Raw genomic sequence first — 107,147 nt, 5'->3', positions numbered from 1 at the left:
TCACCGCGCAATTCCGCCACGCGCGCCGCCAGGGTGGCGAGTTTCGGGCAGCGGAAGATGTCGGTGATGCTGAGCCGGTCGACCGCCAGCGTGCTGCGAATCTCGCGATGCGCCTGCACCGCCAGAAGGGAGTGACCGCCCAGATCGAAGAAGCTGTCCTGCGCGCCAATCTCGGCCACGCCGAGGATTCGCGCCCAGATCGCGGCGATGTCGCGCTCGATCGTATTGGCGGGCGTGACCGGTTTGGGGGCGGCGGCGGGGCGCGGCGCCTTGACTTGGGTCTCTGGTGCGGGCAGCGCCTTGCGGTCCACCTTGCGGTTGGGGGTGAGGGGGAAGTGATCCAGCACGACGACATGCGCGGGGATCATGTGGGCGGGCAGATGCGCGGCCAGATGGGCGCGCGCCGCCTCTGGTGTGGCCGTGCCGCGCAGATAGGCCACAAGGCGCATGTCGCCGGGGGTATCCTCGCGCGCCAGCGCCACCGCTTGCGCAACGCCGGTGCAGCCCTCGAGCGCGGCCTCGATCTCGCCCAGTTCGATGCGGTAGCCGCGCAGCTTCACCTGCGCATCGGCGCGGCCGACGAAATCGAGCCGCCCATCGGCGCGCCAGCGCACCAGATCGCCGGTGCCATAGATGCGCCCGCCCGCACGGAAAGGATCGGGGCGGAAGCGGTCGGCTGTCAGGTCGTCGCGCCCGAGATAGCCGGGCGTCACACCGTCGCCGCCAATCCAGAGTTCGCCCGCGATGCCCACCGGCACCGGTCGCATGTCGGGGTCCAGAACATACGCCTGCGTATTGGCGATGGGTGTGCCAATGGCGGCGGGGCCGGGGGTGTCCTCGGCGGGGCCGGTGGTGGACCAGATGGTCGTTTCGGTGGGGCCATACATATTGGTCATGCGCGCGCGCGTGACTTGCCGCAACTCCTGCACCAGAGCGCCCGGCAGCGCCTCGCCGCCCAGCATCAGATGCCGCAGCCGCCCGAGAGCGTGGCGGGATTCATCGTTCATGGCGATCATGCGCGCCATGGATGGGGTGCATTGCAGATGGGTCACGCTGTGCCGCAGGATTTGCGCGGCGATGGAAAAATCATCCTCGGGGATCGCTCCCACGCGGTTCGAGCGGTCCAGCACGCGCGCCAGCGGACGCAGACCGTCAAGCACCTGCCGGGCGGGGATGCCGTAGTCGATGAGGCAGGCCACCTCATCCACGCCGATGCGTTTGAGCCCCTCGACGCGGGCGACGCAATCCTCGACGGTGCCGAAGAGGCCCGAGTCCTCGAAATAGCGCTCGAAGGCGAAATCGAGGATACCGTCGAGTTCCTCTGCGCTGAGCGATCCGAGGTCAAGCTCGAACGGGTTGCTGACACCCTGCGGGCGCTTGAAGGCCGGAAAGGCCCAGGCATATTGCTTGATGAGGCCAGCGGCGGAGCGCAGGTAATCCTTCATCGGCTCGCGGGCCACGCGCCGCGCCTCGTCGCGGGTTTCGGCCACATAGGTATGCAGCATGAGGGTGACGGTGAAGGCATCCGGATCATGCCCGGCCTCGCGCAGGGCATTGCGGTAGAGGGTGATCTTGCCTGCCACCTCGTCAATGGATTGCCCCAAAAGATGCGTGAGCACATTGGCGCCATGTGCGCCCGCCTCGCGCCATGTTTCGGGGTTGCCGGCGGTTGTCACCCAGACGGGCAACACCTGCGACACCGGGCGTGGTTGCGTGACGACGCCATGCAGCGTGCCATCGGCGCGGGGAAATTCCACCGTCTCGCCGCGCCAGAGGCGGCGCAGATCGCGGATCGCCTCGAACATGGCAGGCTTGTTGCGCGGCGGCGTGTTTTCCGGGCGCAGGATGAAATCGTCGGGGTGCCAGCCGGAGGCAATCGCCAGACCTGCGCGCCCGTTGGTGAGGTTGTCGATGACCGCCCATTCCTCGGCAATGCGCGCGGGGTGGTGGAGGGGGGCCACGCAGCTTCCGGCGCGCACGGCGATGTTTTGCGTGACCGCCGCGACGGCGGCCCCCGTCACCGAAGGGTTGGGATAGGGGCCGCCAAAGGCGTGAAAATGCCGCTCGGGTGTCCAGACCGCGCAAAAGCCGTGGGTGTCGGCGAATTGCGCGCCCTCGAGCAGGGATTTGTATTTGTCGCGCCCCGCGCCATCGTCATTGCCCCAATAGTAAAGGCTGAACTGCATGCCCCGGTCGGAGGTGGCCAGTTGCCCCGAGGAGACCAGCGCGCGGCTTTCGTCGCCGCTGAGGACGAGCGTGTAACCGCGCGCGAGCGTGTAGAAGAGTTCGAGCACGGAAATGTCGAAATTGAGGCTGGTCACGGCGAGCCAGACGGCACCGGGTTCCGCCGGGATGCGGTCATCCATCCCGGCAAAGAAATTGGCGACGTTGCGATGCGTGACCATCACGCCCTTGGGGCGGCCGGTCGAGCCGGAGGTATAGATCACATAGGCCAGATCGTCGGGGCCTGCGCCGCCGTCGAGGTCCGTTTCGGGGGCATCGCCGATGCGCGGGTCAGTATCGAGCGTGAGGGTCTGCGCGGTCTGCGGCAGGGTATGGGCCAGGTCAGAGCGGGTCACGACCACGCGCGCGGCGCTGTCGTCGAGATAGAGCGCCAGGCGTTCGGCGGGATAGGCCGGGTCCATCGGCACATAGGCCCCGCCTGCCTTCCATATTGCCAAGGCGGCGGCGATCATATCGGCAGAGCGCGGCAGGCAGAGGCCCACCAGCACGCCGGGGCCGACACCCATTTGCCGCAGCAAATGGGCGATGCGGTTGGCGCGGGCGTCGAGGGCGGCATATGTGAGGGTCTCGGCCTCGAACACCACGGCGCGGACATGGGGGGTCTTGGCGATCTGGGTGGCGATCAGGCGGTGCAGGGGGCGGGCGTCATAGGGGGCATCGGTGCGGTTCCATGCCTCGACGACCATGCGGCGCTCGGCCTCGGGCATGGGGGCGGTGTCGCCTTTTGCCAAGGCTTCGAGCCGCCGCGCGAGAAGATCGGCCATGGCGGGCGAAAGGCGGGCGGCGTCATAGACCAGCGTTGGGCTGTCGGCGAGGTCGATGGTCAGCACCGTGCCGGGGATGAGGCCGCGCCCCGCGACACGCAGCCCGATATGCGGGGTCTGCGCGGCCTCAAGCGCCGGGTCACGGGCGAAGAGATCGAGCGCGAAGGCGCCGCGCGCCTCGGCCTCGGGGAGGGCGTGGGGCAGGTCTGGGGTGGCGACCGGCACCCACGGGCAGACATGGCCGGGGGCGAGCGCCGCCTCGACCGCCGCCCCGGCATAGGCGATGTGCGTGCCCTCTTCGCCGCCCAGACGCGCGGCCCAGAGGCCGATGGCACCCAGTGCATCGGCGGGCAGATCAAGCGGGCGGCGTTCCTCAACACCGGCGCCACTGCCCAGTGGCAAGGTGATGGGGCGCATGTCGCGCAGGCAGCGCCGCCAATAGCCGTCTTGCGGCGCGAGTTGTGTCAGAAGGTCGGTGACGGGGTAGGCGGTCAGGACCGATCCCACGGAGATGCTTGCAAGGGGGGCCGCGCCGCCATCGGGCCCGGTCAGCGCGCTGAGGCGCAGCGCGCCCGCGCCCGTGGTCACGGTGAGGCGTGCACCTTCGACCGAGAGCACCGCGCCCGGCGCGCCGCTGCCCGGCACCACCTCGGCCCGGCCCACAAGAAGCACGCGCTCGCCCGCGATGATCCGCGCCCTGTTGAGCGGGTTGGCATAGCCGCCGTGATCAAGAGCGCGCACCAGTCGTGCCAGCGCCTCGGCGGCTTGGGTGAAATCGAGGCAGAGCCCCTCGGGACGCTGGTCGCGGGCGAAATAGCTGCGCGCGCCAAGGTCCTGAATCCGGGCCGTCACGGCGCCCTGTTCGAGGGCGGTGATCACATCAGGAAAGCTGTCGAGTGCCGCGGCGTAGCATTTGGCATTGAGGGTAAAGGCGGTTTCGTCCTGCGAAATCTCTACCATGCGCTGAGCGATGATGCGCCCCTCGTCCACGCCACCTTCGATCAGGTGCCAGGTGATGCCGTGCCGTTCCTCGCCGTTCAGAATGGCCCAGACCGGCGCATTGAGACCGGCGTAGCGGGGCAGCGGGCCGTCGTGGAAATTGATCGCTCCGCGTGTGGCGCGCGCCAGCACGGACTGCGGCAAGAGATCGAGATTGGCGATGGAGAGAAGCCAATCGCTGCTGAGATCGCCCAAACGCTCGGCCAGACCGGGACCGGGGGGCACGACGCGCAGGCCCTTGCCCTCGGCCCAAGCGGCCACATCCGCGTGGCGGGTGATCACCGCCGTGATGCCGTGTCCGCGCGCGAGCCAGGTCTCGCCACACTGAAGGGCGAGGGATTCGTTGCCGATCAAGAGGGCCTGCATCATGGCTTGATCCTTTTTTGCCGGTTCAGCGCTGCGCCAAGATCGCCCAGCACCAGATCGCGCAGGAAATAGGGGGGGCGGCTTGCGCCCTTGCGCCGCAGGAGCCGCCAGAGCGTGCCAAGCCCCGCGCCCAGCAGATGCGCCAGCGTGACAAGGGCGAGATAGGCCGCCCCGTGGTTCTTGGTGAAATAATAGCGGCGCGAGGCGAACCAATAGGCGGGCACGCGGCCCCAGCGCTTCATGCCCGTGCTGACCGAGCCGATATGTTCGACCCGGCTATCCGCCACGAAATCGGTGCGCCAGCCCGCGCGCGCTGCGCGCAGGCAGAGATCAGTTTCCTCGAAATAGAGAAAGAACCGTTCGTCAAAGCCGCCGATGGCGTCGAGCACGTCCTGGCGGATCATCAGGCTGGCCCCCGCAAGCCAATCGACGGTTTGCGTGGTCTGGGGCACGGGCAGCGGCACGGTATGGGCGTGCAAGAGGCGGCTGATGGGGCCGATCCGCGCGGCCCCCTCGAATTCGCCCAAGGCGGAGGGAAAGCGGAAGCAGGTGACATGGGCCGCGCCATCGGGGCCGTGGATATGGCTGCCTGCAAGGCCGGTTCTGGGATGGGTTTCGAGATGATCCACAAGGGCTGCAATGGCATCCGGGGCGGGAAAGGCATCGGAATTGAGGATATAGACGTAATCGGGGCGCGCGCCGTCGCTGAGCCCGGCGCGCATCCCTGCGTTGTTGCCTGCGCCAAAGCCGCCGTTATGCCCCGCCTGCACCACGCGCAGGCGGTCCCAATCGGCGGTGGCCTTTTGCATGGCCTCGAACGAGCCGTCGCCGGAGTCGTTGTCCACCAGCACGATCTCGCCCGCGATGCCCTGCATGGCGCGGTGGGCGGCGCGGGCGGCCTTGACGCTCATGTCCGGCGTGCGCCAGTTGAGGACGATGGTGAGGACGCGGGGAGCGGTCATTCCGCCGCCTCGCGGTGGTCCGGGGGGGCGTGCGTGGCCTCGGCCGCCTCGATCACCCGGCGCAGGCGCGCGGCCAAGACCCGCACATTCGGCTCAAGCACCATCGAGTCGTGGGTGCCGGGCACCTCTGTCACCTGCACCTGCGGGGCAAAGCCCGCCCAGTCATTGTCGGGCAGGACATAGGCACGCTCGCTGCTGACCCAACGCCCCTCGGACACCTGCCATTTGCCCACCAGTGGCGGTCGGAAGAGATGCAGCGCGCCCGCCCATGGGCGGACCTGATATTTGGCGATGGCACGGTAAAAGGCGGCCTCGATGGCGCTGTCGTGGAAGTGATGCGTGTCGGTCTCTGCCTGAGCTTTGGGGCGGCGTTTGGTGATTTCCCATGCGATCCGCCGCGCCGCCCAGTGCACGGGATAGAGCGGGCCGCCGGATTTGAGTTCCTGCCATTGAATCGTCAGCCGGTCGCGGCGCGAAAGGGGGCGGCGCTGTGGCAGTGGCGTGTCGAGCATCACGATCAGCGCCACTTTTTCGCCCGCCGCGCGCAATTGCTGCGCCATTTCATAGGCGGTGATGCCGCCACCCGAAAACCCACCCAAAAGATAGGGGCCGTGCGGCTGCACCTGCCGCAGTTCGGCGATCATGTCGGCTGCTGCCTCTGTCAGATCGTCATGGGGGGCGGCCCCGCCATAGAGGCCACGCGCCTGAAGTCCGTAAAAGGGACGATCCTCGCCCAGGAGATGCGCCAGATGGCGCAGGTTGAGCACGTTGCCGAACATGCCCGCCACGAGGAAGAAGGGCGTCTTTGGCCCGCCTTCGCCCCGGTGCATCGGCACGAGATGGGTAAAGCGGCGCTGTGGTTCCTGTGGTGTGGGCGCGTCCTGTCCTGCCTCTTGCGGGCCAATCTGGGCCTCGATCAGCGCGGCGCAGGCGCGGATGGTGGGGGCCTCGAACAGGACCGAGATGGGCAGATCGACGCGATAGGCCTTGCGGATCATGCCAAAGAGGCGGACGGCGATCAGGGAATGACCGCCAAGGTCGAAGAAGGAATCCTCGACCCCGACCTGCTCGAGCCCCAGAAGTTCGGACCAGAAGCCCGCAAGGCGGGTTTCGATCTCGCCCTCGGGGGCGGTGAAATCGCTGTCGAGATCGGGGCGTTCAAAGCGGTGTCCGGTCGTGTCTGTGCTGTGCGCGCCCGCCCCTGCCTGCGCGATGAGCGCGGGCAGGTCGAGCGAGGAGACAAGGATCTGTGGGGCATGTTGTGCCAGCGCGCGGCGAAAGGCCTCGGCCCCCTCGGTGGGGCGGATGCCTTCGCGCAGGGCGTGGCGCAGGCGCTCTTCGGCGGGGCTTGCCGGGGCGCTCACGGTCTGGCCCTCGAAGCGGATTTCGCCGGCGCGCGGCGGGGTCAGGGTGAGGCCGCCCACCTGTTTGCGGATGGCGAAATCGGTGATCTCGATCAGCACCCGGCCTGTGGGATCGCAAAGCGTGATGTCAAAGCGCGCGGTTTCATCGCTGGCGCGGTTCTGGGCGGCGTTGCGGACATGAGACCAGACCTCTGCCCCCAGGCGCGCGTGGACGCGGAGCGACCCGTAGGACATGGGCACCCAGAGATCGGAGCCGTCATAGCCCGCAATCAGCCCCATGGCCCAGCCGGTCGCGATGTCCATCAACGCGGGGTGCAGGAGATAGCCCGCCGCCAGATCGCGTTGCGCGCTCTCTGGCAGGGCCAGATGCGCGAGCCCCTCGCCCTGTCCAAGCCCCATGGCGCGCAGCACGCGCCAGCGTGGGCCAAATGCAAGATGCGCCTCTTGCGGCGCGGCAAGCGCGGTGTCGCCCGCCTCTTGCCAGCCTTGCATACGGTTGCGTATGGATATCAGATCAAGCGGGACAGGCGCGGGGAGCGGCAGAAGGCGCAGCCCCGCCTCGGCCAGTGTGACCCAGCCTTGCCGTCCGGCCTGCGCATGATCACCCTCGATCCGTGCGGCATAGCCGGTGTCGTTTCGGGTCAGGGTGAGGCGCATGTCGCGGCTGCCGCCCTCGGGCATGTCAAAGGCGCGCAGGAACCACAGATCGCGGATTTCAAACGGGCCATCCTCGCCCTGCGCGCGCAGGGCCTCGGCCAGAAGTTCCAGATAGCCGGTGCCGGGCAAGAGCGCCTGACCGGATTTGGTGCGATGCTGATCGAAGACCCAGAAACCGGCGTCATAATGGGCATGAAACACCCGGTTGCCCTGCGCATCATGGCTGGCCTCTTGCACCAGCGGTGCCGTGACCGGCAGGCGCGGGGCGGCCAGCGCGTCGCCGCGTTGCTGTGCCACAGCCTCGGCGGCCATGCCGACCTCGGACCAGATGCCCCAGTTGAGGGCAACCACGCGGGTCCTGTCGCCCATGCGGCTGCGCGCATAGGCGTTGAGATATTCATTGGCGGCGACGTAATCCACCTGTCCCGCCGGGGCGGTGGCGGTGGAGGAAGAGGAAAAGAGCACGAGCCAGTCGAGCGTGCCATCGGGAAACACCTCGTCCAGCACCTGCGTGCCGTGGATTTTCGGCGTGAATACATCCTCGATCGTGTCGGGGCCTTTGCCGAGGAGCGGCGCGTCCTTGATCACGCCTGCGGCATGGATGACACCGTGGAGCGCGCCAAAGCGGGCCTCGATTTCGGCGCGGGCGGATTGCATATCCTCGATGTTGCTGACATCGCCCGCCACGATCATCACCTGACCGCCCAGACCTTCGAGCCGTTCGACCGCCGCGATGCGGCGGGCCAGCGGATCGCCTGCGCCGCGTGTGGCCATGACACGCGGCCAGTCGGCGCGGGGCGGCAGCGGGCGGCGTGCCATGAGGACGATCTTGGCCTTAGAGCGCGTGATCAGATCCTCGGCCAAGGTCAGGCCGATGCCGCCAAAGCCGCCGGTGATGAGCACGGTCTGGCCCTCTGCCAGCGGCGTGTCAGGGGGCAGGAGCGGGGCGGTGCGCCAGCCCGCCTCGTAGCGCCGCGCGCCGCGCAGCGCCGCGACATGGTTGCGCGGGGGCTGCATCAGATCCTCGAGCACCTGCGTCACAAGGGCGGCATCGGGGCCGCGCGCGGGCAGGACCAGATCAAGGCTGGCCGCCGTTACCCCCGGCAGTTCATGGGGGATCACCCTGAGCGGGCCCATGAGCGTGGCCTTGGCGGGATCGCGCAAGCCCTCGTCGCGAAGCTGTGTTGCGCCATTTGTGAGGGCGGTGATGTGCAGCGGGGCGGAGAGCCCTTCATCCGCCATGGCCTGCGCGAGAAAGAGCAGGCTGTAAAAGCCCTGTTCTTGCACACGGTGGAAGAAGCTCGATCCGGGGCGATGGCGGGCGTCTTGTGTGACCAGCCAGAAATGCGCGATGCGGCTGGGCAGGCGACCTTCGGTGCTGAGCGCGCGGATGAGGGCATCATAGCCTTCGCGCCCGCGTTCGGGCGACAGGGCGTAACGCCCCGGCGCGAGCTGGGCAAAGGCATCGCCTGCCATTACATACGTAACCGTATGTTTTGCGGATTCCAGCCGCTTGCCCACGGCCGCCGCAAGCCCGGTGTCGTCTTCGAAGATCAGCCATGTCTCGGGCGGCAGCGCGGCCAGATCGGCATCGCTGGCAATCTCGACCTCGGCCAGATGGGGCCGCCATTGGGGCAGGTAGCCCCAGTCGGTCAGATCGTCGCGGCGCGTTGGCCAGTCGTCTGAACGCGTGTCGCGCGTCGTGCCGGGGGCGATGAAATAGGGTTTGTGCTGAAAGGCGTAAGAGGGCAGGGGCACGCGGGTGCGGCGCGCCTCGCCCCAGATCTGATCCCAGTCGATCTCGACGCCCACCGCCCACATCCGCGCCAGCATCGCCATGAAATAGGCATCGTCGGCGATGCTATCCTCGGGGTGGCGCAGGGTGCCGATGACCTGATTGGCGCTGATGGCGCCATGGGCCTGCGCGAGGGAGGCCAGCGCCTTGCCCGGACCCACCTCGAGGAACACGCGGCGCGGGCCATCGGCCAGACGGCCCAGCCCATCGGCGAAATGGACGGTGTTGCGCAGATGGCCGACCCAATAGTCGGGGTCGGTCGCCTCGGCCGCCGTGAGGTAGTCGCCGGTGCGGTTGGACAGGATGGGGATGTGCGGGGCGTTGAGGGGAATGGAGCGCAGGTAGTCGCCAAAGCGGGTCAGGATCGGCTCCAGCATGCGCGAGTGGGCGGCGATGTCGATGGGGATGCGTGTGGTCTCGATCCCCGCCTCGGCCAGACGCGCCGCCAGATCATCGAGCGCGGCCTGCGGGCCAGAGGCCACGCTGAGCCCCGGCGCATTGACCGCCGCGATGTCGAGGGTCTCGCCCAGCCAAGGGCGCAGCGCCTCGGCGGAGAGGGGCACGCTGAGCATGCCGCCCTTGGGCACGCTGTCAAAGAGTTGCCCGCGCAGATGCACAAGCCCGATGCAATCCTCGAAGCTGAGCACGCCCGCGAGACAGGCGGCGGTATTCTCGCCCATGGAATGACCGATGAGGGCGGCGGGGGTCACACCCCAGCTTTGCCACAACTGCGCCAGCGCGTATTCGGTGATCATGATCAGCGGCAATTGCACCGAGGGCTGTTTCAGCCGCTCGGCGGCGGTGGCCGTATCGGCGGGGGCGGGCAGCCAGAGGGCGCGGATGTCGTAATCGAGTTTGGGTTGCAGCACCGCAAGGCCACGATCCATCCATTCGGCAAAGACCGGCTCCGTCTCGTAGAGATCGCGCGCCATGCCCGCATATTGCGCGCCGCCGCCGGGGAACATGAAGACGACCTCGGGGGCGTCGAGCGCCTCATGGGTGAAGACGCGGCGTGGATCGCCCTTTTCCAGCAGTGTTGCCGCCTCTTCATGGCTGGCGGCCACCACGACGCGGCGGCGTTCGAAGGCGCGGCGACCTTGCTTGAGCGTCCAGGCCACATCGGCCAGCTTCTGCTCGGGGTGGGCGCGCAGATGGGCGGCAAGGCGGGCGGAATTTGCGTCCAGTGCCGCCTTGGAGCGGGCGGAGATCACGAGCGGCTGAAAGGGCCAATCGCTGGCCTCGGGCGCGGCGCGCGCGGGGGGTTCTTCGAGAACCACATGGGCGTTTGTGCCGCCCACGCCCAACGAGTTCACGCCTGCGCGGCGGGGGTGGTCGCGGCATGGCCAAGCGCTGAGCCGGTCATTGACCGCAAAGGGGCTGCCATCGAAGGCAATCGCCGGGTTCGGCGCCTCATAGCCCAGGGAGGGCGGCATTTGCCCGTGATAGACCGCGAGCGTCGCCTTGATCAGACTTGCCACGCCCGCCGCCGTGTCGAGATGGCCGATGTTGGTCTTGACGCTGCCGATGCGGCAGAAATCGACGGCTTGGGTGGTCTCGCGAAAGGCCTGCGTGAGAGCGGCCACCTCGATCGGATCGCCAAGGTATGTGCCGGTGCCGTGACATTCGACGTAATCGACGGTCTCGGCAGAGATGCCTGCCACCGCCTGCGCCTCGGCCACTGCCGCCGCCTGACCGTCCACGGAGGGCGCGAGATACCCCGCCTTGGCCGCGCCGTCATTGTTGACGGCAGAGCCCTTGATCACGCCCCAGATGTGATCGCCATCGGCAACCGCATCCGAGAGCCGCCGCAGCACCACGACGCCCGCGCCTGAGCCAAAGACCGTGCCTTGGGCGCGGTGGTCAAACGCGTGACATTCGCCATCGGGCGACAGGATCTCGCCCTCTTTGTAGAGATAGCCGCGCCCTTGCGGCAATTCGATGGTGACACCGCCCGCAAGCGCCATGTCACATTCGCCATTGAGCAGCGATTGCGCCGCCACATGCACCGCGACAAGCGAGGTGGAACAGGCGGTTTGCAGGCCCAGTGATGGCCCCTTGAGATCGAGGATATGGCTGAGCCGGGTGGTCAGGAAATCCTTGTCATTGCCGGTGTGGCGCAAGAGGAACATGCCCACATCGTCCACGAGGTCGCGGTTGGAGCAGAGGTTGAAATAGAAATAGCTGCCCATGCCGCAACCGGCGAAAACGCCGATGGAGCCGGGGAAATGCTCGGGCGGGTGGCCTGCATCCTCGAGCGCCTCCCACGCCACCTCCAGAAAGCGGCGGTGCTGCGGGTCGAGGATCGCGGCCTCTTTGGGGCCAAAGCCGAAGAACTCGGCATCGAACATCTCAAACCCGTCGAGAGGGGCGGCATAGGGCACGTAATCGGGGCGGCGGATCATCTGCGCAGGCTCGCCCGCGGCCAGCAATTCGGCTTCGGACATGCGGCGGATGGCGCGGTGCCCGGCGCAGAGGTTTTGCCAATACTCCGCCACGCTCCGCGCGCCCGGCAGGTGCGCGGCCATGCCGACAATGGCAATCTCGGTGCCGTCGGGCGACGGTTGGGTCATGTCATCCGCCATCAAATCCACTGCTCAAATCATACCGGTGTCGGTATCGCCCGACAATGCGACTGTTTTGCGGCAGGCCCTTGGCGATAATGGTGTTTTCGCCCCTCACCAGCCCGAGAGCCGTGCCAGATCGGTCAGCGCCGCGCCGTTGAGCCAGAGCGCCAGCGCCGCCAAGCCAAGGCCAAATGCGGCCATGCCTGCGTCATGCACCGGGTCCCAGGCCCGCATATGCCGCGCGAGCCAGATCACCACCGGATAGGCCAGAACCATCGCCGCACCATAGCCCAAGAGCGCGCCCATGAGGCCACCCCATTCGAGACCGAGGAGGAGAGCCACGATCATCGCCGCCGCCTTGGCCAACGTCAGGATGAAGAACCGCCGCGAATCCCCTGCCGCGAGCGAGGCTTGATCATAGGTCATCACGATGATTTGCGGGAGTTGCATCAGCGCCATCAGCACCACCACGGCCCCCGCCATGGCATAGCGGTCGTCATACATGATCCCCACCAGCCAGACGCCAAGGAGGGCAAATCCGGCCGACAGCGCCATCAGCCCGCCCGTGACCGCAAAGCGCATGCGCCGCAGCTTGGCGAAATTGGCGGCGCTCTCATGCGGGGGCAGTTCGCGGTAAATCGGGATGAGCAGCCGCCATGTCAGCATATGGCCCAAGAGCATGGGAAAGGAGGCAAGGAAGAAGCCGATGTTATAGACGCCGAAGACATCGAAGCTGAGGTATTTGCCCAAGATCAGCTTGTCCGCTTGATTGAAGAGAAAGCCGCAGATGGTGCTGAGGAAAATCCATTTGCCAAAGCTGATGAGTTCTGAGGCCGCCAGCCGTTCCCAGCCCATCCGGTTCGACGCCCCCGGCAGGAAGAGCCAGAAGAGCACCAGCGCCACGCCCGCGCTGAGCACGCCCGACACGACCAGCGCCCAGACTGAATGCCACCACCATGCCAGCGCCACCGCCGCCACGATACCCGTGATCTGAACGGCGAATTCGATCACCGTGACCCGCCCCCAGCGCAGATGCCGCTTGGCGGTATCGAGGGCCGTGGGGTTGAACCCGGTGATCAGGAGCGACAGCCCCGCCACCGGCAAAAGCTGCAACAGGAGCGGTTCGTCGTAGATCACCGCCACGGGCCAGGCCAGCGCACAGGCCACAAGCCAGAGGCCCACGCCGCGCAGGGCCTGAATGGTCCAAGCGGTATTGAGGAAGGCGGGGTCGTCGCCTCGTTTGCTCTGCATGATGGCGGGGCTGACGCCCACGTCGGAGAATTGCATGAGGCCCTGAATGACGACCGAGACAATCGCCATCAGGCCGAAGGCTTCGGGGAAGAGGAGGCGGGCCAAGATTAGGTTCGACGCAAGGCGCAGGATCTGCGCCCCGCCAAAGCCCGCGACGGTCAGCGCCAAAGAGCGCAGCGCGCGTGCCAAGAGCCCGTCACCCGTGAATATTGCCCTGACCTGCTGCACTCTGCCCTCTCTGCTTTGTTGTCTCTTGCCCGAGATTTGCGGCCATTTGACGGCCTTTGATTGAAAACTCGGGGGATTATCGCCCGCGCGTCCAATCCGCGCCGCCCCGCCGCGCGCGCACGGCGAGGGCGACGGCTATATAGGCGAGAAACCCGAGGGGCGCGCGCAGGGCGGCGCGCAGCACCCATCCCGCACCACTGGGCCGCGCGTCGTCATTGGTGAGGAGCGCCGGGTAGTGGCGCGCAATCTCGGCCACGCCCGCATCCTGCCTGCGGCGCACCCGGACGAGTGCGCCGAACCCTTCGACGATGGGCCAGTCATAGCGCGCGGGCACCGCGTGGCGCTCTTGGGGGGCAAAGTTCAGGCGGGCAAAGGTATCGTCCGAGATGATGCCCGGCCAATGGCCCCACCTTGCGCGCCCCTCGCGGTTCATCGCGAAGAGGCCACAGCCGGGCACGCCATGGTGAAAGAAGGGCACCTGTCGGTAAAATCCGGCATAGAGGCGGCTGAAGGCGCTGCGTGGCGCGGGGATCACCACCTGACCGCTGGCATAGCCCGGTTTCGCGCGATCAAGCACCTCGTTGATCTGGCGCAGCAGCGGGGGCGAGACGAGGACATCGGCGTCGAGATAGGCCAGCACTGCGCCCTGCGCCGCCGCCTCGCCTGCGTTGAGCGCGCCGGGTTTGCCGCCCTGCGGCAGGTCGAGCACGGTGAGGGTCCAATCGCGCGCCTCTGCGCGGCAGGCCTCGGCCTCGGCCACGGTGGTATCCTGACAGCCATTGGCCACGACGATCACCTCGGCGCCGCCCGCCACCGGGTCCGAGGCAAAGAGGGCGTGCAGGCATTCCCCGATCATCCCCGCCTCGTTATGGGCGGGAATGATGACGCTGAGCCGGGGTGCGGTTTTGTCCGTCAACACAGGGTTTCCAAATCCATCGCCCGCCAGCCTGTCCTGAGCCTGCGCGGCATGCTAGACCTTATCCGACAAACTGGCGGCAAGCGGAACCGAAAATGCCTGATCCCCTCAACCTCGGCTATCTCGTGCCTCAGTTTCCGGGGCAGACGCATATTTTCTTTTGGCGCGAGATTGCGGATCTGGAACGGTTGGAGGCTGTGCCGCATCTCTTCAGCACGCGGCCGCCGCCGCCCGGTCTGGTCTCGCATGACTGGTCCGAGGCGGCCGTGGCGCGCACGACCTATCTGGGGCGGCCCACGCCCGGTCATGCGCTATCCGGCCTGTTCAACGCGCCGTGGTCTGCAATCCTGCGTGAGCGGCAGGGGGGTGAATTTTTAAAGGATGTGCTGATCTGCCTGCCGGCGGCGCGGGCGCTGATGGCCGCGTGCCGCGCGCGAGGGATTGGCCATGTGCATGCCCATTCCTGCGGGCGGGCGGCACTCATCTGTGCGCTGGCGCGGCTGATGGGGGGGCCAAGCTATAGCCTGACGCTGCATGGGGCGCTGTCGGATTATGGCCCCGGTCAGGGGTTCAAGTGGCGGCATGCCAGCTTTGCCACGATCATCACGCATAAACTCATGGCTGAAATGCGCGAGGTGATCGGCCCTGATCTGCCTGCGGATGTCATGGTGCAGCCGATGGGCGTGGATACCGAGGATTTCAAACGCGATACGCCCTATCAGCCGCCCACGCCCGGCGCGGCCCTGCGGCTATTTTCCTGCGGTCGTCTGCACCGGGTCAAGGGACATCAGGAATTGCTGAGCGCCGTGCGGCTGCTCTTGGATCGCGGAATCGCGGTGGAGTTGGACATCGCGGGCGAGGATGACGCGGGCGGTGCTGGCTATCGTGCCGAGTTGCAGGCGCATCTGGAGGCGCTGGGTCTGGGAGCGCATGCGCGGCTCTTGGGGGCCATAAGCGGATCGGAGGTGCGGCGGCACCTCTTGGCGGCGGATGTGTTCGCGCTGGCCAGTTGGCACGAGCCCCTGGGCGTGGCCTATATGGAGGCGATGGCCTGTGGTGTGCCGACGATTGGCACGGATGCAGGCGGGGTGCGTGAATTGATCGACCATGGCGAAAGCGGCATTCTGGTGCCGTCCAAATCGCCGGAGGCCCTGGCCGATGCGATTTCGGCGCTGGCCGCTGATCCGGACCTCTGCGCGCGCCTGTCAAAAGCCGGGCGCGCGCGGGTGGTGCGCGATTTCCGCTCGTTGCAAGGGGCCGAAACGCTGATCGCAGGCGCGCGCCGGGCCTTGGCGGATCAGCCTTCGTTGTGACCGCCGCGCAGGTCGAGCGCATCGAGGCGCGCCTTGAGCGCTTCGTTTTCCTCGCGGGCCTTTTGCGCCATGGCGCGCACGGCGTCGAATTCTTCGCGGGTGACGAAATCGCGGTCCGCGAGCCAGCGGTCGATCAGGGATTTCATCGCGGTCTCAGCCTCGGTCCGCGCGCCCTGGGCCACACCCATGGCATTGGTCATCAACTGGCTGAGATCGTCGAGCACTTTGTTACGGGTCTGCATCGGTTTCTCCGGCGTTACACTTGCTCTCTTATATGTGTCTGTGGGACCGGATCACAAGGTTGACTTGGCCGGGGCGCGCGGGCACAGAAGCGGCCATGCAGGCCATGATCCCCTTTCCCGATATTTCACCCGAGATCTTTTCGATCTCTCTTTTTGGTATGGAGTTTGCGCTGCGCTGGTATGCGCTGGCCTATATCGTTGGCATCGTGATCGGCTGGCGGCTGGTGGTGGCGAGCGTCAAGCGGCCGCATCTCTGGCCGGGTGGCGTGGCCCCGATGCGGCCCGAACAGGTCGAGGACCTGCTGACCTGGGTCATTCTGGGGGTCATTCTGGGCGGGCGGCTGGGCTATGTGTTGTTTTACCAGCCGGGCTATTACCTTGCCAATCCCAGTGAAATTCTGGCGGTCTGGCAGGGCGGGATGGCGTTTCACGGCGGCCTGATGGGCGTGGTGCTGGCGGTGGTGCTGTTTTCGCGCAAGCAGGGCATTGCGTGGCTGTCGGTGGCTGATGCGCTCTGCATGGTGACGCCGGTGGGGTTGCTGCTGGGGCGGATCGCGAATTTCATCAATGGCGAGCTATGGGGGCGGGCGACGGACCTGCCGTGGGGCGTGGTTTTTCCGGGGGCCGCGGCGCAGAATTGCGCGGGCGTTGTGGAGCTCTGCGCGCGGCATCCCTCGCAGCTCTATGAGGCGGCGCTGGAGGGGTTGATCCTTGGGGCCGTGCTCTTGTGGTTGGGCTGGCGGCGCGGAGCGCTCAGGCGGCCCGGCACGCTGACGGGCCTCTTTTTCGCAGGCTATGGCGTGGCGCGGTTCATGGTGGAATTCGTGCGCCAACCCGATGCGCAATTCGTGAGCGAAGGCAATCCGCTGGGCTGGGCGCTTCAGATGGGCGAGTTTGGCCTGACCATGGGGCAGCTTTTGTCGCTGCCGATGATTGCCTTTGGGATTGGCATGGTGCTCTGGGCGCGGCGTGCGCGGGCGACATGAGCGGGCTGCGGGCGCATTTGCTGGCGCGGATCGCCGAGGCGGGGCCAATGAGCGTGGCGGATTACATGGCGGCCTGTCTCATGCATCCCGAGTTTGGCTATTACGCGACGCGCGATCCGTTTGGGGCAGGGGGCGATTTCGTCACCGCGCCGGAGATCAGCCAGATGTTTGGCGAGTTGCTGGGGCTGTGCCTTGCGCAGGTCTGGCTGGATCAGGGGCGGCCTGCGCGGTTTGTGCTGGCGGAAATGGGGCCGGGGCGCGGGACGCTGATGGCGGATGTGCTGCGCGCAACGCGGGGCGTGCCGGGGTTTCGCGAGGCTGCAGAGGTGCATCTGGTCGAAGGATCGCCCGTCTTGTGCGCGGCGCAGCGGCGGGCGATTGCGGGCGATGTCATCTGGCATGACCGGGTTGAGAGCCTGCCGGAGGGGCCGCTTTACCTGTTGGCGAACGAGTTTTTCGATGCGTTGCCGATCCGGCAGTTTCAGCGGTCCGGGGACGGCTGGCGCGAGCGGGTTGTGGGGCAAAGCGCCGGGCAATTGACTCTGGGCCTAGGTGGGCCGGTGGCCCCGCCCGCATTGGCGGCGCGTCTGGTGGACACGCGCGAGGGCGATATTGTCGAGACCTGCGGCGCGGGCGAAGCGGTGGCGGCCGAGATCGGCGCGCGGATAGCAGGACAGGGCGGTGCCGCACTGATCGTGGATTATGGCGATTGGCAGTCGCTGGGCGATACGTTTCAGGCGGTCAAGGGCCATGCGCCGGTGGATCCGCTGGCCGAACCGGGGGCGGCGGATTTGACCGCGCATGTCGATTTCGCGGCGCTGGCGCGGGCGGCCTCTCCTGCGCGGCATACGCGCCTGACGCCGCAGGGGATATTTCTGGAGCGGTTGGGGATTGCCGCGCGGGCCGAGGCGCTGGCGCGCAATCTGAGCGGGCAGGCGTTGGAAAGCCATCTTGCCGCATATCAGCGCTTGACCGGGGCCGAGGAAATGGGGACGCTCTTCAAAGTGCTGGGTCTCTATCCCGAGGGGGCCGCACCACCACCCGGATTGGAGCCATGACGCTAGAAATACTCACCGCTGACAGTTTGTCCCCACTGCGCCATGGGTTCTTTACCCGGCGGGGCGGGGCCTCTTCGGGTGTGTTCGCGGGGCTGAATTGCGGCCCTGGTTCGTCGGATCAATCCGAGATCGTGCAGATCAACCGGTCGCGGGTGGCCGAGGCGATGGGGGTGGAGCCGGATCATCTGATTACCGTGCATCAGGTCCATTCGGCGGATGTGGTGACGGTCACAGGACCCCTGAGCGAGCGCCCGCGCGCTGATGCGATGGTGACGGATGTGCCGGGCGTGGCGCTGGCGGTGCTGACGGCGGATTGTCAGCCGGTGCTGTTTGCCGATGTGGGCAATGGGGTGATCGGGGCGGCCCATGCCGGATGGCGTGGCGCGCTGGATGGCGTTCTGGAGGCCACGGTTGCGGCTATGGAGGGTCTGGGCGCGGATCGTCGCCGGATCAAGGCGGTGATTGGCCCGTCGATTTCGCAGGCGGCCTACGAGGTGGGACCAGAGTTCATCGAGGAATTCCTGGCGGAGGACCGTGATAATGCCCGGTTTTTCGCAAATGGTGTAGACGGGCGGTATCAGTTCGACCTGCCGGGGTTCGGGCTGCATCGGTTGCGGCAATCTGGCATCGGGCAGGCGGAATGGACGCGGCATTGCACCTATGGCGATCCCGAGCGATTCTATTCCTATCGTCGCACCACCCATGCCGGTGAGGCCGACTATGGCCGGCTGATCTCGGTGATCTGTCTCTGATTGGGGCGGGATTTGGGCCGAAATTGTGGGGCTATTCGGGCGGTATCGGGGATGCCCCGTGATGCCCTTTTGAAATTTTATTTAAATTCAATGAATTGAGATTTTGCTTGGATGGCTTGTATGCCCTGATCTTGTCTGAATTTTCACGATTTCCGTCAAACCTTGGCCCCAAACCGGGGGCATAGTTGCGGGTAACGAAACAATGAGCCCCGCAAATTGGGGCCTGAGGCAAGAGGTGAGAGCCATGAAAGCGCGTTGGTTGAAATCGGTCGTCAAACACAGCAGAGAGGCGGCCCCGGCACTGCCCTATCAGCGCGGTCAGCGCAAGGTTGCGCTGCGGATCGTGGCACTGCCCAAGGCGGTCAAGACGGCCTGAACCGAGCGGTTTGGTGGGTTTCACCCACCCTACGTTTTGTTCGAGATCTCGATCAGGTTGCCGTCGGGATCACGCAGGTAAAGCGAGCGGATCGGGCCTGTGGCCCCGGAGCGGGGTAGAGGGCCAAGCTCTACCGTGACATCAAGTGCCGCGAAATGGCGTTGCCACGCCTCGAGCGGTGTCTCGCTGAGGAAGCACAGATCGGCGCTGCCGGGTTGGACCTGTGCCGCCTTCGGCTCGAATTCCGCCCCGGATTGATGCAGGTTGATTTTCTGCGCGCCGAATTTCAGCGCCCAGCGGGTGCTGCCATCGGCGGGGTGAAACGCCTCGGGCGTCATCCCCAGCACATCCCGGTAAAAGGCGCAGGTGGCGGGGATGTCGGCCACGGTCAGCACGAGATGGTCGAGTGCGGCGAGGGTCGGTTGGGTCATAGGCATGTCTCGGGTTTGAAATCCTCGGGAATCTTGTCGATGCCGTCGAGCATCAGATCGGCCATGACCTGCGCCACCTTGGGGGCCATGCCAAAGCCAATCTTAAAGCCACCATTCGCAACAAATTCCCCCGGTCGGAACGGGTGCGCGCCCAGCATCGGCGCGCGCGAGCGCGAGCGGGGACGCACCCCGGCCCAACGTGCGATCACCGGGGCACCGGCAAGCGCGGGCACCGCCGCCACGGCGCGGGCGATCACATCGTCAAGCTGGGCATCGGTGCTGGAGGGATCGTCATAATAGCGCTCGGAGGTGGAGCCCACGGCGGTGGTGCCATCCTCATGCGGCACGATATGCACCTCATTGGCGAAGATCTGCGGCTGGTCGCGGGCATCAAAGGCCAGCAGCGCGCCCTGGCCCTTGACCCCGTTGCCGACGGACCGGGTATGCGCGGCGGTCATTTCTTCCAGCCCGGCGATGCCGGTGGCCCAGAGGATGCGGCCCGTTGTGGGGCCATCGGTCACAACCTCGGCACCGCGTGCGCGCAGGGCCGCAACGAGGGCTGTGCATGCCTGACGCGGATGCAGGCGCGGCGGTGAGGCGTGTCGTGGATGATCTGGCCGGTCGCGCTGGGCGGGCACCATGCGCCCGACGCGGAGAGGACGCGCCAGTCAGCCTGCCCTTGCCAGAGGGTTGCGGCGTTCTGAGTACGCTCGTGGGCCAGTGCAAGGGCTGCGGCATCGGCGATGGGTTGCAGGCGGCCAAGGCGGGCATAGCCCGGCGCGCAGCCCGAGACCTCGGCCACCTCTGCCCAGAAATCACCAGCCATGAGCAGGCTGTCGAGTTGAAACGCCTTTTTGCTGTTCCAAAGCTCGGGCACATGCGGGGCCATGGCGCCAACAATGCCGCCCGAAGCCCCGGCACCGGGACCATTCGGATCAATGACGCGCACGCGCGCGCCGCGTTTGGCACAGGTCCACGCCACCGAGAGGCCAAAGATGCCTGCGCCCATCACCGTGATATCGACCATTGCCAATCCTTTGTCGTCGCGCGATGGTCGCGCGCGTTTCGGCCATGCTTTAGAGGATCATGCCATGCAGGACCAGACCGCAGACCTGATCTGGCGCGAGGGCGAGGTGCCGGTCTCGGTGCGGTTCGATGATCCCTATTTCAGTCTCGACAACGGTCTGGCGGAAACGCGGCATGTGTTTCTGGGGGGCAATGACCTGCCGGGGCGGTTTCGAGATGGGTTTCATATTGCGGAACTGGGGTTTGGCACGGGGCTGAACCTTTTGACCGCGCTTGCAGCATGGCGGGCGGCGGGCGTTGTGGGGCGGCTTCACTTCACCAGTTTCGAGGCTTATCCCATGGCCCCGCAAGACATGCGTCGCGCGCAAGCCCGCTTTGCGGAACTGGAGGGGGTCGCGGCGGACCTCGCCCCGCATTGGCAAGGGGGCGCAGAACGGATCAGCTTGCCGGATCTGGAATTCACCCTCATTGTGGGGGATGCGCGCGAGACGCTAAAGGCTTGGCCGGGCAGGGCGGATGCGTGGTTTCTGGACGGGTTTTCCCCGGCCAAGAACCCCGAGTTGTGGGAGCCTGCGTTGATGGCGGAGGTGGCGCGGCACACCGTGCCCGGAGGCACGGCGGCCAGTTACACGGCGGCGGGGTTCGTGCGCAGGGGGCTTGAGGCCGCCGGGTTTTGTGTTACGCGGGGTCAGGGATATGGCCGCAAGCGCCATATGACCATGGCCAGGAAAGACCGCCCGTGAGAGACCGCTCGTGACAGTTCAAAACACCCGCATGGGCATCTGGCTGATGGTGCTGACCACGGTCATCTTTGCCGCGCAGGATGGCATATCGCGCCATCTGGCCGAGAATTACAACGTGCTGATGGTGGTGATGATCCGGTTCTGGTTCTTTGCCGCCTTCGTGATGGTGATTGCCGCGCGCAAGGCCGGGGGGCTGCGGGCAGCGGCCAGCACATCGCAACCCTTGATGCAGGGGTTTCGCGCCGTGCTGCTGGTCGCGGAAATCTGCGTGATGATCTATGGCTTTACCCTTTTGGGCCTGATCGAGGTGCATGCGGTCTTTGCCTGCTATCCGCTGTTGATTGCCGCCCTATCCGGGCCGGTTCTGGGCGAGCGGGTGGGCTGGCGTCGGTGGCTGGCGATTGCGGTCGGGTTCATCGGCGTGCTGATCATTCTGGAGCCGGGGGTGGGCGTGATCGACCCCAAGGCGGTCGTGCCCTTTATCGCGGCGTTGATGTTTGCGCTCTACGGGCTCTTGACGCGCTATGTGGCGCGCAGGGATTCGGCGGCGACGAGTTTTTTCTGGACCGGAACGGTCGGGTCGATTGCCATGACCCTCGCCGGGATATGGTTCTGGGAGCCTATGACGCCGGATGCCTGGGCGTGGATGATCACGCTCTGCATCACCGGGGCGGCGGGGCATTATACGTTGATCAAATGCTATGAGGTCGCAGAGGCGAGCGCGGTGCAGCCCTTTGCCTATCTGCAACTCTTCTTTGTCACGGGCATCGGGATTTTCATCTTTGGCGAAACGATCGAGATGAACGTGGCTCTGGGCGGCGCGCTGGTGGTGGGGGCTGGCCTCTTTACGCTGTGGCGTCAGCGCAAGGTGGGCTGAGGCGCGGCCAAGCCCTGCCAAAATTTTCATCGGCTTTGCCCTCTGAGCTTCTCAGGAGGTTTCTTTTTCGCTGCTCGATAAATTTTACCAATTGATAAAATTTCGAATCGTGGAATACTGATCCTCAGCCATCCTTGACCGGAGACAGCCATGAGAGATCGTCAACTCGCCCCCGGCATCGTCGCAGGCCGGCTTGATCCTGCCGCCTTGCAGAGCAATTTCACCGATCTGCATCCTCCGCTGGACGACCATGAGGCCCTGGTGGCAGCGGATCGCTGTTATTTCTGCCATGACGCGCCCTGCATCACCGCCTGCCCCACGTCGATCGACATCCCGCTCTTTATCCGGCAGATCGCCACCGGCACGCCCGAGGCGGCGGCCAAGACGATCCTGAGCCAGAATATCCTTGGCGGCATGTGCGCCCGCGTTTGCCCCACGGAAACGTTGTGTGAAGAGGCTTGCGTGCGCGAGGCGGCCGAGGGGCAGCCGGTGCTGATCGGGCGGTTGCAGCGCTATGCGACGGATACCCTGATGGAACAGGGCGTGCATCCCTTCACCCGCGCGGCGCCCACGGGCCGGCGCGTGGCGGTGGTGGGCGCGGGGCCTGCGGGGCTGGCCTGCGCGCACAGGCTGGCGATGAAGGGGCATGACGTCACGCTCTACGATGGGCGGGCCAAGCCCGGCGGTCTCAATGAATTCGGCATTGCCGCCTACAAGAGCACCGACAGTTTCGCGGCGCGCGAAGTGGCCTGGTTGATGCAGGGCGGCGGAATCACTTTGGAGACCGGCAAGCGTCTGGGACGGGAAATCACGCTGACGGAATTGCAGGAAGATCACGATGCGGTGTTCCTTGGGATAGGTCTGGGCGGGGTCAACGCGCTGGGACTGAGCGGCGAGGACCGCGAGGGGATGCGCGATGCGGTGGATTTCATCGCGGACCTGCGGCAGGCAGACGATCTGGCAAGCCTGCCGGTGGGGCGCGATGTGGTGGTGATCGGGGGCGGCATGACGGCGGTCGATGCGGCGGTGCAGGCCAAACTCTTGGGCGCGCTCAACGTCACGCTGGTGTATCGGCGTGGGCGCGAGCGGATGAATGCCAGCCGCTATGAACAGGATCTCGCGGCCTCCAAGGGGGTGCGGATCGTGACCAATGCAACGCCCATCGCGGTGCATGGCAATGGCGCGGTGCGCGAGGTCGAGTTTGAGTATTCCGACGACGATCTCAGACCCACGGGCGAGCGGTTTCGCCTGCCCGCCGATCAGGTGTTCAAGGCGATTGGTCAGGCGCTGGAGGGGGCCGATTTGCCTGCGCGTGATGGGCGCAAGATCGCCGTTTCGGGCCCCGGCCGCACCTCGTTGCCCGGTGTCTGGGCCGGGGGCGATTGCGCGGCGGGGGGCGATGACCTGACTGTGACGGCGGTGGCAGAGGGGCGCGACGCCGCCGAAGACATCCACGCAACCCTGATGGCGGAGGGCTGAGCCATGGCGGATCTGACAACCAATTTCATCGGCATCACATCGCCCAACCCGTTCTGGCTGGCTTCGGCCCCGCCGACGGACAAGGAATACAACGTCCGCCGCGCGTTCGAGGCCGGTTGGGGCGGGGTCGTGTGGAAGACATTGGGCGAGGCGGGGCCGCCGGTGGTCAATGTGAACGGGCCGCGTTATGGCGTTGTCTATGGTGCCGACCGCCGCGTTCTGGGCCTCAACAATATCGAGTTGATCACCGACCGCCCGCTGGAGGTGAACCTTGAGGAGATGCGCCGGGTCAAGCGGGACTGGCCCGACCGCGCGCTGATCGCGAGCCTGATGGTGCCGGTCAACGAGGACGCCTGGCGCGAGATATTGCACCGGGTCGAGGATACCGGCTGTGATGGGGTCGAGCTGAACTTCGGCTGTCCGCATGGCATGAGCGAGCGCGGCATGGGCAGCGCGGTGGGGCAGGTGCCGGAATATGTGGGGCAAGTGGCGCATTGGTGCAAGAAACACTCGAACCTGCCGGTGATCGTGAAGCTGACGCCCAATATCACCGATATCCGCAAACCTGCGCAGGCCGCCAAGGACGGCGGGGCGGATGCCGTGAGCCTGATCAACACGATCAATTCGATCACCTCTGTTGATCTTGATCTCTTTGCACCTGAGCCCACGATTGACGGGCAAGGCGCGCATGGCGGCTATTGCGGGCCTGCGGTGAAGCCCATTGCGCTGAATATGGTGGCCGAGATCGCGCGCGATCCCGCCACGGCGGGCCTGCCGATCAGCGGCATTGGCGGTGTCACCACTTGGCGCGATGCGGCGGAATTCATGGCGCTGGGCGCGGGCAATGTTCAGGTCTGCACGGCGGCGATGACCTATGGGTTCAAGATCGTGCAGGAAATGATTTCGGGCCTCTCGCAATACATGGATGACAAGGGGTTCACGTCGGTGGACCAACTGGTCGGGCGGGCGGTGCCCAATGTGGTCAATTGGAAGGATCTCAACCTCAATTACGTGACCAAGGCCAAGATCAATCAGGATGACTGTATCAAATGCGGGCGCTGCTATGCCGCCTGCGAAGATACCAGCCATCAGGCGATTGCGATGTCAGAGGATCGGGTCTTTACCGTCAAGGATGACGAATGCGTCGCCTGCAACCTCTGCGTCAATGTCTGCCCGATCGAAGGCTGCATCACGATGGAGCGGATGGCGGCCGGCGCGGTCGATCCGCGCACCGGCGAGGTGGTGCGCGAAGAGTATGCCAATTGGACCACGCATCCCAACAATCCGGGGCGCTGTGCCGCGGAATAGGCGGATCAGCCCAATCCGCCGGTGATCGGTGCCGCGCTATCCCGCGCGGCGCGGCTGAGGGCGCGATGGTAGAGATGGCGTGCCCAAAGCTGCGTGAGGGGCGCGCGCTCTGAAGCGGTAGCTGGTCGGCTGATACAGGACACGCCCGAGGGATAGATCGCACCTGCGCGTAGGCCGGTGTGCCAATGGCTCTGGATCAGGCACTCGACCGGGCGGTCAAACGTCTCGGTCAGGTTGAGGAGGTGGATGGCCGCGTCGCGCGCGATCATCTGCACCGGGCAGAGCGGCGCGCTGACCAAGGGCAGGCTGAGCACAGCGCCGCCGTTGGTGTCGATCAACCGGGCGGGGCCACGGATCGCCTGAGTTTGAAACCGGATATAGCCCAGATCGTCGATGTGGTCGCGCGCGAGCGCGAGGGCGCTTGGGAACACGGCCGGATCAAGCGCTGCGTCTTGCTCGACGATCAGGCCGTAATCGAGGTCGCGGCGCAGGATCTCGGCCCAGATCTGGCGATGGCTGAGAAAGCGGGCAATCTCGGGCGTGGTGAGGGGAAAGGGGTAGGCGGGGGCGAAAATCCGCGTGCCGACCGTGGCCGAGAGCGTGGCGGAGGAGAGAGCCGAGCCCTCGACCTCGGGCCAGAGGTCGCCCTCCAGCCCGCAAGTGTCAAGGATATGGCGCGCCCGCTCGCGCTGCGTGGCGTCACGCGCGCCGTGCAGGGCAAAGGCGCGCCCGATCACGCGGTCAGGCGCCTGGGGTCCAGCCCGAGACGGATTTGACCTCGAGGAAGTCCTCGATGCCCCATTTGCCGCCTTCGCGCCCGTGGCCCGATTGTTTCATGCCGCCAAAGGGCGAGCCTGCGCCGCGCGATTGGCCGTTCATTTCCACCATGCCCGAGCGCAGGGCGCGCGCCAGACGGTTGGCTCGCGCCGGATCGCCAGTCTGGACATAGTTGGTGAGGCCATAGGGCGTGTCATTGGCGATGCGCAGGCCGTCCTCTTCGGTGTCGAAGGGGATGATCGACAGGACCGGGCCAAAGATTTCCTCGCGCGCGATGGTCATGTCGTTGGTGACATCGGCAAAGACCGTGGGTTTGACGTAAAAGCCCCGGTTGAGCCCGTCAGGCCGCCCGGTGCCGCCTGCGACAAGCCGCGCGCCTTCGTCGATGCCCTTTTGGATGAGGTCCTGAATCTTGTTGAACTGGACCTCGTTGACCACGGGGCCGATATGACGACCGGCCTCGTTGGCCGGGCCGACGGTGATCGCATTTGCGGTTTCTGCTGCGATTTCAACGGCCTGGTCGTAAATCTCGCGCTGCACCAGCATCCGGGTGGGCGCGTTGCAGGATTGGCCGGTGTTGTTCATGCAGCGGATCACGCCGCGCTTGACCGCCTTGTCATCGGCATCGGCAAAGATCAGGTTGGCCCCTTTGCCGCCCAATTCGAGGCTCACGCGCTTGAGCGTGTAGGCGGCGGATTTGGAGATGATGCGCCCGGCGCGCGACGAGCCGGTAAAGCTGATCATGTCCACATCGGGATGCGCGGTCAGTTGGCTGCCCACGCCGACACCATCACCGTTGACGAGGTTGAAGACGCCCTTGGGCAGGCCCGCCGCATCGACGATTTCGGCAAAGATAATGGCGTTGAGCGGCGATTCCTCGGAGGGTTTCAGGATCATGGTGCAGCCTGCGACAAGACCGGCGATGACCTTGAGCGTGACCTGGTTCATCGGCCAGTTCCACGGCGTGATCATGCCCACGACGCCCACCGCCTCGTGGATGATGCGGTCGTTCGGCGCGTGATCGCCAAGCGGTTCGTCAAAGGCGAAATCGCGCGCGGCGGCGATGAAATTGGCGATATGCCAGCTTCCGGCGCCCACTTGTTGTTCGCGGGCCATGTCGATGGGGGCGCCCATCTCGAGGCTGATGGCCTGTGCGAGATCCTCGGCGCGGGCCTTGTAGGCCTCTAGAATTTTCTCAGCATAGGCAATGCGGTCCGCGGGGGGCGTCGCCATCCACGCGGGGAAGGCCGCCTTGGCGGCGGCGACGGCGGCATCGGTATCGGCCTGACCGCCCAGAGAGATCACCGCGCAGGGCTCTTCGGTCGAGGGATTGATGACCTTGTGATCTTTTGCCGCGAGGGGGTTGACCCAAGCGCCATTGATGTAGAACTGACGTTTCTCGATCATGGTATTGACCTCCAGTGATTTGGCGGCACTCTGTCAGGGGTAATGCCGGGCTGCAAGGTTTGAAATAGGGCGTTTTGGGGCGATTTGATCAAATTTCTGGGCCCCCAGGCGGAAATCAGGAAAGGATAGGCTATGGGCCTTCGAATCAATGATGTGATCCCCGATCTGACGGTGGAAACCGATCTGGGCACGATTTCGCTGCATGAGTGGATCGGCGACAGTTGGGCAATTCTGTTTTCCCACCCCAAGGATTTCACCCCGGTTTGCACCACGGAATTCGGCGCCGTCGCGCGGTTGGCCGAGGAATGGGAGAAGCGCGGATGCAAGGTGATCGGCGTTTCGGTTGACGGGGTCGAGGACCATCGCAAGTGGAAGGGCGATATTGAAAAGGTTGCTGGCAGTGCGGCGGGATTCCCGATCATCGCCGATGCGGGGCTGGTTGTGTCCAAGGCGTTCGACATGCTGCCCGCCGAGGCCTATCTCCCCGACGGGCGCACACCCAACGACAGCGCCACGGTGCGCTCGGTCTTTATCATCGGGCCGGACAAGCAGTTGAAGCTGAGCATGACCTATCCGATGACGGTGGGGCGCAATTTCGCGGAAGTTCTGCGCGCGCTCGACGCGCTTCAGACCTCGTCGCGCAATGGCGTGGCGACACCGGCGGATTGGACCGTGGGGCAGGATGTGATCATCCCCGCCAGCCTGAGCGATGCCGATGCCGAGGCCAAGTTTGGCAGTTTCGACAAGGTGTTGCCGTATCTGCGCAAGACCAGTTTGAAGGGGTAGGTTGGTCTTGACTCAAGGTTAACCCCAAACTCCCCGCGCGGAATCAAGGCGCGGTAGCGCCGCCGCGCAGCGCCCGTCCGCCCCACCGGGCGGGCGCTTTTGCGACGTTTCAGTCTCCTGAAAACGCGGACGTGTTTGGCAGGAATTAAGTGCGTGCCGGGGCCGTTTCAGCGCCCACCCGGCGGACGGGCACCGCGCGGCTTCTCGCTCGGATTTAGCTCATGATTCGGCCTCACCCCAGCCGCGCAAACACCGCCATCTGGCTCGCCCCGCCCAAGGCTGGGTGGGTCTCGCCTATGTCGTGGCGTCGGATGCTGTAGCCATGCCGCGCCGCCACGCCCTCAGCCCAGCCTTGGAAACGGGTGCGGTCCCATTCGAAATGATGCCCTGGATGGCGAAAGCGGTGGGCGGGCACGCCCAGCACCGGGTTGAATTCGGCGTTTGGGGTGGTCACGATCACATGGCCGGGGCGCATATCGGCAAAGAGCGCGCGTTCCAGCCGGTTGAGATCGGCCAAGGGCAGATGTTCGATGGTCTCCACAAGGCAGGCGCAATCGTAGCCGCGCAGTTTGGCATGTGCGGCGGTCATGGATGCCTGCGCCAGCTGCACCTTGGCCCGCGCCTCGGCGGGCAGGTCCGCTAGTCGCGCCTGGGCCTGCCGCAGCGAGGCCAGATCAATGTCGATCCCGGTCAGGCGGGTAAATTGGGGCACGCGCGCCAGACGCAAGAGAAGATCGCCCGCGCCGCAGCCCAGATCAAGGAGTGTGCGCGCGCCCGTGTCCTGCACAGCGGCGCAGACGGCCCTGAGGCGGGCGTCATGCAAGGCGGTGGTCATGGTGCGGCCCTCTCGGGTTGGCGGCGTCGCAGAACGATGTGCCATGCGCGACAGGCAAAGGCCAGAGCCGCGCGGGTCTGCAAGCCCCATGGACAGTTCCGGTCGAATTGCCATAGCGTTCGGCAACGAAGAGAGCGAGGATGCCATGAGCCGGCGCAAACCCTTTGAGATCGGTGGCGTTTCTGTCGAGGCAGGCACGCGGGCGCGAGTGGATATTCCCGTCAGCACGCTGTCCAACCACACGCCGGTCAATCTCTCGGTCGAAGTGATCCACGGGCGGCGGGCGGGGCCGGTCCTGTTCGTGTCGGCGGCGATTCATGGCGATGAGGTGATCGGGGTCGAGATCATGCGCCGGTTGCTCAAGGCGACGCCGCTGATGTCGATGGCGGGGACGCTGATGGCAGTGCCGATCGTCAACACCTTCGGGTTTCTCAATCACAAGCGCTATCTGCCCGACCGGCGCGATCTGAACCGGGTGTTTCCGGGGGTGAGCGAAGGATCAATGGCGTCGCAGCTGGCGCATATCTTTATGGATCAGGTGGTGCGGCGGGCGGATGTGGGCATCGACCTGCATTCGGCGGCCATCCACCGCACCAACCTGCCGCAGATCCGCCTGACGCCGGGCAATACGCGGCTGGAAGAGCTGGGCCGCGCCTTTGGCGCGCCGGTGATGATGGAGTCGAAGCTGCGCGATGGTTCACTCCGCATGGCCGCTGAACAGGCAGGTGTGGACGTGCTGCTCTACGAGGGGGGCGAGGGGCTCCGGTTTGACGAATTCGCGGCGCGGGCGGGGGTCAGCGGTATCCTGCGGGTGATGCAGCATCTGGGCATGATCGGGGCCAAGGGCGTGCCGCGTGCGCGCGGAGTGCCGATCCGCGCCGCACGCTCGCGCTGGTATCGCGCGCCGCGCGGCGGGCTGTTTCGGGGCTATCTGCCTGTGGGTGCGGCGGTACAGCCGGGCACGGTGCTGGGCGCGGTGGCGAATGCCTTTGGCGATATCGAGACCGAGGTGGTGGCCGATGTGACGGGCATCATCATCGGGCGCACCAATCTGCCGGTGGTCTATGAGGGTGACGCGCTCTGCCATGTGGCGGAGACGCCGCGCGCCGAGGCGGCGGCGGGGGGCATCAGCGCCCATCTCGAGGCGGCGGCCCTCTTTGACGAAGACGAGATCATCTGAGCGGCACCGCCGCGTTGCGAGGCGGTGGTTGATTTGAGTATTTGAACCAAGAAGAAGCGCAGGCGCGGTCCTGGTCTCTCAGCTTTGGGGCCAGTCGTTGATGATCTGCATCGCCTCATCCGCGGTTTCGACGAATTGGAAGAGGTCGAGATCCTCGGCGCTGATCGTGCCGGCCTCGGAGAGGGCCTGCCAATTGATGATACCCTGCCAGAAGGCCGCGCCAAAGAGCAGGAAGGGCACGCGCTTCATCCGGTCGGTCTGAATGAGGGTCAGCGCCTCGAACATCTCGTCGAGTGTGCCGAAGCCGCCGGGAAAGACGCAGATGGCGCGGGCGCGCATCAGGAAATGCATCTTGCGGATGGCGAAGTAGTGGAAGTTGAAGCAAAGGCCCGGTGTGACGTATTCATTGGGCGCCTGTTCATGCGGCAACACGATGTTGAGACCGATCGAGGCCCCGCCCGCATCCGCAGCACCACGATTGCCCGCCTCCATCACCCCCGGACCGCCGCCGGTGGCGATGACATAGTCGCGCCCGTCGCGGGTGAGGGATTTTTCGGTCATCAGCCGCGCGAATTTGCGCGCCTCGTCATAATAGCGTGAGAGATCGGCAAGGGTTTTGGTGCGCGCCGTGTCCTTTTGCGAGGGTTCGGGAATACGCGCGCCGCCAAAGAGCACGACGGTGCTCTGGATGCCGTGTTCGTTGAGGGCCATTTCAGGCTTTAAGAGTTCGAGTTGCAGGCGCACGGGGCGCAATTCGTCGCGGCACATGAAATCGGGATCGGCAAAGGCCAGACGGTAAGCGGGGGCCCGCGTCTGGGGCGTGTCCGGCACCATTTCGGCGGTAGAGCGGTCGGAGCCTGCGTCGCGGAACTGGCTGAGGCGGTCGTCTTTCATTGCGGGCGATCCTTGCTTTCGGTCTTTGGGATCAGGAGTATAGGGTTTGACCCATCAAGAAAAGGCAAAGAGGTGTGAGCGATGGCATGGCAGGAGCGGATTTCCGAGGCGGGGGCGCGCATTGCCGCGCATGTGCGGCGCACGCCGGTGATGCAGGTCGAACTGGCGGGTGTGCCCGTCGCGCTCAAGCTCGAGCAGATGCAGCATACCGGTAGCTTCAAGGCGCGCGGCGCGTTCAACACGCTCTTGCAGACGGCCGTGCCAGAGGCGGGGATCGTCGCCGCCTCGGGCGGCAATCACGGCGCGGCGGTGGCCTATGCGGCGGCGAGATTGGGACACCGCGCGCGGATTTACGTACCCGAGATTGCGGGCCCGTCCAAGATCGCGCTCATCCGTGCCCAAGGGGCCGATTTGCAGGTGGTGCCGGGGGCCTATGCCGAGGCAGCAGCGCGTGCCGCCGAATGGCGCGTGGCAACCGGTGCGATGGAGGTGCATCCCTATGACGCTGAGGCGACCGTGGCGGGGCAGGGCACGGTGATGGCGGAATGGGAGGATCAGGGGCTGGACGCGGACACGGTGCTGATTGCCGTGGGCGGTGGCGGGCTGATTGCCGGGGCCTTGGGCTGGCTTGGGGCGCGTCGCCGGGTGGTGGCGGTCGAGCCGGAAACCTCCTGCGCGCTGCATGCGGCGCTGGGGGCGGGTGCGCCGGTGGATGTCGAGGTGTCGGGGGTGGCGGCCAATGCGCTGGGCGCGCGGCGGATCGGGGAGATCTGCCTTGGTCTCGCGCAGGCGCAGGGGGTGCAAAGCGTGCTGGTGCGGGATGCCGCCATTCTCGAGGCGCAGGCGCTTTTGTGGCGGGAATTGCGGCAGTTGGTGGAACCGGCGGGGGCCACGGCGCTAGCGGCGCTCTTGTCGGGCGCTTATCGACCTGCGCCGGGGGAACGGGTGGCGGTTCTGATCTGCGGTGGCAATATCGCGCCTGATCCGCTGGCATAGGGCACGAGCACCACGCGCGCGCCGGACAAGAGCGCCTTGGCGGGCCGGTCCGCAAGCGCCACGGCGGCCAGCGTCATCAGGACACTGGCCGCCGCAATCACGATTTCAAGCGTGCCGCGCAAGGGCGCTTAGCCTTTGCCGACGATGTTATGCTCGGGGCCGAAGGGGAAGCCGGTGATATTTTCGGCCCCATCCGCGCCGATGACCAGAATGTCATGCTCGCGGTAGCCGCCGGCGCCGGGCTGACCCTCGGGGATCATCACCATCGGCTCCATCGACACGACCATGCCGGGTTTCAGCACGGTGTCGATATCCTCGCGCAGTTCCACGCCCGCCTCGCGGCCATAATAGTGGCTCAGCACGCCGAAGCTGTGGCCATAGCCGAAGGAGCGGTATTTCAGCAGGTCCCACTCGCGATACATTTCGTTGAGTTCGATGGCGATATCCATGCAGCGCGCGCCTGGCTTCATCAGTTCCAGCCCGCGACGGTGCACGGCCACGTTCTTTTCCCAAATGTCGAGGCTTGCATCGTCCACATGATCGCAAAAGAGTGTGCGCTCAAGCGCGGTGTAATAGCCAAAGATCATCGGGAAGGTGTTGAGGCTGAGGATATCGCCGGATTGTACGACGCGGTTGGTCACGGGGTTATGCGCACCGTCGGTGTTGATGCCCGATTGGAACCATGTCCAGGTGTCCATGAGTTCGACGAAGGGGAAGGATTTGGCAATCTCGCGGATCATCGCATTGGTGCCCGCGATGGCCACCTCATGTTCGGGCACGCCCGCCTGAACCGCCCCGGCCACGGCATAGCCGCCGACGTCGCAAATCCGCGCGCCTTCCTTGATGAGCTTGATCTCTTCGGCGGATTTGGTGGTGCGCATCCACATCGAAGGCTGGCTCACGTCCACCAGTTCGACGCCGGGCAGCGCATCCTGCAAAAGCTGGCGATAGTCGAGCGAGACATGGTCAAACTCGATGGCGATGCGGCGCGCGCCCTTGGTCAGGCCCTGCACCGCGCGATAGAAATTGTCGCGCCGCCAGTCGGTATAGGTGACATTGCTGCCGAAGGTCCGGCGCCAGGGCTGGCCACCGTCGATACCTGCGGAAATGGTCGTCGCGTTCTTTTGGTCAATGACCATGCCGTATTTGCGGCCGAAATAGCAATAGAGCCAGCCTGAATAATAATTGATGCAGTGATAGGAGGTGAAGAGCGCCGCATCGACGTTGTTATCGGCCATCCAGACGCGCAATTCGTTCTGGCGGCGCGCCATTTCATTGTCGGAAAAGGGCGAAAAATCCTTTTCCCCGTTGTGCCATTGGGTCACGTGCAGCATGTCGTCAAGCATTTGGGTCTCTCCTCACTGGCTTGGATTGCTATCCGCTACCAGCAAAGAGTTCTCGAACAAAATTAATAGCTTTGATTTGAGAATAAGAAATAGAAATAACTATTAGCTGCGCGCATGGGTCGGTTTGCGAAAGGCGCTGACGCCTTCGGTGATCTGTTCGATCAGTTTCAGCGCGGCGTCAGAGGCCTTGATATGTTTGTAGAAGAGGCCGACGTGCAGATTGGCGAGCGGCGGAAATCCCTCTTTGGGTGAGAGGACGCGCATGCCGGGCAGCAGCGTCTTTTTGGTGAGCGCGGTCACGCCCATTCCGTCGAGGACCGCGTTCTGCACCGCCGTGATGCCGGGGCTCTCGAAGCAGATGCGCCACTCGCGCCCTTCGGTATTCAGCGCGTCGATCATCCGCTTGCGGTAGAAACAACCCTTGGGGTGGGCGATGATCTGGACCGGCTTGTCGAGCGAGAACTGATAGTCGCGCCCGCAGACCCAGAAGGGGCGTTCGGACCAGTAGAGCGAGACATAGGGCGCGGGCATCGTATCGGTGATGGCGATGGCCAGGTCCAACTCGTCCACATGCAGCTGACCCAGAATATTTCGGCTCCAGTCGCAGCGAATGTCGAAGGTGACGTCGGGATTGGCGTGGGCGAAATCCGCGATGATGCGCTGGAAATACCCAATTGCGTAATCGGTGGGCAAACCCACCCGCAACGTGCCCATGAATTGGGCCTCGTGCAGGTTGGCGACGGCGCGATCATTCAGGCGCAGCATCTCGCGGGCATAGCCGATGAGGGCGTGACCCTGCGCTGTCAGTTCCAGGTTCTTGCCCTTGTGATACAAGAGCTTGGCGCCGACGAGATCCTCTAACCGTTTGATTTGCAATGAAATAGCAGGCTGGGTGCGGCCCAGAACCTGACCGGTTTCGGTATAATTGCCAAGGTCCACCACCGTGACAAAGGTGCGGATCAGGTCGGTTTGCAGGTTCACGAATTGGCGCACGATTAAGAATCCTTATTCAATCATTGCTACTATGAATTATGCGCATGACACAAGCTGTTCTAGGGTCTGTCAATCCGACAAGAAAGGCGATGACATGGCCCAAGATACCGTTTTTGCAGCAGAATTACCCTGGCCCGAGTATCAGCGCCGGGTGGCGCGGGGGTCTGTTCCGATTCTCATCCCGCTTGGGTCGATGGAGCAGCACGGTCATCATATGCCGATGCATGTCGATGTGCTCTTGCCCACGGAATTCGCGCGGCGTGCGGCGGCAGAGGTGGGCGGGCTGGTGGCGCCGCCCTTTACCTATGGCTACAAGTCGCAGCAGAAATCCGGCGGCGGTAATTTCTTTCCGGGCACGACCAGCCTTGATGGTGCGAGCCTTGTGAATGCGCTCAAGGATGTGATCCGCGAGTTCGCGCGCCATGGCAATCGCCAGATCTGCATCGTGAATGGCCATTTCGAGAATTCCTGGTTCATCGCCGAGGGTATTGACCTTGCGCTGCGCGAATTGGGCTGGTCGGGCATCCATGACACCAAGGTCGTGCTGCTGTCCTATTGGGATTTCGTCGATCAGGCCGCGATTGCCAAGCTCTATCCCGAGGGGTTTCTGGGTTGGGATATCGAGCACGGCGGGGTGTTGGAAACCTCGCTGATGCTGCGGCTCTATCCGGACCTCGTATCGCTGGAACGGGCCGTGGATCATGCACCCGCGAGTTTCCCGCCCTATGACGTCTACCCGCCGCATCCCGACTGGACACCGGCAAGCGGCACGCTGTCCTCGCCCAAGAATGCCACGGCGGAGAAGGGGGACATCCTGCTGGACGTCTGCACGCGCGGCATTGTCACGGCGCTGCGCACCGAGTTCGCCACGCGGAACCGTGTGGCCGCCGAATAAACCCTTTTAATCAAATAAAAATACCTGCCAACATGGAGACCCACATGACCCTGAAATCCCCAACCCGCCGCCACCTTTTGAAAATGACCGCCGGGGCCGCGCTGGCCACGCCCTTCCTGTCTATCCGGGCGGCGGCGCAGACCGTCAACCTGTCGATGCTGGCTTGGTATGGCCATGCAGAGCCCGACATCGTGGGCGCCTTCGAGGAAGAGAACAACGTCAAGTTTACGCCGAAATACTATACCGGCGGCGACAATATGCTGGGTCTGATCGCGCAATCGCCCGCGGGCACCTATGATGTGATCCTGTCGGACGCGGAGTATGTGCAGCAGTTGAACGCGGCAGGCTATATCGAGCCGCTGGATGCCGCCGACTATGCCTTTGACGATTTCTACCCCGAGTTCCAGAAATTCCCCGGCCATTGGCAGGGCGACACCCTCTATTCCGTCATCACGCGGTTTGGTTTTCTGGGGGTGGCGCATAACACCGATGTGCTGAGCGAAAAGGACGCGGCCAGCTATGCGGTGTTTTCGGATTCCCGCGTGACCGGCAAGTTGGGGCATTTCGATTGGCATCTGCCGAACCTCGGGCAAATGAGCCTCGCGGCGGGCAATGCGTCGGCCTATGACATTGACGAGGCGGGCTGGGACAAGGTGCAGGAGGCCACGATGGCGCTGCGCGGTCAGGTCGGCGGGTTCTTTGACTATGGCGGCACGTTCTCGTCGCTCAATGACGGGCAGATGCTGGCCTTTGCCGGGATCGGAGACTGGATCACCGGGGTCTTGGAAAAGAATGGCACCAAGGTCCGCACCACGATCCCCGAAGAGGGTGGGTTGCAGTGGACAGAGTCCTTTTCGATCGGCAAGGGCACGCAGAATTACGACATGGCGCGCAAGTGGATTCAATGGATCACCTCGGCCGAAGGACAGGCGAAATCGGCCGATATGGCGGCCTATCCGGCGCTGATCCCCAACAAGAAAGGCTGGGAGGTGCTGAACGCCACCAACCCCGCCGAGGCCAAGCGGCAGAACATGGTGCTGGGCCAGTATAACGCGATGGACATGATCCGCGAGGGGCGCATCCGGTATCGTCAGTTGCCCGTGCAGCAAAGCCTGGAGGACTGGAACGACTTCTGGTCCGACTACAAGGGCGCCTGACGCAAGGTCTGGCCGGGGTCTCTTTTCTCCAGACCCCGGCATCGCCCCCAGCCTCTGAGAGAGCCGTATTCCATGACCCGACCCAGCCTTTATTCGCTCACATTGGCGCTGCCGCTCTTGATCTGGCAGTTGGCCTTCTTTGCGGTGCCGCTGATCTTTCTGATCGCCATCAGTTTCTGGACCGTGCGCAATTTCCAGATGATGCCGGACCTGAATTTCGGCAATTGGGAACGTATCCTGACGCGGAGCGTGTTTTGGGACGCCTATCTGCGCACTGCCATTCTGGCCACGACAAGTGCGGTTCTGACCAGCGCGATCGCCTTTCCGGCGGCCTATGCGATTTCGTTCAAGCTGTCGGAGCGGGTCAAGCAATGGCTGATTTTCGTGCTGATCATCCCGTTCTTCACCAGCTACCTCGTGCGCATCTATGCGCTGCAAGTGTTCCTGTCTGATGAGGGCATCATCAATGCCGTGCTGGGCATGCTGGGCATCGGGCCATTTGGCATGCTCAACACCACATTCGGCACGCTGGTGGGGATGGTCACGCTCTGCCTGCCGCTGGTGATCCTGTTGCAGGTGTTCAGCCTGAATTTCGTCAATCGCGATCTGGTCGAGGCGGCACATAACCTGCGCTGCGGGCGGTTGCGCACGGTTCTTGCGGTGATCGTACCCTCGGCGCGGGTGGGGCTGGTGATTGCCGCGCTCTTTGCCTTTATTCTCTCGTTCGGCGATTTCGTGAGCCCGCTTTACCTTGGCGGGGGCAATCCACCGACGCTCTCGATCCTGATCACCGACATCACCAAATCCGGGCAGCAATGGCCGCGTGCCGCCGTGGTGGCATTGATGATGATCGGCACGCTGCTGAGCGTGGCCTTTGCGGCCATCACCTATGCCTACAAGGAGCGCGGCAAATGACCGGCAATGACAATCGTCTGATCAATGGCGCGCTGAAACTGCATATCGCGGCCTGCGTGCTGTTTATCTTTGCGCCGATCCTCGGGAGTTTCGTCTTTTCGCTGAATTCGGACCGGTTCCCGTCGCTGCCGCTGGGCCAGTTCTCGACCGAGTGGTATCGGCTGATCTGGGAGGACCCGTTTGTCTGGGCCGGATTTTTCAACACCGTGATCGTTGGGCTGATCGTGGCGGTGATTGCCACGGTACTGGGATTTGGCGGGGCCTATACGGATTTTCGCTACAACTTCTTCGGCAAGAACGTGTATCTCGCGCTGGCGCTGTTGCCCCCCACCATTCCGGTGGTGATCATGGGGCTTGCGATGCTGGCGTTCCTGTCGCGGGTGAACCTCTCGGGTAGCGCGATTTCGATCATCATCGCGCATGGGGTGATGTGCAGCCCCTTTGCCATGGCAATCATCCGCCTGCGCCTGTCACAGATGGACCCGGATCTCGAGGCGGCATCGTGGAACCTGGGCGGCAATGAATGGGCAACGCTGCGCCATGTCATCCTGCCCTTTACCAAGCCTGCGATCCTGGCCGCGCTGTTCATCACCATGGCGGTGTCATTCGACGAATTCGCGGTGGCGTGGTTCGTCTCGGGCCTCAATGAAACGCTGCCGGTCAAGATCCTCGGGTTTCTGCAGGGGCAGGTCAGCCCGCGGATCAATGCCATCGGTTCGCTCGCCTTTCTGAGTTCCATCACGCTGATCATTCTGGCGCAGATGCTGTTGCGCAATTCGACAAAGGACAGGTCATGAATATGCAAACCCAGGTAATATCCGACGCCATTGTCCGGCTGGAGGGTGTGGTCAAGAAGTTTGGCGAGTTCACCGCCGTGGAACGCGCGGATTTCGAAATCGGGCGCGGCGAGTTTCTGGCGATCATGGGGTCGTCCGGCTGTGGCAAGACGACGACGCTGCGCATGCTGGCGGGGCTCGAGGACCCGAGCGAGGGGGACATCTATCTTGATGGCCAGCGGGTGAACGGCAAGGCGACCTGGGACCGCGACACGCCAATGGTCTGGCAGAGCCTTGCGCTTTTCCCGTTTCTCACCGTGCAGGAGAATGTCGAATTCAGCCTCAAGATGCGCGGCGTGGGCAAGGTGGAGCGCGCGCAAAGGGCGCGCATATGGCTGGAAAAAATGCAGATCCTCGAATTCGCGGGTCGCAATATCTCGCAATTGTCGGGGGGACAGCGGCAGCGCGTGGCTCTGGCCCGTGCGCTGGTGACAGAGCCGAAGATCCTGTTGCTGGACGAGCCGCTTTCGGCGCTCGATGCGCATCTCAAGGTGCGGATGCAGGCGGTTCTGTCCAACCTGCAAAAGGATCTGGGCATCACCTTTGTCTATGTGACCCATTCGATGTCCGAGGCGTTTTCCATGGCCGACCGCGTGGTGATCATGAGCCGGGGCAAAATCGAACAGATCGGCACGCCGCAGGAAATCTATCATGCGCCGCGCAACCGGTTCGTGGCGGAATTCCTGGGCTCGGCCAATATATTCACCGGCAAGCTGGTCGAGAAGGCGGGGGATGTCTGGCAGGTCGAGACTGCGCATGGGCGATTTGCGGTCAAGGCCTCTCAAGCCGTTGCAAAGTCCGTGGGCGATACGCTGTCCTTTGTCGTCAGCGCCGAAAAGATGCAGATCGGTGCCCTGGGCGCAGGCGTGGCCGGTATTCGGGCGCGGGTGGTCGGCGAGGAGTTTGTAGGTGCCTCCGCCATCCTATTTCTCGAGACAGAGTCAGGTGAAGAGTTGAAGGTGCAGAAAAGTCATGGTGAACTGGCCTCTATAGATCTGCATTCAGGAAGCACCCTGACCCTGCATTGGGAGCCCGAAGCCTGTCATGTCCTGCCCGGAGAATGACACTCATGTGACGCGCAAGGCGATCGTGCCGCAAGGGGCGGCGTTCTTTGCGATCGAGACGACCAGACCCGCCCGGCATTTTGCCTTTCACCTGCTGCCGGATTTTACCTTGCTGGCGTTCAGCGCGGCGCTTGATCCGCTGCGCATCGCCAATCAGCTGGCTCAGCGCCCGCTCTATCGCTGGACCGTCACCTCTCAGGATGGGGGGCCGGTGGTCAGTTCTTGCGCCATGTCCGTCAATGTCGATCAATCGCTCGGGGGGTTCCCGCGCGAGACCGATCTGGTGGTCTGTGGCGGCACGGTGCGCACGGGCACGGGCAGCAAGGACTTGCTGTCGCTCCTGCGCCAGCACGCGCGCTTTGGCGGGCGGGTGGGGGGCATCTGCACCGGGGCGATTTCTCTGGCGCAGGCGGGGCTGCTTGAGGGGCGGCGGGCGACGCTGCATTGGGAAAACCAGCCCGCCTTTCGCGAGAAATTCCCCGAGGTCGAGGTGACGGGCAATACGTTCGAGGTGGATGGCGGGATTTTCACCTGTGGCGGCGGGGTCGGGGCCACGGACATGATGCTGGAAATGATCGAGGCGGATTATGGCCGACCTTTTGCCGATGTGGTGGCCGATATGTGCCTCTATAGCCAGCGGCGCGCAGAACGCGGGCCGCAGCGCGCCTCGATCAGCAATGCGCTGGATAGCCGCAATCCGCTGTTGGTGCGGGCGATCAAGGTGATGCAGACCAATATCGAGACGCCGATCAGCATGGACGAGTTGGCCGAAGCCGCAGGCTGTTCACGCCGCCAGATGGAGCGGCTTTTTGTCAAATACCTGCGCAAGACGCCCTATCGCTTTTTCCGCGATCTGCGGCTGGATCATGGGCGCAGCCTCTTGCGCGAAACCGATCTGAGCGTGACCGAGATTGCCATGGCCTCTGGCTTTGCCTCGCCCATGGTGTTCATCAAGACATTCCGCAGCCGCTTTGGCCATTCGCCGGGGCAGTATCGGCGCGCGGGCTGAGTGCGACAGCGCTTGTCGCCGCGCGGGTGATGTTGTCAATTGGGGCAACTGACAACAGAGGGCCGGTGATATGGACATGAATTTGGGAATGCGCCCCGAGATGCGCGCGCTACTGGCGCGGGTGGCGGCGATGGTGCGGGACGAGATCATGCCGCTCGAGGCCGAGTATCACGCAGAAATCGGCAAAGGGGATCGCTGGGGCTATACCCAACGGCAGGCCGAGATTCTGGAGGGGCTCAAGGCGCGGGCCAAGGCGGCGGGTCTGTGGAATTTCTGGCTGACCGACAGCGCACGGGGCTTTGGCCTGACAACGGTGGAATATGCCTATTTCGCCGAAGAGATGGGCAAGACCCCGATGGGGGCCGAGGTGTTCAATTGCAACGCGCCCGACACCGGCAATATGGAGGTGTTCGAGCGTTATGGCACCGAGGCGATGAAGGCAGAGTGGCTGGTGCCGCTATTGGAGGGTCAGATTCGCAGCGCGTATCTGATGACAGAGCCGGATGTTGCCAGTTCGGATGCCACAAACATCGCCATGTCCTGTGCGCGCGACGGGGATCACTATGTGCTGAACGGTCAGAAATGGTGGGCCACGGGGGCCGGTGATCCGCGCTGCAAGGTCTATATCGTGATGGTGCGCACCGGGGGCGATGAGATGCCCAAGCATCAGCGCCATTCGATGATTGTTGTCCCTGCCGACACGCCCGGTATCGAGAAACTGCGCCCGATGCAGGTTTATGGCCATGACGACGCACCGCATGGGCATATGCATTTCAAGTTCGAGAATGTCCGCGTGCCCGCCGAGAACCTGCTCTTGGGCGAAGGGCGCGGGTTCGAGATTGCACAAGGCCGCCTTGGGCCGGGGCGTATTCATCATTGCATGCGCGCCATCGGTCAGGCCGAATCCGCGCTGGAGATGATGTGCAAGCGCAGCCTCGCGCGCGAGGCATTCGGCAAGCCACTGGCACAGCTTGGGGCGAATTACGACATCATCGCCGAATGCCGGATGGAGATCGAACAGGCGCGTTTGCTGTGCCTCAAGGCGGCGTGGATGATGGATCAGGGCGATGCGCGTGCCGCTGCCCCCTGGATCAGCCAGATCAAGGTTGTGGCCCCGCGTGTCGCCCTCAAGGTGATCGACGAGGCGGTGCAGATGTTCGGGGCGCAAGGGATTTCGCAGGATGTGCCGCTGGCGGCGATGTGGACCCATGTGCGCACGCTGCGGCTGGCCGATGGACCGGACGCGGTGCATCGCCGGCAGGTGGCGCGGGCAGAGTTGCGGAAATACACGCAGGAAAAGGTCTAAGCGTTTTCGCACAAGCCGTTCTGCGGTTAAAAACCCATCTCACGCTTTGGTGATTGGTCCGGCGGTTCCATATCCGCTTGGCTCTGATTAGCTGCGTCTTGACCACATCACACGCAAAGGAGAGGTCCATGACTGCTGAATTTCGAGTAGAGACATCGCCTGTGAGTGACGATCAGGCCACTGGTAAGGCCAAGGAATTGCTGGAGGGGGCACGCGCCAAACTTGGGTTCGTGCCGAATATGTATCGTGGCATGGCCGTCAATCCCGGCCTCTTGTCCACCTATCTGCATGGTTACGCGCTCTATCGCGAGTCGGGCAATTTCACCCCGCCCGAGCAAGAGGTGGTGTTTCTGACCGTTTCACTGGCCAATGGCTGTGACTATTGCACCGCCGCGCATTCGATGCTGGCGATCAAGATGTCCAAGCTGGGCGAGGCGCATACGCAGGCGCTGCGCGATGGCAAGCCGCTGAACGATGCCAAGCTGGAAGCGCTGCGCAAGTTCACCCATCACATGTGGGAGACACGCGGTCTGCCGACCAAGGCCGAGGCCGAGGCGTTCAAGGCCGCAGGCTATGGTGATGTGCATGTGTTGGAGATCATTCTGGCGCTGGCCGTCAAGACGATCAGCAACTATGCCAATCACGTCAATCACACCGATGTGGATGAGGTCTTCGCGCCCTTCACCGTGGATAAGACGGTGGAACCGGCCTGAGGTCTCGATGTCTGCGCCCTCAAGGCTTGGGGGCGCAGAACAATTCGTAAACCACTTCGAGCACCTTGCGCGGTCGGTCATCCGCAAGGCTGTAATAGATGGTCTTGCCATCGCGTCGCGCCGTTACCAGCCCTTCGAGGCGCAGGCGGGACAATTGCTGGGACACCGCGGCCTGACGTGCCGAAAGCAGCGTTTCCAGTTCGGTCACCGACCGTTCGCCTGACACCAGATGACAGAGAATCATCAACCGCCCCTCATGGCTGATCGCCTTGAGGAAATTGGCAGCCGTCGTCGCATTATCGACCATGCGGTCCATTTCGGCGGCGTCGAGCGTGTCATCGAGAACGGGAAGCGGCATTTTCCGTGAATCCTGATAATGATTTCTGTGTACTTAGGGCGTTTTTGCCGAATGTGCAAAAGCTGGCCGTGCCTGCGCGCGAAAAAGTGAGGCTATGTGGCGCAGAAATCGCCATCGTCCATGCCCCCCTGCCACAAAATCGAGCGATGCCCTTGCAGCCCCTTGGGCGCAACACTAAGACTCCTTTAGGAACTGACCGGCTATGGTCGGAGTGATTGACAAAGCCTGACGGCAACGGTCGGGCGCAGGACAGGCGGGCTGTAATGAAAGACCCTATGGACATCTACATGAACACCCTTGTTCCGATGGTGGTCGAACAGACCAGCCGGGGCGAGCGGGCCTATGATATTTTCTCGCGCCTGCTCAAGGAGCGGATCATTTTCCTGAGCGGCCCGGTGCATGACGGCATGTCGAGCCTGATTGTGGCACAGCTCTTGCATCTCGAGGCTGAGAATCCGTCCAAGGAAATCAGCATGTACATCAACAGCCCCGGCGGGGTCGTGACCTCGGGACTGTCGATCTATGACACGATGCAATACATCAAGCCCAAGGTCAGCACGCTGGTCGTGGGTCAGGCGGCCAGCATGGGCAGTCTGTTGTTGACAGCCGGCGAGCCGGGGATGCGGTTTTCCCTGCCCAACAGCCGCGTCATGGTTCACCAGCCCTCGGGCGGGTATCAGGGGCAGGCGACCGATATCATGATTCATGCGCGCGAGACGCAAAAGCTCAAGGATCGGTTGAACGAGATTTATGTCAAGCACACCGGCCAGACCCTGAAAAAGGTCGAAGAGGCGCTGGAGCGGGACAATTTCATGTCGCCGGAAGAGGCCAAGGCCTGGGGTTTGATCGATGAGATCGTGGCCAATCGCGACAAAGGCGACGAGGCGGCGAAGTAGAAGTAAACGTGATCCGGCCCAAAGGCGGGCCGGATATTTTCGGATTGTGGTGCCATACGGCCTGACTTAAGCTGAAGGGTAGCACAGATCACAGACGAGGCCCCGCGCGGGGCGCGCGGACGGCAGACGGCGCAGGGCCCGAAAGGTACGGAATGGCGAATAACTCAGGCGGCGACAGCAAGAACACGCTCTATTGCAGCTTTTGCGGCAAAAGCCAGCATGAGGTGCGCAAACTGATCGCCGGACCGACCGTGTTCATCTGCGATGAATGCGTCGAACTTTGCATGGACATCATCCGCGAAGAGACAAAAAGCGCTGGTATCAAGTCGAGCGAGGGGATTCCCGCACCGCGCGATATCTGCAAGGTGCTGGATGATTACGTGATCGGCCAGGCCCGCGCCAAGAAAGTTCTCTCGGTGGCGGTTCATAACCACTACAAGCGGCTGAACAATTCCGGCAAGAGCGATATCGAACTCAGCAAATCCAATATCCTGCTGATCGGGCCCACGGGCTGCGGCAAGACCCTGCTCGCGCAGACGCTGGCGCGGATTCTCGATGTGCCCTTTACCATGGCGGATGCGACAACACTGACCGAGGCGGGCTATGTCGGCGAGGATGTGGAAAACATCATCCTCAAATTGCTGCAGTCGAGCGAATACAACGTCGAGCGCGCGCAGCGTGGCATTGTCTATATCGACGAGGTCGACAAGATTACCCGCAAGTCCGAGAATCCCTCGATCACCCGTGACGTATCGGGCGAGGGCGTGCAACAGGCGCTCTTGAAGCTGATGGAAGGCACGGTCGCCGCCGTGCCGCCGCAGGGTGGGCGCAAACATCCGCAGCAGGAATTCCTGCAAGTGGACACGACCAATATTCTCTTCATCTGCGGTGGGGCCTTTGCCGGTCTCGACAAGATCATCGCGCAGCGCGGCAAGGGCAGCGCCATGGGCTTTGGTGCCGATGTGCGTGACAATGATGCGCGTGGCGTGGGCGAAATCTTTACGGATCTGGAGCCGGAGGACCTGCTCAAGTTTGGTCTGATCCCGGAATTCGTGGGTCGTCTGCCGGTCATCGCCACACTCGAGGACCTCGATGAAGATGCGCTTGTGACGATCCTGACCCAGCCCAAGAACGCGCTGGTCAAACAGTACCAGCGCCTATTCGAACTCGAAGGCGCGCAACTGAGCTTTACCGAGGATGCGCTCAAGGCCGTGGCCAAGCGCGCCATCGCCCGCAAGACCGGTGCGCGCGGCCTGCGCTCGATTCTCGAGGACATTCTGCTCGATACGATGTTCGAATTGCCCAGCATGTCCCATGTCGAGGAAGTGGTGGTCAACGAAGAGGCGGTCAATTCCGATGCCGCGCCTCTGATCATCTATGCAGAGAGCAAGGGCAAAAAGGAAGGGGCCAGCGCAGGCTGATCCCAGCCTGTTCCCTGACCAAAGATACATCAAAAAGCCCGCAACCTTCGCGTTGCGGGCTTTTTGATTTGGACCGCGTCCTGCGCTGCGGTGTTGCGGGCACTGGACCTTCGCTGTCAAATCCGCCATATCGGAAACGAATGATGTCGGAGGGTCGAATGGGCATTCTCAACACCTTGCTGCGCGCCGTTACCTGGTGGAACGGTCAGACGCTCAACACCCAGATCTACACTTGGCGCAATGGCGTCAAGGTAGGGGAGGATGCGCAGGGCAATGCGTTCTATCGCACCCGCGACGACAAGCGCCGTTGGGTGATCTTTAACGGCGAGGCCGAGGCAAGCCGAGTTGATCCCGATTGGCACGGCTGGTTGCATCACACCTACAAAGAGCCGCCGACCGACAAGCCGCTTGCGCATAAGCCTTGGGAAAAGCCGCATAGCGAAAACCTGACTGGCACACCACTGGCCTATGCGCCAGCCGGGTCCATCCGCCGCGCAGCCCCCGCAGAGCGGCGCGATTACGAGGCGTGGTCGCCGGAATAGGGACGGAAATATGTCTGAGAGTAAAACCGAGGTTCTGGTCGGCGGTGTGGTTTTGGCCGTTGCGATCGGCTTTCTGGTCTATGCGGGCAAGACCACCGGCATGACCACTGGCGGCGCGCGTGAATACCAACTCAGCGCCAGCTTCCGCAGCGCCGATGGCGTCAGCGTGGGCACCGATGTGCGTCTGGCCGGGGTCAAGGTTGGCCGGGTCACGCAGATCGCGCTCGATCCCGAGACCTATCGCGCCAAGACGATCTTTACCGTTCAAGAAGGCATAAATGTGCCCGATGACAGCGCCGTTGCGATCTCTTCCGAGGGGTTGTTGGGTGGCAATTACGTCGAGATCCTGCCGGGCGGATCGCCATTCCCGGTCGAACCGGGCTCGGAGATCGAATTCACCCAAGGATCGGTCAGCCTTGTGTCGCTGCTGATGAAATTCGTTTCGGGCAGCGACGGAGAGACAGCGCAATGAAGGCGCTCTGGCTCGGTCTTGTGCTCTGCCTTGGCGCGGGCGTGGGAGCGGCGCAAGAGGTGGCGGCAGTTGCGCAGGGTGCGCTTTTGCGCGGTCTCGACAAGATCAATGGAAGCGCGCAGGATCTGGATCTAGCCAATGGGCAATCGGGCGTCTTTGGCTCGCTCGACGTGGTTTTGGGCGAATGCCGCTATCCGGTGGGCGATCCGGCGGGAGACGCCTTTGCCTATCTCACGATTTCTGAACAAGGCAGCGGCGCGGTGATCTTTTCCGGCTGGATGCTCGCCTCGTCCCCGGCGCTGAATGCGTTGGAGCATCCGCGCTACGACATCTGGGTTCTGCGCTGCAAGACCTGACGCGGGTCGGGATCAAACGGTATCCGGGTGATGTCCGCCTCATCCTCCATCGCATCCTCCAACAGCGCGCGATACTGCCTGCGCGGGATTTCCAGCGCGCCAAGCCGCCCCAGATGCGGCGTGATGAACTGTGTATCGAACAGGCGAAATCCGCAGCGGGCGAGATGGTCGGTCAAATGTGCGAGGGCCAGTTTCGATGCATCCGTGCGCCGCGAAAACATGCTCTCGCCAAAAAAGGCCGCTCCAAGCGCCACGCCATAAACGCCGCCCACCAATTGCCCCTCTTGCCAGATTTCCAGCGAATGCCCATGGCCCTGCCGGTGCAGCGCCATATAGGCGCGATGAATCGGAGGGCTGATCCAGGTATCATCGCGGTCGGCGCAACCGCGCAGCACTGCCTCGAAATCGCCGTCGAGCGTCGCCGTGTAGCGGCCTTGCCGCATCCGGCGCGCCAGCGAGCGCGAGATATGGAACCCATCGAGCGGCAGAATGCCTCTCCGGTGCGGATCTACCCAGAACACCTCGGGGTCGTCGCGGCGCTCCGACATGGGAAACACGCCAGAGGCATAGGCCTGTAGCAGAAGGGCGGGAGTCAGGGGTGTCGTCATGGGTCTGCGTGCTGAACCAATAGCGCTTAAGGGTTTGCTATCTTTTGTCATGTTACAAGACCAAAGGCGATAGAGGCTGATGGGTGTGTGATGACGATCATGGGGTATGGGTTCAAACGTCAGGCGGACGATGACAAAACTGGCGGCCTTAACCGGGCTCAGGCACGGCATGCGTTATTGGTGGATGCTTACCGTCATGCCATTGCTGATTCGACGGTGATGCTGGTTGGGGCCGGGGATGGCACATGGTGCTATGCGCTGGCGGCGGCAGGCGCCTTGCAGGTCGTGGGGATCGAATCGGATGCCGCTCTGGTCGAGAGGTTCGGTCGATTGCCCGATGTGGGGTTGCGCGAGCGGATTGATCTGCGCTGCGCCGATCCGGTCGAGGAAATCCGATCCGAGGTGCGGGCCGGGCGGCAGTATGATGTGATCATCCTCTTTGATTTGCTCGAAATTGTGGCCGACCTGCACGATCTGTTTGGTCTGGTCCGGGAACTGGACCCGCGCCTCGTGGTGGTGGATGGCCGCTTTGTCGATACTGAGGAGCCGATTTTGTGGATCGACCGCACGCGCGAGGCAATGGCTGGTCGCGCGCGCCCGGCGCTCGTGCCGGGGCGTGGGGCGGTGGCGATGGTGGCCTATGACACCGGCTTTGACCTCGATTGGATCGATTGGTCCCAGTTGGATCCAGAGGTGAGGCAGGGGTTGGCGGATTACTATGTCGCAGGCCCCGGAATGCGCGCGAGTTTCACCCTCACCCCGGAACACATAGCATGAGTGAGTACGTCGGGTTATGATCCGCGTTCAGACGGGGATCATCGTGCCGGTGAGCAACGCGATATGCGTCTCGACCCCGTCTTTCAGCGCATGCACATCCGCCTGCACGATTACCAGTCGGCGGCCAGGCTTGATGACTCTGCCACGGGCAATCAGACGCTCGCCCTGCGCCGGGGCCAAGAGATTGATTTTCATCTCGGTGGTCAGCACCTCGGCCTCCTCGGGCATCAGGCTTAGCGCGGCGTAGCCAGCGGCACTGTCGCCAATGGCAAAGGTCAGACCCGCATGGCCAAATCCATGTTGTTGACGGCTGCCGGGTAAAATGGGGGCCTCGATCACCGTTGTACCTTTAGACAGCGCCACAAGACGGGCGCCCAAGGTGGTCATCATCGCCTGCGCAGCAAAACTGCGGCGTATTTTCTGTTCAATGTCAGGGGACATTTTCCGAGGCTTTCCCACTGTTTGTGATGTCACGTCACGTTGACAGTAAAGTGAACCGCTCTGGCGACGTTAGGTTGGACTAGAGCATTCATGCTGATAAACGCATATGAAATGGGAATGGACAAGAGTGGTACGTTGAACTGGTCAAACCTGCGCCTACATTTCGTGGACACGTTTTCATTGCTCTTCACGTCTGTCACCTTCTATGTCTGGACGTCCGCTTTGGTTTTCGCGGTCGTGGCCGGACCGTTCGGCAGCTACGATACAATGAGCTGGCCGGTCCGCACCGCCTATTGGGCGGCGGTGATCACGGCGGCGTTTGTGATCGGCTTTGCTGCGCGGGCGACCATGCGGGCGCTTTTGGCAGGGCGGCATCCGGCCCTCTTTGACCTGGGGGCCAGCTTTCTTGTCGGGATCGCTCTTGGGCCGGTGATCTGGCTCTTGCGCGGCGGGATGGATCCGGTTCTGGGCCACGAGGATTTGAGCGTGATCTCGATCACCCTCAACAGCTTTCTCATTGCCTGCGGTGTTTTCGTGGTACGGCGGCAAATCGGTGCCGAGGCCCCCGCCAGCTATTGGGCAGAGCCCGAGCCGGAGACCCCGGCGCAAACGCGGCTGCACCGGCGGCTGTCTTGCCCCCCCGACGCAGAGATTCATCGCCTGACGGCCAATAATCATTACGTCGAGGTGGCGACCAGCGCAGGGATTGAAACGCTGCGTCTGCGTCTTGTGGATGCGATTGAAGAAATGGAACCCGTGGCGGGAACCTGCACGCATCGCTCGCACTGGGTGTCTTTCGCGGCAATCAGCGGTATCGAACGTGAGAGTGGCGGCAAGTTATTCGTTATGCTCAAGAATGGCGATCGCGTGCCGGTGAGCCGGAAATATCGCCCCAATCTGGAAGATGCGGGCCTGATCGACAGTCTGGACGCTGTGTTTCAGGGGCGCTGAGCGCCGCGCGGCATCGGCACCGCATGGGTCATGGCCCCGGTCAGAACCGCCAGCGCATCGCGCCGCATCAGCCCTGTGAGCACCGCATCTTCGGACCAGAGCCCGCCGGTATAGGTGCCAAAGGCGGGTAGGATCACCCGATCACTGTCGATCAGAAAGGCGGGGCGGCTGAGGCTGCGCCCTTTGACGGCCAGCCGCACCTTGGGGTGATAATGCCCCGAGATTTCGCCGCTCTGCCCGGCCCGTGCGATATGGCGAAACGTGAGCGGCGGCACCGGTAGTTCCGCCATATGCGCGCCGCCAAGGTCGACGGGACCCGGATCGTGATTGCCCTCGATCCAGACCCAGCGACGCCCGGCCTGCAATTTGGCGATCCACAGCTTTTCCGCGTCGGGCAGGTGGCTTGCGGCGGCGCTGTCGTCGAAACTGTCGCCAAGGCAGATGACCGTCGCTGCCCCGGTGCGGCGCAGGTCGCTCTCCAACCGGGTGAGCGTGTCGCGCGTCTCGTAGGGGGGCAGGGGCGGCTCTCCCATCCGGGCACGGCGCAGCGCCTTGCCAAGATGCAGGTCAGACACGCACAGGAGATTGCGCGCCTCCCAATAGAGCGCGCCCGAGGGAAGTGCCGTCAGCTGCGTTCCAGCGAGGGTGAATTGGTATCCGTCCATGTGGCATTGGTGGCGCTTTGCCGGTGAAATGGCAAGGCCGCGCTCAGGGGGCAAGACCCGCCGCCGCCAAGAGCCGCGCGCTTTCTTCGGCCAAAAGCCGCTCTTGCGCTGCCCCTTCGACCGGCATCCGCCCCGCCTCGAGGAAGAGGGGTGCGGCAAGGGGGCTGACGCGCGCCAGCCGCCGCAGGGTCACGCGCCCCGCGACGCGCGCCAGCATTTCCTCGATCCGGCCAAAATCCACCAGCCCACGCATTGCCTCTTGTCGGGTGATGTCTAGGAGAAGGTGCTCTGGGTCATATTTTACCAGCGTGTCATAGAGAATGTCAGACGACATGGTCGCTTGTCGCCCGTTCTTGCGCGCGCCGGGGGTGTTGCGCTGAATCAGCCCGGCAATCGTGGCCGAGGCGCGAAAGGTGCGTTTCATCACCGCGTTGGACATGAGCCAACTATCCAGCCCCGCGCGCAGCGCATCGGGGGCAAAGAGGGGGGCCGCATCCGTCACCGGCTCCAGCCCCCAGATCAGCGTGGCGTAATCGGTGGCGACAAACCCCAGCGGGGCGAGGCCCGTTTCTTCCATCCGTTTCGTCACCAAGAGGCCCAGCGTCTGCATCGCGTTGCGCCCCGCAAAGCCATAGATGCACAGATGCTCGCGGGCCTCATGGCCAAAGCTCTCGATCAGCAGGCTGTCGGGTTCCGGCATCTGTGACACTTGCCGTTGCAGGTGCAGCCAGTCGCGCACAGGCTCGGGCAGATCAGGCCAGTCGGGGGCTGCCAGCATTTGCAGGATACGCGCCGAGAGTTGCGTTGAGGTCGCGAATTTGGTGCCCATATAGGTGGCAATCTTGGGCTTGCGCCCGGGATCGCGGCTGACCTCCACCACCATCTCGCGCAGGGATTCAAAGCGCACGATCTGCCCGCCGATAAGGAAGGTATCGCCGGGGGTGAGGGTGGCGGCAAAGCCTTCTTCGATCTCGCCCAAGGGCTTGCCGCCGCGTGCCCGCCGCATCCGGACCTTGAGCGTGTCGGTGTCCTGAATGGTGCCGATGTTCATGCGGATGAGGCGGGCAGAGCGCGGATCGCGCAATTGCCAGTCCCCATCGGCGCGCTGTTGCAGGCGCTGCCACTGGTCATAGGCCCGCAGCGCATAGCCACCCGTGGCGCAGAAATCGAGGCAGGCGTCGAATTCGGCGCGGCTGAGGGCGGCATAGGCTCCGGCGCCCGTCACCTCGGCAAAGAGGGTATCGGCGTTGAACGGCCCCGCACAGGCGCGGATCAGGATATGCTGGCAGAGCACGTCGCGCGGGCCCCGGCCCGCGCGCCTCGCCATCCAGATCGCGGGCGCGCACGGCGTCCAGTGCGGCGCGACATTCCACCACTTCGAAGCGGTTGGCGGGCACCAACAGCGCCTTGGAGGGCGCGTTGTAGCGGTGATTGGCCCGTCCGATCCGCTGCACAAGGCGTTTGACGTTCTTGGGTGCGCCCACCTGAATGACCAGATCGACATCGCCCCAATCCAACCCCAGATCGAGGCTGCCGGTGCAGACCACGGCGCGCAATTCGCCGCGCACCATCGCCGCCTCGACTCGCTCGCGCTGCACCCGGTCAAGGCTGCCGTGATGAATGCCGATGGGCAGCGCGTCGTCATTGGCAAGCCAGAGGTTGTGAAAGAAAATCTCGGCCTGCGCGCGGGTGTTGTGGAAAATCAGCGTCGTCTTGTGGCGGCGGACCTGATCCAGCACGGCAGGGATGGCATAGGCGGCCCCGCCTCCGGCCCAGGGGGGTGGCTCTGTGGTTGTGAGCATGGCGATGTCTGGCTCCGGCCCCGGATCGGCCGAGAGGATCGCACAAGGGCTGTTTGCATGGGCCATATAGAGCGCAAGGGCGGGCGGATCCTCGACCGTGGCCGACAGGCCCACGCGCCGCATACCGGGGCAGAGCACCTGAAGTCGGCTGAGCGCCAGCATGAGCTGATCGCCGCGCTTGCTCTCGGCCAAGGAATGCACCTCGTCGATCACGACCCGTTTCAGCCCCGCGAAAATGCGCGGCGCATCCTCGTAAGATGTCAGGAGTGCCAAGCTCTCGGGCGTGGTCAACAGGATATGGGGGGGATCGGCGCGTTGGCGGCGCTTGGTGTGAGAGGAGGTATCGCCGGTGCGATCCTCGATCCGGATGGGCAGGCCCATTTCCGTGACCGGCGTGGTCAGGTTGCGCCGGATGTCAGCCGCGAGCGCCTTGAGCGGTGAGATATAGAGCGTGTGCAGCCCGGCGTGATCGCCCGTGGCGAGATCCGCCAGCGTCGGCAGAAACCCCGCCAGCGTCTTGCCCCCGCCAGTGGGGGCAATGAGCAGCGTGGCAGGATCAGCCGCCCGCGCCAGCATCTCCGCCTGATGCGGGTGAAGCTGCCAGTTGCGGGCAGAAAACCACGTGGCAAGAGGGGCGGGCAGGGCGCACATGCCCCCTATCTAGCGGTGGGTCGTGGCAAAGCAAAGCGCCCGCTAGAGCGCCGTCCGGGCCGCCAGGCGCATGTCGATCAACCCCATGATCCGCGCAACGCCCGCCTCGGAACAGTGCCCTGTCAGCCCCGCCGCGGCCTCGGACAACACCGCATCTTCGGCGGCGCGGGCCACACTGGCCAGAAACTGCGCGGCGTAGCTCAGAATATCGGGGGTGTGATCATGGCTGAGCAGGCTTTGAACATGGTCGAGATCGTCGCGATATGCCAGCGGATCGGGATGGATCATCTCGGCCTGCACCGCGTAGGGGCCAAGAGGCCGCCGGTCGGTGGGTACATGGCGCAACACCTCTTGCTGAAAGATGCCAAGGCTTGCCACCGGTTTGAGCAAGAACCCATCGGCCCCGGCCGCGACGCGCGCGCGCCTCTGCCACGGCATCCCCGCTTGTGGCGAGGATCACGCCCACGCGCGGCACGGCGCGGGCGAGGTCGGCAATCAGATCCTCGCCCGGACCGTCGGGCAGACCCAGATCGACGATCACCACTGACGGGCGATAGACCTGCAAATGGCGGCGCGCCGAACTCAGGCAATCCGCGCGCCGGATGCGCGCGCCGCTGCGCAGGCACATCAGGCGCAGCGCCTCTGACGCATAGCGGCTATCCTCGACCGCCAGAACGGTCATGCCCATCAGGGGGCGTTGGGCGTTTGGCACGCGCGGGCGCGCAAGGCTGTCAAGATCGGTCATCGGGCGCATCCTTCTGTCACGATATCCCCGCAGCATGGCCCGGTTATGGTGAACGCAAGGTTAATGCGTGGGTTGCGTCCCCCTGTCGCTTGTCAGTTGCTGCGTTCATCCCCATAACGGGGGAAATTCATGCGAAAGGATTGCCCCATGATCGGACGCCTCAATCATGTCGCCATCGCGGTGCCGGACCTCTCCGCCGCTGCTGACCAATATCGCCATGCGCTCGGCGCCAAGGTCGGCGCGCCGCAGGACGAGCCGGATCACGGCGTGACCGTGGTTTTCATCGAATTGCCCAATACCAAGATCGAGTTGCTCTATCCCTTGGGCGAGAACAGCCCGATCCAGGGCTTTCTGGATAAAAACCCCTCAGGCGGGATTCACCATGTCTGCTATGAGGTCGAGGACATCATCGCGGCGCGTGACCATCTGAAATCCACCGGTGCGCGGGTGCTGGGCAACGGAGAGCCCAAGATCGGCGCGCATGGCAAGCCGGTGCTCTTCTTGCACCCCAAGGATTTCAACGGCTGCCTCGTGGAACTGGAGCAGGTCTGATGGGCATTACCTCGGCCATCGTGCTCTTTGCGGTGATCTGGTTCATGACGTTCTTTATCGTGTTGCCGATCCGCATCCAGACCCAAGGGGATCTGGGAAATATCGTGCCCGGCACCCATGCCGGTTCGCCCGAACATCACCATCTCAAGAAAAAGGCGTGGATCACCACCGGGATTGCCATCGTGCTCTGGATCATCATCGGCGGCACGATCATTTCGGGCGTCATCACCGTGCGCGATCTCGACATGTTCAACCGGATGGGCCCGCCCGCCGCGTCTGAGTAGCGTGGAAAATATGGGTAAAGGTGGCGGCCCCCAGGATCGGGATCAAGAGGTTCACCAGCGGCACTGAGAGCGGCATCGCCATGAGCACGCCTGCCGCCCATATGGTCAGGCGGTGTTTCTTGCGCAGGCTCCTGGCCCCCGCCCGCCCGACCCGGCGCATGGCGACCAGTTGGAAATATTCCATCCCCAGAAGATAGCCGTTCAATCCCCAGAAGATGAAGAGCGCGAAGGGCGTGAAAAGCGCATAGAGAAAGAGCGCCACGACATTGGCGCCGATGATCACGCCCAAGAAGTTGACCGTATCGCGCAGCGCCTCGCCAAAGGGAACGGATTGCGCGGGGGGTAATCCGGGATAGTGGCGATCCTCCACCGCATCGGCCACCGTGTCGAGAAACATCGAGGTGATGGCAGAGGCGACCGGCACCATCAGAAACACGGACAGCACGATCATGAGAAGGAACGACGCCCCGCTCAAGAGATCGCCCACCCATGTCACCTCGCCCAAGAGCGGCAGAGTGGTGGTGTCGCCCACCGTCGCCTGAATGAGCCAGAGCACACCGGCATAGGCCGCAATCAAAAGCGCAAGCGTCAAACCGACGCCGAGAAACAGCACCTTGCGGAATCGCGGATCGCCGATCTGGCCCAGGGCCTTGAAGAAACTGGCGAAGATCATTCCGAAACCCAAGTCGTGATGCTGTCAATCTCGGGGCGCGGACGCTCGGGCGGGGCGGCGCCTTCGGTGCCGATGTGGATGAATCCGGCGATACGCTCGTGATCCGCCAGCCCGAGGGCTGCGGCGGCGAACCCCCGGTCATGGCTGGGCCAGCCGCTCAGCCAGTTGGCCCCCCATCCCGCAGCGAGCGCGGCGTTCAGGAGGCCGAGACAGACACAGGCCGCCGAATAGGTTTGTTCGATGGCCGGGATTTTTTCCGAGGGTTTCGGGCTCTCAATCACCGCGACCGCCAGATGCGCGTCTGCGAATTGCGTTTCGGCCTTGGCGATGTCCTCGGGCGACTTGCCCAGCCGCGCGCCGGCCTGCGGCACGAGCCCCGCCAACCGCACAAGTGCCGCGCGTTCCAGCACGATCAGGCGCCAGGGTTCCAGCTTGCCATGATCGGGCACGCGGGTGGCGGCGGTCAGAAGCGGGCGCAGCGCGTCACGGTCCGGGACCGGCAAGGCAAGCGTCTTGGCCGGGCGCGAACGGCGTGAGAGCAGGAAATCGAGAGCGGCGGGATTGGGCGTTGGCATCGGTGTCTTTCTCTTGCAAGGCCCCCCACATGTCGGCAAGCCTGCGCCCGTGGTCAAGCCCCGAAGCGGCGATTCCTGTTGGATGGGCGCGCGTCGGCAGGTATTGCAATGGCATGGACATCCCCGATCTCAGCGCGCTGGCCCAGCCCGGCACCACCATCGCCCTGCGCGTCACCCCAAAGGCCGCGCGCAACCGGATCGTCGCGGAAGAGGGCGGGCTGCGCGTCTATGTCACCACCGTGCCCGAGGATGGCAAGGCCAATGCCGCCGTTGTCAAATTGCTGGCCAAGGCGCTCGGCGTGCCGAAATCGCGCCTGACCCTGCTGCGCGGTCACACCAGCCGGGACAAGGTGTTTCAGGTCGATTGACGCTTGCCCGGCATGCCCGCCACCTGCACCCGCGTGCCCCAGCCCACGCAGCTTTCGGTCAAGGGGGCGGGCAGGGGGCGGTCGGTAAAGACCTGATCGACATCGCGGATAGACCCAAGCCGCACCGGCGCGCTGCGCTGGAACTTGGAATGATCCGCCACCAGAAACACCTCGCGCGAGCGGTTGAGCAGGGTCTGGCCCACAACCACCTCCTGAATGTCGAAATCCAGCATGTCGCCATCCTCGTCCAGCGCGGAACAGCCCAGGATGGCATAATCGAATTTGAAATTCTCTATGGTGCGCGCAGTCAGATTGCCGACAAGGCCATTGTCAGAGCGCCGGAGCGCCCCGCCCGCCACGACAATCTCGCAATCCTTGTTGGCGAGCAGGATTTGCGCCACGTTCATGTTGTTGGTGACGACCATCAGGTTGCGGTGATCCATCAATTCGCGGGCCACTGCCTCGGTCGTGGTGCCAATGTCGAGAAAGACCGAGGCATCATGCGGAATGGCCGCCGCACAGGCGCGGCCAATCGCGGCCTTGGCAGGCTCGTTCAGGCGGCGGCGTTCCTCGTAGAGAATGTTCGAGACACCCGACGGCAGGATCGCGCCGCCATGGACGCGCTCCAGCTTGCCTGCGTTGGCCAGTTCGGTGAGGTCGCGGCGGATGGTCTGGACAGTCACGTCAAAGCGTTCGGCCAGATCCTCGACCGTGACCTTGCCTTCGGCGCGGGCGATTTCGAGAATGTCGGGTTGGCGAAAGCTCTGGGACATGGGCGGCCTTGATTGGTTGCGGGTTCGATTATGTTCGTTTTGCCGCGCGCTGCAAGCAAAGCCTCCGCTGCGCTGCGGCGAAGCGGGCGAATCGCGGCGGTCACGGGTGGGGTGACGTCACGTCAGGCTGAAAAATGCGTTCGTTCGCGCCCGCGCCCGCGCTTGGACCTGAGAAATGATGAATGAAATCAAAGAGCGCATGAGTAAAAGAAACAAAACGAACATTCATTCTTGACCTATGCGGTCAAAAAGTGGTTCGTTTGCGCTCATCTTACGGTGGGAGGGGCGCGTGTCGCAGGACCGCGAGGGCACAGTGATCGACCTGTTCGTCATCGGCGGCGGCATCAACGGCTGTGGCATCGCGCGCGATGCGGCGGGCCGGGGACTGCGGGTTGAACTGGCCGAGATGAACGATCTCGCCTGGGCTACATCGAGCGCTTCGACCAAGCTTTTCCACGGTGGTCTGCGCTATCTCGAATATTTCGAAATCCGGCTGGTGCGCGAGGCGCTGATCGAGCGGGAAACCCTGCTGCGCGCCATGCCGCATATCAGCTGGCCCATGCGCTTTGTGCTACCCTATCACCGCGATATGCGGTTCGAGGGCGAAACGCCCACCTCGCGCATCCTCAATCTGGTGATGCCCTGGATGAAGGGGCGGCGGCCTGCCTGGCTGATCCGTCTGGGACTGTTCCTGTATGACCATCTCGGGGGCCGTAAAATCCTGCCTGCGACTGCGACGCTCGATCTGCGTGCGGGGCCTGAAGGCGCGCCGCTCAAGGACAAGTTCACCCGCGCCTATGAATATTCCGACTGCTGGATCGAGGACAGCCGCCTTGTCGTGCTCAACGCCCGCGATGCCGAGGCGCGCGGTGCGCGCATCCGCACCCGCACCCGCGTGCAATCGGCCGAGCGTGTGGGCGATCTGTGGCAGGTGACGCTCAAGGATCAGGAAACCGGCGCGACAGAGGTGGTGCAGGCGCGCGCCCTCGTCAATGCCGCCGGACCTTGGGTCAAGGATGTGATCTCGGGCACGCTGCGCCTCGACTCTGCCGAAGGGGTGCGGCTGGTGCGCGGTAGCCATATCGTGACGCGGCGCCTGTTCGATCACGACAAATGCTATTTCTTCCAAGGTACCGATGGGCGGATCATCTTTGCCATCCCCTATGAGGGCGAATTCACCCTGATCGGCACCACCGATGCCGAACATGGGCAGGCGGATACGCGCCCCGAATGCACGCCGGAAGAGGCCGAGTATCTCTGCCGCTTTGCGTCGGAATATTTCAAGACGCCCGTGACACGCGCCGATATCGTCTGGACCTATTCGGGCGTGCGCCCGCTCTATGACGATGGCGCGAAATCCGCCACCGCTGCCACCCGTGACTATGTGCTTACATTGGCCGAGGGGTCGGGCGCGCCGCTCTTGAACATCTTTGGCGGCAAGATCACCACCTATCGCAAACTGGCCGAGGCGGCGCTGGCCAAGTTGCGCCCGTTCTTTCCGGATGCTGGTGCAGATTGGACCGCGGGCGTCGCCCTGCCGGGGGGTGATTTCCCCGTTGACGGGTTCGACCGGCTGACCGAGAGTCTGCATAGGGCCTATCCGTTTCTCACGGAGCCATGGGCGCGGCGCCTGGTGCGCGCATACGGCACCGAGGCGGTGGATATTCTGGGCGAGGCGCGCGAGGCCGCCGATCTTGGCCCCGATTTCGGGGCAACCCTGACGGGGGCCGAGGTGCGCTGGCAGATGGACCACGAATACGCCCGCGCTGCGGCGGATGTGGTCTGGCGGCGTACCCGTCTGGGCCTCAAGATGACCGAGGCGCAGATTGCGGCGCTCGACGACTGGATGCAGCAGGAGCGCGGGCTTGATCGGGCCGCCCCCGTGGCTGCCAAGGGATAAGGGAGGATACGACCGCATGGCGCTGACACTCAAGGGGGTATCGAAACGTGTGAACGGGCAGGTGCATATTCACCCGACCGACCTCACGCTCGAGGCCGGCACGATGAACGTGCTTCTGGGGCCAACCCTCTCGGGGAAAACCTCGCTCATGCGGCTGATGGCGGGGCTCGATGTGCCCGCGACGGGCCGTATCCTGTGGAACGGCGCGGATGTCACCGGAATGCGCGTGCAGGATCGCCGCGTGGCGATGGTCTATCAGCAATTCATCAACTACCCTTCGATGACCGTCTATGACAACATCGCCTCGCCCCTGCGGCTGATGGGCAAATCCAGCGCCGAGATTGACGCGGCGGTGCGTAAAACCGCCGATCTGATGCAGCTCTCGCCGATGCTGTCGCGCAAGCCGCTGGAGCTTTCGGGTGGTCAGCAACAGCGCTGCGCGCTGGCCCGCGCGCTGGTCAAGGAGGCCGGTCTGGTTCTGCTCGATGAGCCGCTGGCCAACCTCGATTACAAGCTGCGCGAGGAACTGCGCGCGGAAATCCCGCGGATTTTCGAGGCGGCGGGCAGCATCTTTGTCTATGCCACGACCGAACCCGAGGAGGCGCTGCTTCTTGGCGGCAATACCGCGACCCTCTGGGAGGGGCGTGTCACGCAATTCGGCCCAACGCCGCAGGTCTACCGCCAGCCGCGCGACGCCACGACCGCGCGCGTCTTCAGCGATCCGCCGATGAATTTTCTGACCGTGCAGAAATCCGGCACGCGCATCCTCTTTGGTGATGGGCAATCGGCGGCGGCGCTGGGCAGCATGGCGGGACTTGCCGATGGCACCTATACGGCGGGCTTCCGGCCCAACCACCTGGAACTGGACCGGCATACGCCTGATGCGCTGAGTTTTGACACACGCCTCAACGTGACCGAGATCACCGGGTCCGAAACCTTTGTGCATCTGGATCACCATGGCGAGCGGTGGGTGGGTCTTATCCATGGGGTGCGCGACCTGAAACTGGGGGCCGCACTCCGGGTCTATCTCGATCCGGCGCATGTCTATGTGTTCGGGTCGGATGGCGTGCTGGTCGCACCAGCACCCTATGCAGAGGCGGCGTGAGGGGGAATCATGGCCAAGATCACGCTGGATAATCTCGCGCATAGTTACCTCGCCCGCCCCGCGTCCGAGGCGGATTTCGCGCTCAAAGAGCTGAACCACGTCTGGGGCGATGGCGAGGCTTATGCCCTCTTGGGCGCGTCGGGCTGTGGCAAGTCCACGCTGCTCAACATCATTTCGGGCCTCTTGCGCCCAAGTCAGGGCCGTATCCTGTTCAACGATCAGGATGTCACCGATCAGGCCACCGCCGCGCGCAACATTGCGCAGGTGTTCCAGTTTCCGGTGGTCTATGACACCATGACGGTGCGCGACAATCTGGCCTTTCCGCTGCGCAATCGCGGCGCGCAGCCCGCCTATATCGCCGAGCGGGTCCAGACCATCGCCCGCATGATCGGGATGGAGGCGGAACTGGGACGCAAGGCGCGCGGCCTTACGGCGGATGCCAAGCAGAAGATCAGCCTTGGCCGCGGCATGGTGCGTGAGGATGTCAACGCGCTGCTCTTCGATGAGCCGCTGACAGTGATCGACCCCCATATGAAATGGGAGTTGCGGACGCAGCTCAAGGCGCTGCATCACGAGTTTGGCCATACGATGATCTATGTCACCCATGACCAGACCGAGGCGCTGACCTTTGCCGACAAGGTCGTCGTCATGCACGATGGCCGCGTCGTACAGATGGGCACGCCGCAGGAGCTGTTCGAGCGGCCAGAGCACACATTCGTGGGCTATTTCATCGGCTCGCCGGGGATGAACCTGCTCGATGCAGAGGTTTCCGGCACCAAGGCCGTAGTGCAAGGCGTCGAAATCCCGCTTGGGGCCGACTATGCCCGCCCCACGGGCCGGGTGCAGATCGGTGTGCGGCCCGAATTTGTGCGCCTGACGGCAGGGGCAGAGGGGCTGCCCGTGACCGTGCGGCGGATCGAGGATGTGGGCCGTCACAAGATCATCCGCTGCGAATTGGCCGGGGTTCAGATCAACGCCATCGCCGCTGAGGGCGCGCTGATTTCGCCCGACATGACGCGCGTCACCTTCGATCCGGCCGCGATCAATGTCTATGCCGATGACTGGCGCGTGACACCGAAATCTCAGGCGCAGGAGGCCGCGTGATGGACAAGACCGTCAATCAAAAGGCATGGTTCCTTGTCCTGCCCGTCCTTCTTCTCGTGGCGTTCTCTGCCGTCATCCCGCTTATGACCGTGGTCAACTATTCGGTGCAGGACACATTCGGCAACAACCAGTTTTTCTGGGCGGGGCTGGAGTGGTTCGAGGAAATGCTCGCCTCGGAACGGATGTGGGACGCGCTGCAACGGCAGGCGATCTTTTCCGCGATCATCCTCGCCATCGAGGTGCCGCTGGGCATTCTGGTGGCACTGAACATGCCCAAGCGCGGCATCTGGGTGTCGGTCTGCCTTGTGCTGATGTCCTTGCCGCTCTTGATCCCGTGGAACGTGGTCGGCACCATCTGGCAAATCTTTGGCCGGGTCGATATCGGCCTTCTGGGTCATACTCTGGCCGCGCTGGGCATCGACTATAACTACACGCAGAATGCGGGCGATGCCTGGGTCACGCTCATCGTGATGGATGTCTGGCACTGGACCTCGCTGGTGGCCCTTCTGGCCTATGCCGGGCTGCAATCCATCCCCGATGCCTATTATCAGGCCGCCAAGATTGATCAGGCCAGCCGCTGGGCTGTGTTCCGCTATATCGAATTGCCCAAGATGACGGGCGTTTTGATGATCGCCATCCTCCTGCGCTTCATGGACAGTTTCATGATCTATACCGAGCCTTTCGTGGTCACGGGGGGCGGTCCGGGCAATGCGACGACGTTCCTTTCGATCGACCTCGTGAAAATGGCGCTGGGACAGTTCGACCTCGGCCCTGCCGCCGCCTTCTCGATCATGTATTTTCTCGTAATCCTGCTGATTTCATGGGTGTTTTACACAGTCATGGTCAATCTCGACAAACGGGAGGGCAAGTGATGGCCGATTTGACCGCCGCACGCGGCACCACCCGCAGCTTTGCCTTGCCGCGTATCAACGTGGTGATGGTGCTTTACCTCGTGTTCCTGCTCTTGCCGATCTATTGGCTGGTAAACATGAGCTTCAAGACCAATGACGAGATACTTGGCGCATTCTCGCTCTGGCCGCAGAGCCCGACGCTGGCGAATTATGCCACCATCCTCACCGATGCCAGTTGGTATATGGGCTATGTCAATTCGCTGATCTATGTGGTGATGAACACGGTCCTGTCGATTGCCGTGGCCCTGCCCGCCGCCTATGCGTTCTCGCGCTACAGCTTTCTTGGTGACAAGCATCTGTTCTTCTGGCTCTTGACCAACCGCATGGCCCCGCCTGCGGTCTTTGCCCTGCCGTTCTTTCAGCTTTATTCAAGCGTGGGCCTGTTTGACACGCATATCGCCGTGGCGCTGGCGCATTGCCTCTTCAACGTGCCCTTGGCTGTGTGGATTCTGGAAGGGTTCATGCGCGGCGTGCCCAAGGAGATTGACGAGACCGCCTATATCGACGGCTATTCCTTCGGGCGGTTTTTCGTCAAGATCTTCATGCCGCTGATTGCATCGGGCGTGGGCGTGGCTGCGTTCTTCTGCTTCATGTTCTCATGGGTGGAACTGCTCTTGTCGCGCACGCTGACAAGTGTGGATGCCAAACCGATTGCGGCCACCATGACCCGCACCGTGTCAGCAAGCGGTCTGGACTGGGGCGTGCTCGCGGCGGCGGGGGTGCTGACCATCGTGCCGGGGGCCTTGGTGATCTATTTCGTGCGCAATTACATCGCCAAGGGCTTTGCCCTGGGGAGGGTGTGATGGCTGTTCTGCTCGGACTGGTTTTGCTTGGCATCCTCGTTTTCGCGCGCGGGTCGCTATGGGCGGCAGGAATGGTGGGAAAGACGCTTTACGTGGTGGTCGTGGTTTTCGCGATCGCCCTGACGCTGCTGCTGGCGATCGAGCGGATCGAAGGAATGGGGGAATACTGACGATGGATCTGTCTTGGATGGCTTGGACACTTCCGACCGCGATCTTTTTCGGGGTCATTGCGACGCTGCTCATCACCTTCACGGTGCTGGCGATCAAATTCCCCGAAACCCCGCGCGTCGGTATCCTCAGAATCGAGACGACGCGCGGCGATCGTCTCTTCATCACGCTTCTCGGCTCGGCCTTTCTCAATCTGGCCTGGCTCGGAATTGTCGGCGCGAACCAGCCTTACGCGCTGATCCTCTGCCTGATCTATGCCGCGGCGGTGTTTCGCTGGGTTTAGACCGGGATCAATCACCAACAAAGTTCACCTAGGGAGGGAAACCATGAACTTGCGAATGAGAACAACCACCGCGCTGGTGTCGCTGGGCCTGATGGCCACGCCCGCCTTCGCCGATATGGAGGCGGCAAAGGCGTTTCTCGATGCGGAAATCGGCGATCTGTCCACGCTCAGCCGCGCCGAGCAAGAGGCGGAAATGCAGTGGTTCATCGACGCGGCCCAGCCTTTTGCCGGCATGGAAATCAAGGTCGTGTCGGAAACCATCGACACCCACAGCTACGAATCCAAGGTGCTGGCACCCGCCTTTACCGCCATCACCGGCATCAAGGTCACGCATGACCTGATCGGCGAAGGCGATGTGGTCGAGAAACTGCAAACCCAGATGCAGTCGGGCGAGAACATCTATGACGGCTATGTCAACGACAGTGACCTCATCGGCACCCATTGGCGCTATCAGCAGGTGCGCAACCTGACCGACTGGATGGCAGGCGAGGGCGCGGATGTGACCAGCCCGACGCTCGACATCGACGATTTCGTGGGCCTCTCGTTCACCACCGGCCCTGATGGCAAGGTCTATCAGCTCCCGACCCAACAATTCGCCAACCTTTACTGGTTCCGCTACGATTGGTTCAACGACGACAAGAACAAGGCCGATTTCAAAGAGAAATACGGCTATGATCTGGGCGTTCCGGTGAACTGGTCGGCCTATGAGGACATCGCCGAATTCTTCACCGGGCGCGATCTGAGCCACCTGGGCGTCGAGGGCGAAGTCTTTGGCAACATGGATTACGGCAAGAAAGACCCCAGCCTTGGCTGGCGCTACACCGATGCCTGGATGTCCATGGCCGGGATGGGCGACAAGGGCGAGCCGAACGGCCTGCCGGTCGACGAATGGGGCATCCGGGTGAACGAGAATTCGCAGCCCGTCGGTTCCTGCGTCGCGCGTGGCGGGGCCACCAACAGCCCCGCCGCCGTCTATGCCGTGACCAAGGCGATCGAGTGGCTTCAGAAATATTCGCCCCCCGCTGCCGCTGGCATGACCTTCTCCGAGGCAGGCCCGATCCCGGCGCAGGGCAATGTCGCGCAGCAGATGTTCTGGTACACCGCCTTTACCGCCGCTTCCGTCAAACCCGACCTGCCGGTGATGAACGAGGACGGCACGCCCAAGTGGCGCATGGCCCCCTCGCCGCACGGCGTCTATTGGGAAGACGGCATGAAAGTGGGTTACCAGGATGCCGGGTCCTGGACCCTGATGAAATCCACCCCCGTGGACCGCGCCAAGGCCGCCTGGCTCTATGCGCAGTTCGTGACCTCGAAAACCGTGGATGTGAAGAAGGCGCATACCGGCCTCACCTTCATCCGCGAGTCGACCATTCAGCACGAGAGCTTTACCGAGCGTGCGCCGAAACTGGGCGGTCTTGTGGAATTCTACCGCTCGCCCGCGCGCGTGCAGTGGTCGCCCACCGGCACCAACGTGCCTGACTATCCGAAACTGGCACAGCTCTGGTGGCAGAACATCGGCGACGCCATGTCGGGCGCCAAAACCCCGCAAGAGGCGCTTGATGCGCTCTGCTCCGATCAGGAGCGTGTGCTCGAGCGGCTTGAGCGCGCTGGTATCCAGGGCGACATCGGCCCCAAACTCAATGAGGAAATGGACCCCGCGCATTGGCTGAGCCAGCCCGGCGCGCCCAAGGCCAAGCTTGAGAACGAGGACGAAGAGCCGGTCACCATCGCTTATGACGAGCTGATCAAGTCCTGGCAATAAGCCAACCGATCCGGGCCGCCTTGCGTGCGGCCCGGCGCGAACCCATACTGCGGTCGCCGCCCAACGGTGGCGGCCGCTTTTTCTATCTTTGCCGCGTTCAGGATCACAGCCATGTCCCACATCCTCGCCATTGACCAAGGCACCACCTCGAGCCGCGCGATCCTGTTTGACGAGGGCATGCGGATCACGGCCACGGCCCAAGAGGAATTCGCGCAGCATTTCCCGCAATCGGGCTGGGTGGAGCATGATGCCAATGACCTGTGGTCTACCACCGCAGGCACCTGCCGCGCGGTGATCGAAAAGGCCGGTCTGACCGGCGCGGATATTGCCGCCATCGGCATCACCAACCAGCGCGAGACAACCGTGGTCTGGGACCGTCACACCGGGCAAGCCATTCATCGCGCGATTGTCTGGCAGGATCGGCGCACGGCGGACTATTGCGCCGAGCTGCGCGCAGCCGGGCACGAGCCGATGGTGGCAGAGCGCACGGGCCTTTTGCTCGATCCCTATTTTTCCGGCACGAAACTGCGCTGGATACTCGATCATGTTCCGGGCGCTCGGGACCGCGCCCAAGCGGGTGATCTGCTCTTTGGCACCGTCGACAGTTATCTCATCTGGAAACTTACCGGCGGTCGCGTCCATGCCACCGACGCCACCAATGCCGCGCGCACCCTGCTCTATGACATCCGCAAGGGACGCTGGAGCGCCACGATTTGCGACCTCCTGGGCATACCCATGCAGATGCTGCCTGAGGTGCGCGACAGCGCCGATGACTATGGTCACACGCGCGCCGATCTCTTTGGTCGCGAAATCCCCATTCGCGGCGTGGCGGGCGATCAACAGGCCGCAACCGTCGGGCAGGCGTGTTTCAAGCCGGGGATGCTCAAATCCACCTATGGCACCGGCTGTTTTGCCCTTCTGAACACTGGCGACACGCCGGTTGTCTCGCAAAACCGGCTGCTGACCACCATCGCCTATCAACTGGATGGCAAACCCACCTACGCGCTCGAAGGCTCGATCTTTGTCGCAGGCGCCGTGGTGCAGTGGCTGCGCGACGGGCTCAAGATGATCCGCCACGCAAGCGAAACGCAGCCCTTGGCCGAACAGGCCGACCCAAATCAAACGGTCGTTCTGGTGCCTGCCTTTACCGGGCTGGGCGCGCCCTATTGGCGGCCCGAGTGCCGGGGCGCGATCTTTGGCCTTACCCGCAGCACCGGCCCTGCCGAGCTTGCGCGCGCGGCGCTCGAGAGTGTGGGGTTCCAGACCCGCGATCTCTTGCGCGCGATGCGTGATGACTGGGCCGGACACGGGGCCGACGCGGTTTTGCGCGTGGACGGGGGAATGAGCGCCTCTGACTGGGCGATGCAGTTCCTCTCAGACATTATCGACGCACCGGTGGACCGGCCGGAGGTGCTGGAAACCACGGCGCTCGGGGCGGCGTGGCTGGCGGGGATGCATATCGGACTTTATCCAAATCAGGCCGGATTTGCCGAAACCTGGGCGCTGGAGCGACAGTTTCTGCCCCAGATGTCGGCGGATCTGCGCAGCACCAAAGTCGCAGGCTGGGCGCGCGCGGTTGAGGCGACACTCGCCTTTTAGCTGTTTGCACGCAGGGCGAGGGTTACATTGGCTCACGAGAGATTTTACTCTCGTGACACGTCTTATGTTGTGATCAAGGCCGTCAAAGATTAGGTTGTATACAAAGTAATGTATTTCTCTATCCCTCGAGGAGTTCCCATGACCCCCCCGGTCAGCGTCATTGTCCCGGCCCGAAACGAGGCGCAGACCATCGCCCGCGTGGTGTCGGTTCTGGCGGATATGCCGGATGTGGGCGAGGTTGTGGTGATCGACAACGGCTCGACCGATGCGACAGCGGACTTGGCGCGCGGGGCAGGTGCTGTGGTCATCTCAGAGGCTCAGACCGGCATGGGCCATGCAGTGCGCGCGGGCATCGCCGCCGCGCGCCATGATTGGGTGATGAAGGTCGACGCCGACCTCGACCGGTTCGATACAGATCTCTTTGCCCGTATGCCCGCCGCCCGCGCCGCCGGTGTGGGGCTGATCAAGGGGGCGTGGCACGACCCCGCCGACAACATGCCGATGACCCGCCTTTTGGTGCGCCCTGCGCTGCGTCAGATGTTTCCGGGCCTTTCGCACCTGCGCGCGCCCAACTCGGGGCTTTATGTCTTTGACCGGTCCCTCATCGCCTATAACGGTCTGGCGACCGATTACGCGGTCGATCTTGATATCATGCTGCGCGTGCACGCGGCGGGGCATTCCGTGGCCGAAGTGGATATTGGCCGCATTGTCCACGACACCCGCGATGTCACGCATTATAATGGCATGGCTGAACAGATCTTTGCGTTCTTCCTCAGCCGTCAACCCCGGATGCTGACCCGAGAAATGGCCGTGCTGGCCCAGGACGGCGCACAGGTGATCCATCATGCGCTGGGGGCGATCGGTCATCGACTTGCGGCAGGGGTCCGCGTGACAGTCTATCTTGAGGATATGACAGGCCTTGGATCGCCCGAGCTGTGCGATGTGCTGGCTGCCTATCCCACCGCCCGGGTGCTACCACTCGACGACGCTTCGGCCTTTTCTAGCCATGTCAATGCTACCGGTCTTTGCGTGCTGGCCCCTTATCCACGGGCGGGCGGGGGCGCGGCGCTGTCTGAGGCGGTTGCGCTCTTTGAGGCCAATCATCACCATCTGCCGGGCGCGCTCTGGCTCATGCCGGTGCATGACAGCGGACGTGAGATCACTGGTTTCGCACCCGACTTGCTGCCCGAGGTGGCGGATGGGCTGGCCCTCAAACAAGCGGCATTCGAGGCGTTGGGGGCTGCCGTCCCGCCACCTGCCGGTCTTGGCCGGGAGCTCTTTCAGAGCTATGCGTCTTTGCCCGATGCTCTGCGTCCGGGCTATGGGCCGGTCGCCAGCCAGCGACAGCCCTCCGTCGGCAACTTCTAGAACAGGCGATTGCGCATCGCGCCCCGACACCCCTGACACATCGTCATCAGCGGGGTGTTTTCGTCGTTCTCACGCGCCCTTGAAGTTCACTTCGCCTTCATGTTCCAGCGCGCGCTCCTGCGCCTGCTTGCGCAGGGCGGAGTTCTCGCGATGGCGGCGGCGCAGCCGGCCATACTGTCCGATGGCCACCGCCAAGAGGATGATCGCCCCGCCGGGGATCAGGCCCGGCCCCGGGTCTTCGCCCAGCATCACCATCGCAATCAGGATCGCCGCAAGTGGCGAAAACGACGTGGCCAGCGATACATCGCCCGAGCGCGCGTATTTCAACCCGAGCGCCCAGGCGAACTGCCCGCCGATCACCACGATCACCGCATAGATCCAGACCCATTGCCAGACGACCGGGTGAAGCACATCTTGGAAATGGTTCGGGCCAAAGAGATAGAGCGCAACAAAGAAATAGAATGTCGTGCCCACGGCGGTGCGATAGATGGCGAAAATGCCCATCGGAATACCGCGCAGGCCCATGCGCGCGATCAGCGTCGAGGCGATATAAGACAGCGTGGCCAAGAGCGCGCCAATCTCGCCCTTGCCGAGGTCGAGCGTGGTGCCCTCATTGTTCATCAGGATCATCACCGCCGCCCCGCAGAGCGCCACCAGACCGGCGACAAAGGCCCACGGCTCGAATTCTTCGCGCAAGAGCAACCAAGCCGCCAGCACAAAGAGTGGCGGCTCGATCCGCCCCATCAGCACGACATTGGTCACGGTCGTATGTTCCAGCGCGTAAAAGAACAGCCCCGGCGTCAGCGCCGAGGAAAAGAACGCCGAGAGCGTGAGGATGACCCAGTGTTTCTTGGTCAGCGCGCGCAGGTTCTCCCATGTCCAATCCCGCCAGAACATGATGATCATCGGCACCATCGACATGAGCGAGCCGACAAACAGCAGGTTGCAATAGGTGATGACATTGCGCCCCATCACGCGGTTTTGCGAACCGATATCGGCAAGCAGCGAGACGAGCGAGTTCGACGAGGCATATATCAGCACCGCCACCCAAGCGAGCGTGGCCCCCATCATGACCTTTGAGGCATCTGGAACGATCTGCGTGCTGGCGTGACTCATGGCGTGCTCCTGAACCGCGATGCTGAACCTTGCCTTTACATTGCGCCGCAACTGAGAAAAGGGCAATGAACGCCCACGCACAGCCGGTCACGTTCCACTGAAGGCCGCGAAATATTGTTTCAAAGGCGCCGCGCGCGTCACGCTTGCGTGCGAAACTGTGAAATTCCACGTGATTTCGGTTGTAAATCGCGGCGTGGGGGGCAAGTTTGCCCAACACCGGGCCCCGTGCCTCCTGATCCCCAAGGGACCTTTAGATGACCGCCCTCTCTGAAACACCCCGCTCCGGCTTTGTCACCATCTTTGATGACACCTATGATCAACCCGACTGTCGGGCCTATTTCCGCATGATGGACAGGCTGGGCTATCGCAATCAGCATCACGCGGTCGCGGCCTTTCGGGCAGGGCTGGCCGAGATGATGCGCCTGCGCGGTCTTGATCAGGCGCGGATCGTGGATTTCGCCAGCAGCTATGGCATCGTTTCGGCGCTCTTGGCGCATGATCTGAGCCTGGCACAGGTTTTTGCCCGCTACCGGCAACCCGAATTCGACAGCGCCAGCGCGGACGAGGTGATCGGCTGGGATCGTGACTGGCTGGCGTGGCTGCGCCGCCCCGCGCCCGTGCTGCATGTAACCGGCCTTGACGTGATGCCCAATGCGGTGGCTTACGGGCGCGCGGTTGGTCTCTTTCAGGCCGGCTATGTCGAAAACCTCGAGCAGGCGTCTCCATCCCCGGCGCTTGCCTCCGACCTCGCCCGCTGTGACATGATCGTCGAATGTGGCTCTGTGGCCCAACTCATGCCGCGCGCGCTCGACCGGATGTTGGCGGCCTGCGGCCCGATCAAGCCTTGGGTGATGACCTCGCCTATCCGGGGAAATGAACGCCCCGAAGCGGCCGAGGTGCTGCGCGCCCATGGCCTTGTGGTCGAGCGTCTGCCGATCTCCCCCTTCATCCACCGCCGGTTCGAAAGCCCCGAGGAACAGGCCCGTGCTATCGCCAATGCGCAGGCCGCAGGGCATGACACCGAGGGTGTGGAAACCACCGGTCATTTCCATGCGCAAATTCTCCTGGCCCGTCCCGAGGTGGAATGCACCAACCCCGCCGACTGGCCGCTGCCCCTTGGCGCACAGCCCATGGCGGACAGCGATCCTGCATAAACCGTTGTCGGGCCATGCGCCTGCGGCTATCATCGCGCTGTTGCGCACAGCCCTTTTCTTGATCTGCCCGGACCTATTGCAGGATTGACCCAGAATGCCCCCTTGTCCCACCCCTGTCAGACCCCATGCGCGCAACCCATCGCGCAGGAGCTGAGGTTGTGCGCGGACTGGGGTTTCTCACACTTGCCGCCTCGATCTTTTGCGGCTTTGGCGCAGGCCAGATTGGGTTGACCCTGCTGGGGCGTGGGGCCGTGCCGCCCCAGCCCGTGCAGATCACCGCCGCCTTGGCCGCTGTCGAGAATGCCGCAGAAGCGCCCTTGCCAGAGAGCTGGCCCCCTGTCTTTGACCCTTATGTGCCAGATCCGCCCAAGGCCCCGACCATTGCCAAGAAGGTCGAGAAATACCGCCTCGTCGGGTTGGTCGCGGGGGGCGAGAGTGGCTGGGCCATTCTCACCGCGTCGGATGGCGACCGGCTGGTGCGCGCAGGCGACCGGCTGATCGGCGGTGAAACCGTGCTTGAAATCGCTCCTGATGGGGTTTGGATCGAGCGTGCCACAGAGCGGGTTCTGATCGCCTTTGAGGAAACGCCCGACGAAATGATGGCCCGGATGATGGTCAATGGCTCCGTGCAGGAAGATGAGGCCGAAATTCCGGCCAGCGCCTTTTCCGGCAGCGATTTGCGCCGTGTTCTGGGGCGCGCGGGCAGCGTGCGGATGGTCACGGTTGGCAGCAACGCAAACGAGGTCTTTCCCGAAATTTTATGGGTGCGCGAAGGGCAGGTTTACGACCTGATCGGCCTGCGTCGTGGCGATCTTGTGCTGCGCGTCAACGGTTATTCTGTTTCCGATCCGGAAACGCTGGTGAACGCCAGACAGCTTTTGGCAGAAGCCGATGAATTCGCTGTTGAAATCATGCGCGGTGGTCAACGGCGCACCATTTCCGTGCGGATCACCGGGCGCAGCTAGGTACGATTTTTTGCGTCCCCCCCTTTAAATCGAAAATTCATAAACTATTTACTATCCACGGCTGTATTTGTTTCAGTTTCCGGTCATCCCGGCGAAATAAAAAATCATTTATTATCAGCAGTTTGAAACCTTGCTTCTTGCAAATCCGGCAAATGAAGTAACATTACGGCCCGCTCACGAAAATGTTATCGTTGTTCCACGCAAGATTTTGTGTTGAGCTAGCAGTGTCAGGCGCGTCATTTTGGCGCTCTTGACGTTACTGCCAATGTCAATAGGGCGCGGTTTTGTGCGCTGAACGGGGAGCAATTGCTCAAATCTATTAACCCAAAATCTGCGGATCACTGATCCGCGCGGGCCAAACATTACTCACCTCTACCGGCCTGTAATCTCTCGCATATCGAGTTCGCTCGAAACTGACATAGGGCGGCCTGAACGGTCGCTGACTTACAGGGGCTCCGGCCCTCCTTTCTCGCGGCATGTCTGGCGCGGGGTTGATGGCGTCATGTCTGGAGCGTGGCGCTGGTAATTTTCGCAAGCTTTTTCTGCTGGAGGACAAAGCATGAAACGAAGAGACGCATTAAAGCTCGGCCTTGGGGCTGCGGGTGCCACTGTGGCGGCATCGCAGGCCGGAGCGGTCGAGATCGAGCAGTGGCCGGACAGTGCCGCGGAAGGGTTGCCGCAAACCGGCCTGGTATTCCCCGACACTTTTGAGCCGAGCATTGTCGTGCAATCAAGCCCGGCGGTCGAGCCATTCACGGCCCCGCTGAACATCATGCCGATCGCGCAGCCGGTCAATCCCAACACCTACGACCCGCCGATCGAGCCCGAGCGCCACCAGCGCTTTGACGATTTCCCGCCGCAAAAGCATTACGAAGAAGTGATGACCGAATTCCGGTGGAAGTATCACTGGCAGCCCCCGTATGGCGACGGCACCGAGGGCGTTGTCGGGCGTGCTGGCGATCCAGACGTCGGGTCCTGGCACTGGGGCTTTAACGGCATCACGCCGGGTGAAACCTATCACGCCTATTACGGCGAGCCGGTTTTCCTGCGGCGCAACAACCTGCTGCCCACTGTGGGTGCCGGCAATGTGACCTTTGCGTTGCCCTCGCCGACCATCCACCTGCACAACGGCCATACCGCGTCCGAGTCGGACGGTATTCCGCAGGACTTCTTCAATCCCGGCGAATTCTGGGATCACCATTACGCCAACATCCCGGCTGGTACGCCGTTCAATTGGGATTACGACAACCCCGAGATCATGAATACCCTGTGGTATCACGATCACCGGCTCGATTTTACCGCCACCAACGTGTATGCGGGCTTTTCGGGCTTCTACCTGATCTTCGACGAGCGCGATTCCAACAACGAGCGGGATCGCAATCCGCGCGCCTTCCGTCTGCCCTCGGGCAAATATGACATTCCGCTGATCCTGCACGATGTCATGTTCCAGCCCAACGGTCAGGTGATCTGGGACTTCTTCTCGCCCGATGGTGCGTCGCCGCATCCCGAAGCGCGCCCGGCACCTGTCGAGGTCGGCAACTCTCAGGGCACGCCCGATACGTTCGACTCCAACCGCCTGCAATACACCACGCAGGGCATGACGGGCGACAAGATCACGGTCAACCGGATCATCCAGCCCTATCTCGATGTGGACCGTCGCAAGTATCGCTTCCGTTTCCTCAACGGCGGCCCGTCGCGTCTCTATCGTCTGGTGCTTAAGGTCGTGCCGAAGCCCGGTCGTGGCGAGCCCTATTTTGACGACTTCATCGTGCTGTCGAATGACGGCAACCTGCTCGAGGCCCCGCTGGTCGAACCCAAGATCGACCTCTGGATCGCCAACCGCTTTGACGTCATCATCGACTTCTCGAAGTACAAGAATGGCGACAAGGTCCAGGTCTGGAACGATCTGGAAATCCGCGGCGATGGTGCAGGTCCGACCGGCTTTACGCTGGAAGGCGAGAACATGATGCCCGTCATGGAATTCCGTTGCAAAGGCCGCAAGAAGCCCGATCCGTCGCGCGTTCCTGCCACCATGCGCAAGCTTCCGGAAATCCGCATGTCCGAAGTCCGCCGCAAGCGCCTGTTCGTATTCGACTACGACAACGGCCTTTGGACGGTGAACGGTCGCCTGATGGATCCCAACCGTGTGGATGCCAAGATCGAGCAGGGTTCTGCCGAAATCTGGACCTTCCGCAACGAGGGCACAGCCTGGGCGCACCCGGTTCATACCCACTTCGAAGAGTTCCAGATCCTCGAGGTCAACGGTCGTCCGCCAAGTGCGGTAGAGCGTGCCCGCAAGGACGTGGTCTCGCTCGGGCCGGGTGACGAGGTGACATTCTTCAGCCGCTGGCGCGACTTCTTTGGCAAGCACGTGATGCACTGCCACAACGTCGTGCACGAAGACCACGCAATGATGATGCGCTGGGATATCGTGGAGCCGGGTCAGGGTGACTGAGCGGAAATCCTTCTAGGAATTCTCTGAAAATGAGAGGAAAAGACATGACAAACAGACGTCAATTCTTGGCCGGTCTTCCGGTCGCGGCGGCTGCTGGGATGACCGCCGGGTTTTACACCACGCCGGGTAACTCCAAAGAGCGCGCCGATGAGGCCCGCAAAGCCGCACTCGCGAAACTGCGCGATACCAAGACGAACCTGCACCCCAACGACATGCCGGTGCTCTGCAATCCGGTGAACAGCGGTGGGGTCATCAACTCGGCGGTGAACGATTCGTTCCCCAATGTGATGATGGTCAATCAGGACGGTCTCGGGATGTCCTTCTATGAGGGCTTCATCGAGAACAAGGTCGTGATGATGCACTTCATGAGCCTCAAGGACGAAGGCCATTTCCCGATCACCCGCCGTATGGCTGACGTGGTTGCAGAATTGGGCGACAAGGTCGGGCGCGATGTTTTCGTGTACTCGATCAGCCGCGATCCCGAGCATGACACCCCTGCACGCATGCAGGCCTATGCCTCGGAACTCGGTGCGCCCAAGGGCTGGCATTTCCTGACCGGGACGCCGCAGCATTGCGCCGACCTTGCCTTCCGGATGTATCGCATGAGTCATTCGACTCTGCCCGGCAAGCGCAAGGTGGACGTGGTGTTCTACGGCAACGGCAGCGCCGGTCTCTGGGGATCGTTCCCCTGGGATATCCGGGCCGACGATGCCGCCAACCGTGTCACCTGGGTCATGCCGCAGCCTGCGCCGAAAGTCGGTGAAAAGCTGCGCCGGGCCGGTCCGCGCGTGTTCGATCTGAAAGATACGCGCAACCACAACCGCGAAGTCTGATCCCGGGCCCCGGGAAACCGGGGCGCCAGAACAGTATTTTGAATCGGAGACAATGAAAATGTTTCGTAAATCCATAAGACTGGCCGCGGTGATGGCATTGCCCGCTTCGGCCATGGTTGGGGGGGCGCCCGCTTGGGCCCAGACACCCTTCGACCTGAACATGTTCTGCAACGTGTCGGGACATGCCAACGGTGGTCAGCAGCCGCGCGTGCCATTCGAGACGCGCACGACTGTTGGCAATACGACAACGCTCTTGACGGCGGACGGCTACTCGGTTTTCCCCGAGGGTGACAGCTTTGGTCCCAATCCGACCAACCTGCTGCCGACCATCTACGAGAACGCCAAAACCTGTCGGGGCAATGAAATCCCCAACACCCTGCCTTCGACACCGGACAACCCCTACAACCTGCACGACGATCCGGTGACACGGCAGATCGACAAGACCTCGCCCACCGATGACCTTGATTGGATCATGGACCGGATCGAGGCGATGTCGGAGCCGCACGAGATTTGCCGGACTTTCCGCGGCAATCGGCACTGCTACAACTATCCGCGCCGGGTCAATCCCGCGACCCTGCGCACCCTTGCGAGCCGCGCTGTCGACATCATCGAGGGCAACGAGCTCAAGGGTCGTTTCAGCGAACGGGAATACGAAGGTTTCCCCTTGCTGCACTATCTCGGTGGCATCAAGACCAAAGCGGTCGATCCTGAGACCAAGTCGGTCACTATCAACCAGATCTGGTATGACAGCCATATCGAAGCCGACGCAAACTATATCGACCCGATCGCTGTGACGGATGAGGAATGGACGATCCACTACGTCGTCAAGATCCTCAACCGCGGCCACGAAGACTTTGCCCCCTATGCGATGTTCTTCGATGACTGGACAGAGTTCGACTTCACCCCCGAAGGTGGACCGGACATGACCGCTGGTGGCACCGCATTCCCGCGCGTTCCCAACATCGGCATGGACCAGACCTTCTTCCCGATGCAAGAGGGTCTTGAGTATACGCTCAACATGAAGATGCCCCCGGCACGCTTCTGGAACCTCAGCTATCACTGGGGCTGGCGTCAGCACCCGCCGCGGGTTCAGGTGGTCGAGAACATGCGCGTTCCGCTGCGCAACGGCGCATTGCGCAACACCGCAGAGATTGGCGTATTCGGTGAAAACCCGCGCGCCAGCGAACAGGCGAAGCTGGATGCAATCGCCATGATCGGCGACACCGCCCCGGCCAAGCGCATGTGGCAGATGTTCCGTGAAATGGCCGGCATGACCATCAACCGCCGCAACAAGCACTTTGGTGGTGGTCTCAATGGCTCGATCGTTCAGGCGCAGATGCACCTGATCCGTCAGGCCTTCTATGACTGGCGGAACCGCAACCACCTGCCCACCGGCTATGAAATGGCCGAGGATGCGGATGTCACCGTTCTGTTCCTCAACAACACCATCTACGGTCAGATTAAGGATCACGACGGCACATCTCAGGTGCGGATGTTCAACGGCCCTTGGAAAAAGCGCGGCGACAAGGTCAATATTCAGCTTCTGAATGGCGACTACTTTGTTCACGCCTATGTTCTGGTGGACTTCGGCGGTCTGCGTGGCTGGGAAAATACCTTCCACAACACCCTGCCCAGCGGCGGTGCCGGACCTCTCTTCACCTTTGGCCGGAACTACTTCTGGATCCATGTCGCAGGGGGCGGACCGATCCCCGTCCCGCCGGCAACACCTCCGGCTGATGCGCCCAAGACCCCTGTCAACGATACGGTCTGGCAGGTTTCCAATGGCAATGGCATAGGCCGCGGCAATTCCGAGTTCGCTTGGGGCGGCATGCAGCAGGAAATGAACGAGTATGTGAATGTCGATGGCATCGGGGAACACCACCTCGAAGTGACCTTCAGCTACGAGCCCTCTGCACGTCTGCGGATGTACCAGTTCGACGCGCTGCACCATGATGTCGCCGTGTGGTCGATCCACTAAGCGACTGATCTGAAAAAGGTTCCGGCGGCATCCCAGCCGCCGGTGCCTCTCTCATTTTGAGACATTACTTTCTCGACGGAGACTTGAAATGAACGAGACCAAAGCTGCCCCATGGATCGCGCCCGCCTGTGCCCTCAGCCTGGCGCTTTTGGCATTCGCGGCCCCTGCCTCGGCCGATCATTCCGGCCACACCAAAACCGAAGACCATAGCCAAGGTCACGATCACAGCGCGACCACGAGTGCCGATCACACCGGCCATTCAATGGATCATGGTGCCCAGACCGAGGGCCATGATCACAGCGGTGCCATGACCGACGATCATAGCAATCATTCGGCGCATCAGGCCATGCAGGCCGAGGGCCACGACGCCCACGCCGCCGCTGGACACCGTATGCCCGACCATCTCGGGATGGACGATCAAAACACCCTTGGCATCGCGATGAGCCCCGATGGCTTTCAATACAAGCGCAGTCTGCAAGACTATCAGATGCCCGATGTCACGCTTCGCAATCAATTCGCCAAGAAGGTAAGCTTTGTGGACTTGCTGGATTTTGACGGTCCGGTTCTGCTCAATTTCATCTTCACCAGTTGCGCCACCATCTGCCCGGTGATGAGCGCGACCTTTGGCCAGACCCAAGAGGACCTCGTCGCCATCGACGACAACTACCTCATGGTCTCGATCTCGATCGACCCGGAATACGACACGCCCACGCGCCTGCGCGAGTATGCAGACCTGCACGCCGCCCGCGAGAACTGGGTCATGCTGACAGGCCAGTTCGACGACATCTTCACCGTCGTGCGCGCCTTCGATGCGGTTTATAAGGGTGACAACAAGATGTATCACCGCCCGCTCACCTTCCTGCGCGCGAACAAGGACGCCCCGTGGCTCCGGCTCGAAGGTCTGCTTGGGTCCGAAGAACTTGCAGAGGAATACAGCAAATTGCTGCATCCTGAGGTGAATTGATGCGCTTCCCAGCTTTTCGCGCCACGGTTCGGCGTCTTGGATTGGCTCTCGCCTTCGCCGCCGTCCCGCTTTGGGCCGGGGCAGGGCAGGCGGGCGATGCCGAACTTGGCCGCAAACTGTATTGGGAGGGGATCGGTGCCGACGGCCAACCGATCAACGGTGTGACACAGGGCGACGTCAAGGTTTCGGGCTCGCAATTTTCCTGTGTCAACTGCCACCGTCCCAGCGGTTTTGGCACCTCCGAAGGCGGCAATTACGTGCCGCCCATCATTGGCTCTGTTCTGTTCGAGAAAAAGACGCCGAACCGCAACCGCATTTTCAAGGACCTCTATCAGGAGGTGCAACCCCCCGGTTTCTGGGCGCGGGTGCGCGCGCCGCGTATGCGCCCGGCCTATGATGACGAGCTGCTCGCCCGTGCGCTCAAGGACGGGGTGGATGCGGGCGGGCATGTGTTCGATCCGATCATGCCGCGCTATGACCTCACCCCACAGGATGTGGCCAACCTCTCTGCCTTCCTCAAGACGCTGTCAGTCGAGATTGACCCCGGCGTGACCGACCACGACATCCATTTTGCCACCATCATCGACCCCGGTGCCGATCCGGCGGCGGCGGATGCCATGATCCGCACGCTCGAGCTGTTTTTCGAGTGGATGAACAAGGACACCGAAGGTGATACCCGCAATCCGACCTTCTCGCCCAACTATCGTTCGAATTTCATTTCCGCCTATCGCTACTGGAACCTGCATGTCTGGCGACTCGAAGGGCCGCCCGAGACATGGCGCGCCCAGCTTGAGGCGAAATATGCCGAACAGCCGGTGTTCGCGACCGTCAGCGGGTTGGTTGAGGGGCCCTGGGATGAAATCGGTGCGTTCTGCGACGCAAAACGCCTGCCCTGCATCTTTCCCAATGCTGAACTGCCCACCCCGGGCGAAGGGCGCTATGGTTATTCCGTCTTCTTCAATCGTGGCCTGACACTCGAGGCCGAGGCCCTTGCGCTTTATCTTGGGGATCAGGACAAGGCCCCGGCCCGCGTCGTGCAGTTGCATGGCACCGGCCCCCAAGGGACCCGCCCGGCCGAGGGCTTTGCCAAGACGATGGAAATGGTCCTTCCCGGGACCGCGCTCGACAGTCTCAGCTACGAAGGGGCCGAGGGACTGCGCGCAGCGATTGCCGCGCAAGACCCAGAGTCGACCTTGGTGATATGGCCTCAGAATGTGGCAGAGGCGGTCGCGGTTCTGGCCGAAAACCCGCCCCCCAATGCACGGATTTTCCTGCCATCTGCGGCAAAGGAACCGGCGCTGGCGGCCTTTTCACCGGCTCTTGTGGAACAGGTCCGGCTGGTTTGGCCCTATGACAAGCCAGAACATTACCACCCGCGCAAATACCGCATTCGCGGTTGGATGCACACACGACGGCTTGCGGTCACACATCCCCGTATTCAGCTGCAAACATACTATGCGCTGACCATGATCCAATTCGGTCTCATGCACGCAATTGATGATTTCTACCGCGATTATGTGCTTGAAATCATTGAGCATGAGGCCGAAAATGAACTGAACCCCGGCACGCATCCGGAACTCGGCCTGGGGCCGGGACAGCGCTTTGCGTCCAAAGGGGCATACATTGCGCAACTCGTTCCAGAAGAGCGCGTGGGGTATCGTGTTGTCAGTGATTGGATCGTACCCTAGGTTTTGAGTAATGGGCCTAAGGGTGCGTAGTGGGCGGTGGGGAAACCTGCCGCTCACGCTTTTTCGGGGCCGTGCTTTCTCAGATCAGTGGCCAGAGCCAGACCAATCCGGCTGCTGCCGCGAGATAGGCCCCAAAGGCAATCGCCAGATCGCCCTCAGGCCGCGCGCCACGCCAGAGCGCCATGACCCCGGCCATCCCCATCGCCAGAACGGCGGCCACTAACGTCACAATCGGAAGCGCCATCGCCCCCAGACCGGCCCCGATCCCCGCCATCAGCTTGACATCGCCCAGCCCCAGCCCCTCGCGGCCGCGCAGCATCCTATAGCCGATCCGCAGCGCCAGAAACGCCCCCGCTCCGGTCGCTGCTCCCACAAGCGCGCCCCAAAGATCGCGGCCCGGATCTTCCCACGCCATCAGCAATCCGGTCAGAAAGAGCGGTCCGGTCAACCCGTCCGGCAATCGAAACGCAGCCAGATCGCACAGAACCAACCCCATCAACAGCCAGAGCCAGAGCGCCCCCAAAACCATGTGCAGCGGCGATTGCGCGACCCAGACCGCCAGCACCGCCAGCGCCATGCCGGCCACTTCGGTGTAAAACACCCGCTTGGGGATGTGCACGCCACAGGACCGGCACTTCCCTCCCAGCCACAGCCAGGACAGAACCGGCACCATATCGCCTGCCCCGATCCGCACGCCACAAGACCGGCACCGCGAGCGCGGTCCGACAATGCTCTCGTCCCGTGGCAACCGGTCTGCCCAGGCTGCCAGAAACGATCCCATCGCCGCCCCAGTCAAGATCAGGAAAAAGGCGAGAGGGGCGGTTGCAGGCATAGGACCTCCAATGCGGGAAAAACGGGGCAGGGGCCACAGCGGCGATTGTCAGGGCGTTGCGCTTACTCTATGATTCATCACGTAGTCTATACGCATTTACGGACAGATTTTACCATGCAAATCAATGTGTCACGCCGCTCGCCCCGCGCGTCTGCCGATGCTGGCTTTTCACTGCTCGAACTGATGGTCGTGGTGGTCATCATGTCCATTCTGGCGCTTGTCGTGATGCCGCGCATTATCGACCGACCCGATCAGGCCCGCGCTGCGCGGGTGCAATCGGACCTTGCGGTTCTGGCGGGGGCGGTCAAGCTCTACAAGCTCGACAATTTCCGCTATCCGACCACAGAACAGGGGCTGCGCGCGCTGGTCGAGGCCCCGACCGCAGCGCCCGTTCCCTCCAACTATGCCGCCAACGGCTATATCGACCGCCTGCCACAGGACCCTTGGGGCAATGAATACCAATACCTGCAACCGGGCGTGCATGACGAATTTGACATCTTCACGCTCGGGGCGGATGGGGTCGCAGGGGGCACCGGCCCCGACGCGGATATAGGGTCATGGGGCGAATAACCACCGATCCCGAGGCTGGCTTTACCCTTCTGGAAATGGTCGTGGTCGTGGCCGTGATTGCCGTGCTCTCGGTCACGGCGACCTTTTCCATCACAGACCGCAGCCGGGGCGAAGGCGACGTGATCCGCTTTGCCGCCGCCTACGACCGCCTGCGCGATGCGGCTATCCTGAGCGCCACCCCGCAGGGGATCATCCTTGTTCCCGGTGGCTGGCAGGTGCTTGTGCCACCCGCACCCGGCGCGACAGAGGACGGATGGCAACTGCTTGGTCGGGAACAGAAATTCCGTGGCGAAGCGCGGTTTGAGGGGCCCGAGGGCGCGCTCCTGCCGCGCGAATTGCCGCGTGCCCCGCGCCCTGACATCACCTTTCTGCCCGACGGTCAGGTCAGCCGCTTCGAAGTCACCTTCATCGGCAACGACACCCTCAATCGCTGCCGTTCTGCCGGGCTTCTCGGTCTTGAGTGCGAGGCGACATGACGGATCGCGGTGTGACCCTTCTGGAACTGGTGATCGCGGTTTTCGTGCTCTCTCTTGGCACCATCGCCGCGCTGCGCAGCGCCGATCAGGCAGGCCGCGCCTTGGGCGGCGAGGCGGCGCGCGTCATGGCGCTTGAGGTGGCGCTGAACCGGGCCGAGGAATACCGCCTCCTCGGCGCGCGACAGGCCGCGACCCTGCCGCGCAGCGTCACTTTCGGCCCCCATCAATGGCAGCTCGAGATCACCGAGGCCACGACCCGCGCCGGTTTCACCGAGGCCACGATCATCGCACGCGCCCCCGATCAGCCCGGCGCGCGGTTGGTCGTCATCGCTCAAACCGAGGTGGTGCGATGACCCGCTCCGTCAGGGCAGACCGGGGTCTGACACTGCTTGAACTGGTGGCGGTGCTGGCGATCTTTGCCCTTGTCGCGGTCATGGGGCTTCAGGCGCTCAGCGGCATGATGCGCGCCCGCGACCGTCTGACCGATGCCGATGAACAGGCGGCGGCCCTTGCGCGTGGCCTTACGCTTCTGCGTGAAGATCTCAAATCCGCTGCCGCACTGCCCTTTTTGTCGCCGGGGGCGCTCGATCCGGAACCGGCCTTTCTCGACCTCACCGGGCCTGCCGGGTGGTTCACCCTCTCGACCGCCGGGCGCGCCGTTCTGCCCGAGGTGCAGGCGGCAGGTCAGGCGCGCGTGATCTGGCGCCATGACCGCGACGCCGACCGCCTCACACGCCAGATCTGGCCGGTGCTGCGCCCCGCGTCTGATCTGGCACGCGGCCCGGAAACCACCGTGTTTGAACGGGTCGCGGGCCTGCGCCTGCGTGCCTATGCCGGACCCGAAGAGGGCTGGGTCACGGATTGGGGCGTGCCCGATCTCGTCCCACGCCCCGCCCTGCCCAAAGCCATCGAAGTGGAAATCGAGTCGCTGGCCTATGGCCCGCTGCGCATCGTGGTGGCCTATCCATGACCCGGCCCGGCGCACAGGATCGCGGTGTCGCACTGCTCAATGCGCTGCTTCTGGTCGCTGCCATTTCAGCCGTGGCCGCCGGTCTCATGCTGCGTGCCGAAACCAGCCGCACCCGCGTCGAACACCTGCAAGTCAGCCAGCAGGCGGCACTGCATCTCGACGCCGCCGAATGGCTGATCGACCCGGTGCTGCGCGGTGATTGGGAACGCGACCAGAACCTTGACCATCTGCTCGAAGGCTGGTCGCTGGCCGGGTTCGAGGCCGATATCGACCGCGCCCAGATGACCGGCACCATTACCGATCTGCAAGGGCGCTACAATATCAACAGCCTGAGCGACCCGTCGGATATCAACGCGGTGCAATCCTTTGACCGGCTCTTGGCCAGCCTTGGCCTTCCGCTGACGCTTGGCCGCGAAATCGCCGGGTTCATTCAGGCACGCGGCCCGGCCCAAACGGCCGAATATGCCAGCCGCCCCTTGCCCATCCTGCCTGCGGGCGCGCCGCTCGACCGGATCGAAGAGTTGCGCCTCGTCAACGGCATGACCGCCGAGGCCTATGCCCGGCTCTTGCCCTATGTGGCGGCTCTGCCCCCCGGTGGCGGTCTCAATGTCAACACCACCTCGCCCGAGGTTCTGGGCGCGATGCTGCCCGGCACCAATCCCGCCGGAATAGCCCTGCTGATCGCGGAACGCGGCCGCGTGCCCTTTGCTGACCGCGAGGATTTCACGACCCGCGCCGAGACCCTGCTGCACCCGCGCGTGATCACGCAATCCCTGGCGCCCGATGGCGGCTTTGTCACGGCCTCCGATTGGTTCGAGGCGCGCTTCGATGTAAGGCTTGACGGGCGCATCCAAAGCCGCATCCTGACAGTCGAACGCTCCACGCTGACCGGGGCCGTCACCCTCAGACACCGCCGGACCGTCACCCAATGACCCTGACCCTCACCCGAAAATCGCGCGGCACGACAGCGCCCTTGCCGGTCCATGACCTGACCGGCGATGTGCCGCCGCCGCGCGGGCCTTTCGTGGCCTCGGTGCCGGGGATGGCCGCGCCGCTGGTGCCGCTCGATCTGCCGACCGCGCTCAAGGGGCAGGCCCGTGACCGCGTGGCCCGCCGCCAGTTGCGCGATGCCTATGGCGGCACCGAGACGGGGCTCGATATTCGCCCCGCACGGCTTGGGGCCACCCCCGACCAATGGACGCGCCTCTTGCTGACCGATGCGGGCGACCGGCGCGACTGGCTGCATGCGCTCGGGCTCTTTGCCCCGCTGTGCCGCGCGGTGCTGCCGGATTACCTCTGCCTGCCGGCGGCCCCCGATCTCTGGGTGATCGAGACAACCGAGACCGCCGTCATCGCCCGCCTTGGCCCCGAGGACGGCTTTGGCGCCGAACCGGATCTGGCCCTTGCCCTGCTGCAAGAGGCCGCGCGCGCGGGCGGCCCCCCGCGCCATCCTGCGCCAAGGCCCCGAACAACCCGCGATTGATGCGCTTCTCGCGGGGCTGAACCTGCCGATCTGCGCCGATCCCGGCGATCTCGCGGCGCATGGCGTGGCCGCGCCCACCCGCTTTGCCCATAACGAACTCGCGCTCGATCTCGCCCGCGACCCGGGCGCCGAGCGCGCCGAAATGCGCCGCACCCTCAGCCGCCTGCGCCTGCCTCTGGCACTGGCGATGCTTGGTCTTGTCGGCTGGATCGCCGCCACGATGATCGAAACCCGCGCCCTCGATGCACAAGGATTGGCCTATCGCCAGAACGCCGAACGCATCCTGCGGCAGGTGATGATCCCCACTGGCCCCATTCTCGACATCCGCAGTCAGGTCGCACAGGTCATGGACCGCGCCCGCAACGCCAGCTCTGAAGTCGAGTCCGAGGCGCGCCCGCTCGATGTGCTGCGCCGCGCCGGGGCGGTGATGGCCAATCACGAAACCACCATCACGCGAGTCAGCTATCAACCCGGCGCGGGGCTGGTGATCGACCTGCAGATCAGCGACTTCGCGGCGCTCGATGCGCTCGTCAGTGACCTGCGCAATGCTGGCGCGGAGGCGCGTGTCGCCCAATCCGTCACCCGCGAGAATACCGGCGTCGAGGCGGTGCTCGCCATGGCCGTAACCGAAGGCGGACCCAAGCGATGAGCGCCCTGATGGACAGATTGACCGGCTTTCTGCTGGGGCTCAGCCGCCGCGAACGCTGGCTCGTCGCGGTATTGGCACTCATCGCGCTGCCGGTTGGCGCGGTCTATGGCATCGCCCTGCCTCTGGCCCAATCGCGCGAGGCGGCCCGCGCCGCCGTGGCCGAGGCGCGCGCGACCGAACTCTGGGTGGCCGATCAGGCGGTGCAGTTTGCCACGCTGGCGCGGGACGCCGGCCAGCGGCCCCAAGTGACGCGCGCCACCAGCCCCATCGGCATCAGCGGGATCGAGGCCAGCCTGCGCGATGCGCGCCTGCGCGAAGCGGCCACCGAACTGGCCAACGCGGCAGACGGCGGCATCACCCTGCGGTTCGACGCGGTGCGCTTTACGCAGTTGGCCGAATGGCTGACCGCGCAGAACGATACATGGGGCTATGATCTGGCGGGTTTTACCTTTGAACGCGGCGCGCGCACCGATGTGGTGGCCGCCGATCTGCGTCTGGTGCCGCTGCAATGAAACGTCTGCTTTTGATCCTTCTGGGCCTCGTTCTTGGCCTTGCGCTGGCTGCACTCAGCGAAGGGCGCTTGACCCACCTGCGCAGCGCGGCACCGGGGCTGGTGCCCGACTGGCTCGCTGGGGCCGAGGATCACTCTTCGCTCTGGCGTGGTCAGCGGCGGGGCCTGCAAATGCTGCCTTGGCCGGTCGCGGGCGATGTGACCTGGCGTTTTGACCAGGTCGAGGGTCTGGGCGGGCGCTGGTTCGTCGCGCTGTCCGGACCGGGGCTGTCGGGGCAGGGGGCGCTTACGCTCCCCCTTGCGCTCGATCAGGCAGAGCTTCGCGGCGGGCGATTGGACATCCTGCTCGGCGATTGGCCCGCGCTCATCGACGGCTGGCCCCTTGGCGGACGGGTTCTGGCAGAGGGGCTAAGCGCGGATCTGACCCTGCCGGACCGGCGCTTGACACGGCTCGGCGCCGTCATCGATTGGTCCGGCGCGCGGATCAATGGCGTAGAGATTGGCACGGCCGAGGCGGTTCTGACGTCGGATGCCGGCACATGGCGCGCGCCCTTTTCTCTCACCGGCGACGTGATCCACGCGCGCGGCACGCTCTCTGGGCGGTTTGGCGATCCCATGGCACAGCTTGACCTGCGCATTGACCCCGTGGGCGAGCTGCCGGTGGGCTGGCTGCGCGCCTTGGATCAGTCCGGCGAGGCAGTGGACAACGGTTGGCAGATCACCCGCGATATCGACCTTGGCGCAGGTTGGCCGCTCTTCTGATAGGTCTTTATCTTCGTCACATCGCCCCGGGCCTGACCCGGGGCCTCCACGCTGCCTTGGCGGGGTCCCGGGTCAAGCCCGGGACGGGTGCGGTTTCGAGTGAGCGCAACACGCCCTAACCGCCTGCCCCCAAACGCTTGAGGTCCCGGGCAATATCCGCCCGGCGGCTGGCCATGGCCCCCAGCGGATCAAGGCTGTCGTCAATCGCCAGCATCTCCTTGAGCGCGGCATCGGCTGCGCGCAGCTTGGCCACGGTCGCGGCCCCCGTGCGCCCCGCGCCGAGGTCCGCCAAGGCGCTTTCGTGCTGCGCCGTGCCGCTCACCGCCAGCGCCGCCGCGCGGTCGCTGCCTTTGCTGCCTGCCGCCAGCGCGCCGGCCACTTGTGCCGCCTCGTCATAGCGGCTCGCCCGCAAGAGGGCGTGGGCGTATTCCAGCCTGAGACGCGGCTCAAGCGGCCCCGCTGTCTGGATCAACGCCGCATAACTGCGAATGGCACTGTCATAATTGCCCTGCTCCAGCGCCTTGCGTGCAGAGCTGTATTTGCGCTGAAAATCCGCGCCTTCGCTGATCGTACCCGGTTCACAGCCTGCGAGCGCCATGAGAACTGCCAGACATAGCAAAGGCTTGTTTGAAATCGGCATTGGTGAACTGCTCCTGCCCTTTTGGTCAGGAACCTACCATGCCCCATGCGGTGCGAGCCATGAAAAATCCGTGAATTGCCTAAAAAAACACGCTTTGGGACATTCCTGCGTCAGCCCGTCTTTCCAATGGAAACGACACATCAAATCGGGTAGTCTGACCACAGAGGTCCAAACCGCCGGTCAGAGCAGTGGTGGCCTGAGGCAGTCATGAAAAGGCAGGAGATATCACCCAATGATGTTCCTGAATTATACATATGCAATTTTTTAAACGTCTGGCCCTTGTGGCGATGCTCTGCTGCGCTTGGCCCGGCCTGTCGGTGGCGCAGGTCTCGCTTGATCTGCGCGATGCCAGCCTGCGCGATTTCGTCCAGATCGTTGCGCAATCCACAGGGCGCAATTTCATTCTTGACGAACGGGTGCAGGGCACCGTGACCGTGGTTGCGCCCAATCAGGTGACACCCTCCGCCATCTACGAGATTTTCCTCAACGTCCTCGAACTCAACCGTCTGACGATTGTCGAAGGTGCTGAAACCGACCGGATCGTGCCCATCGACCTTGCCCGCGAATTGGCGCCGGGGGATGCGCGCGCGCGGCTGGGCGGCGATTTCGAGACACGGGTGATCCCCGTGCGCAACAGCGCCGTCGATGAGGTCGCAGAGGTGATCCGCCCCCTCTTGCCCGCCGAAGCGGTGCTGTCGACCGTGCCGGATTCGGGGCTGATGATCCTCTCGGACCGTCGCGAGAATTTCCAACGCATCGTGCAGCTTGTCGACCGGCTCGACACGCCCAGCCGCAACGCGATTGAAACCATCCCCCTGCGCAATGGCAAGGCCGCCGAAATGCTCGGCGTCATCAACGCGTTGTCGATTACCCCTCAGGGCTCCAGCCTGTCGGCCGATCCGCGTTCCAACGCGCTCATCGTGTCGGGCACGCCGGAATTCCGCGACCGTGTGCGCGATGTGGTGTCCGAACTCGACAAGCCGCAGCGCAGCATCGCAACTGAGGTGGTGCATCTCAACTATGCCAATGCCGCCGATCTGGCCAATGTGATCCGCCAGAGTTTCGGCGCGCCAGAGGCCCCGGCGGACGGAAGCGCGCCCGCGGCGTCAGCCCCCGGCGGCATCACCATCGTTGCCGAGGAACAGCAGAACGCGCTCATCATCACCGCACCTACGGACCGGATTGCTTCGATCACCAATGCGGTTCTGGGCTTGGATCAACGCCCCGATCAGGTTTTGATCGAGGCCGTGATTTTCGAGCTTTCGGTCGAGAGCTTTTCCGACCTCTCCTTCCAGTTCGGCGGCGTCATCGACGGGGCCACCGTGGGCGGTGTCGAATTTGCCATTCAGGGCCGTCCCACCCTGACCAGCCTTGTCAGCACGGTGCTTGCGGGCAATCCCCCGCAAGGCGGCGGCACCGGCGGCAGCATCGCGGCCTTTGACAAGAGCGGCATCGGCGGTTTTCTCGCGGCGCTTGCCTCCAAAAGCTCGACCAAACTGCTCTCGACCCCCTCCATTCTCACGCTCAACAATCGTGAGGCGGAAATCATCGTCGCGCAGAATGTGCCTTTCGTGACCGGCAGTTTCTCCACCGTGGGCGATAGCGCCGTGCCGCAACAGCCCTTTCAGACCATCCAGCGGCAGGACGTGGGTCTGACCCTGACCGTCACGCCGCAGATCACCCGCGACAACACTGTGCGCCTTGAGATCAACCAAGAGGTGTCGAACCTCACCAATGCCGCCTCGGCGGCAGGGGGCGAGATCACCTCCAAACGTGAACTCTCGACCAACGTGCTGGTGCGCGACGGGCATGTCATCATGCTGGGCGGGCTCTTGGAAAATGGCTCTGGCTCGGTCAACCAACGCGTGCCGGGTCTCAGCGAACTGCCGCTTCTCGGGCGGCTCTTCAAGGGACGCTCGACCAATCAGAACCAGCGCATCCTCTTGGTGATGCTGCGCCCGCGTATCCTGTCCAGTGATGAAGAGGCGCGCGAACTGACCAAGCGTCTGGCCCGCGAGGCCAAGCGCGCCGCCGAATATATCGCCCCCGTGGACGATGGCACCTACCCGCGTGTCCCGGACTCCAGCTTTCCGTTTGATGGGGCCGACCTCAACCAGCCGTTCGATGCCAAGTTCATCGACGGGGCGGCGCGCAGCCGCCGCTTTCCCCCGTTGCCCTCGGCGCTCAAATTCGCGGACAGATAGAACATGACCGCGCAGCTCTTGCCCTTTACGCTCGCGCGCGATCAACAGGTTCTGATCGAAGGGGCGCGGCTTTTGATCGGTCCCGGTGCCACGGCCCTCGGCCTGCGCGAGGCGCGCAGGCGGGCTGGCCAGCCGCTCGAAACAGAACAGCTTTCCTCCGAGGCGTTTCAGGCGCGACTCGCCGTGCTCTATCAGGACGGCACCAGCGCCGAGACCGGCACAGACGATCTGGCCTTTGATCTCGAAGAAGGGGCAGGCGGCGGCCGTGGCCCGCGCGACTTGCTTGAAGACGGCGAAGAAGCGCCCGTGATCCAGCTCGTCAATCAGCTCTTGCGCCGCGCCGTGCGCGCCGGGGCCTCTGACCTGCATGTCGAGCCGCATGAGAATGGCCTGCGCGCGCGGATGCGCGTGGACGGCATGTTGCAATCGGTCCTCGACCGTCAGGATCTGCCGGTGCGCCGCGTGGTGTCGCGGCTCAAGGTGATGGCGGGCCTCGATATTTCCGAAACCCGGCTGCCGCAGGATGGGCATATCTCGCTGCGCTTGGGCGGGCGCGCCATCGACGTGCGTGTCTCGACCCTGCCCGGAAACTATGGCGAACGGGTGGTGATGCGGGTGCTCGACCGCTCTGCCGGTCTCATGCCGCTGGATCAACTTGGCCTGCGCGCCGATCAGATCGAGGTGCTGGAGCGTATGGCGGCGCGGCCCAATGGCATCATCCTTGCCACCGGCCCCACCGGCTCAGGCAAGACGACGACGCTCTATTCGCTCCTGCAACTCGCCAATGACGAGATCCGCAACATCCTCACCGCCGAGGACCCGATCGAATACGATCTGCCCGGCATCAGTCAGAGCCAGATCAACGCCGAAATCGGCATGACCTTTGCCGCTGGACTGCGCGCGGCGCTGCGTCAGGACCCCGACATCATCCTCGTGGGCGAAATCCGCGATCAGGAAACCGCCAGCGTCGCCGCTCAGGCGTCGCTTACCGGGCACTTGGTGTTTTCCTCGCTGCACGCCAATGGCTCTGTCGGCGCGGTGGTGCGTCTGCGCGATCTGGGGCTGGATGACTTTCTCATCGCCGCCACCCTGCGGGGCGTCATCGCCCAACGCCTCTTGCGTCAGCTCTGTACCACCTGCCGTCGCGCAGCCCCCCCCACCGCCGATGAGGCCGCGCATTTTGCAGCCGCAGGCATGGTGATCCCCGATACGATCCACCACCCTGTCGGCTGCTCCTCCTGCAATGGCACCGGCTATGCGGGGCGCGTTGGCGTGTTCGAAATCCTCGAAGTGTCCGAAGCCCTGCGCGCCGCCATCGACAAGGGCCAGTCGGAAATGGAGATGAAGCGCGTGGCGCTCGCCCCCGATCAGACCCTCTTTGGCCAATCGCTGCATCAGGTGGCGGCGGGCAAAACCAGCCTTGCCGAGGCGCTGCGCGTGGTGGGCGACGCGCTGTGAGGGCCTTTGCCTACACCGCCTTCAATGCCGAAGGTCAGCGCAAACGCGGCACCCTCGTGGCCGAGAGCGAGGCACAGGCCGCCGACATCCTGCGCGGTCAGGGCCTCTTTGCCGAGGACATTATCGCCAAGCGTCAGGGGGGCGGTCTCACGCTCGCGCGCAGCCGCCGCACCCGGCTCAACGCCGATATGCGCGCGGTTTTCACCCGCCAGATGGCGGTGCTCCTGTCCTCGGACCTGTCTGCCGAAATGGCGCTCGAAACCATACGCTCCTCCGGCACCTCGCCGGTGATCGAGGCCGCCGCAGCCGAGGCCAAGGCGGCGCTCATGGATGGCCAGCCGCTTTCGGTCTCGCTCGACAAGGCCAACGCGGGCTTTCCCCGTTTCTACATCGCGGCGGTGCGCGCGGGCGAAACATCGGGCGATGTGGCCGCGGTGTTCGAGGGGCTGGCCGAATATCTCGAAACCGTCGGTGCCGACCGCGCGCAACTGGCCACCGCCCTGATCTACCCGGCCTTCGTGGCTGCCGTGTCGCTCTTGGTCTGCGGCATCCTGATGGTCAACGTCGCCCCCGAGATTGCCGCGATGTTCGCGGTCTCTGGTCGCGAATTGCCGCCACTGACACAGGTGGTCATGGCGATCAGCGACTGGATTCAGGCGCATTGGATTGCCCTCGCCATCGGCATTGCCGCCAGCATCACCGGCCTTGTCTTTGCCCTGCGCGTGCCGTCTGTGCGTGACCGCTGGCATGGCATTGCCCTCTCGCTGCCGGTCATTGGCCGGCTTCTGCGTCTCTCGGCGGCGGCGCAATATCTGCGCACGCTGGCGCTGGTGATTTCCAGCCGCCAGACCGTGGTCGATGCCGTGACCTCTGCCAGCGATGTGCTGGTGATCCGCCGCTTTCGCGCCGAAGCGCTCGATCTGGCCGAGGCGGTGCGCTCGGGCGAGAGCCTCAGTCAGGGTCTCACCCGCATGAGCCTTATTCCACCCGTCTGCCGCCAACTCATTGACGCAGGCGAGAAATCCGCCCGCCTTGGCCGCATGACCGAACGCGCGGCGGTGCTGGTCGAAACCTGGCTCACCAACGAGCGCAAGCGTGTCTCGGCCCTGATCGACCCGCTATTGATGATGATCGTGGGCGCGCTCGTACTGGTGATCGTGCTGGCGATCCTGTTGCCGATCTTCGATCTTCAGGCCTCTGTCGGCTGACTTGAGAGTATCCGATATATCTTGCGTGACCGAACGCGCCTTGGCATAACCCGGCCATGACCCAGCCCGCCACCCCCAGCCTCCGGATTCGCATCGTCTTTGGCGAAGACGCGATGCTGGGCCCCGGCAAGGCCGATCTCCTGGAACGTATCCGTGATACCGGCTCCATCGCCGCCGCCGGGCGCAGCATGTCCATGAGCTATAAACGCGCGTGGATGCTGGTGGAATCGATGAACACCGCCTTTCGCGAACCTTTGGTTGAATCGAGTCGTGGCGGGGCCAAGGGGGGCGGTGCCTACCTGACCGATACCGGTGCCGAGGTGCTGGCCAATTACCGTAAACTCGAAGACATCATGGCCGAGGCCGGGGCGGCGCGGATCAACGCAATCCAGTCCATGCTTAGGGATATTCCCGACGGAAAATAACGCTTGCCTCTGATCCTGCCTCTTGCGATATGTTTTCAGAACTATATCAGGACCTGGAAACTGGCGTGACCCATTCGCATCCTCTGCATATCGCCGCCGCTTGCGCCCTTGGTCTTGGCCTTCTGTGTCCCGGCACGGCCCGCGCTGAAACCATCACCGTTTTTGCCGCCTCCAGCCTCACCACCGCCTTGGCAGAGATCGAGACAGGCTTTGAGGCGGCCAGCGGCCATGATCTGGTTATCGCCCTCGCAGGCTCCTCCGCACTCGCCCGCCAGATTCAGCAGGGCGCGCCTGCTGACATCTTCCTCTCTGCCAGCCCCGACTGGATGGACGTTCTCGAAGCGGACGGGCTGATCGAGCTGGACGCGCGCTTTGACCTCTTGGGCAATCGCCTTGTTCTGGTGGCCCATGGCGATGCCCCGGCCGTGGAAATTGGCCCCGATTTCGATCTGATGGCACGTCTTGGCGACGGGCGGCTGGCCATGGCGCTGGTCGAGAGCGTGCCGGCGGGCGTTTATGGCAAGGCCGCGCTGCAATCCCTCGGGCTATGGGAGGCGGTCGCGCCCCAGGTCGCGCAGGCCGACAATGTGCGCGCGGCCCTCGCCTTTGTCGCCACCGGCGAGGCACCGCTTGGCATCGTCTACGCCACCGATGCAACCGCCGACGCGCGCGTGACCATCGTCGGCACCTTTCCCGAGAACAGCCACCCCCCCATCGTTTATCCCGTCGCCGACCTTGCCAACCGTGACACGCCCGCCGAGGCAGAGTTTCTCGCCTATCTGCGCGGACCACAGGCGCGCGTAGCCTTCGAACGGCAGGGCTTTACCGTGTTGGCGCACTAACGCATGACCGATTGGCTCAGCCCTGCGGAATGGGATGCGGTGCGGCTGTCCTTGCGGGTGGCCCTCTGGGCGACGCTCATCAATCTGCCGATTGGCATCGCTCTGGCCTATGCGCTTGCACGCGGGCGCTTTCCGGGCCGGGGGCTCTTGAACGTGGCGGTGCATCTGCCGCTCATCATGCCGCCGGTGGTCACGGGATACCTGCTCTTGCTGGGCTTTGGCGCGCGCGGTCCCATCGGCGGTTTTTTCGAGAGCAGCCTTGGTCTCAGCTTTGCCTTCCGATGGACCGGCGCGGCCTTGGCCGCCGGGGTCATGGCGCTGCCATTCATGGTGCGCGCCGTGCGCCTGTCGATCGAGGCGGTCGATCCAAAGCTGGAACAGGCGGCGGCCACGCTGGGCGCCTCACGCCTCTGGGTGTTCCTGACCGTGACATTTCCCTTGATCATTCCGGGCATTCTCGCGGGTACCGTGCTGACCTTTGCCAAGGGCATGGGCGAATTCGGCGCGACCATCACCTTTGTTTCCAACATTCCGGGCCAGACCCAGACGATCCCGCTGGCGATCGACCTGCTCCTTGAAACGCCGGGGGGCGAAGGGCGCGCGGCCCGGCTGGCGGCGCTGTCGATTGCGCTGGCGGCATTGGCGCTGGCCCTGTCCGAATGGCTCTCGCGGCGGGTTGCGGCCCGTGTCGGGGGGCAATGATGCTGGATGTCTCCTTGCGGCACAGGCTCGGGGCCTTCACGCTCGATGTGCAGTTTCGCGCGCCACCCGGTGTCACCGTGCTCTTTGGCCGCTCCGGCTCGGGCAAGACCAGCATCGTCAACGCCGTGGCGGGGCTTTTGATGCCCGACGAGGGGCGGATCGTTACGGGCGAGCGGGTGTTGCTCGATACCGCCGCAGGGGTCCGCCTCAAACCGCATCGCAGGCGTTTGGGCTATATCTTTCAGGAGGGTCGGCTTTTCCCGCATCTCACCGTGCGCCAGAATCTCGGCTATGGCGCGTGGTTCGCCCCCAAGGGGGCCGCGCGCGCCGATCTGGCGCAGGTCGTCGATCTCTTGGGCCTTGGCGCGTTGCTGGAGCGGCGGCCCGCTGCCCTCTCTGGCGGTGAAAAACAGCGCGTTGCCATCGGCCGCGCGCTCCTTGCCGCGCCGCAACTGATCCTTGCCGATGAACCGCTGGCTGCACTCGACGAGGCGCGCAAGGCCGAGATCCTGCCCTATTTCGAGCGTCTGCGCGATTCGGTCAGCGTGCCGATCCTCTATGTCAGCCATTCCGCCTCCGAGGTGGCGCGTCTGGCGACCACGGTCGTGGCGCTCGAGGCTGGCCGTGTCATTGCACAGGGGCCAGCCGCCGAGGTGCTGGGCAATCCCGCCGTTCTGCCCACCGGCGCGCGCGAGGCGGGGGCCGTGCTCCTTGCGCGGGTCGTCGCCCATCACGCCGATGGGCTGTCAGAGCTGTCGGCGGGTGGCATCCCCCTCTTGTTGCCGCGCGTCGCGGCCCATCCCGGCGCCAGCCTGCGCATCCGCATCGCCGCCCATGACGTGATCTTGGCGCGCACCCGTCCCGAAGGTCTCTCGGCGCTCAATATCCTGCCCGGCACCATCCACGAAATACGCCCTGGTGGTGGCCCCGGTGCCATCGTGGCAATTGATACCGCCGCTGGCCGGGTGCTGTCCCGTGTCACGCGCCGCTCGGCTGCGGCCTTGGGTCTTGCCGTGGGCCAAGAGGTGCATGCCGTGGTCAAGGCCGTCGCCGTCGCCACAACCGACATCGGCGCGGCCTGACTGCCGTCACCCGGTTGCGCGATCCGGGGACAGGATCATCGAGAGCGGCCCGACGCGCGGCGCCTCTTCCCCGAATGCGATCTCACCCTCGATATGGCGCAGGTGGTGATCCACCATCTCTTGCGCGCGCGCCTCATCCCGGTCTGCGATGCTCTGCACAATCCGCGCGTGCTCGTCATCCGAGCAGAGGCTTGCCGCATTCGACCCGTAGAGGCCGATGATCAGCGAGGTGCGCATGGTCAGTTCCGCCAGATAATGCTCCAGCACCGAATTGCGCCCGATCTTCGCCAGCAGCATGTGAAAGGCGCGTGAGGCGCGAATCGCCTTGGGGCGGTCATTCTGGCTTCGGATCGAATCCTCGGTCGCCAGATGCGCGCGCAGACTGGCAATATCGGCCTCATCGGCGCGGCGCACCACGTTGCGGATGATCGTGGCCTCGATGGCGCGACGGGCCTGGAACACATCGCGCGCCTCGTCCTCGGAGGGGGTGGATACAAACGCCCCCCGGTTGGGGATCAGATCGACCACCTGATAGGCTGCCAGCGTCGCAAGCGCGCGGCGTACATGCGCGCGATTGCAGGAAAAAAGATCGCTCAGCGCCTGCTCGCCCAGCTTGGTCCCCGCCCGCAAACGCTGATCCGAGATGGCATCCAGCACATGCTCGACCAGCACGGTTTCCGGGGTGTCAGACATAGGGCGCTCCATTCCTTTGCTGCGGGAAAACTTACATTTTCAGGCTACAAAATCGACCGGAAAAATTGTCTGTTTAAATTGTTAACAATTTATGTTACTCAAGTTGCAGTTCAAGTGGAGGAGCCCATGAAAATCTTTGTCATCAACCCAAACTCGACCACGAGCATGACCGACAAGATCGCGGCCTCCGCGCGGGCCGTCACGGCGCCGGGTGTCGTTATCGAGGCGCGGTCGGGCGTGGGGGCCCCCGCCAGCATCGAGGGCCATTACGACGAGGTCATGGCGGCCCCGCGCCTGCTCGATCAGGTCCGCGAGGCCGAGGCGCAAAGGGCCGACGCCATCGTCGTGGCCTGTTTCGACGACCCCGCCATCGGCGCCTGCCGTGAAATCGCCACCGGGCCGGTGATCGGTATCTGCGAGGCGGCGGTCAAGGCGGCCAGCATGGTCGCCACCTCTTTCAGCGTGGTCACGACCCTGCCGCGCTCGGTTCCGATCATCGAGGAATTGGTCCGCCGCTACGGGCTTGATCACCAGTGCCGCCGCGTCCGGTCTGCGGCGATCCCGGTGCTGGCACTGGAAGAACCCGGATCGAACGCCCGCCAGCTGGTGCGCGCCGAAATCCTCAAGGCGATCGAGGAGGATCGTTGCGAGGCCGTTGTTCTGGGCTGTGCCGGCATGGCCGACCTCGCCGCATGGCTGACAGAAGAAACCGGAATCCCCGTCATCGACGGCGTGACCGTCGCCACGAAATTCGCCGAAGCCCTCGTGGGTGCGGGCATCAAGACCAGCAAGATCGGTGCCTACGCGCCACCAAACCCGAAATAATGCATCTCAGGGAGGAGAGTCATGACAATTTCAGATACAAACCGGGGTGTTTTGCCGCATGACGGGCATATGCCCGAGGTGATCGAACACAAGGGTCTGGGCGAGGAATCGCTGGCCCCCCAGAAAACGCGGATCATGGACCCGTGGTCCTATCTTTTTGCCTGGCTTGGCGGCTGCGTATCCATCGGGACCTTTACCATCGGCTCGGGCCTCGTGGGCACGCTGAACCTGCTGCAGGTGTTTCTGGCCATCGCTATCGGCTGCACCGTCATCGGCGTTGCGCTGATGATCAACGGGGCGGCGGGGCATAAATACGGCATCCCGATGATGGTGCAATTGCGCTCGGCCTTCGGCTTTTCCGGCGCGCGTATCCCGGCGCTGGTGCGCTCTGTCCCCGCCCTCGTCTGGTTCGGTTTCCAGAGCTGGATCGGTGCCGGCGCGCTCAACCTGGTGAGCGAGACACTCTTTGGCTATTCCAACATCGTGGTCTTTTTCGTGGGCTTCCAGGCTCTGCAGATCCTGCTCTCGGTGCTGGGCTTTCACGGCATCAAGTGGCTTGAGAATATCGGCTCGGTGTTCATCATCGGCGCGCTGATCTACATGTTCACCTCTGTCATCGGCAAATACGGCGACGAAATCAGCACCAATCTGATCAATGTCGAGGGCACCTGGGGTGCGCCGTTCTGGGGGGCGACCATGCTCTTTCTCGGCATCTATGCCACGATGATGCTCAATGTCTCGGACTATAGCCGCGAATTGCGGCAGGATGTCGGGCGGGTGCGTCAGGTGGTGATCTATGCCAACTCGATCCTGCCTGCGACGCTTTTCATGGGCCTGATCGGCCTCATGGTGTCGAGCGCGACCGGCGAAGTGGACCCGATCCGCGTCTTCTCGAATGCGGTGGATAACAAGCTCCTGCTCGTCGTCACCCTGCTTTTCATCGCCTTCGCGCAGGTCACGACCAATATTCTCAATAATGTCGTGCCGCCGGCCTATGCGCTGATGGATGTGTTCAAGCTCAGCTACAAGACCTCTGCCGTTCTGGTCGGCCTCTTGGCCTTTGCCACCTTCCCCTGGGAATTGGTCAAGAACGAGTCCGCCGCCGGTCTCAATCTCTTCATCCAGACCTATAGCGCCTTCTTGGGTCCGATCTTTGCGATCCTAGTGGTGGATTACTACCTGCTGCGCCGCCAAACGCTCGACCTCGAGAAACTCTATGACGAGAGCGGCGATTACGCGGGCTACAATCCGGCGGCCATCATCGCCATGGCGGTGGGTGTGGTTGCGGCGCTGACCTTTTCGGCGGTGTCGTGGTATGCCAGCTTGATCCCGGCGGGTGTCACCTATTACGTGCTGATGCGGCACCTGCCCGCCGCAAAGCGGTTTCTTGACCGCTGACCCGCAGTCAGACCGGGGCAGGGGGCCAATCGCCCCCTGTCCTTGCGTTTCTTCCCAAGACACGACCCCGGAGGTGATGACATGATCCGCTATCCCCGAGATTTGCGCGGCTACGGCCCCCAGATGCCAGACCCACAATGGCCCGGCAGCGCAAGGATTGCGGTGCAATTCGTGCTCAACTATGAGGAGGGCGGCGAAAACTGCCTGCTGCATGGCGATGCCGCGTCCGAGGCATTCCTGTCGGATATTCCGGGGGCTACGCCATGGCCCGGTCAGCGCCACTGGAACATGGAATCGATCTATGACTACGGCGCGCGCGCCGGGTTCTGGCGTCTGCATCGCCTCTTTACCGGCATGGACATCCCGCTTACCATCTATGGCGTGGCGTCCGCCCTTGCCCGCAGCCCTGAACAGGTGGCCGCCATGCAGGCCGCAGACTGGGAAATCGCCAGCCATGGCCTCAAATGGATCGAGCACAAGGACATGCCCGAGGCCGAAGAACGCGCCGCCATCGCCGAGGCGGTGCGCCTGCACACCGAGGTCACGGGCACCCGTCCGCGCGGCTGGTATACCGGCCGCTGCAGCGTCAATACCGTCCGCCTCGTCGCCGAAGAGGGTGGGTTTGATTACATCTCGGATTGCTACGACGATGACCTGCCGCACTGGCAGGAGTTCGGCACGCGCGACCAGCTGATGATCCCCTATACGCTCGAATGCAACGACATGCGCTTTGCCGCCTCGCCCGGTTGGGTGACGGGCAGGGATTTCGAAACCTATCTGACCGACACCTTTGACACGCTTTATGCCGAGGGGCAGGAGGGCGCGCCCAAGATGATGACCGTGGGCCTGCATTGCCGCCTCATTGGCCGCCCCGGCAAGATCGCGGGCCTGCGCCGTTTCCTGGAGCATGTTCAGAGCCATGCAAACGTGTGGTGCCCGCGCCGGATCGACATTGCAGAACACTGGGCGAAAACCCATCCGCACGGCCGCCGCGAGCGGCCCAGCCAGATGGACCACGCGCGGTTTGCCCAGGTGTTCGGCCCGCTGCTCCCCGCCCCGTGGATCGCGGACCGCGCATGGCAGATGGAGCTTGGCCCGGCCCATGACAGCGCATTGGGGTTGCTCAATGTCTTTTCCCGCGTGCTGCGACAGGCCAGCCCGGCAGAGCGCGGCCCGCTGACGCCTGCGCAGCTTGAGGCCGAAACCCTGCCGCGCTTGCAGGCGCTCTTGCCATGACCGCGCCCCTTATCGCCCAGCCCCTGACCGCTGCCGCCTTTGCCCCCTATGGCGATGTGCTCGAGGTGGCGGGCGCCCCCGACCGGATGATCAACGCAGGCCTCTGCGGGCGCTTCCATGATCGCGCCCGGCTCGAATTTCTGGATGGCCGCGCCGGGATCAGCCTTTTTGATGCCGAGGCGCGGCACCTGCCCTACATGCTCGACCTGATGGAGCGGCATCCCTTGGGCTCTCAGGCGTTCATCCCGCTCGATGGGGTGCCGATGTTGCTCTGCGTCGCCGAGGATGACAATGGCCGCCCCGCCACCCCGCGCGCCTATCTCAGCCAGCCGGGGCAGGGGGTCAATCTGCTGCGCAATGTCTGGCACGGCGTTCTGGCCCCCATCGGGCGCGCCGGGCGCTATGCCGTGATCGACCGGATCGGCCCCGGCGACAATCTCGAAGAGTTTTACTTTGACCAGCCTCTGACCGTGGAAGGACCGCAGCCGTGACCAAGCGCAGCTATTACACCCCCGAAGGCGGCCTGCCGCCGCAGACCCAGCTTCTGACCGGCCGCGCCGCCTTTACCGAGGCCTATGCCGTCATCCCGCGCGGCACCATGAGCGACATCGTAACGAGCTATCTGCCCTTCTGGGACAAGGCGCGGTTCTGGGTTCTGGCGCGACCGCTCTCTGGCTTTGCCGAAACCTTCTCGCAATATATCGCCGAGGTGCAGCCGGGCGGTGGCTCTGACCGCCCCGAAACCGAAGAGGGCGTCGAGGCGGCGCTCTTTGTCGTCGAGGGCGCGCTGCGCCTCACCTTGGACGGGCAGGCGCATGACATGACCGAGGGCGGCTTTGCCTATATCCCACCCGGCACCGCCTGGACGCTGCGCAATACCAGCGATGCCCCTGTCAAGTTCCACTGGATACGCAAGGCCTATCAGGCCGTCGCCGGACTCGAGCATCCGCCCGTCATGGTCGTCAATGAAAACGACATCGCGCCCATCCCCATGCCGGATACCGACGGCGGCTGGGCCACGACCCGCTTCATGGACCCAGCGGACATGCGCCACGACATGCATGTCACCGTCGTCACCTTTCAGCCCGGCGCGGTGATCCCCTTTGCCGAAACCCATGTGATGGAACACGGGCTTTACGTGCTCGAGGGCAAGGCGGTCTACCGCCTCAATCAGGACTGGGTCGAGGTCGAGGCCGGCGATTTCATGTGGCTGCGCGCGTTCTGCCCACAGGCCTGTTACGCCGGCGGTCCGGGCCCGTTCCGCTATCTGCTCTACAAGGACGTGAACCGGCACATGGCACTCTGAGGCGGGGGCGCTGCCCCCGGACCCCCGAGGTATTTAGGGCCAGATGAAACAACAAGAAAAATCCAGAATTCGATCGGTCAGGGAGGAAAAAATGACTGCAATCGACCATGGGCATGTGCCCACAGGCAACACGATGGACCCCGAGGGCAATACCCTCAACCCGGTCGGGGCGGATGAAAAGACATGGGGATGGTTCGCCATCTTCAACGTCTGGGCCAATGACGTGCAGTCGCTCTTTGGCTATTCGCTCGTGGCCTCGCTTTTCATCTCCTACGGGGTCAGCGGCTGGACCGCCTTTGCCGCCCTCATCGCGGCAGGGCTCTTTACCATGTGGATGGTCAATCTCTCGGGGGCTGCGGGCGAAAAATACGGCATCCCCTACCCGGTGCTGGCGCGCGCAAGCCTGGGCACCAGCGGCGCGAAACTGCCCGCAATCCTGCGCGCCACGGTGGCGGTGTTCTGGTATGGCGTTCAGGTCTATTTCGCCTCGACGGCGGTGGCGCTCCTGATCCGCTCGGTCACCGGCGCGAGCGGCGGCGCGGAGATCCTTGGCCTTACCGGCATCGACTGGCTGTCGTTCTTCATCGTCTGGGCCTTTCATATCGTGATCTTCTGGCGCGGCATGAACTGGGTCGAGACCTTCCTCAACATCGCCGGCCCGTTTGTCTATCTGGTGATGATCGGCCTTGTTATCGTGCTCTGGCAGCGCTCGGATGGGCAGCTTCTGTCGGCCGCGGGCACGATCTTTGCCAATCCGGATGCAACCTTTGCCAGTGAATTCAACGGCTTTGTCGCCATCGTCGGCACCATGGTGGCCTATTTCGCCGCCGTGATGATCAACTTCAGCGACTTTTCCCGCTATGCCAAGGACAAGCCCACGATGCTCTTGGGCAACCTCACCGGATTGCCTTTCAACATGATCCTCTTCTCGGCACTGGCGCTTCTGACCACGGCGGGGGCCGCGGTGGTCTTTGGCGAAGAAATCACCAACCCGAGCGAAATTGTCGAGCGCACCGACTCGGTGCTCTTGGGCGTGATTGCCGCGATCACCTTCTTTGCCGCGACCGTCGGCATCAACCTGGTCGCCAATTTCATCCCGGCGGTGAACGGCATCGCCAATCTCGCCCCCGGCAAGATCAGCTTTCGTCAGGCGGGGCTCATCACCTCGGTCTTCGCGCTCATCATCGGCGGCCTCTGGACCAGCTTCATCAGCGAATTCGGCATCGGCGGTTTCGTCAACACGCTTGGTGCCACGCTGGCCCCGATCTTTGGCATCATGATCGTGGATTACTATGTCCATCGCAAAGGCCAACTCGACCTTGACGATCTCTATGACATGCAGGGTGGGCGTTATCATTACCAGAACGGCTGGAACCGGACGGCGGTCACGGCTTTTGGCCTTGCGGCGGTGTTTTCCGTGGCAACGGTCTGGGTGCCGTGGTTCGGGTTCCTCTCGGGCTACAACTGGGTGATCGGCGCGGTCCTGGGCGGCGGCCTCTACACCCTGCTTGCCAAAAGCCCCGCGCGGGTCTAGGTCCCACGCCCCAAGTGGCGGGCCGGCACAAAAGCCTGCGCCCGCCGCATTCAAACCCCTTGCGTTGGCCCTGCCGCTTGGCTATCACGCAGCGCACGGGTGATTAGCTCAGTTGGTAGAGCGCTTCGTTTACACCGAAGATGTCGGCGGTTCGAGTCCGTCATCACCCACCAAGCCCATTTCCTCAATGTTTTCAGATAGTTGGTTCCATCCTGATCCGGTCTTCAGGTATGGACTTACTGTTCCGTGTCAATTTCGTGTCAAAACTTTTCTGCCAGATACGTTTGAACAATCCCCAAGCGGTAATGAGGGCCAAAAAGTTTACCACGAAGGTCCACAAGATGTAGTTGGGCGTCAGGTCCGGTGCCACCTCCGAAACAATCCATCCGTTGGTTGCAACACCTACGACGATCAGCAGAGGTCCAAAGATCGTCAGCCATATGTTCACCAGAATTGTCATTTCCTCTCTCCTTTAACTTGCGTCCATCATTTCACGGGCTTCACTCACCACGTCCAAGTTCTCAAGCTGCGCATACTTGGCAGTCTGAGTGATCGTGGTATGGCCCAACAGCTTCGACAGTTTGTGCAGCGACATGCCCTGTTGCAGAAGCCGTGAGGCGAAGGTGTCTCTGAGGGTATGGATAGTCGCCTTCCCTCGTTGTTCGATCAACCTTTTGCTTTGGTTACATTCTGCACCGATAACCTTGCGAAGATTTTTGACAGCCCATTCCATCTTTTCAAAGGGTTTGGGCTGGTTCGTCTTTCTGGACAGGATTTCATAGACCCTGTTCGAGATAGGCACCGTTGATACGATCCCGGTCTTGGTCCGATAGACCTCAATGGTCCGGTTGGTCATGTCTATGTCCACCCAATCAACCTCGACCGCTTCCATGAGCCTCAGACCAGTGTCCAGCAGGATGATGCACAGTTCATATGCCTTTGCATCTGTGATCGTAGACCCTGCCTGTAGACGCGCCAGAACGGCTCTCTCTTCGGCCTTGGACAGATACCGGGTTTTGGTGAAGCCTTTGATGTTCGGCCACTCCAGATCGGCGTTGACCTTGTGAGTCCTCTTGACCCGGCTCAAGGCTCTCCGAAGGAACTTGAACTCACACCTGATCGTATTCCCCTGCTCTCCGGCCTTCTTACGTCTTGCCAGTAGGGCATCCAGATCACCTTGGGTAAGGCTTGACGCCAGCTTGGTCTTTGGGAGCACCTTGAGAAGCTTGGTCGCCTGTGTCTTGTAGACACGTAGGGTCTGCCCCTCGACCTCATCCAAGGTCAGATCGAAAGCATCCTTTAGGGTGATTTCAGGCTTGTGCCCAAGCTGGCCCATGTTCAGGGCTTTGGTGTATTCGGCGTTCATTACAGCCATGGCCCCTTTCTTGTCGTTCAAGGGGCGTTTGGTCGAGTCTCTGAAGCGTTGTCCATCAATGGTGAAGACATACCACCAGTAAGGGCTATCAGTGCGTCTGAAGAGATTCATGGATATTACCTCCTAGTAAGGTAAGTTGTATTTAGTGAGTACATACTTCTGAGTTTGGACCATTCATCGCTTCAGAAGGTCGTCCAGTTCGCCTTTGCGGAGTGCGTTCAGAACCTGAGTTATTTCCGCGCGACCACGATGATCGAAAAGGGCAAGATAGATTTCGGGGCTGTACTCAAGAACGCACTTGAGGACCCATTCAGACTTGTCCATTCGAAGCGTGTCAGCGATGGGTGTCCAGAGACTTGCAGGTATAGAGATATACCCAAGTTCCATTTGGCTGATCATGGTGTAGTACTCCAGACCCAGAGCATCAGCCAAAGCCTTCTGGGTGTAGCCTTCTTTCACGCGAGCATTCTTCAAAATGCTCCCAAGGTTCTCTTTGTTACGTTGTTTGCGCTTTTCTGACATCATGGCGTTCAATTGTCTCCTAAGGGTTATGACCAGTGTATCGAGCCTTTAGCTTTGCTTGGTGGTCGCACTGTTCTGAGTTGTTATTCGATGGTGATGGCGTTTTGAGACCGTGACCATCTGAATATTTACAGTCATGGCATGTATTGGGACCTCCGATTTTAGAGTTCGGGTTTATAGATGAATGGCTACGTGCCCGTTTCAAACACGAGGATATTGCACTGAGCCCCCATTTGTCAGCATCGCTTATCCACTAAGTGTAGATGTCTTTGGGTTCTTGGGCACCATATGTGTCATCCACTTGATGCCACGCGATAGACTGACCGTTCTGAGACATTCAACCTCATGGCAATTTCTCGCTTTGATACGCCCTGAGCGATTAGATCAGTGATTTCTTGGGCTTTCTCTCGGGCTTTCGGATGCCTTCCCTTGTACTTGCCGTTAGCCTTTGCCTTGGCGATACCTTCACGCTGACGTTCCAGCATCATTTCCCGTTCAAACTGGGCCACAGACCCTAGGACATTGAGCATCAGCTTGCCCGTGGCGTTGGTCGTGTCCAACCCAAGGTCCAGAATACGAAGGCCGACATTCTTGCCATCAAGCTCTTCGATAATTTCCCCGAGATGCCGAACAGATCGTGCCAATCGGTCCAGTTTCGTCACCACCAAAGTATCACCATCCCGACAGAAGCCCACAGCGTCTCTGAGCGACTCCCTGAGGCCGACTGAACTGGTCTGCTCCTCCCAGACCCTTTCACAGCCAATGGCCCTCAGTGACTCTCTCTGAGCCTCTAAGCCTGCTTTCTGTTCTAGGGTCGATGTCCGTGCGTATCCGATGAGCATTTGATTGCCCTCCTTGTCTGCCATTGATGTTTAAGATGTTGAGGCAGGGTGTCTGCCAGAAGCCGAAACCGACTCCACTGACAGGCTATCGCGCCACCATCTGAGGCTGACACATGGGCAAGGTCTATTGGCAGGGCATTGATGCGCTGGGCTCTTGGGTTTTTCATGAGTACTAGAAGGGGTGGGGGGTAGAGAAATCGACTTCAAAAAAGAGCGGTTATTATTGGGCTTATTATCGAGATTTGTTGTCGACGGCATTCCGAAAACCCAGATGGTAGATTGGTGGGCTCCGGGAGAAAACTGCCCAATGTTTCAATATATACCGGTGCCGCGCGTGTCCTCATCATGCCTATAGACAGACCCTTACGGCCCAAAGCCGACATTGGACTAAGGATCGCTTTGCTGCAATGCGGCCCGAGAAAACTGCCTTTTAAACTTTCGCTGTCACGGTGAGGAAAGCACCACCAGCCACCAAAGTTTGATTGCTGAGCTTAGAAGCGCCTAGACAATTCACGTTCAGCCACTGACTTCGCCATCGTGCTTGGCAAGGCCGCGCCGAGGTCGAGCCAGTGAATACTATTGTAGAAGCGATGCCCCTCGCGGTCCACGTATTGATCAAGTAGGGAAGTTGTTCTCGACTTAGTCAATGACTGCACGCACCGTAGGGCAAAAACTATCCGGCTCTCGTCATGACTGCGTTTTAACTCTCGCAAAAGAATATTATCGCTTAGATCCTTGAATGCCTTTTGCGGCAAAGCGGCCAGCAGATATTTTCTAATCTGGTTATCCAGATCTAACTCAAGCATATCTGCAAGACACAACTTGCCTAAAGCATAGATCGCGTCTGCCTTTTGCTTTGGTAGTTCTGTCTGACTAATACTCAAGAGACCTGTGCGATCAGATGGGTGGTCGCCGAGACTTTTGACGCGCTGAATATCTTGCCAATCTCCAAACTTAGACAAATACTTGAGAATGCTTTCACTGGCGTCCACTTCGAATTGGTCAATTGTCGTGCGGATCAGTGCCAAATCGTCACGTTTCATTAACTTGCAGAGAGCCGCGACTGTGGCGCTACAAAGCGCTTTCCGATGGAATGGTCCAAGCTTCTCACTTTCTAAGACTACTTTGTTGCTAGCTCCATATGCTAGTCTAGCTTCTTCAAGTTTTCTCTCGAAGTGTCCTTTGAAACCATCGGAAAGGTTGGCCCGCATTTCATCCTGCATGGATGCGCCAAACTTGTTGTAAAGAACTGATAACTCTCGATCCACGAACAGGCTTGGACCCTCTACCTTATCACGCAACTCACTCATAGTAAGTTCTGAAAGCCTGTTGGAGCGGTAGGTTTCAAAAAACCTCCTGTCGGTTTCCATGCTTCTGACCAGCCCAAACCCGAAACCACTTTTCTCAACCGTCAGAACAGACTTCAGTGTTTCCTCTTCTAGTGGATGCCCCAAACGTGCCAGAACTTCAGATGCGGTAAGCCGGACTTCGAGGCTCGAATCTGTCAACAATTCCTGAGCGTCATCAAGTGTTAGCTCGTTCCGCATTGATAGTATCTTGGCTGCCCGGAGCCGCACCGGATCAGGTTTAGCCGCTAGGCATTTCTTGAGAACTTCTGAGGAAAGCGACTGTGGGCTCTCAAAAAGGCCATCGGCTATTCGGTCGTCAAGCTTGTCAACATTTCGGTCACATAGCTGCTTTAGAGCATCGTTGGCGCTGTATTTTGACATAATGCCAACAATGGCACCCTCAACCTTATTCTTACGATGTGGTGAGCAGCTTGATGAGGCCGCCTCAATGAACGGAATGTCGTCACTTTGACCGTTGGCCGAAAGGAATCTCAAAGCAGTGTCAAATACCCGACTGTCCGTGTCCTCTTCGAACCAAGTAGTGAGGACGCCATGCTTGTTAAAATAGCCATCATGAGTTGGGATAGCCTGATCAAGCAGCTCTAGGATGCGGATTGCATTCCTTTTTTCGACATCGGTTCCAATGGTTGCGAGGATTCTGATACGGTAATAGGTGTCGTCGCCGAGTTGGGACTGTGCAACCCAACGCCAAAGTGGTACATTTTGGTGCTCAAATCCAACAACCCCACAGTCAAGCAGTGCTTGGATCTCTTGATCTGAAAGCGGCTCATTCCGCATGTGCTGGAAGACTAGGTTAGCATCATGGTTCCCTAGATAGCTGTCGTCATTTCCCGACCTTGAAATAGCATTGCCAATGAGCCGAAGGCGAGCCACCTCTTGTGGAGACGTTCCTTCCCATGCGTGGGATCGTTGAATTAGCTCTGACAAGAAGTTTCTGGCTTCCTCTTCAATTAGCCACTCATCTTGGCTCGCCGAGTCTAATATGAGATCATTGTGATCGGATTCCTTCTTGGATTTTTTACTTTGGTGGATTTGTGGTGAGAGGATGTCAGTTTCCTTCCAGCCAATTTCTTCGAGCTTATCTCGGATGGCATCCTTGAAATCCGAAACATCACAAAACGGCTTAAAGAAGACTTTCTTCTCGTCGATGCACTTTTGCCGAAAATCGAGTACCTTTCTTATCTCTTCTCCTGGCTCCATACCACTCGGAACCTCGACTTCCTTGAAGTAGATCGCCATGTCTCTCATGTATCCACTTTCAATGCGTGCCTTGGATCTTTCATACTCTTCCTCAAACCCTGACGTGTAGCCGGAAGGATCATTGCTTGGTCGTGAACCCCATTTGTTCCAAAGAACGCCAATGAAGTAATCACATCTATCAAGGTCTTCGTTTATTTTGCTCTGAGGTCGAACATATCCAGGAACAGCATTTTCCCACCCCAATAGTTTGAAATGGCAGCCCCATCTTTCGGAATGGCTCCTGTTTACGCTTTCGACGACTTCATGAGCAGCGCGACGTTCTTCATCCAAGCCGCCGGGAGAGCCTATGAATACACGAACTATCTTTAGACTGTCCGACAAACCGATACCTCGCTAGCAACCCTACTACGCAGTATAGGTCCGGCGATCGGTACGTGCTAGGGATATGATAGTGGTTGCCGCACAGCTAGAAATACGAGCAAAGATCAATGAATGCGAAGGCGCAAACGTCTCGCAAGATCCGCTTTGAAGATGGTCGTTTATTGTCCAAGCGTATGCAGAGAACGACGGCTCACCGCCCTTGCTGTTGACGGCCGCAACTATGGACGTAAACCAATGCCCCTCGACATATACTAGTATGATGACGACGCTTTAGGAAAAACAAAAACCTCACCCGTTGGTGGCTCTGGCACTTCTCCTCGGATCACGGGATCTACGCTAGAGTTCCAGAAGCGCTTACAATACGCGTTAGCAGCTTGACTGATCGTTGCATAACTAGCGGGGCAGTTACGGTGAAACAGCCATGGTTCATGGTATGACGCTCTTAACAGCCTTGGGTCAGTGAAGATGCTCCTAAGATTGGCATCGTATGATCGTGCGGCATCGATAAGCTTTTTCATGAACCCAAGCCTCTCATTGGGAGGCATACCGAACAGCGTTGCTGCAAGCTCGCGAGCCCTTTGGCGCTGTCTCCGGTTTATCCATTTAACAGCAGGGCTGCACTGGGCGTTCTTTGGATTCTGCTTGCGGTCCTGAGTTTGATAATTCTGCTTTCTACAGTGTGGGGTGCAGTATTTCTGGTCGGAGCGTTTCTTGATGAAACTTTCGGAGCAGACCGGACACACGAACCCGGTCTCCGAGCCAATGGCATCGAAGGGCATAAGAGGCCTCTTTTCTGGTTTAGTTAGGGTTAGGGCTCAATGAGGCCCCCAGCGTCCTCACGGGCACGTCAGGGGCTCAGAGCGTAAAGATTACCCCAAGGCCACGATGCAACCTTGGGGCAAGCTGTTGAGGACCGTCAGGCCGATTTCTTGGCCTCGCGATAGTCTCTGATGATCACGACTGGATGCGTCGTGTAGTAGTCATTTATATCTGCGATCTTTAGAGCCTGTAGGAGGTCAGTATCGCGCATTCCCTCAAGTGCTTCCCAAAGGCGTTTGCAGTTTGATCTGAGGGCGGAATCAAGCAAGAGCATCTCGGGATTTTCAGCTTTTATCCTCTGCTTTCTGAGTTTTGTGCTCGGCACGGCGAGCGACAGGAAGTAAAGATATTCCCCGATTATCAGGTAATCGCTGAGAGGAGGCTTTGCCGCTTTGCGAATGGTTTTAATTCCGGTGATGCCTTGTTCAACGCGTTTCTGAAATGCCTCTTCGGCAATGCGAGTTTCTGCGGCTTCTTTTTGCGTGCTTTTATGGTCCTTCATTGAGGATTTTCCTTTCGTTTTGTTTGATTTTCCCTAGGCGAAGGTGTGTTTGACCTTTGCTGGGGTAGGGTGAGGTGACCGTTCTCAAAAACGGTTGCTATCCTCAAGAAAGGACTTTTGCTGTCCTTCACTTGTTTAGACGTCTGTCACGCAAATCTAAGTACCTGTTATAAAGCAGAAAAAGTCTATTAGACTCGGTCTAACAGTGTCTTGGTGCTTCATGCCAGTTGACCGAACCCAGATTCCCTTGGAACGACCTAACTTGTCGTGTTTGTTGGCAGGCCTTCTTGCCAAGGCTCAAGTGCACATTGCAGAATGACTCATAGCGAAATTTGCACCTCAGGTTCTCAGAAGCTCAGCCAATTTTCGGCCAGAAGTTCCTTGAGCATACCTTTAACAGGCTGCTGAAAAAGTCGGCCCTCGACGCGGTTATGAGAACATGATTCACTTCCGG

At 62.7% G+C, this 107,147-nt stretch carries 98 protein-coding genes, 1 tRNA gene and 5 pseudogenes; 70 read left to right on the top strand and 34 right to left on the bottom strand.

What is annotated here, in order from left to right; all coding sequences use genetic code 11:
* From ROSMUC_RS15865 to ROSMUC_RS15845, 5 genes are all read right to left on the bottom strand, one after another.
* Window positions 1-4,376: MupA/Atu3671 family FMN-dependent luciferase-like monooxygenase (locus ROSMUC_RS15865; RefSeq protein WP_037275298.1), on the bottom strand; the 4,376-nt coding region annotated here is incomplete at its 3' end.
* Window positions 4,373-5,335 (bottom strand): glycosyltransferase family 2 protein, encoded by a 963-nt coding sequence (locus tag ROSMUC_RS15860; RefSeq protein WP_037275296.1) that lies wholly within the window; start codon window positions 5,333-5,335, stop codon window positions 4,373-4,375. The genes ROSMUC_RS15865 and ROSMUC_RS15860, both read right to left, overlap by 4 nt.
* On the bottom strand, window positions 5,332-11,721 hold the full coding sequence (locus tag ROSMUC_RS15855) for a type I polyketide synthase (protein ID WP_245875205.1): 6,390 nt from the start codon (window positions 11,719-11,721) through the stop codon (window positions 5,332-5,334). The genes ROSMUC_RS15860 and ROSMUC_RS15855 overlap by 4 nt, the downstream gene beginning before the upstream one ends.
* A gap of 105 nt (window positions 11,722-11,826) precedes the next feature.
* Window positions 11,827-13,194, bottom strand: coding sequence for an oligosaccharide flippase family protein (locus ROSMUC_RS15850; RefSeq protein WP_037275294.1), 1,368 nt, complete (start codon window positions 13,192-13,194; stop codon window positions 11,827-11,829).
* 76 nt (window positions 13,195-13,270) lie between these two features.
* Window positions 13,271-14,113, bottom strand: coding sequence for a glycosyltransferase family 2 protein (locus ROSMUC_RS15845; RefSeq protein WP_037275292.1), 843 nt, complete (start codon window positions 14,111-14,113; stop codon window positions 13,271-13,273).
* A 92-nt stretch (window positions 14,114-14,205) separates the two neighbouring features.
* On the opposite strand from ROSMUC_RS15845, the gene epsE reads away from it, so the two are divergent.
* On the top strand, window positions 14,206-15,423 hold the full coding sequence (gene epsE / locus ROSMUC_RS15840; RefSeq protein ID WP_037275291.1) for an exopolysaccharide biosynthesis GT4 family glycosyltransferase EpsE: 1,218 nt from the start codon (window positions 14,206-14,208) through the stop codon (window positions 15,421-15,423).
* Here the strand turns inward: epsE and ROSMUC_RS15835 are convergent.
* Window positions 15,408-15,665, bottom strand: coding sequence for an accessory factor UbiK family protein (locus ROSMUC_RS15835; RefSeq protein WP_037275290.1), 258 nt, complete (start codon window positions 15,663-15,665; stop codon window positions 15,408-15,410). The genes epsE and ROSMUC_RS15835 overlap by 16 nt on opposite strands.
* A 95-nt stretch (window positions 15,666-15,760) precedes the next feature.
* Between ROSMUC_RS15835 and lgt the strand changes: the two genes are divergently transcribed.
* The 4 genes from lgt (at window position 15,761) to ROSMUC_RS21595 (ending at window position 18,837) form a co-directional block, all read left to right on the top strand.
* Window positions 15,761-16,651, top strand: a complete 891-nt coding sequence (gene lgt / locus ROSMUC_RS15830; protein ID WP_037275289.1) for a prolipoprotein diacylglyceryl transferase — start codon at window positions 15,761-15,763, stop codon at window positions 16,649-16,651.
* Window positions 16,648-17,709: a class I SAM-dependent methyltransferase gene (locus ROSMUC_RS15825; protein WP_037275287.1), complete on the top strand. Its 1,062-nt coding sequence runs from the start codon at window positions 16,648-16,650 to the stop codon at window positions 17,707-17,709. The genes lgt and ROSMUC_RS15825 overlap by 4 nt, the downstream gene beginning before the upstream one ends.
* Entirely contained in the window at window positions 17,706-18,461 is a 756-nt protein-coding gene (gene pgeF, locus ROSMUC_RS15820) for a peptidoglycan editing factor PgeF (protein ID WP_037275286.1), read from the top strand. The genes ROSMUC_RS15825 and pgeF overlap by 4 nt, the downstream gene beginning before the upstream one ends.
* 244 nt (window positions 18,462-18,705) lie before the next feature.
* Complete coding sequence (locus tag ROSMUC_RS21595) at window positions 18,706-18,837, top strand: hypothetical protein (protein ID WP_281256629.1); 132 nt, start codon at window positions 18,706-18,708, stop codon at window positions 18,835-18,837.
* Window positions 18,838-18,866: 29 nt separating this feature from the next.
* Here the strand turns inward: ROSMUC_RS21595 and ROSMUC_RS15815 are convergent, their stop codons facing one another.
* Together ROSMUC_RS15815 and ROSMUC_RS15810 are read right to left on the bottom strand one after the other, a co-directional pair.
* Complete coding sequence (locus ROSMUC_RS15815) at window positions 18,867-19,268, bottom strand: VOC family protein (RefSeq protein ID WP_037275284.1); 402 nt, start codon at window positions 19,266-19,268, stop codon at window positions 18,867-18,869.
* Window positions 19,265-20,295, bottom strand: a pseudogene (locus ROSMUC_RS15810) (NAD(P)/FAD-dependent oxidoreductase). The gene ROSMUC_RS15815 and the pseudogene ROSMUC_RS15810 overlap by 4 nt, the downstream one beginning before the upstream one ends.
* 64 nt (window positions 20,296-20,359) lie before the next feature.
* Between ROSMUC_RS15810 and mnmC2 the strand changes: the two are divergent.
* The 4 genes from mnmC2 to preA all read left to right on the top strand — a co-directional run bounded on the left by mnmC2 (window position 20,360) and on the right by preA (window position 24,701).
* Entirely contained in the window at window positions 20,360-21,037 is a 678-nt protein-coding gene (mnmC2, locus tag ROSMUC_RS15805; RefSeq protein ID WP_037275282.1) for a tRNA (5-methylaminomethyl-2-thiouridine)(34)-methyltransferase MnmC2, read from the top strand.
* 10 nt (window positions 21,038-21,047) lie between these two features.
* Window positions 21,048-21,914 (top strand): DMT family transporter, encoded by an 867-nt coding sequence (locus ROSMUC_RS15800; RefSeq protein ID WP_037275280.1) that lies wholly within the window; start codon window positions 21,048-21,050, stop codon window positions 21,912-21,914.
* A gap of 150 nt (window positions 21,915-22,064) precedes the next feature.
* The gene (locus ROSMUC_RS15795) at window positions 22,065-23,393 is read left to right on the top strand and encodes an NAD(P)-dependent oxidoreductase (protein ID WP_037275278.1); all 1,329 of its coding nucleotides are present in this window, start codon (window positions 22,065-22,067) and stop codon (window positions 23,391-23,393) included.
* 3 nt (window positions 23,394-23,396) lie between these two features.
* A complete protein-coding gene (gene preA, locus ROSMUC_RS15790; RefSeq protein ID WP_037275276.1) occupies window positions 23,397-24,701 on the top strand; it encodes an NAD-dependent dihydropyrimidine dehydrogenase subunit PreA in 1,305 nt (434 codons plus the stop codon).
* Window positions 24,702-24,706: 5 nt separating this feature from the next.
* Here preA and ROSMUC_RS15785 read toward each other — a convergent pair whose 3' ends face one another.
* Together ROSMUC_RS15785 and ROSMUC_RS15780 are read right to left on the bottom strand one after the other, a co-directional pair.
* A complete protein-coding gene (locus ROSMUC_RS15785) occupies window positions 24,707-25,438 on the bottom strand; it encodes a glycosyltransferase family 25 protein (RefSeq protein WP_037275274.1) in 732 nt (243 codons plus the stop codon).
* 4 nt (window positions 25,439-25,442) lie between these two features.
* On the bottom strand, window positions 25,443-26,885 hold the full coding sequence (locus tag ROSMUC_RS15780) for an aldehyde dehydrogenase family protein (RefSeq protein WP_037275272.1): 1,443 nt from the start codon (window positions 26,883-26,885) through the stop codon (window positions 25,443-25,445).
* A gap of 132 nt (window positions 26,886-27,017) precedes the next feature.
* On the opposite strand from ROSMUC_RS15780, the gene ROSMUC_RS15775 reads away from it, so the two are divergent.
* On the top strand, window positions 27,018-27,671 hold the full coding sequence (locus tag ROSMUC_RS15775; RefSeq protein ID WP_037275270.1) for a peroxiredoxin: 654 nt from the start codon (window positions 27,018-27,020) through the stop codon (window positions 27,669-27,671).
* A 232-nt stretch (window positions 27,672-27,903) separates the two neighbouring features.
* Here ROSMUC_RS15775 and ROSMUC_RS15770 read toward each other — a convergent pair whose 3' ends face one another.
* Complete coding sequence (locus ROSMUC_RS15770) at window positions 27,904-28,596, bottom strand: methyltransferase domain-containing protein (RefSeq protein WP_245875204.1); 693 nt, start codon at window positions 28,594-28,596, stop codon at window positions 27,904-27,906.
* A gap of 55 nt (window positions 28,597-28,651) precedes the next feature.
* Between ROSMUC_RS15770 and ROSMUC_RS15765 the strand changes: the two genes are divergently transcribed.
* A complete protein-coding gene (locus ROSMUC_RS15765; protein WP_037275327.1) occupies window positions 28,652-29,686 on the top strand; it encodes a succinylglutamate desuccinylase/aspartoacylase family protein in 1,035 nt (344 codons plus the stop codon).
* Window positions 29,687-29,764: 78 nt separating this feature from the next.
* On the opposite strand, the gene ROSMUC_RS15760 is transcribed toward ROSMUC_RS15765, so the two are convergent.
* Window positions 29,765-30,580: an LOG family protein gene (locus tag ROSMUC_RS15760; RefSeq protein WP_037275268.1), complete on the bottom strand. Its 816-nt coding sequence runs from the start codon at window positions 30,578-30,580 to the stop codon at window positions 29,765-29,767.
* Between the two features lie 81 nt (window positions 30,581-30,661).
* On the opposite strand from ROSMUC_RS15760, the gene ROSMUC_RS15755 reads away from it, so the two are divergent.
* Window positions 30,662-31,576 carry a serine/threonine dehydratase gene (locus tag ROSMUC_RS15755; RefSeq protein ID WP_037275266.1) on the top strand — a complete coding sequence of 305 codons (915 nt, stop codon included), beginning with the start codon at window positions 30,662-30,664 and terminating at the stop codon, window positions 31,574-31,576.
* 128 nt (window positions 31,577-31,704) lie between these two features.
* On the opposite strand, the gene ROSMUC_RS15750 is transcribed toward ROSMUC_RS15755, so the two are convergent.
* A complete protein-coding gene (locus ROSMUC_RS15750; protein ID WP_037275265.1) occupies window positions 31,705-32,922 on the bottom strand; it encodes a M24 family metallopeptidase in 1,218 nt (405 codons plus the stop codon).
* A 102-nt stretch (window positions 32,923-33,024) separates the two neighbouring features.
* Entirely contained in the window at window positions 33,025-33,915 is an 891-nt protein-coding gene (locus tag ROSMUC_RS15745) for a LysR substrate-binding domain-containing protein (RefSeq protein WP_037275264.1), read from the bottom strand.
* A gap of 94 nt (window positions 33,916-34,009) precedes the next feature.
* On the opposite strand from ROSMUC_RS15745, the gene ROSMUC_RS15740 reads away from it, so the two are divergent.
* The 8 genes from ROSMUC_RS15740 to ROSMUC_RS15705 all read left to right on the top strand — a co-directional run bounded on the left by ROSMUC_RS15740 (window position 34,010) and on the right by ROSMUC_RS15705 (window position 41,810).
* Complete coding sequence (locus tag ROSMUC_RS15740; protein WP_037275326.1) at window positions 34,010-34,810, top strand: creatininase; 801 nt, start codon at window positions 34,010-34,012, stop codon at window positions 34,808-34,810.
* 44 nt (window positions 34,811-34,854) lie between these two features.
* Entirely contained in the window at window positions 34,855-35,967 is a 1,113-nt protein-coding gene (locus ROSMUC_RS15735; RefSeq protein WP_037275324.1) for a polyamine ABC transporter substrate-binding protein, read from the top strand.
* A gap of 72 nt (window positions 35,968-36,039) precedes the next feature.
* Window positions 36,040-36,882: an ABC transporter permease gene (locus ROSMUC_RS15730; RefSeq protein ID WP_037275263.1), complete on the top strand. Its 843-nt coding sequence runs from the start codon at window positions 36,040-36,042 to the stop codon at window positions 36,880-36,882.
* Window positions 36,879-37,679, top strand: a complete 801-nt coding sequence (locus ROSMUC_RS15725) for an ABC transporter permease (RefSeq protein WP_037275262.1) — start codon at window positions 36,879-36,881, stop codon at window positions 37,677-37,679. The genes ROSMUC_RS15730 and ROSMUC_RS15725 overlap by 4 nt, the downstream gene beginning before the upstream one ends.
* The gene (locus tag ROSMUC_RS15720; RefSeq protein WP_037275260.1) at window positions 37,676-38,782 is read left to right on the top strand and encodes an ABC transporter ATP-binding protein; all 1,107 of its coding nucleotides are present in this window, start codon (window positions 37,676-37,678) and stop codon (window positions 38,780-38,782) included. Before ROSMUC_RS15725 ends, ROSMUC_RS15720 begins: the two co-directional genes overlap by 4 nt.
* Window positions 38,763-39,791: a GlxA family transcriptional regulator gene (locus tag ROSMUC_RS15715; RefSeq protein WP_037275258.1), complete on the top strand. Its 1,029-nt coding sequence runs from the start codon at window positions 38,763-38,765 to the stop codon at window positions 39,789-39,791. Before ROSMUC_RS15720 ends, ROSMUC_RS15715 begins: the two co-directional genes overlap by 20 nt.
* A gap of 70 nt (window positions 39,792-39,861) precedes the next feature.
* The gene (locus ROSMUC_RS15710; RefSeq protein ID WP_037275257.1) at window positions 39,862-41,097 is read left to right on the top strand and encodes an acyl-CoA dehydrogenase family protein; all 1,236 of its coding nucleotides are present in this window, start codon (window positions 39,862-39,864) and stop codon (window positions 41,095-41,097) included.
* Window positions 41,098-41,225: 128 nt separating this feature from the next.
* Entirely contained in the window at window positions 41,226-41,810 is a 585-nt protein-coding gene (locus ROSMUC_RS15705; protein WP_052115412.1) for a carboxymuconolactone decarboxylase family protein, read from the top strand.
* A 19-nt stretch (window positions 41,811-41,829) separates the two neighbouring features.
* Here the strand turns inward: ROSMUC_RS15705 and ROSMUC_RS15700 are convergent, their stop codons facing one another.
* On the bottom strand, window positions 41,830-42,168 hold the full coding sequence (locus ROSMUC_RS15700) for an ArsR/SmtB family transcription factor (protein ID WP_037275253.1): 339 nt from the start codon (window positions 42,166-42,168) through the stop codon (window positions 41,830-41,832).
* Window positions 42,169-42,431: 263 nt separating this feature from the next.
* Here ROSMUC_RS15700 and ROSMUC_RS15695 point away from each other — a divergent pair, with 263 nt between their 5' ends.
* The 5 genes from ROSMUC_RS15695 (at window position 42,432) to ROSMUC_RS15675 (ending at window position 45,855) form a co-directional block, all read left to right on the top strand.
* On the top strand, window positions 42,432-43,064 hold the full coding sequence (locus ROSMUC_RS15695; protein WP_008279297.1) for an ATP-dependent Clp protease proteolytic subunit: 633 nt from the start codon (window positions 42,432-42,434) through the stop codon (window positions 43,062-43,064).
* 152 nt (window positions 43,065-43,216) lie between these two features.
* Window positions 43,217-44,485, top strand: a complete 1,269-nt coding sequence (clpX, locus tag ROSMUC_RS15690; RefSeq protein ID WP_037275249.1) for an ATP-dependent Clp protease ATP-binding subunit ClpX — start codon at window positions 43,217-43,219, stop codon at window positions 44,483-44,485.
* 158 nt (window positions 44,486-44,643) lie between these two features.
* Complete coding sequence (locus tag ROSMUC_RS15685) at window positions 44,644-45,027, top strand: NADH:ubiquinone oxidoreductase subunit NDUFA12 (RefSeq protein WP_037275246.1); 384 nt, start codon at window positions 44,644-44,646, stop codon at window positions 45,025-45,027.
* Window positions 45,028-45,037: 10 nt separating this feature from the next.
* On the top strand, window positions 45,038-45,499 hold the full coding sequence (gene mlaD / locus ROSMUC_RS15680) for an outer membrane lipid asymmetry maintenance protein MlaD (RefSeq protein ID WP_037275244.1): 462 nt from the start codon (window positions 45,038-45,040) through the stop codon (window positions 45,497-45,499).
* On the top strand, window positions 45,496-45,855 hold the full coding sequence (locus ROSMUC_RS15675; protein WP_037275242.1) for a DUF2155 domain-containing protein: 360 nt from the start codon (window positions 45,496-45,498) through the stop codon (window positions 45,853-45,855). Before mlaD ends, ROSMUC_RS15675 begins: the two co-directional genes overlap by 4 nt.
* On the opposite strand, the gene aat is transcribed toward ROSMUC_RS15675, so the two are convergent.
* Entirely contained in the window at window positions 45,822-46,463 is a 642-nt protein-coding gene (aat, locus tag ROSMUC_RS15670; RefSeq protein WP_037275240.1) for a leucyl/phenylalanyl-tRNA--protein transferase, read from the bottom strand. The two genes, ROSMUC_RS15675 and aat, sit on opposite strands and share 34 nt — an antisense overlap.
* A 90-nt stretch (window positions 46,464-46,553) precedes the next feature.
* Between aat and ROSMUC_RS15665 the strand changes: the two genes are divergently transcribed.
* The gene (locus ROSMUC_RS15665; RefSeq protein WP_037275322.1) at window positions 46,554-47,240 is read left to right on the top strand and encodes a class I SAM-dependent methyltransferase; all 687 of its coding nucleotides are present in this window, start codon (window positions 46,554-46,556) and stop codon (window positions 47,238-47,240) included.
* Between the two features lie 27 nt (window positions 47,241-47,267).
* On the opposite strand, the gene ROSMUC_RS15660 is transcribed toward ROSMUC_RS15665, so the two are convergent.
* Window positions 47,268-47,681 (bottom strand): PaaI family thioesterase, encoded by a 414-nt coding sequence (locus ROSMUC_RS15660; protein WP_037275237.1) that lies wholly within the window; start codon window positions 47,679-47,681, stop codon window positions 47,268-47,270.
* A gap of 117 nt (window positions 47,682-47,798) precedes the next feature.
* Here ROSMUC_RS15660 and ROSMUC_RS15655 point away from each other — a divergent pair, with 117 nt between their 5' ends.
* Complete coding sequence (locus tag ROSMUC_RS15655) at window positions 47,799-48,632, top strand: LytTR family DNA-binding domain-containing protein (RefSeq protein ID WP_245875203.1); 834 nt, start codon at window positions 47,799-47,801, stop codon at window positions 48,630-48,632.
* Here ROSMUC_RS15655 and pdeM read toward each other — a convergent pair.
* The 3 genes and pseudogenes from pdeM to ROSMUC_RS15640 all read right to left on the bottom strand — a co-directional run bounded on the left by pdeM (window position 48,620) and on the right by ROSMUC_RS15640 (window position 52,495).
* Window positions 48,620-49,297, bottom strand: coding sequence for a ligase-associated DNA damage response endonuclease PdeM (gene pdeM / locus ROSMUC_RS15650; protein WP_037275233.1), 678 nt, complete (start codon window positions 49,295-49,297; stop codon window positions 48,620-48,622). The genes ROSMUC_RS15655 and pdeM overlap by 13 nt on opposite strands.
* Before the next feature lie 43 nt (window positions 49,298-49,340).
* Window positions 49,341-51,750, bottom strand: a pseudogene (locus ROSMUC_RS15645) (ligase-associated DNA damage response DEXH box helicase).
* A gap of 42 nt (window positions 51,751-51,792) precedes the next feature.
* Window positions 51,793-52,495, bottom strand: a pseudogene (locus ROSMUC_RS15640) (response regulator).
* Between the two features lie 147 nt (window positions 52,496-52,642).
* On the opposite strand from ROSMUC_RS15640, the gene mce reads away from it, so the two are divergent.
* Window positions 52,643-53,047, top strand: a complete 405-nt coding sequence (mce, locus tag ROSMUC_RS15635; protein WP_037275231.1) for a methylmalonyl-CoA epimerase — start codon at window positions 52,643-52,645, stop codon at window positions 53,045-53,047.
* Window positions 53,047-53,331 carry a DUF1467 family protein gene (locus ROSMUC_RS15630; RefSeq protein ID WP_037275229.1) on the top strand — a complete coding sequence of 95 codons (285 nt, stop codon included), beginning with the start codon at window positions 53,047-53,049 and terminating at the stop codon, window positions 53,329-53,331. Before mce ends, ROSMUC_RS15630 begins: the two co-directional genes overlap by 1 nt.
* On the opposite strand, the gene ROSMUC_RS15625 is transcribed toward ROSMUC_RS15630, so the two are convergent.
* Together ROSMUC_RS15625 and ROSMUC_RS15620 are read right to left on the bottom strand one after the other, a co-directional pair.
* On the bottom strand, window positions 53,297-54,004 hold the full coding sequence (locus tag ROSMUC_RS15625) for an EI24 domain-containing protein (protein ID WP_037275227.1): 708 nt from the start codon (window positions 54,002-54,004) through the stop codon (window positions 53,297-53,299). The genes ROSMUC_RS15630 and ROSMUC_RS15625 overlap by 35 nt on opposite strands.
* Complete coding sequence (locus ROSMUC_RS15620) at window positions 54,001-54,579, bottom strand: nitroreductase family protein (RefSeq protein WP_037275225.1); 579 nt, start codon at window positions 54,577-54,579, stop codon at window positions 54,001-54,003. The genes ROSMUC_RS15625 and ROSMUC_RS15620 overlap by 4 nt, the downstream gene beginning before the upstream one ends.
* A gap of 113 nt (window positions 54,580-54,692) precedes the next feature.
* Here ROSMUC_RS15620 and ROSMUC_RS15615 point away from each other — a divergent pair, with 113 nt between their 5' ends.
* The gene (locus tag ROSMUC_RS15615) at window positions 54,693-54,947 is read left to right on the top strand and encodes a DUF167 domain-containing protein (protein WP_037275223.1); all 255 of its coding nucleotides are present in this window, start codon (window positions 54,693-54,695) and stop codon (window positions 54,945-54,947) included.
* Here ROSMUC_RS15615 and ROSMUC_RS15610 read toward each other — a convergent pair.
* Window positions 54,935-55,720 carry a DeoR/GlpR family DNA-binding transcription regulator gene (locus ROSMUC_RS15610; protein ID WP_037275221.1) on the bottom strand — a complete coding sequence of 262 codons (786 nt, stop codon included), beginning with the start codon at window positions 55,718-55,720 and terminating at the stop codon, window positions 54,935-54,937. The genes ROSMUC_RS15615 and ROSMUC_RS15610 overlap by 13 nt on opposite strands.
* A gap of 238 nt (window positions 55,721-55,958) precedes the next feature.
* Here ROSMUC_RS15610 and glpD point away from each other — a divergent pair, with 238 nt between their 5' ends.
* The 10 genes from glpD (at window position 55,959) to ROSMUC_RS15565 (ending at window position 66,723) form a co-directional block, all read left to right on the top strand.
* Window positions 55,959-57,620, top strand: a complete 1,662-nt coding sequence (gene glpD, locus ROSMUC_RS15605) for a glycerol-3-phosphate dehydrogenase (RefSeq protein ID WP_102105994.1) — start codon at window positions 55,959-55,961, stop codon at window positions 57,618-57,620.
* Between the two features lie 16 nt (window positions 57,621-57,636).
* Complete coding sequence (locus tag ROSMUC_RS15600) at window positions 57,637-58,725, top strand: ABC transporter ATP-binding protein (RefSeq protein ID WP_037275219.1); 1,089 nt, start codon at window positions 57,637-57,639, stop codon at window positions 58,723-58,725.
* Between the two features lie 9 nt (window positions 58,726-58,734).
* Window positions 58,735-59,829, top strand: a complete 1,095-nt coding sequence (locus ROSMUC_RS15595) for an ABC transporter ATP-binding protein (protein WP_037275217.1) — start codon at window positions 58,735-58,737, stop codon at window positions 59,827-59,829.
* The gene (locus tag ROSMUC_RS15590) at window positions 59,829-60,701 is read left to right on the top strand and encodes a carbohydrate ABC transporter permease (RefSeq protein ID WP_037275215.1); all 873 of its coding nucleotides are present in this window, start codon (window positions 59,829-59,831) and stop codon (window positions 60,699-60,701) included. Before ROSMUC_RS15595 ends, ROSMUC_RS15590 begins: the two co-directional genes overlap by 1 nt.
* Window positions 60,701-61,543 (top strand): carbohydrate ABC transporter permease, encoded by an 843-nt coding sequence (locus tag ROSMUC_RS15585; RefSeq protein WP_037275213.1) that lies wholly within the window; start codon window positions 60,701-60,703, stop codon window positions 61,541-61,543. The genes ROSMUC_RS15590 and ROSMUC_RS15585 overlap by 1 nt, the downstream gene beginning before the upstream one ends.
* Complete coding sequence (locus ROSMUC_RS21080; RefSeq protein WP_170062585.1) at window positions 61,543-61,713, top strand: hypothetical protein; 171 nt, start codon at window positions 61,543-61,545, stop codon at window positions 61,711-61,713. Before ROSMUC_RS15585 ends, ROSMUC_RS21080 begins: the two co-directional genes overlap by 1 nt.
* 8 nt (window positions 61,714-61,721) lie before the next feature.
* Complete coding sequence (locus tag ROSMUC_RS15580; protein WP_037275318.1) at window positions 61,722-61,994, top strand: DUF2160 domain-containing protein; 273 nt, start codon at window positions 61,722-61,724, stop codon at window positions 61,992-61,994.
* 43 nt (window positions 61,995-62,037) lie between these two features.
* Window positions 62,038-63,756, top strand: a complete 1,719-nt coding sequence (locus ROSMUC_RS15575; RefSeq protein ID WP_206018466.1) for an ABC transporter substrate-binding protein — start codon at window positions 62,038-62,040, stop codon at window positions 63,754-63,756.
* Between the two features lie 111 nt (window positions 63,757-63,867).
* Entirely contained in the window at window positions 63,868-65,355 is a 1,488-nt protein-coding gene (glpK, locus tag ROSMUC_RS15570) for a glycerol kinase GlpK (RefSeq protein WP_037275210.1), read from the top strand.
* 138 nt (window positions 65,356-65,493) lie between these two features.
* On the top strand, window positions 65,494-66,723 hold the full coding sequence (locus ROSMUC_RS15565; protein ID WP_037275209.1) for a glycosyltransferase family 2 protein: 1,230 nt from the start codon (window positions 65,494-65,496) through the stop codon (window positions 66,721-66,723).
* 69 nt (window positions 66,724-66,792) lie between these two features.
* Here ROSMUC_RS15565 and ROSMUC_RS15560 read toward each other — a convergent pair whose 3' ends face one another.
* Window positions 66,793-67,839 (bottom strand): DMT family transporter, encoded by a 1,047-nt coding sequence (locus tag ROSMUC_RS15560; protein ID WP_037275316.1) that lies wholly within the window; start codon window positions 67,837-67,839, stop codon window positions 66,793-66,795.
* A gap of 254 nt (window positions 67,840-68,093) precedes the next feature.
* Here ROSMUC_RS15560 and ROSMUC_RS15555 point away from each other — a divergent pair, with 254 nt between their 5' ends.
* From ROSMUC_RS15555 to ROSMUC_RS15525, 7 genes are all read left to right on the top strand, one after another.
* Window positions 68,094-68,993 (top strand): hypothetical protein, encoded by a 900-nt coding sequence (locus ROSMUC_RS15555; RefSeq protein ID WP_037275208.1) that lies wholly within the window; start codon window positions 68,094-68,096, stop codon window positions 68,991-68,993.
* A 125-nt stretch (window positions 68,994-69,118) separates the two neighbouring features.
* Entirely contained in the window at window positions 69,119-69,958 is an 840-nt protein-coding gene (locus ROSMUC_RS15550; protein ID WP_037275205.1) for a hypothetical protein, read from the top strand.
* 559 nt (window positions 69,959-70,517) lie between these two features.
* Entirely contained in the window at window positions 70,518-72,413 is a 1,896-nt protein-coding gene (locus ROSMUC_RS15545; RefSeq protein ID WP_245875202.1) for a multicopper oxidase family protein, read from the top strand.
* A gap of 44 nt (window positions 72,414-72,457) precedes the next feature.
* On the top strand, window positions 72,458-73,246 hold the full coding sequence (locus ROSMUC_RS15540) for an SCO family protein (protein WP_052115411.1): 789 nt from the start codon (window positions 72,458-72,460) through the stop codon (window positions 73,244-73,246).
* A gap of 91 nt (window positions 73,247-73,337) precedes the next feature.
* Complete coding sequence (locus tag ROSMUC_RS15535) at window positions 73,338-75,224, top strand: hypothetical protein (protein ID WP_052115410.1); 1,887 nt, start codon at window positions 73,338-73,340, stop codon at window positions 75,222-75,224.
* Between the two features lie 88 nt (window positions 75,225-75,312).
* Window positions 75,313-76,188, top strand: coding sequence for an SCO family protein (locus ROSMUC_RS15530; RefSeq protein WP_052115409.1), 876 nt, complete (start codon window positions 75,313-75,315; stop codon window positions 76,186-76,188).
* Window positions 76,188-77,876 carry a c-type cytochrome gene (locus ROSMUC_RS15525; protein ID WP_052115408.1) on the top strand — a complete coding sequence of 563 codons (1,689 nt, stop codon included), beginning with the start codon at window positions 76,188-76,190 and terminating at the stop codon, window positions 77,874-77,876. Before ROSMUC_RS15530 ends, ROSMUC_RS15525 begins: the two co-directional genes overlap by 1 nt.
* A 79-nt stretch (window positions 77,877-77,955) precedes the next feature.
* Here ROSMUC_RS15525 and ROSMUC_RS15520 read toward each other — a convergent pair whose 3' ends face one another.
* Window positions 77,956-78,708, bottom strand: a complete 753-nt coding sequence (locus ROSMUC_RS15520) for a prepilin peptidase (protein WP_037275203.1) — start codon at window positions 78,706-78,708, stop codon at window positions 77,956-77,958.
* A 114-nt stretch (window positions 78,709-78,822) separates the two neighbouring features.
* Here ROSMUC_RS15520 and gspG point away from each other — a divergent pair, with 114 nt between their 5' ends.
* The 9 genes from gspG to ROSMUC_RS15480 are packed head-to-tail and all read left to right on the top strand — an operon-like array spanning window position 78,823 to window position 84,129.
* The gene (gene gspG, locus ROSMUC_RS15515) at window positions 78,823-79,278 is read left to right on the top strand and encodes a type II secretion system major pseudopilin GspG (protein ID WP_037275201.1); all 456 of its coding nucleotides are present in this window, start codon (window positions 78,823-78,825) and stop codon (window positions 79,276-79,278) included.
* Complete coding sequence (locus ROSMUC_RS15510) at window positions 79,266-79,754, top strand: GspH/FimT family pseudopilin (protein WP_075571751.1); 489 nt, start codon at window positions 79,266-79,268, stop codon at window positions 79,752-79,754. Before gspG ends, ROSMUC_RS15510 begins: the two co-directional genes overlap by 13 nt.
* Entirely contained in the window at window positions 79,751-80,107 is a 357-nt protein-coding gene (locus tag ROSMUC_RS20890) for a type IV pilus modification PilV family protein (protein ID WP_037275198.1), read from the top strand. Before ROSMUC_RS15510 ends, ROSMUC_RS20890 begins: the two co-directional genes overlap by 4 nt.
* Window positions 80,104-80,724 (top strand): type II secretion system protein GspJ, encoded by a 621-nt coding sequence (locus ROSMUC_RS15505; RefSeq protein WP_037275196.1) that lies wholly within the window; start codon window positions 80,104-80,106, stop codon window positions 80,722-80,724. The genes ROSMUC_RS20890 and ROSMUC_RS15505 overlap by 4 nt, the downstream gene beginning before the upstream one ends.
* Entirely contained in the window at window positions 80,721-81,656 is a 936-nt protein-coding gene (gene gspK, locus ROSMUC_RS15500) for a type II secretion system minor pseudopilin GspK (protein ID WP_037275194.1), read from the top strand. Before ROSMUC_RS15505 ends, gspK begins: the two co-directional genes overlap by 4 nt.
* Window positions 81,653-82,207, top strand: coding sequence for a hypothetical protein (locus ROSMUC_RS15495; RefSeq protein WP_037275192.1), 555 nt, complete (start codon window positions 81,653-81,655; stop codon window positions 82,205-82,207). Before gspK ends, ROSMUC_RS15495 begins: the two co-directional genes overlap by 4 nt.
* Window positions 82,128-82,856: a GspL/Epsl periplasmic domain-containing protein gene (locus ROSMUC_RS15490; RefSeq protein WP_037275190.1), complete on the top strand. Its 729-nt coding sequence runs from the start codon at window positions 82,128-82,130 to the stop codon at window positions 82,854-82,856. The genes ROSMUC_RS15495 and ROSMUC_RS15490 overlap by 80 nt, the downstream gene beginning before the upstream one ends.
* Before the next feature lie 8 nt (window positions 82,857-82,864).
* Entirely contained in the window at window positions 82,865-83,368 is a 504-nt protein-coding gene (gene gspM / locus ROSMUC_RS15485) for a type II secretion system protein GspM (protein WP_170062584.1), read from the top strand.
* On the top strand, window positions 83,365-84,129 hold the full coding sequence (locus ROSMUC_RS15480; RefSeq protein ID WP_037275184.1) for a hypothetical protein: 765 nt from the start codon (window positions 83,365-83,367) through the stop codon (window positions 84,127-84,129). The genes gspM and ROSMUC_RS15480 overlap by 4 nt, the downstream gene beginning before the upstream one ends.
* Window positions 84,130-84,244: 115 nt before the next feature.
* On the opposite strand, the gene ROSMUC_RS15475 is transcribed toward ROSMUC_RS15480, so the two are convergent.
* Window positions 84,245-84,727, bottom strand: coding sequence for an outer membrane protein assembly factor BamD (locus ROSMUC_RS15475; protein ID WP_037275181.1), 483 nt, complete (start codon window positions 84,725-84,727; stop codon window positions 84,245-84,247).
* Window positions 84,728-85,023: 296 nt separating this feature from the next.
* On the opposite strand from ROSMUC_RS15475, the gene gspD reads away from it, so the two are divergent.
* From gspD to modC, 7 genes are read left to right on the top strand one after another with little or no spacing between them, the layout of a single operon-like run.
* The gene (gene gspD / locus ROSMUC_RS15470; protein WP_037275178.1) at window positions 85,024-86,973 is read left to right on the top strand and encodes a type II secretion system secretin GspD; all 1,950 of its coding nucleotides are present in this window, start codon (window positions 85,024-85,026) and stop codon (window positions 86,971-86,973) included.
* Window positions 86,974-86,976: 3 nt separating this feature from the next.
* The gene (locus tag ROSMUC_RS15465) at window positions 86,977-88,431 is read left to right on the top strand and encodes a GspE/PulE family protein (RefSeq protein ID WP_037275175.1); all 1,455 of its coding nucleotides are present in this window, start codon (window positions 86,977-86,979) and stop codon (window positions 88,429-88,431) included.
* Window positions 88,428-89,639, top strand: a complete 1,212-nt coding sequence (locus ROSMUC_RS15460; RefSeq protein WP_037275172.1) for a type II secretion system F family protein — start codon at window positions 88,428-88,430, stop codon at window positions 89,637-89,639. The genes ROSMUC_RS15465 and ROSMUC_RS15460 overlap by 4 nt, the downstream gene beginning before the upstream one ends.
* Before the next feature lie 56 nt (window positions 89,640-89,695).
* Window positions 89,696-90,064: a winged helix-turn-helix domain-containing protein gene (locus tag ROSMUC_RS15455; protein ID WP_037275171.1), complete on the top strand. Its 369-nt coding sequence runs from the start codon at window positions 89,696-89,698 to the stop codon at window positions 90,062-90,064.
* A 29-nt stretch (window positions 90,065-90,093) separates the two neighbouring features.
* Window positions 90,094-90,906 carry a molybdate ABC transporter substrate-binding protein gene (gene modA, locus ROSMUC_RS15450; protein ID WP_102105990.1) on the top strand — a complete coding sequence of 271 codons (813 nt, stop codon included), beginning with the start codon at window positions 90,094-90,096 and terminating at the stop codon, window positions 90,904-90,906.
* 3 nt (window positions 90,907-90,909) lie between these two features.
* Window positions 90,910-91,608, top strand: coding sequence for a molybdate ABC transporter permease subunit (gene modB, locus ROSMUC_RS15445; protein WP_037275168.1), 699 nt, complete (start codon window positions 90,910-90,912; stop codon window positions 91,606-91,608).
* Window positions 91,608-92,690 carry a molybdenum ABC transporter ATP-binding protein gene (modC, locus tag ROSMUC_RS15440; RefSeq protein WP_102105997.1) on the top strand — a complete coding sequence of 361 codons (1,083 nt, stop codon included), beginning with the start codon at window positions 91,608-91,610 and terminating at the stop codon, window positions 92,688-92,690. The genes modB and modC overlap by 1 nt, the downstream gene beginning before the upstream one ends.
* A 6-nt stretch (window positions 92,691-92,696) precedes the next feature.
* On the opposite strand, the gene ROSMUC_RS15435 is transcribed toward modC, so the two are convergent.
* Window positions 92,697-93,383: a GntR family transcriptional regulator gene (locus tag ROSMUC_RS15435; protein ID WP_052115407.1), complete on the bottom strand. Its 687-nt coding sequence runs from the start codon at window positions 93,381-93,383 to the stop codon at window positions 92,697-92,699.
* 126 nt (window positions 93,384-93,509) lie between these two features.
* Here ROSMUC_RS15435 and ROSMUC_RS15430 point away from each other — a divergent pair, with 126 nt between their 5' ends.
* From ROSMUC_RS15430 to ROSMUC_RS15400, 7 genes and pseudogenes are all read left to right on the top strand, one after another.
* Entirely contained in the window at window positions 93,510-94,208 is a 699-nt protein-coding gene (locus ROSMUC_RS15430; RefSeq protein WP_037275160.1) for an aspartate/glutamate racemase family protein, read from the top strand.
* Window positions 94,209-94,229: 21 nt separating this feature from the next.
* On the top strand, window positions 94,230-95,606 hold the full coding sequence (locus ROSMUC_RS15425) for an NCS1 family transporter (protein WP_245875201.1): 1,377 nt from the start codon (window positions 94,230-94,232) through the stop codon (window positions 95,604-95,606).
* Window positions 95,607-95,687: 81 nt separating this feature from the next.
* A pseudogene (gene puuE, locus ROSMUC_RS15420) lies at window positions 95,688-96,776 on the top strand (allantoinase PuuE); the annotation flags it as partial.
* A gap of 62 nt (window positions 96,777-96,838) precedes the next feature.
* The gene (locus ROSMUC_RS15415; RefSeq protein WP_037275154.1) at window positions 96,839-97,333 is read left to right on the top strand and encodes an ureidoglycolate lyase; all 495 of its coding nucleotides are present in this window, start codon (window positions 96,839-96,841) and stop codon (window positions 97,331-97,333) included.
* Window positions 97,330-98,148 carry a bifunctional allantoicase/(S)-ureidoglycine aminohydrolase gene (locus tag ROSMUC_RS15410; protein WP_037275151.1) on the top strand — a complete coding sequence of 273 codons (819 nt, stop codon included), beginning with the start codon at window positions 97,330-97,332 and terminating at the stop codon, window positions 98,146-98,148. The genes ROSMUC_RS15415 and ROSMUC_RS15410 overlap by 4 nt, the downstream gene beginning before the upstream one ends.
* Before the next feature lie 91 nt (window positions 98,149-98,239).
* Window positions 98,240-99,682, top strand: a complete 1,443-nt coding sequence (locus tag ROSMUC_RS15405; protein ID WP_037275148.1) for an NCS1 family nucleobase:cation symporter-1 — start codon at window positions 98,240-98,242, stop codon at window positions 99,680-99,682.
* 97 nt (window positions 99,683-99,779) lie between these two features.
* Window positions 99,780-99,855 (top strand) — tRNA-Val (locus ROSMUC_RS15400).
* Between the two features lie 20 nt (window positions 99,856-99,875).
* Here ROSMUC_RS15400 and ROSMUC_RS15395 read toward each other — a convergent pair.
* From ROSMUC_RS15395 to ROSMUC_RS15370, 7 genes and pseudogenes are all read right to left on the bottom strand, one after another.
* Complete coding sequence (locus ROSMUC_RS15395; protein ID WP_037275146.1) at window positions 99,876-100,142, bottom strand: hypothetical protein; 267 nt, start codon at window positions 100,140-100,142, stop codon at window positions 99,876-99,878.
* 12 nt (window positions 100,143-100,154) lie between these two features.
* The gene (locus tag ROSMUC_RS15390) at window positions 100,155-101,168 is read right to left on the bottom strand and encodes a tyrosine-type recombinase/integrase (RefSeq protein WP_037275143.1); all 1,014 of its coding nucleotides are present in this window, start codon (window positions 101,166-101,168) and stop codon (window positions 100,155-100,157) included.
* Between the two features lie 63 nt (window positions 101,169-101,231).
* Window positions 101,232-101,582 (bottom strand): helix-turn-helix domain-containing protein, encoded by a 351-nt coding sequence (locus ROSMUC_RS15385; protein ID WP_037275140.1) that lies wholly within the window; start codon window positions 101,580-101,582, stop codon window positions 101,232-101,234.
* A 290-nt stretch (window positions 101,583-101,872) separates the two neighbouring features.
* Window positions 101,873-102,421, bottom strand: coding sequence for a recombinase family protein (locus ROSMUC_RS15380; RefSeq protein ID WP_037275306.1), 549 nt, complete (start codon window positions 102,419-102,421; stop codon window positions 101,873-101,875).
* Between the two features lie 491 nt (window positions 102,422-102,912).
* Window positions 102,913-105,030: a HEAT repeat domain-containing protein gene (locus ROSMUC_RS15375; RefSeq protein ID WP_245875200.1), complete on the bottom strand. Its 2,118-nt coding sequence runs from the start codon at window positions 105,028-105,030 to the stop codon at window positions 102,913-102,915.
* A 48-nt stretch (window positions 105,031-105,078) separates the two neighbouring features.
* Window positions 105,079-105,372: pseudogene (locus tag ROSMUC_RS21760) on the bottom strand (DUF4062 domain-containing protein); the annotation flags it as partial.
* 916 nt (window positions 105,373-106,288) lie between these two features.
* Window positions 106,289-106,693: a hypothetical protein gene (locus tag ROSMUC_RS15370; RefSeq protein ID WP_037275134.1), complete on the bottom strand. Its 405-nt coding sequence runs from the start codon at window positions 106,691-106,693 to the stop codon at window positions 106,289-106,291.
* Window positions 106,694-107,147: the final 454 nt, after the last annotated feature.

Source organism: Roseovarius mucosus DSM 17069, assembly GCF_000768555.3.
Lineage (GTDB): Bacteria > Pseudomonadota > Alphaproteobacteria > Rhodobacterales > Rhodobacteraceae > Roseovarius > Roseovarius mucosus.
Note: the sequence above shows the minus strand (reverse complement) of the source record. Positions and strands in the feature narration are given on the sequence as shown.

What these genes read in the sequence shown, in the direction of transcription:
- ROSMUC_RS15860 (WP_037275296.1), bottom strand. Translation starts at nt 5,335, where the DNA reads ATGACCGCTCCCCGCGTCCTCACCATCGTCCTCAACTGGCGCACGCCG.
- ROSMUC_RS15855 (WP_245875205.1), bottom strand. Translation starts at nt 11,721, where the DNA reads ATGACCCAACCGTCGCCCGACGGCACCGAGATTGCCATTGTCGGCATG.
- epsE (WP_037275291.1), top strand. Translation starts at nt 14,206, where the DNA reads ATGCCTGATCCCCTCAACCTCGGCTATCTCGTGCCTCAGTTTCCGGGG.
- ROSMUC_RS15835 (WP_037275290.1), bottom strand. Translation starts at nt 15,665, where the DNA reads ATGCAGACCCGTAACAAAGTGCTCGACGATCTCAGCCAGTTGATGACC.
- lgt (WP_037275289.1), top strand. Translation starts at nt 15,761, where the DNA reads ATGCAGGCCATGATCCCCTTTCCCGATATTTCACCCGAGATCTTTTCG.
- ROSMUC_RS15825 (WP_037275287.1), top strand. Translation starts at nt 16,648, where the DNA reads ATGAGCGGGCTGCGGGCGCATTTGCTGGCGCGGATCGCCGAGGCGGGG.
- pgeF (WP_037275286.1), top strand. Translation starts at nt 17,706, where the DNA reads ATGACGCTAGAAATACTCACCGCTGACAGTTTGTCCCCACTGCGCCAT.
- ROSMUC_RS21595 (WP_281256629.1), top strand. Translation starts at nt 18,706, where the DNA reads ATGAAAGCGCGTTGGTTGAAATCGGTCGTCAAACACAGCAGAGAGGCG.
- ROSMUC_RS15815 (WP_037275284.1), bottom strand. Translation starts at nt 19,268, where the DNA reads ATGACCCAACCGACCCTCGCCGCACTCGACCATCTCGTGCTGACCGTG.
- mnmC2 (WP_037275282.1), top strand. Translation starts at nt 20,360, where the DNA reads ATGCAGGACCAGACCGCAGACCTGATCTGGCGCGAGGGCGAGGTGCCG.
- ROSMUC_RS15795 (WP_037275278.1), top strand. Translation starts at nt 22,065, where the DNA reads ATGAGAGATCGTCAACTCGCCCCCGGCATCGTCGCAGGCCGGCTTGAT.
- preA (WP_037275276.1), top strand. Translation starts at nt 23,397, where the DNA reads ATGGCGGATCTGACAACCAATTTCATCGGCATCACATCGCCCAACCCG.
- ROSMUC_RS15780 (WP_037275272.1), bottom strand. Translation starts at nt 26,885, where the DNA reads ATGATCGAGAAACGTCAGTTCTACATCAATGGCGCTTGGGTCAACCCC.
- ROSMUC_RS15775 (WP_037275270.1), top strand. Translation starts at nt 27,018, where the DNA reads ATGGGCCTTCGAATCAATGATGTGATCCCCGATCTGACGGTGGAAACC.
- ROSMUC_RS15770 (WP_245875204.1), bottom strand. Translation starts at nt 28,596, where the DNA reads ATGGGGCTTGCAGACCCGCGCGGCTCTGGCCTTTGCCTGTCGCGCATG.
- ROSMUC_RS15765 (WP_037275327.1), top strand. Translation starts at nt 28,652, where the DNA reads ATGAGCCGGCGCAAACCCTTTGAGATCGGTGGCGTTTCTGTCGAGGCA.
- ROSMUC_RS15760 (WP_037275268.1), bottom strand. Translation starts at nt 30,580, where the DNA reads ATGAAAGACGACCGCCTCAGCCAGTTCCGCGACGCAGGCTCCGACCGC.
- ROSMUC_RS15755 (WP_037275266.1), top strand. Translation starts at nt 30,662, where the DNA reads ATGGCATGGCAGGAGCGGATTTCCGAGGCGGGGGCGCGCATTGCCGCG.
- ROSMUC_RS15750 (WP_037275265.1), bottom strand. Translation starts at nt 32,922, where the DNA reads ATGCTTGACGACATGCTGCACGTGACCCAATGGCACAACGGGGAAAAG.
- ROSMUC_RS15740 (WP_037275326.1), top strand. Translation starts at nt 34,010, where the DNA reads ATGGCCCAAGATACCGTTTTTGCAGCAGAATTACCCTGGCCCGAGTAT.
- ROSMUC_RS15735 (WP_037275324.1), top strand. Translation starts at nt 34,855, where the DNA reads ATGACCCTGAAATCCCCAACCCGCCGCCACCTTTTGAAAATGACCGCC.
- ROSMUC_RS15730 (WP_037275263.1), top strand. Translation starts at nt 36,040, where the DNA reads ATGACCCGACCCAGCCTTTATTCGCTCACATTGGCGCTGCCGCTCTTG.
- ROSMUC_RS15725 (WP_037275262.1), top strand. Translation starts at nt 36,879, where the DNA reads ATGACCGGCAATGACAATCGTCTGATCAATGGCGCGCTGAAACTGCAT.
- ROSMUC_RS15720 (WP_037275260.1), top strand. Translation starts at nt 37,676, where the DNA reads ATGAATATGCAAACCCAGGTAATATCCGACGCCATTGTCCGGCTGGAG.
- ROSMUC_RS15715 (WP_037275258.1), top strand. Translation starts at nt 38,763, where the DNA reads ATGTCCTGCCCGGAGAATGACACTCATGTGACGCGCAAGGCGATCGTG.
- ROSMUC_RS15710 (WP_037275257.1), top strand. Translation starts at nt 39,862, where the DNA reads ATGGACATGAATTTGGGAATGCGCCCCGAGATGCGCGCGCTACTGGCG.
- ROSMUC_RS15705 (WP_052115412.1), top strand. Translation starts at nt 41,226, where the DNA reads ATGACTGCTGAATTTCGAGTAGAGACATCGCCTGTGAGTGACGATCAG.
- ROSMUC_RS15700 (WP_037275253.1), bottom strand. Translation starts at nt 42,168, where the DNA reads ATGCCGCTTCCCGTTCTCGATGACACGCTCGACGCCGCCGAAATGGAC.
- ROSMUC_RS15695 (WP_008279297.1), top strand. Translation starts at nt 42,432, where the DNA reads ATGAAAGACCCTATGGACATCTACATGAACACCCTTGTTCCGATGGTG.
- clpX (WP_037275249.1), top strand. Translation starts at nt 43,217, where the DNA reads ATGGCGAATAACTCAGGCGGCGACAGCAAGAACACGCTCTATTGCAGC.
- ROSMUC_RS15685 (WP_037275246.1), top strand. Translation starts at nt 44,644, where the DNA reads ATGGGCATTCTCAACACCTTGCTGCGCGCCGTTACCTGGTGGAACGGT.
- mlaD (WP_037275244.1), top strand. Translation starts at nt 45,038, where the DNA reads ATGTCTGAGAGTAAAACCGAGGTTCTGGTCGGCGGTGTGGTTTTGGCC.
- ROSMUC_RS15675 (WP_037275242.1), top strand. Translation starts at nt 45,496, where the DNA reads ATGAAGGCGCTCTGGCTCGGTCTTGTGCTCTGCCTTGGCGCGGGCGTG.
- aat (WP_037275240.1), bottom strand. Translation starts at nt 46,463, where the DNA reads ATGACGACACCCCTGACTCCCGCCCTTCTGCTACAGGCCTATGCCTCT.
- ROSMUC_RS15665 (WP_037275322.1), top strand. Translation starts at nt 46,554, where the DNA reads ATGACGATCATGGGGTATGGGTTCAAACGTCAGGCGGACGATGACAAA.
- ROSMUC_RS15660 (WP_037275237.1), bottom strand. Translation starts at nt 47,681, where the DNA reads ATGTCCCCTGACATTGAACAGAAAATACGCCGCAGTTTTGCTGCGCAG.
- ROSMUC_RS15655 (WP_245875203.1), top strand. Translation starts at nt 47,799, where the DNA reads ATGGACAAGAGTGGTACGTTGAACTGGTCAAACCTGCGCCTACATTTC.
- pdeM (WP_037275233.1), bottom strand. Translation starts at nt 49,297, where the DNA reads ATGGACGGATACCAATTCACCCTCGCTGGAACGCAGCTGACGGCACTT.
- mce (WP_037275231.1), top strand. Translation starts at nt 52,643, where the DNA reads ATGATCGGACGCCTCAATCATGTCGCCATCGCGGTGCCGGACCTCTCC.
- ROSMUC_RS15630 (WP_037275229.1), top strand. Translation starts at nt 53,047, where the DNA reads ATGGGCATTACCTCGGCCATCGTGCTCTTTGCGGTGATCTGGTTCATG.
- ROSMUC_RS15625 (WP_037275227.1), bottom strand. Translation starts at nt 54,004, where the DNA reads ATGATCTTCGCCAGTTTCTTCAAGGCCCTGGGCCAGATCGGCGATCCG.
- ROSMUC_RS15620 (WP_037275225.1), bottom strand. Translation starts at nt 54,579, where the DNA reads ATGCCAACGCCCAATCCCGCCGCTCTCGATTTCCTGCTCTCACGCCGT.
- ROSMUC_RS15615 (WP_037275223.1), top strand. Translation starts at nt 54,693, where the DNA reads ATGGACATCCCCGATCTCAGCGCGCTGGCCCAGCCCGGCACCACCATC.
- ROSMUC_RS15610 (WP_037275221.1), bottom strand. Translation starts at nt 55,720, where the DNA reads ATGTCCCAGAGCTTTCGCCAACCCGACATTCTCGAAATCGCCCGCGCC.
- glpD (WP_102105994.1), top strand. Translation starts at nt 55,959, where the DNA reads ATGCGGTCAAAAAGTGGTTCGTTTGCGCTCATCTTACGGTGGGAGGGG.
- ROSMUC_RS15600 (WP_037275219.1), top strand. Translation starts at nt 57,637, where the DNA reads ATGGCGCTGACACTCAAGGGGGTATCGAAACGTGTGAACGGGCAGGTG.
- ROSMUC_RS15595 (WP_037275217.1), top strand. Translation starts at nt 58,735, where the DNA reads ATGGCCAAGATCACGCTGGATAATCTCGCGCATAGTTACCTCGCCCGC.
- ROSMUC_RS15590 (WP_037275215.1), top strand. Translation starts at nt 59,829, where the DNA reads ATGGACAAGACCGTCAATCAAAAGGCATGGTTCCTTGTCCTGCCCGTC.
- ROSMUC_RS15585 (WP_037275213.1), top strand. Translation starts at nt 60,701, where the DNA reads ATGGCCGATTTGACCGCCGCACGCGGCACCACCCGCAGCTTTGCCTTG.
- ROSMUC_RS21080 (WP_170062585.1), top strand. Translation starts at nt 61,543, where the DNA reads ATGGCTGTTCTGCTCGGACTGGTTTTGCTTGGCATCCTCGTTTTCGCG.
- ROSMUC_RS15575 (WP_206018466.1), top strand. Translation starts at nt 62,038, where the DNA reads ATGAACTTGCGAATGAGAACAACCACCGCGCTGGTGTCGCTGGGCCTG.
- glpK (WP_037275210.1), top strand. Translation starts at nt 63,868, where the DNA reads ATGTCCCACATCCTCGCCATTGACCAAGGCACCACCTCGAGCCGCGCG.
- ROSMUC_RS15565 (WP_037275209.1), top strand. Translation starts at nt 65,494, where the DNA reads ATGACCCCCCCGGTCAGCGTCATTGTCCCGGCCCGAAACGAGGCGCAG.
- ROSMUC_RS15560 (WP_037275316.1), bottom strand. Translation starts at nt 67,839, where the DNA reads ATGAGTCACGCCAGCACGCAGATCGTTCCAGATGCCTCAAAGGTCATG.
- ROSMUC_RS15555 (WP_037275208.1), top strand. Translation starts at nt 68,094, where the DNA reads ATGACCGCCCTCTCTGAAACACCCCGCTCCGGCTTTGTCACCATCTTT.
- ROSMUC_RS15550 (WP_037275205.1), top strand. Translation starts at nt 69,119, where the DNA reads ATGCGCGCAACCCATCGCGCAGGAGCTGAGGTTGTGCGCGGACTGGGG.
- ROSMUC_RS15545 (WP_245875202.1), top strand. Translation starts at nt 70,518, where the DNA reads ATGAAACGAAGAGACGCATTAAAGCTCGGCCTTGGGGCTGCGGGTGCC.
- ROSMUC_RS15540 (WP_052115411.1), top strand. Translation starts at nt 72,458, where the DNA reads ATGACAAACAGACGTCAATTCTTGGCCGGTCTTCCGGTCGCGGCGGCT.
- ROSMUC_RS15535 (WP_052115410.1), top strand. Translation starts at nt 73,338, where the DNA reads ATGGCATTGCCCGCTTCGGCCATGGTTGGGGGGGCGCCCGCTTGGGCC.
- ROSMUC_RS15530 (WP_052115409.1), top strand. Translation starts at nt 75,313, where the DNA reads ATGAACGAGACCAAAGCTGCCCCATGGATCGCGCCCGCCTGTGCCCTC.
- ROSMUC_RS15525 (WP_052115408.1), top strand. Translation starts at nt 76,188, where the DNA reads ATGCGCTTCCCAGCTTTTCGCGCCACGGTTCGGCGTCTTGGATTGGCT.
- ROSMUC_RS15520 (WP_037275203.1), bottom strand. Translation starts at nt 78,708, where the DNA reads ATGCCTGCAACCGCCCCTCTCGCCTTTTTCCTGATCTTGACTGGGGCG.
- gspG (WP_037275201.1), top strand. Translation starts at nt 78,823, where the DNA reads ATGCAAATCAATGTGTCACGCCGCTCGCCCCGCGCGTCTGCCGATGCT.
- ROSMUC_RS15510 (WP_075571751.1), top strand. Translation starts at nt 79,266, where the DNA reads ATGGGGCGAATAACCACCGATCCCGAGGCTGGCTTTACCCTTCTGGAA.
- ROSMUC_RS20890 (WP_037275198.1), top strand. Translation starts at nt 79,751, where the DNA reads ATGACGGATCGCGGTGTGACCCTTCTGGAACTGGTGATCGCGGTTTTC.
- ROSMUC_RS15505 (WP_037275196.1), top strand. Translation starts at nt 80,104, where the DNA reads ATGACCCGCTCCGTCAGGGCAGACCGGGGTCTGACACTGCTTGAACTG.
- gspK (WP_037275194.1), top strand. Translation starts at nt 80,721, where the DNA reads ATGACCCGGCCCGGCGCACAGGATCGCGGTGTCGCACTGCTCAATGCG.
- ROSMUC_RS15495 (WP_037275192.1), top strand. Translation starts at nt 81,653, where the DNA reads ATGACCCTGACCCTCACCCGAAAATCGCGCGGCACGACAGCGCCCTTG.
- gspM (WP_170062584.1), top strand. Translation starts at nt 82,865, where the DNA reads ATGGACAGATTGACCGGCTTTCTGCTGGGGCTCAGCCGCCGCGAACGC.
- ROSMUC_RS15480 (WP_037275184.1), top strand. Translation starts at nt 83,365, where the DNA reads ATGAAACGTCTGCTTTTGATCCTTCTGGGCCTCGTTCTTGGCCTTGCG.
- ROSMUC_RS15475 (WP_037275181.1), bottom strand. Translation starts at nt 84,727, where the DNA reads ATGGCGCTCGCAGGCTGTGAACCGGGTACGATCAGCGAAGGCGCGGAT.
- gspD (WP_037275178.1), top strand. Translation starts at nt 85,024, where the DNA reads ATGCAATTTTTTAAACGTCTGGCCCTTGTGGCGATGCTCTGCTGCGCT.
- ROSMUC_RS15465 (WP_037275175.1), top strand. Translation starts at nt 86,977, where the DNA reads ATGACCGCGCAGCTCTTGCCCTTTACGCTCGCGCGCGATCAACAGGTT.
- ROSMUC_RS15455 (WP_037275171.1), top strand. Translation starts at nt 89,696, where the DNA reads ATGACCCAGCCCGCCACCCCCAGCCTCCGGATTCGCATCGTCTTTGGC.
- modA (WP_102105990.1), top strand. Translation starts at nt 90,094, where the DNA reads ATGTTTTCAGAACTATATCAGGACCTGGAAACTGGCGTGACCCATTCG.
- modB (WP_037275168.1), top strand. Translation starts at nt 90,910, where the DNA reads ATGACCGATTGGCTCAGCCCTGCGGAATGGGATGCGGTGCGGCTGTCC.
- modC (WP_102105997.1), top strand. Translation starts at nt 91,608, where the DNA reads ATGCTGGATGTCTCCTTGCGGCACAGGCTCGGGGCCTTCACGCTCGAT.
- ROSMUC_RS15435 (WP_052115407.1), bottom strand. Translation starts at nt 93,383, where the DNA reads ATGTCTGACACCCCGGAAACCGTGCTGGTCGAGCATGTGCTGGATGCC.
- ROSMUC_RS15430 (WP_037275160.1), top strand. Translation starts at nt 93,510, where the DNA reads ATGAAAATCTTTGTCATCAACCCAAACTCGACCACGAGCATGACCGAC.
- ROSMUC_RS15425 (WP_245875201.1), top strand. Translation starts at nt 94,230, where the DNA reads ATGACAATTTCAGATACAAACCGGGGTGTTTTGCCGCATGACGGGCAT.
- ROSMUC_RS15415 (WP_037275154.1), top strand. Translation starts at nt 96,839, where the DNA reads ATGACCGCGCCCCTTATCGCCCAGCCCCTGACCGCTGCCGCCTTTGCC.
- ROSMUC_RS15405 (WP_037275148.1), top strand. Translation starts at nt 98,240, where the DNA reads ATGACTGCAATCGACCATGGGCATGTGCCCACAGGCAACACGATGGAC.
- ROSMUC_RS15395 (WP_037275146.1), bottom strand. Translation starts at nt 100,142, where the DNA reads ATGACAATTCTGGTGAACATATGGCTGACGATCTTTGGACCTCTGCTG.
- ROSMUC_RS15390 (WP_037275143.1), bottom strand. Translation starts at nt 101,168, where the DNA reads ATGAATCTCTTCAGACGCACTGATAGCCCTTACTGGTGGTATGTCTTC.
- ROSMUC_RS15385 (WP_037275140.1), bottom strand. Translation starts at nt 101,582, where the DNA reads ATGATGTCAGAAAAGCGCAAACAACGTAACAAAGAGAACCTTGGGAGC.
- ROSMUC_RS15380 (WP_037275306.1), bottom strand. Translation starts at nt 102,421, where the DNA reads ATGCTCATCGGATACGCACGGACATCGACCCTAGAACAGAAAGCAGGC.
- ROSMUC_RS15375 (WP_245875200.1), bottom strand. Translation starts at nt 105,030, where the DNA reads ATGGCGATCTACTTCAAGGAAGTCGAGGTTCCGAGTGGTATGGAGCCA.
- ROSMUC_RS15370 (WP_037275134.1), bottom strand. Translation starts at nt 106,693, where the DNA reads ATGAAGGACCATAAAAGCACGCAAAAAGAAGCCGCAGAAACTCGCATT.